Raw genomic sequence first — 88,617 nt, forward strand, 5'->3', positions numbered from 1 at the left:
GGGGCGGGGGGGGGGGGCCTCGGCCCGGGGGGGGGGGGGGGGGGGGGCCCCCCCCCCCCCCCCGCCCCCGCCCCGGCACCGGAGTCCCGCGTGCCCGCCGGGCTACGCCGCGGCCGGCTTGCGGGCCAGGAACACCGCGGCCAGCACGGCCGCCACGAAGGACACCCCGGCGACGACCAGAAGACCGGTGTGGATGCCCACCGTGAAGGACGCGCCGATCGCCTCCGTCACCGCGGGCGTCGAGCGGCCGCTGCCGCTCCCGCCGCTGCGCGCCACCTCCACGACCGCCCCGGCGACCGGCGGCGGCACATGGGCGGCCGTCAGCCGCCCCGGCAGCGCGCCGATGAACTTGACCGCCAGGACGGCGCCGAGCACCGAGGTCGCCAGCACCGAACCGATCTGCCGGAACGCGGTGACGGCGTTCGACGCGGCACCCATCTGCTCGGGTCGCACCACCGCGAACGCGGCCGCCGTCGACGGCGCGACGACCAGTCCGCTGCCCAGCCCGACCAGGGCCAGCCCCACCGCCGTGACCGCGTACGGGCTGTCCGGCTGCTGCCGCACCAGCACCACGGCGGCGGCGGCCGTCACCAGCGAACCCGCGGCCAGCAGACGGGCCGCGCCGACCCGCCCGGCGATCCGCTGCGCGGCCAGCGTGGACAGCACGAAGAACACCATCGCGGGCAGCAGCCGCACCCCCGTGGCCATCGGCGCGACCTCCTGGACCCGCTGCAGGAACAGCACTTGCAGGAAGATGACCCCGACGAACGCGAACAGCGCCGCCGCGGCCACCACCAGCGCCGCCGACACCCGCACCGAGCCCATCATGCGCACGTCCAGCATCGGCATCGCCGTACGCCGCTCCACCAGCACCAGCGCGACCAGCGACACGACGGCCACCGCCAGCGCCGTCACCACCACCGGGTCGTCGTAGCCGGTCCGGCCGCCGACCGCGATCCCGTACACCAGCGTGCCCAGGCCCAGCACGGACAGGCCCTGGCCGGGCAGGTCCAGCGGACGGTCGGGCACCTTCGACTCGCCCACCGCGTACAGCGCGACGGCGACCGTGACCACCGCGAGCGGGGTGTTGACCAGGTAGACCGCGGGCCAGTCGAAGCGGTCGAGCAACGCGCCGCCGAGCAGCGGCCCGACGGCCAGGCCGAGCCCGGACACCGACACCCACACCGTGATGTAGCGCAGCATGCGCGGCAGGTCGACGAAGAAGGTCGTCGTGATGATCGCCAGCGAGGTGGGCAGCACCAGCGCCCCGCCGATCCCGCTGACCGCCCGCCCCACCAGCACCTGCGGGTAGCCGCCGGCGGTGGCCACGACCAGTGAGCCGGCCGCCAGCGCGAACACGCCGGCCACGAACACCCGCCGCCGCCCGTAGCGTTCGCCGAGCGCGCCGCCCGACAGCACGCACGCGGCGACCACCAGGGTGTAGGTGCTGGACACCCAGCTCAGGTCGGCCGGCGCGACGTGCATGTCGACCTGCAGGGCGCGCAGCGTCGAGATCGCCGCCGTCACCTCGATGAACGACATGAACAGCCCGAGGCACGCGGCGAGCAGCACCAGCCGGCCGCGCGGCACCACCGGCTTCTGCGGTGCCTGGGCGGACGCCGCGCCCGCCACGGTGCTCACTTGGCCCGCTCCTTCTCGGCCAGACGCCGGGTGGCGTCGTCCCAGGCCACGGGCAGCCCGTCACGGGCGGTGGGGTAGAAGACGAACACCGAGCGGTCCATCACCTTGCGCAGCCGCGCCACGATCCGCGCGTGCGGGTCGGTGCGGGCGAAGGCGTCCAGCGCCTCCTGGTCCCGCCAGGCCGACAGCGTCCAGAACGTCCGCTTCAGCGGCTCCGCGCGCAGCGAGGCGCCGTACACACCCGGCGCGGACCGCACCTGCTTCCACACCACCAGCGACAGCAGGAAGAAACGCGGCACGCTCAGCAGCGACTTCACTTGGAGCTTGGAGGCCATGACCACGGCCTCGCCCGAGCCGGCGGACTCCTCGGCGGCGGCCCCGGGCATCCAGGGAATGGTGGGCATGGCGGCTCTCTCCTCTTCGGTACGGGTGCGCGGTCCACCGCGCCGTCGCGGCGGGAACTCCCGCCACCCACATGAGTCCCTCCCGTGAGCCTTCCGGACACCTCCGGGACGCCGATCGGCCCGTCCGCGCGGCAGTTGGCCTGTTCGCGCCCCCGGTGCCCGCCGGCCACCGATCCGGACACCCGGGACGGGCCGTATCGGCGGCCCCGATGGGCCGGAAACCGTCGGTGATGCGGTGTTTGACCCTCCGCCCCGCGCCGCCCTACGTTCCCTGTGCGCCGCCCGCCGCGCCGATCCGCGCGGGACACGGACGACTTCACGCCTTCAGAGGTCCCAGCCCTCTGCGCTCCAGCCGCCGTCGCCCAACGCGACCGGTTCCTGAGAACTGCTCGAGCCGAGGGGCCGCCTGCCATGACCACCCGTGTCGCTGTCGTCGGAGCCGGCATATCCGGTCTGTCCGCCGCGTACCACCTGCCCGACGACGTCGAAGTCACCGTCTACGAGAAGGAGGACCGCCCCGGCGGCCACGCCCTGACCGTCGAGGTGGAGGAGGACGGCCGCACCATCGGGATCGACACCGCCTTCGTGGTCTTCAACTCCCGGACGTACCCGCAGCTGACCGCCTTCTTCCAGGAGCTCGGGGCCACCGCCCTGGACCACACCGGCGGCTTCGACTTCTTCGACCTCGACCGCGGACTCGACTACGGCACCGCCGAGTTCGAGCTCACCGAGGAGGAGATCGCGCGGCGCTACCCCGCCGACTTCCTGCCCCTGTGGCGGGACGCCGAGCGCTTCCACCGCGAGGCCCCCCGCGACTTCCTGCGCAAGCGCACCGACATGGCCCTCGGCGAGTACCTGGACCGGGGCGGCTACTCCGAGGCCTTCAAGTACGGCTACGTGGTGCTGCTGGCCACCGCCGTCTGGTCGGTGCCGGCGGAGCTGATCTGGGAGATGCCGGCGACCACCGTCATCGCCTTCTTCATGTCGCACGACCCGGGCGGCCTCGGTGGCCGCTCGGTGGCGTGGAAGACCGTCTCCGGCGGCAGCGTCGAGTACGTCCGCCGGGTCGTCGCCGCGATCAACGGCAAGGTCCGCACCGGCAGCCCGGTCACCCGGGTCCGCGAGGAGCCCGGCCCGGACGGCGGCGTCGTCATCGGCACCGCCGCCGGCGAGGAGCGCTACGACTACGCGGTGCTCGCCTCGCACGCCGACCAGACCCTGGCCGTGCTGGAGCGACCCACCGCCGCGCAGGCCGGCGTCCTCGGCAAGGTCCGCTACAGCTCCACCCGGGCCGTGCTGCACACCGACCCGTCCGGCATGCCGCCGGACCGCTCCCGCTGGCAGAGCTGGAACTACGGCCTGAAGACCGTCGACGGCCGCACCCGCACCTGGGTCGCGTACCACATGAACTCCCTGCAGGGCTTCACCGCCCGCGAGGACTACTTCGTCACCCTCGACTGCCCGGTCGTCCCCCGCGACGAACTGGTCATCCGCGAGCTGCCGTTCACCCACCCGGTGATCGACCTGGACGTGCGCTCCATGCAGCGCACCATCTACGCCGTCAACGACACCGGCCGGATCAAGCTCGCCGGCTCGTACTTCCACTCGCCCAAGATCGGCCACGACCTGATCGGCTCCCACGAGGCCGGGTACGTCTCCGGGCTCAAGGCCGCCGAGTCCATCGCCCGCGACATCAAGAAGTGAAGTGAGGGAATCCCCATGCAGCGTGTCACCGCCGAGGAAGCGCAGGCCTGGCTGGTCGAGAAGCTCGCGGTCCGGCTGGAGGTCGAGCCGTCCCAGATCGACGTCGACCGCTACTTCGACGAGTTCGACCTCGACTCCACCGAGGCGCTGATCCTCGCCGGCGAACTGGAGAAGTGGCTCGGCTTCGAGCTGGAGGCGACCGCGCTCTGGTACCACCCCACCATCGCCGCGCTGTCGGAGCACATCGCCGAGGAGAACGCCCGCCATGTCGCAGCGGCCTGACCGCACCGCCGCCCGCCCGGCGCCCCGCCCGGTCCTCACGCCGCTGCGCGAGCCGGCCGGCGGGGCGGCCCGCCGGCTCTACGCCGTCCACCCGGGCGCGCTGGCGCCCACCGCGTGGCAGCCGCTCGCCGAACGGCTGCCCGAGGACACCGCGCTGTCCCTGCTCGACCTCGGCAACGTCCCGGAGTTCTTCGCTGCCGCGCTCGACCCGGACGTCTGCGGGGTCACCGTCGCCGGCTTGGCCGAACGCTGCCTCGCGGAGATCACCGCCTCGGCCCCCGCGGACACGCCGTTCTCGCTGGTCGGCTGGTCCTTCGGCGGGGTCGTCGGCTACGAGGTCGCCGCCCGGCTCGACGCCGCGGGACACGGCGCGCGGCTGGAGGAGCTCGTCCTCCTCGACAGCATCGCGCCCGTCCCCGCCTTCAAGCGCGCCGACGAGCTCCTGGACCCGGCGATGCTGCTCGACTGGTTCGCCATGTACCTCGGCGCCAAGCGCGGCCGCCCCCTCGTCCTGAGCGTCCCGCCGGTCGCCGGCACCGACGAGGGCCTGCCCGCGCTGCTGGCCGCGGCCACCGCACAGGGCGTCCTGCCCCCCGGCACCGAACTCGCCGGGCTGCGCAAGCTCTACGCCGCTTACCACGGCGGTCTGCTGCGCAACAACCGCTGCACCGCACCGTACGAACCCACTCCGCTCGACCGCACGGTCACCCTCGTCAAGCCGGAGCGCTCCCTGCTCCCGGACCGCGGTGACCTCGGCTGGAGCAGGCTCAGCACCCGCCCCGTGCGGCGGCTGGGCGTCCCCGGCGACCACTACACGATGCTCCGGGAGCCCACCGCCGTCGCCGTGCTCGCCGGACTGCTGGCCGCCCCGGCCGTCGCCTGAGCACTCGTGGATCCGCGCCCCCGCCACCCGGCGCCCATGACCGAGAGGACCGTCGTGCATCACTCACGTCTGGCCGAGACACCGATCGCCATCGTCGGGTTGGCCGGCCTGTTCCCCAAGTCGCGCGACCTGCGCGAGTTCTGGCACAACATCGTGGACGCCCGCGACTGCATCGAGGACGTCCCCGCGAGCCACTGGAACCCCGACGACCACTACGACCCGGACCCCGCCGCCGAGGACAAGACCTACGCCCGGCGCGGCGGGTTCCTGCCGGAGGTCGCCTTCAACCCCATGGAGTTCGGCCTGCCCCCGAACACCCTGGAGGTCACCGACATCCTCCAGCTGCTCTCGCTGACCGTCGCCCGCGACGTGCTGCGCGACGCGGGCACGGAGGGCGCGGACTGGTACGACGCGAGCCGGACCGGCGTGATCCTCGGCGTCACCGGCGCCAACTCCCTCACCCAGCCGCTCTCCGCGCGCCTGCAGACCCCCGTGCTCAAGGAGGTCGTGCGCAGCACCGGACTGAGCGAGGCCGACGCCGAGGAGATCGCCCGCCGCTTCAAGAAGGCCTACGTCCCGTGGGAGGAGAACTCCTTCCCGGGCATGCTCGGCAACGTCGTCGCCGGGCGCATCGCCAACCGCTTCGACCTGGGCGGCACCAACTGCACCGTCGACGCCGCCTGCGCAAGCTCGCTGGCCGCCGTCAAGCTCGCCGTCAGCGAGCTGATCGAGGGCCGCGCCGACCTGATGCTCACCGGCGGCTGCGACGCCGAGAACACCATCCTCATGTACATGTGCTTCAGCAAGACCCCGGCGTTCTCGAAGAGCCAGGTCATCAAGCCCTTCGACGAGTCCGCCGACGGCACGCTGATCGGCGAGGGCATCGGCATGCTCGCCCTCAAGCGGCTCGCCGACGCCGAGCGCGACGGCGACCGCGTCTACGCCGTGCTCCGCGGCATCGGCACCTCCAGCGACGGCCGCTTCAAGTCCATCTACGCCCCGCGCGCCGAGGGCCAGCAGCTCGCGCTGCGCCGCGCCTACGAGGACGCCGCCGTGCCCGCCGGCTCCGTCGAGCTCTTCGAGGCCCACGGCACCGGCACGGCGGTCGGCGACCACACCGAGCTGTCCGCCCTCGGGTCCTTCGTCGGCGACCAGCCGGGCTCCGGCGAGCTCGGCTACGCCGCCATCGGCAGCGTCAAGTCCCAGATCGGGCACACCAAGGCCGCCGCGGGCGCGGCCGGCCTCATCAAGCTGGCGCTCTCCCTGCACCAGAAGGTGCTGCCGCCCACCATCAACGTCGACCGGCCCAGCGAGGCCGTCGACCCGGCGCGCACCCCCTTCTACGTCAGCCCCCAGGCCCGCCCCTGGATCCTGGACCCCGCCCGCGACAAGCGGCGCGCCGCGGTCTCCTCCTTCGGCTTCGGCGGCACCAACTTCCACATGGTGCTGGAGGAGCACGACCCCGCCGCCGCCCGCACCGTGCTCGGCCCGGTCGCCCGCACCGGCCTGTGGCACGCCGCCGACCCCGAGGCGCTCGCCCGCCGCCTGGAGCAGGGCGCCGCCCCCGACCCGGCCGGCTGGATACCCGCGGGCGACGCGCGGCTCGGCATCGTCGCCCGCGACGACGCCGGCTTCGAGGAACTGCGGGCCGCCGCCGTGGAGCTGCTGCGCGCCAAGCCCGATGCGTCCTCCTGGCAGCACCCCAAGGGCATCACCTACCGCCGCGCCGGCCTCCCGTCCGGGACGAAGACGGCCGCCGTCTTCGCCGGGCAGGGCAGCCAGTACGTCGGCATGGGCCGCCGGGCCGCCCTCGCCCTGCCGCCCGTCCTCGCCGCGTACGACAGGGCCAACCGCATCAGCGCCGGCCCGGAGACCCTCGGCCGGGTCGTCTTCCCGCCGCCCGCCTTCGACGACGCCACGCGCACCGCGCAGGAGGAGGCGCTGCGCCGCACCGAGTTCGCGCAGCCCGCCATCGGCGCCCTGTCCGCGGGGCAGTTCGCCTGGTTCCGCGAGCTGGGCTTCGCCCCCGACGGCGCCGTCGGCCACTCCTTCGGCGAGCTCACCGCGCTGTGGGCGGCCGGCGCCCTCGACGACGACGGCTTCGCCGAACTGGCCCGCGCCCGCGGGCTGGCCATGGCCCCGCCGAGCGCGGCCGCCGCCGACTTCGACCCGGGCGCCATGGCCGCCATACGCGCCGAACTCGGCGAGGTGCAGGGGCTCGTCGCCACCTACCGCAGCGTCGCCATCTGCAACATCAACGCCCCCGGCCAGATCGTCGTGGGCGGCCCCACCGCCGAGGTCGACCGCCTCGTCGCCGACGTCGCCGCCCGCCGGATCCCCGCCAAGCGGCTGCCGGTCTCCGCCGCCTTCCACACCCGCTTCGTCGCCCATGCCGCCGACGCCTTCCGCGCGGCCGTCGACCGCGTCGGCCTCGGCACGCCGCGCATCCCCGTCTACGCCAACACGCCGGGCGCGGTGTACGGCACCGACGCGGACGCCAACCGCGCCACGCTCGTCGAGCAGCTGCTGCAGCCCGTCGCGTTCCAGACCCGCATCGAGGAGATGTACGCGGACGGCTACCGCGTCTTCGTGGAGTTCGGGCCCAAGCGCGTGCTGTCCGACCTCGTGGACCGCATCCTCGACGGGCGCGGCGACGTGGTCACCGTCGCGGTCGACGGCGGGCCCAGCAAGGACGGCGAGGTCTCGCTGAAGCGGGCCGCCGTCGAACTGGCCGTGCTGGGCCTCCCGGTCACCGGCATCGACGACCACGCCGAACCGCTCCCGGAGGCACCCGTCCGCAAGGGCCTCACGATCCCGCTGCGGGGCGTCAACTACGTCTCCGACGCCCGGCGCGAGGCGTACACGAAGGCCCTGGCGGAGCCTGTGGTCACGCTCGCGGCGCAGGCCCCGGTGCCGACGCCGGTGGCGGTGCCGGTGGCGGCTGTGGAGGCGGTCCCGTCCGACGCCCTCGGCGACCTCGTCCGCGAGGGGCTGGGGCTCCAGGCCGAGATCCTCGACGCCCACGTCACCACCGTCCGCGAGGCGATCACCTCCCTGGAGCGGACCGTCCGCGCGGGCGGTCACCCCGACACGGACGCCGCCCTGCGGCTCATCGAGCAGCACGGCAGCTCCATCACGGCCGCCCACGAGCGTGCGACCCGCCTGCTGATCGACGCCCTCCGCGGTGACGACGCACCCCCGCCGGCCGCCGCACCGGCGCCCGCCGCCGAGCCCGCGGAGGCCACGGAGGCCGCGGAGGTTGCCGCGGAGGTTCCTGCTCCCGCCGCCAGTGGCGCTGTGTTGGACGCGTTGCTTGAGGTGGTGGCGGAGAAGACGGGTTATCCGGCGGAGATGTTGGAGCCGGGTATGGATCTGGAAGCTGATCTGGGGATCGATTCGATCAAGCGGGTTCAGATCATGGGGGCGTTGCAGGAGCGGTTCCCGGTGTCGGGGGACATCGACCCGGAGCGTCTGGGTGAGTTGCGGACCCTGGACGACATCGCCGGGTTCCTGGGCGGTGTCTCGGCGCCTGCGCCTGTTGTGGCCGATTCCGTGGAGGTTCCTGCTCCTGCGCCTGCGCCCGCGGTTCCCGCCGTGAGTGGCGCTGTGCTGGATGCGTTGCTTGAGGTGGTGGCGGAGAAGACGGGTTATCCGGCGGAGATGTTGGAGCCGGGTATGGATCTGGAAGCTGATCTGGGCATTGACTCGATCAAGCGGGTTCAGATCATGGGGGCGTTGCAGGAGCGGTTCCCGGTGTCGGGGGACATCGACCCGGAGCGTCTGGGTGAGTTGCGGACCCTGGATGACATCGCCGGGTTTCTCGGTGGGGTGTCCGCACCGGCGTCTGCGTCTGCGTCTGCGCCGGAGTCCGCGCCTTTGGAGGTTCCTGCTCCCGCCGCCAGCGGCGCTGTGTTGGACGCGTTGCTTGAGGTGGTGGCGGAGAAGACGGGTTATCCGGCGGAGATGTTGGAGCCGGGTATGGATCTGGAAGCTGATCTGGGCATTGACTCGATCAAGCGGGTTCAGATCATGGGGGCGTTGCAGGAGCGGTTCCCGGTGTCGGGGGACATCGACCCCGAGCGTCTGGGTGAGCTGCGGACCCTGGATGACATCGCCGGGTTCCTCGGTGGGGTGTCCGCACCGGCAGCTGTACCGGCGCCCGTGGAGGTTTCTGCTCCCGCCGCTGCCGCCAGTGGCGCTGTGTTGGATGCGTTGCTTGAGGTGGTGGCGGAGAAGACGGGTTATCCGGCGGAGATGTTGGAGCCGGGTATGGATCTCGAGGCTGATCTGGGGATCGATTCGATCAAGCGGGTTCAGATCATGGGGGCGTTGCAGGAGCGGTTCCCGGTGTCGGGGGACATCGACCCCGAGCGTCTGGGCGAGCTGCGGACCCTGGACGACATCGCCGGGTTCCTCGCCGGCGCGTCCGCCCCTGCCCCCGCCGCCCCTGCCGCCCCGAGCCGTCCGGAGGCGCCGCTGACGGTGACGTACCCCGCCGCGCCCGGGGTCGGCCGGACGTTCGCGGCGTTGCGTGAACTGCCCGCGCCGTACGCGGTCGTGGGTGCGTACGCCGAGCAGCGGACCGCGCTCGTGGTGGACGACGGTTCGACGCTGACCCGGCCGGTGGTGGCCGCGCTGCGCGCGGACGGCTGGCGGGTGGAGGTCGTGGGGCTGCCCGACGGGGTGGCGACGGCCGCCGAGGCCGACGACGTACGGTCGCTGCGGACCTGGGACGCCGGTGAGCTGGCCCGCGTCGTGACGGCGGACCGGCTCGACCTCGTCGTCCAGGTGGCGGCGGCGTCCGGGGTGGAGTGGGCCGATGCCGCCCGGCGGCTGGCGCACACCGTGCTCGTCGCCCGGCAGACGCAGCCCGCGCTGAAGGCCGCGGCCGCCGGTGGCACACGGGCGGCGTTCGTGGCGGTCACGCGGCTGGACGGGGCCGGCGGCTACCGCGGCGGCGCGTCCGGCGCGTCCGGCTCGGCGCTGCTGGGCGGGGTGAGCGGACTGGTGAAGACCCTCGCCATCGAGGTGCCCGAACTCTTCACCCGGACCGTGGACTTCGCGCCCGGCCTGGACGACCACGCGGTCGCGGCCCGCTTCCTGGGCGAGATCAAGGACCTGGCCGCCGACCTCGCCGACGTCGGGCACGACGCCGAGGGCCGCCGCACCGTCGTGCCGGCCGCGGAGGCGCCCGCCGGGCCCGCGGCGGCCGTGCCGGAGCTCGGCGCGGACGACCTGCTCGTGGTGACCGGCGGGGCGCGCGGGATCACGGCGGACTGCCTGCGGGCGCTGGTGGAGGCCCGCCCTGCCGGGCTGCTGCTGCTCGGCCGCAGCGAGGCCGCCCCGGAGCCCGGCTGGGCGACGGGGCTGGAGGGCGCGGCGCTGAAGGGCGCGATCGCCCGGCGGATCGCCGACCGCGGCGAGAAGCCGACCCCGCGCGGGGTGGAGGCGGTCTACCGGGAGGTGGCGGGCGGCCGCGAGATCGCGGAGAACCTGCGCCGGCTGCGGGACTGCGGCGGCAGCGTCGAGTACGTCGCCGTCGACATCACCGACGCCGCCGCCGTGCGGACCGCCCTGGCCCCGTACGCGTCCCGGGTCACCGGGGTCGTGCACGGCGCGGGCGTGCTGGCCGACCGGCTGATCGCGGACAAGACGGCGGAGGAGGTCGACCGGGTCATCGGCACCAAGGTCGTGGGCCTGGGCAACGTGCTGGACGCGCTGCGCGGCACCGCCGACCTGCGGCACCTGGTGTTCTTCTCCTCCGTCGCCGGGTTCTTCGGCAACCGCGGCCAGTCCGACTACGCAGCGGCCAACGAGGCGCTGAACCGGCTCGCCGTGCGGCTCAAGCGGGAGCTGCCGTCGGCCCGGGTGACCTCGGTCAACTGGGGCGCCTGGGACGGCGGGATGGTCACCGACGACCTGCGCCGGATGTTCGCCTCGCGCGGGGTGGAGTTGGTGCCGGTCGCGACCGGCGCGGGCATGTTCGCCGAGCAGTTCACCGCGGGGCGCGGGCACGACACGGTCGTCGTGGCGGGCCCGCTGAAGCCGCTGTCGGCGCCGCCCGCGACCGGGTCGGACGCGCCGGTGTCGCTGCTGGTGGACCGCGGGCTGGACCGGCTGGCCGCGGAGGCGGTGCTGGCCGACCACGCGATCGGCGGCAGGCGGGTGCTGCCCGCCACCGCCGCGGTGGGCGCCCTGCTCAACGCCGTCGAGACGGCGACCGGCGGGACGGCCGGTGAGGTGAGCGGGTTCAAGGTCTTCAAGGGGGTCGTCCTGGACGGCGCCGAGGGCGAGGTCCCCGAGCGGCTGCGGCTGTTCGTGGAACCCGGCCGCGACGCCGGCCCCGGCACCCTGGACGTGCTGGCCTCCGCCGTGGACACCACCGGGCGCAGCCGTCCCGCGTACGGCGGCACCGTCGGCACGGCCGGTCCGGGCCCGCGTCCCGCGGACCGTACCGACCTGGCGCAGGCGGCCCGCACGACGGGCGGCACCGACGCCGGCTACCTCTACCGCGACGGCACCCTCTTCCACGGACCGACGCTGCGCGGACTGCGCAGGATCATCGCCTCGGACGAGCACCGGCTGCTGCTCGGCGCACGTCTGGGCGACCCCGTCCCGGCGCACGGCGCGTACCACGGCCTGCGGCACAGCCCCGTCCTGGCCGACCTGCTGCTGCAGGCCGGGCTGGTGTGGGTGCGGCTGTTCCGCGGCCGGGCGAGCCTGCCGATGGAGGTCTCCCGGATCCGGTTCTTCGCCCCCCTCCCCGCCGACGAGGACTTCCTGGTCGCGGTGGAGGACGTCCGGCCGGCCACGACCGGGGTCACCTGCACGATCACCGCGCTGGACCGCGAGGGCCGGGTCCTGCAGGTGCTCGACGGGGTGACGTTGGTCGAGGACCCGGAACTGGAGGGCAAGTTCGGGCCGTCCGCACGGACCGGCGCGACCGCCGTCGTCCCGGTCTGACGACCGCCGACCCGACCGGACCGACTCGGACACTCGGAGGCTGACCCACCATGGGCAAGTACGCGATCGTCGGCCTGGCCTGCCTCTTCCCGGGGGCGGCGACACCCGACGACTACTGGCGGAACCTGACCGGCGGCGTGGACTCGCGCACCGACGGGGACAGCCGGATCTTCGGGCAGGACCCACGGGTCCGCGAGACCGACCCCGACGACCGGCACCGCATCTACTGCACCCGGGGCGGGTTCCTCGCGGAGGGGGACGCGACGGCCTTTGACCCGAACGGATACCTGCTCCCGCCCGACTACCTGGCCCACCTGGACCGCTCGTTCCACTGGGCGCTCCGGGTGGCCGGGGACGCCCTGGCCGACGCGGGCTCTCCCCCCGGCGCCGCGGCCGGCCGGAGCGGACGGAGGACCGGGGTGGTGTTCGGGAACTACCCGTTCCCCACCCCGGCCTCCGGCAGGGTCGCCGGCGAGTTGTGGGACTCGGCGGTGGCCCGGGGACTGGCGGACGCCGGTCTCCCCACGGCGGCTCCCGGCGGCGACCCCGCCGGGGCCGCCGGCCCGGCGGGCACCGCCACCGCCCACAACCTGTGGGCGGGCGGCATGCCCGCCCAGGTGGTGGCCGCGGCCCTCGGCCTCGACGGTCCGCGCTTCACCCTGGACGCCGCCTGCTCCTCCGCGCTGTACGCGCTGAAGCTGGCCTGCGCCCACCTGGAGACGGGCCGCGCCGACCTGATGCTGGCGGGCGGGGTCTGCGCCCCCGACCCGACCGTCATCCACCTGTCCTTCTCCGACCTGCGGGCCTATCCGCCGGACGGGTTCAGCCAGCCCTTCGACGCCCGCTCGCGGGGCATCGTCACCGGTCAGGGCGCCGCCATGGTCGCCGTGAAGCGGCTGGCCGACGCCCGGCGCGACGGCGACCGGGTGTACGCCGTCGTCGACGCGCTGGCGCTCACCAACGACGGCCCCGGCAAGCACATGCTGGTGCCCAACGCCGCCGGGCAGCTCGCCGCGTACGAACTCGCCTACCGCGAGGCGGGCGTGGACCCCTCGGCCGTCCAGTACCTGGAGTGCCACGCCACCGGCACCCCGCTCGGCGACAGCACCGAACTCGGCGGAGTCGAGGCGTTCTTCGGGCGCGGGCCGCTGCTGGGCTCGGTCAAGTCCAACATCGGCCACCTGCTGACCGTCGCCGGCATGACCAGCCTCATCAAGGTCGTCCTGGGTCTGACGCACGGCGCGATCCCGCCCACCATCGGTGTCGGGCAGCCCCTGCCGGGCACCGTGGCCGACCGGGTCGTCCGCGAGGCGGTGGCCTGGCCGGAGCCCGCGGGCGGCGGGCCGCGCCGGGCCGGCGTCTCCGCCTTCGGCTTCGGCGGCACGAACGCGCACGTCGTCCTCTCGGCCCCCGACCCCGACCGCGCTGTGGAGCCGGCACCCCCGGCGACGCCGGTGCCGCCGCTCGCCGTCATCGGCATGGGCGCGCACTTCGGCTCGTTCACCACCCTGGACGCCTTCGAGCGCGCCGGGTACGAGGGCCTGGACGCCGTGCGCGCCCTGCCCGGACAGCGGTGGCGCGGCTTCGAGGACGTCGGGGGCGGCCCCCTGGACCGGGCCGGGCTCGCCGGCGAGCACGCCCCGCGGGCGGCGTACGTCGAGGAGTTCGAGGTCGACGCGACCTCGTACCGGATCCCGCCCAGGGACCTCGACCACTTCAACCAGCAACACCTGCTGATGATGCGCGTCGCCGAGGAGGCGCTGCGCGAAGCCGGGTACGAGCGGCCGCGCCCCGGCGCCGGCACGGACGCGGGGCCGCGCCGGGTCGCCGTCGTCGTCGGCATGGAGATGGAACCGAGCGCGCACGGCCACGGCTCCCGCTACGAACTGGGCCGCAAGATCGCCGACTGGTGCGCGGAGGCCGGCGTGGAGCCCGCGCCCGGGCAGCTCGCCGAGCTCACCCGGGCCGCCCGCAACGGCGTCCACGACTCCATCGAGCCCAACGAGGTGCTCAGCTACATCGGCAACATCATGGCCAGCCGGGTCTCCTCGCTGTGGAACCTGACGGGCCCCTCCTTCACGCTCTCCTCCGACAGCTCCGTGGGCGTCGACGCCCTCGACGTGGCCCGGCTGCTGCTGCTCGACCCGACCGTCGAGGCCGTCCTCGTCGGCGCCGTCGACCTCGCGGCCGGCCCCGAGAACACCCTCGCCCGCGAACTGCTGGAACCCGGCTCGGTCCGGGACGGGCTGCGGGTGCTCGGCGAGGGCGCCGGGGCCGTCGTCGTCACCCGGCCCGCGTCGGTGCCGCGGGGACGGACCGTGTACGCCACCGTCGAGTCCGTCGCCGTCCACCACTCCGGCGACGTGACCCCCGGCGCCCGCCCCGAACTGGTCGCCCGCGCCGCCGAGGACGCGCTCGCCGCCGCCGGGCTCACCCCGGCCGACGTCGAACTCGTCGAGGCGGGCGCCGCGAGCGCCGCCGAACTCGACGGCCTGGCCGGGGTCTGGACCCGCGAGCGGGCCGGCGGCGAACTGCGCACCGCGCTGTCCGGCGTCCACGCCTGCGTCGGCGACACCGGCTGCGCCTCCGCGCTCGCCTCCGTCATCCGGGCCGCGCTGTGCCTGCACCACGCCTACCTCCCGGCCGTCCCGGGCGGCGGATCCGTCCCGGCGCCTCCGGACGGCTCCGCCTTCTTCCTCCCCGCCGACTCCCGGCCCTGGCTGCGGGCCCGGCGCGAGGGACGGCGCGCGGCGTCGGTGAGCGTCACCGGCACGGCGGGCAGCCACGCCCACGTCGTCCTGGGCGGCGCCACGGTGCGCGGCGAGGTCACCGGGACCGACTGGGCCCGCTCCGGCGGCGGCCTGGTCGTCCCCGTCGGCGCCGACGACATCGACGGACTGCTGCGCGGGCTCGGCGAGCTGCGTGCCGCCCTCGACGGCGACTGGACGGCCCTCGCCGAGGACCGCCCGGCCCGGCTCAAGGCCGTCCTCGTCGCCGACGACGCCGCCGGGCTCGCCCGGCAGATCGACCAGGCCGTCAAGGACCTGCCGCAGGTGTGGCGGTCGGGCGGGGAGTGGACCTCGCCCTCCGGCAGCCACTTCACCTCCCGGCCGATCGGCGCCGGGGCAGCGGCAGGAGCAGGAGCAGGGGCAGGAGCAGGGGCAGGGGCCGGTCCGGGCGCGGGCTCCGGCCCGGCGGCCAAGGTCGCCCTGGTCTTCCCCGGTGCCTTCAACTCCTACCTGGGACTGGGACGTTCCCTCTTCCGCGCCTTCCCCGGGCTGCTGCCCCGCTTCGAGGCCCAGGCCGAACTCCCGGCCGAACTCCTGCGCAGCGCCGCCCTCTACCCGCGCTCCCGCGAGCCACTCGGGCGCCGCGAAATGATGCGGCGGGAGGGCGAACTCGTCGAGGACATCCCGCTGATGCTGGCCGCCGGCACCAGCTACGCGCTGCTCTCGACGGACCTGGTGCGGGAGGTCCTGGGCGTCCCCGTGCAGGGCGCGTTCGGCTACAGCCTCGGCGAGAGCAGCATGCTCTTCGCCACCGGCGGCTGGATCAAGAGCGCCCGCGGGGACGCGAAGATCAGCGCCTCACCGCTCTTCGACGACATGCTGCGCGGGCCCAAGCGCACGGTGCGCGAACTGTGGGGACTCGGCGACGACGTCCCCGACGCGCGGGTGTGGGCCACCCATGTGCTGCTGGCCCCGGCCGACGGCGTACGGGCGGCCGTCGAGCGCTTCGACCGGGTCTTCATCACCCACGTCAACACCCCGCAGGAGGTCGTGGTCGCCGGCGACCCCGCGCAGTGCGAGGAGCTGATCGCCGCCCTGGCCTGCCGCAGCGCCCGCTCCCCGGCCAACCACGTCATGCACTGCCCGGTCGTCGACGGCGTCCTCGGCGAACTCGCCGACCTCAACCGCTACCCGACGGGCGACGTCGGCGGCCTGACGCTCTACAGCAGCCGGCACTACGCGCCCGTGACCGACCTGGGCGCGGACGCCGTCGCGGCCAACATCGCCGTCACGCTGCGGGAGACCGTCGACTTCCCGCGGCTGGTGCGGCGGGCGTACGAGGACGGCTTCCGCTGCTTCATCGAGGTCGGGCCGAGCAGCACGTGCGCCCGCTGGATCCACGAGACGCTCGGGGACCTGCCGCACGTGGCGGTCTCCGTCGACCGGCGCGGGGCACGCGGCGCCACCGACATCGCCCGCCTCGTGGCCCGTCTCGCCTCCCACGGCGTCCCCGTCGACCTCGGCGCGTTCGCGCCCCCGCCGTCCGTGTCCGCGTCCGCCGGGCGGCGCCCGGTCGGGCTGCGCACGTTCACCGTGGGCGGCGCGCCCGTCGCGCCGCTCGTCGCGGAGGGGGCCCGCCCGGTGGTGGCGGGGCTGCGGCGGGGTGCGGTCGTGGAGGCCGGCCCTCCGGCGGCCGCCGCCGGGGGGTCTCCCGCCCGGTCGCCCCTTCCCGGTGAGCGGGCGCCGGATGGCGGTGGACCCGTTCCGGTCGCCGCGGCAGTTCCTGCCGAGCCGCCCGTGCCCGTCGCGGTGGAGCGCGTGCCCGTCGTGGCCTCGCCCGGGGGCCGGGCCATTCCCGGTGCGCAGACGCCGGACGCCGGCGCATCCGTGCCCGCCGTCGTGGGGCGCGTCGCACCCGCTCCCGCCGAGGCGCCCGGGCCCGTCGCGGGCCGTACGCACGGCGGGACGGCCGGGCCGTCCGCCGAGAACGTCATCCCTGCCCCGGCGAACGCCGTGGGCGCCGACCCCGCCACGGAATGGGACACCGCGATGCCGATCAGCCCCGCCGCACAGCCGCCCGCACCAGCGCTCGTGCTGGAGCGGGAGCCGATCACGATGATCCCGGCCGCCGCGACCGCGGCCCCGGCCGCCGACGCCCCGCCGGCCCGGCCTGCCCCACGCCGGGAGCCGCACGAGCCGCCGGGGCCCGCCATCTTCGGGGCGCCGCTGCCCGTGCAGCCGCCGAAGCAGGAGACGACCGCCGCACTCGTGCGGGGGCTGCGCAGCGAGATGCTGGAGGCCCACCGCGAGGTGCTGGACGCCCAGCGGGCGCTGCGCGACCAACTGGCCGCCCTGCTGGCCGCCCCCGCCGCTCCCGCCGCGGCGGCCCCCGCCACCCCCGCCGTGACGCCCTCCGCCCCCGCTCTTGTGCGTCCGCCCAAGCCGGAGGGCGTCGTCTGGGACGAGCACGACCTCCTGGAGTTCGCCACCGGGAAGATCGGCAACGTCTTCGGCCCGCGCTTCGCCGAGATCGACGCCCACCGCCGCCGCGTCCGGCTGCCCGCCCCGCCCTACCACTTCGCCACCCGCGTGACCGCGCTGGAGGCCGAACCCGGCGAGTTCAAGCCCTCGTTCATCCGCACCGAGTACGACGTGCCGCTCGACGCCTGGTACGCCGTCGACGGCCAGGTGCCCCCGGCGGTGACGATCGAGGCGGGCCAGTGCGACCTGCTGCTGATCAGCTACCTCGGCATCGACCTCACCAACCGCGGCGACCGCGTCTACCGCCTGCTCGACAGCAGCCTCAGCTTCGTCGGCGACCTGCCGCGCGTCGGCCAGACCCTGCGCTACGACATCTGGATCGACCAGTTCGTGCGGCAGGGCGACACGACGCTGTTCTTCTTCCACTACGACTGCTACGCCGACGGCGAGCTGATCCTGAAGCTGAACAACGCCTGCGCGGGCTTCTTCACCGACGACGAGCTGGAGAACTCACTCGGCATCATCCAGGGCAGGGCCGTACCGCCCAGGGGCGACGCCGCGTTCTCCGGGGCGAGCTCCTTCAAGCCCGTGCAGCCCACCTCCCGCACCGCCCTGACCGCCGGCGACCTCGCCGCGCTCGCCGAGGGCCGGATCGCGGACGTCTTCGGCCCCGGCCACCGGCAGCCCGCGGGGTGCAACACCTCGCTGCGCCTGCCCGGCGAGCGGCTGCGCATGGCCGACGAGGTCACCCTGCTCGACCGCAGGGGCGGTACGCACGGACTCGGCCGGATCGAGGCCGTCAAGCACCTCGTCCCCGACGGCTGGTACTTCACCTGCCACTTCCCGGACGACCCGGTGCTCGCCGGCTCACTGGTCGCCGAGGGCGCGGTGCAGCTGCTGGAGGTGTACGCGATGTCCCTCGGCCTGCACCTGTGCTTCCCCGACGCCCGCTTCCAGCCCGTCCAGGGCCTCACCACGGAGGTCAAGGTCCGCGGCCAGATCACCCCGGCCACCGAGCGCATCGAGTACCGCATCGACGTCACCGGGCTGACCCTGCTGCCCCGTCCCGCCGTCACCGCGGACGTGGTCGTGCTGCGCGACGGCAAGCCCTCGATCGGCGTCACCGGCCTCGGGATCCGCCTGGTCGAGAAGCCCGGCACCCCGTACCGCCCGGAGACCGGCGGCACGGTGCCGCACTTCCTCGGCCGGCTCAGCCCCGCGAGCGGGAAGCCCGCGCTGCTCAACGAGTTCCACATGGCGCACGCCGCCAAGGGCGACCTGGCCGTCGCGATGGGCCCCGAGTTCGAGGTGTACGCCGACAGCCGGGCCCCGTACATCCCCAACGGCGACTTCCTCTTCGTCGACCGCGTCATGGAGCTGGAGGGGACCCGCGGCGTGCTGAAGAAGGGCGCCGTCATGGTCACCGAGTACGACGTGCCGGAGGACGCCTGGTACTACGCGCACAACGGGCACCCCTCCATGCCGAACTGCGTCTACATGGAGTCCAGCCTCCAGGCGGCCATCCTCCTCGGCTACTACCTGGGCGCCACGCTGCCCTTCCCCGACGAGCAGTTCAGCATCCGCAACCTCGACGGGCGCGCCACCCTCGTCAAGGACGTCGACCTGCGCGGCAAGACCGTCCGGCACCGCTCGACGCTGCTGTCCAGCGACCGGATGCCCGGCTCGATCCTGCAGAACTACGCGTACGAACTCTCCACCGACGGTGAGGTCTTCTACCGCGGCGAGTCCCTCTTCGGCTACTTCAACGCCAAGGCCCTGGAGAACCAGGTCGGCCTCGACAAGGGCGCCCACGTCCTGCCCTGGCTGGACCGGCAGCCGGCCCGCCCGGCCGGCGTCCGCCGCGTCGGCCTGGCCGCCCACCGCGCCGCCGAGGCCGCCCGCGGCACGACCCGGCTGGCCGGCGGCCACCTTGACCTCGTCGAGTGGGTCGACGTGCTGCCCGGCGGCGGCGAGCACGGCCGCGGCTACCTGCGCGGCCACCGCTCCATCCGCCCCGACGATTGGTACTTCAGCTGCCACTTCCACCGCGACCCGGTGATGCCCGGATCGCTGGGCGTGGAGGCGCTGCTGCAGGGCCTGCAGGTGTACGCCGTCGAGGCCGGGCTCACCGACGGGCTGGTCAACCCGCGCTTCGCGCTCGCCGCCGGCACCGAGACGACCTGGAGCTACCGCGGCCAGATCCTGCGCACCGACCCGGACATGGAGTTCGACGTGCACGTCAAGGAGGTGCGCCGCGAACCGGGCCGGATCCTGCTGCTCGGCGACGCGAGCGTCTGGAAGTCGACCCTGCGGATCTACCGGCTGGGCGGCATCGGCATCGAGATCCACCACGACCAGGCCTGAGCAAGCGGCGAGCGACAGGAGACGCAGCATGACCACCGACCTCCACCGGCCGCGGTGGACCGGACCCCAGCCGCCCGCGGTCGGCGACACCGGGGTCTACGAAGCCCTGATGCGGCTCGACGAGCCCGTCTACATCCTCCGCGGGCCCCACGGCCTGGGCGCCGCCACCGGCGGCACCGTGGGCGCCGACGGCGAGCACGAGGTCGTCGCCGCCGCGCCCCCGCTCGGGCCCGAACGCCTGGGCAGCGCCGCCTTCCTGAAGGCGCACGGCCTGCGCTACGCCTACATGAGCGGGGCCATGGCCAACGGCATCGCCTCCGCCGACATGGTCGTCGCCATGGCCAGGGCCGGCTTCCTCGGCTCGTACGGCGCGGCCGGGCTGCTCCCGGAAGCCGTGGAGAAGGCCCTGGTCCGCTTCTGCGACGAGATCCCCGGCCTTCCCTACGCCTGCAACCTCATCCACAGCCCGAGCGAGGAGCGCCTGGAGCGCACCGCCGTCGACCTGTTCCTGAGGTACGGCGTGCCCTGCGTGGAGGCCTCCGCCTTCCTCTCCCTCACCCCGCACCTGGTGCGCTACCGCCTGGCCGGGCTGCGGGCCGGCGGGCCCGGCGGCGTGACCGCGGGCAACCGGGTCATCGCCAAGATCTCCCGCCCCGAACTCGCCGAGCTGTTCATGCGGCCCGCCCCCGAGGCCATGGTGCGCGCGCTCGTCGCCGAGGGCGCGATCACGCAGGAGCAGGCCCGGCTCGCCGAACGCGTCCCGCTCGCCGACGACATCACCGTCGAGGCCGACTCCGGCGGGCACACCGACCGCCGCCCGCTGCCCGCGCTGCTGCCCGTCATCATCCGGCAGCGCGACGCCGTCCAGCAGGAGGAGGGCTACGCCGAGCGCATCCGCGTGGGCGCCGCCGGCGGCATCGGCACGCCCGAGGCGGCGGCCGCCGCCTTCGCCATGGGCGCCGACTACGTGGTGACGGGCTCGGTCAACCAGTCGTGCCTGGAGGCCGACACCTCGCCCCGCGTCAAGGAGATGCTGGCCCAGGCGGGCATCGCCGACTGCGAGATGGCGCCGGCGGCCGACATGTTCGAGATGGGCGTCGAGCTCCAGGTGCTCAAGCGGGGCACCTTCTTCCCGATGCGGGCCAAGCAGCTCCACGAGCTGTACCGGACGTACGACGGCATCGAGGCGATCCCGGCGGCGCTGCGGCAGAAGGTGGAGCAGCAGGTCTTCCGGCGTCCGCTGGACACGGTGTGGGACGAGACCGTCGCCTACTTCCGGCGGCGCGACCCCGACCAGCTCGCCCGCGCCGAGGGCAACCCCAAGCGGCGCGCGGCGCTGGTCTTCCGCTGGTACCTGGGCATGGCCTCGCGCTGGGCCAAGACCGGCGAGGCCGACCGCGCCGTCGACTACCAGATCTGGTGCGGGCCGGCCATGGGCAGCTTCAACGCGTGGGTCCGCGGGACGTACCTGGCGGCGCCCGAGCACCGGCGGGTCGCGGACGTGGCCCGGCAGATCATGACCGGCGCCGCCTTCCACCAGCGCCTGGCGTTCCTGCGGGCGGCGGGGATCGCCTTCCCGGCGGGCATCGCGACCCGTCCCGCCCCGGACGACGCGAACGCGCCCGGCCCCGCGGTGGAGGCCCGGCCGTGACGGCCCCCTCGCCCTCGCCGGGCGGTACCCCCGCGGCCCCGCACGACGCCCCGCCGCCGTCCGCGTCCGCGGGGAGCACCCGTGAGGCCGGACGGGGGACGGGGCGCGGCTTCCGGGCGGGCCCGGTGGGGGTGTCCGGGGTCGGGGACGTGCCCGCCGGGCGCCCGCACCGGCCGTTCGCCGCCGCCGAGGTGCTGGACGCCGCGCTCGGGGACCCGTGGGAGCGGGGGAACCCGTACGGGTTCGCCGCGGGGGCGGCGCGGGACGCCGAGGAGGCGTACCCGGCGGGGTGGGAGGCACGGCTGCGGGGGGAGGACTTCCACGTCGCCTACCTCCCCGCGGGGCTGGGCGGGAGCCTGCGCACGCTGGAGGACACCCACGTCCTGGTACGCGTCGCCGCCCGGCGGGACGTGAACGTCATGCCCGCCACCATGTTCGGCATCTCCGCCGTCATGACCGTGCTGGCCGCCGGCACGCCGGAGCAGCGCAAGACCGTCGCCGCGTGGGTGTGCGAGGGCCGGACCGTCGCGTTCGGGCTGTCCGAGGAGCACGCGGGCAGCGATGTGCTGGCGAACACCTGCCGCCTGGACACCGTCACCATGACGCTGACCGGCACCAAGTGGCTCGTGGGGCGCGGTGCGAGCGCCGACGCGGTCGTCGTGGTGGCGAGGACCGCCGACCGGGGCCCGGCGGCGTTCACGGCGCTGCTGCTGGGCCCGGAGACCATGGCGGACGCCCGCGTACGGCGGCTGCCCGCGCGCCGCACCACCGGGATGCGGGGGATCGACTTCGCGGACCTGGCCTTCGACGCGGTGCCCGTGCCCGCGGAGGCGGTGGTCGGCGGAGCCGGCGCCGGGCTCGCCGCGGCCATGCGGGCCCAGCAGATCGTCCGGCTGATGAGCACCGCGGGCTGCCTGGCGACCGCGGACACCGCGCTGCGCACCGCGCTGCGGTTCGCGCGGGCGCACCGCACGGGCGGCGAGCCCGTCGCGGACACCCCGTACGGGGCGCGGGAACTGGCCGTCGCCGCGGCGGAGTTGATCGCCGCCGACCTGACCGCGCTGGTCGCGGCCCGGTACGCCCACCTCGCCCCGGGCACCTTCGGCCTGGCCTCCTCCGTCGTCAAGCGGGTGGCGACCCGGCTCACCGCCGACTGCGCGGCCCGCGCCCGCGCCCTCGTGGGCGCCCGCGCGGTGCTGCGGGACGGCGACGGCCCGGGCGCCGTCCTCGACAAGGCCGTCCGGGACAACGCCATGGTCGAGGTCATCGACACCAGCGCCCCGGCCACCCTGCGGGCGGTCGCGATGTTCCTGCCGGCGTACGCCACGCCCCGGGACCCGGAGCCCGGGCGGGAGCGCCGGCTCGCCGCCCTCTTCGGCCTCGGCGGCGCCGCCCTGCCGGAACTCGACCCCGCCGCCCTCGACCTGGGGGCCCGGCCCTGCGACGACGTCCTGCTCGGCTTCGCCTCGCACGCCGACACCATCGCCGCCGAGCTCCACCGCAGGGGCGCGACGCGCGCCGCCACGCTGGTCACCGGGGTGCAGACGTCCCTCGCAGGCACCTTCCGGGAGGCCGCCGCCGCGCCGCGGCAGCGGACCGCCCCCGACCTGCTCGACCTGGCCGACCGCCTGTGTCCGCTGTACGCGGCCGCGACGGCGGCCCTGGCCTGGTGGCACCACCGCGACCGCGGCGGGCTGTACGGCGAGCCGGAGCCCGGCGGCGCCGGATGGCTCACCGCCGTCACGGCGCTGCTGCTCGCGGTGGCCGAGGGCCGCGACCCGCGCACCGCCGGCCGGGACCTCGCGCCCGCGGGCCGGCTGATCACCCGACTCGACGCCGCAGGAGAGCTGTTCACCGCGCTGCCGGTACGGCTGTGCGACCGGCCGGGACCGGAGGACGAGGAGACATGACCGATCTGCCCGCGCTCATGGCCGGCCTGGAGCACCACCTGGGGAACCCCAACGACCCCGCCGGCCCGATGCCGTTCGCCCGCGTCCTCGACCTGGACGAACGCGAGGCGTACCCGCACGAGTTCGTCGACCTGCTCGCCTCCTGGGGCCTGTACGACTGGATCGTGCCCGCCGCCCACGGCGGCAAGGCCGTCGACGTCCAGGACGGCTACCACCTGTTCCGGCTCGTCGCCCGCCGCGACCCCACCACCGCCACCGCCATGGTGATCACCAGCATCAGCTACATGCCGCTGTGGATCGCGGGCAGCGACGAGCAGCGCACGGCCTTCGCCGGCCACGTCCGCGCCGGCGGCAAGATGGCCTGGGGCCTGTCGGAACGCCGGCACGGCAGCGACGTGCTCGCGGGCGAGCTGGCCGCACGGCCCGTCGAGGGCGGCTGGCTGCTCGACGGCGAGAAGTGGACGATCGGCAACGCCACCCAGGCCGACGTCGTGATGCTCTTCGCCCGCACCTCGCCGCAGGGCGGCCCCGGCGGCTACTCGATCCTCGCCCTGGACAAGCGCGCCCTGACCCGGGGCAGCTGCGAGCCGCTGCGCGACGAGCCCCTGCACGGCCTGCGCGGGCTGGACATGAGCGGGGTGCGGCTGCGGGACTGCTTCGTACCGTCCTCCGCGCTCGTCGGCAGGGAGGGGCAGGGCCTGGAGATCGCGCTGAAGGCGGGGCAGTTCGCCCGCGTCCTGATCAACCTGATCGCGCTGAGCGCGGTGGACACCGCCCTGCGGACCACCCTGGACTTCGCCACGACCCGGGAGATCTTCGGCACGACGGTCGCCGCGATCCCGTACTCGCGGCGGCAGCTCGCGGAGTCCTACGCCGAGCTGCTGATCGCCGACGCCATGACCTCCACCGCGGTGCGCGCCCTGCAGTCGGCCCCGGCGCAGATCAGCATCTGGTCGTCGGCGGTCAAGTACTTCGTGCCCACCCTGCTGGAGGGCACGCTCGCCCGGCTGGGCGTGGTGCTCGGCGCCCGCCACTGGCTGCGCGACCACCCCCGGCACGGCATCTTCCAGAAGGCGCGGCGCGACTTCGGCGTGGCGGGGTTCGCCGACGGCAACACCGTGGTCAACCTGAAGAACATCGCGCTGCAGCTCGGACCGCTGCTCGCCTCCGCCGTCAGCCCGCCGCCGGGGCTGGTCGAGGAGGCCGCGGACAGGGTCGCCGCGCTCTTCGACCCGGCCTCTCCCATGGAGCCCTACCGGCCCGCCGGCCAGCAGCTGTTCAGCCGCGGCGTCGACGACCCCGTGGTCACGCTGCGCGCCGCCGTGGCGGAGCTGCGGCGGGCGGCGGCGGCCCGGAGCGGCCGCGAGGCGGCCGGGCTCGCGGCCTGCGCGGCGACGGCGGACGCCCTCGCCGGCGAGCTCGACCGGATCGCCGAGGAGCACCGCAAGCTGACCTCCGCCCTCGGCAAGGCCGCCGGCCAGTCGGCCGAACTGTTCGACCTGGCCGAGCAGTACACCACGGTGTCCGCCGCCGCGGCCGTCGTCCACCTGCACCTGCGCGGCCGGGAGAGCCTGAGCCCGCCGCTGCGCTCCCCGGCGGTGCTGCTGCTCTGCCTGGAACGGCTGTTGCGGCGGTTCCACCCCACGCGCCGGGTGACCGGCCCCGAGGAGGTCGACGAGGTGGCCGCGGCACTGGAGGCGGCGCACCGCGACGGCCTGCTCTTCTCGTTCCGCGCGTTCCCCGTCAACTGGTGACCCACCGATGGAGGCAGTGCTCATGGACACCGCGGTACCGTCCGCCGACCCGCTCGCCGACAGCGCCGACGTGTGGCTGCTGGCCGAGGAGGACGTGGACCGGTTCGCCGAGGCGACGGGCGGTCTGGAACTGCTGACCGACGAGGAGCGCGCCCGGCACGACCGGCTGCTGTTCCCCGCCGCCAGGCGCCGCTTCCTCGGCGCCCGGCTGCTGTCCCGTCAGGTCCTGTCGCTCTACACCGACGAGCCACCGGACTCGTGGCGCTTCCGCAAGGGCAAGTACGGCCGGCCCGTGGTCGACGGCGCCGACTGGGGCCTGGACTTCAACATCACCCACACCAACGGGCTGATCGCCGCCATCGTCGTGCGCGGCCGCACCGCGGGGGTGGACGCCGAGACCACCCCCGCCCGGCCCGAGGCGATGCAGTTCGCGCCGAAGGTCTTCACCCCGCTGGAGAACGAGGTGCTGCGGCGCGACCGCGAGGACCAGCGCGGTCACGCCTTCGCCGACTCCTGGGTCGCCAAGGAGGCGTACACCAAGGCCACCGGCATGGGCATGTGCCGGGGCTTCGACGCCTTCTCCGTGCACCGCCTGCGCGACGGCGGCCTGGCCGTCGTCGACGACGAGATCCCCGAACCCGAGCGCCCCCTGTGGCAGGTGCAGGTGCTCCAGGTGTGGGACCGGTTCGCGCTCGGCGTGGCCATCCGCGCCAGCGAGGACGACCAGGGGCCGCTGCCGGTACGGCTGCGCTCCGCCATGGCAGAACTCCTCCCGGAGGGGACACCCCGATGACCGCGAACGACGACGCCAACGCTCCCTTCCCGCTGACCGAGATCCAGTACGCGTACTGGGTCGGCCGCGGCCCCAACTTCGTGCTCGGCAACGTCGCCCCGCACGCCTACTTCGAGCTGGAGGGCCGCCGCCTGGACCCGGCGCTGCTCTCCCGCGCCTGGACCCGGCTCGTCGCGCGGCACGGCATGCTGCGCTGCGTCGTCGGCCAGGACGGCCGGCAGCGCGTCCTGCCCGAGGTCCCCGCGTACGAGGTCCGCTGCACCGACCTGCGCGACGCACCGCCGGAGGAGGCGGAACGGCACCTGGCCGAGGTGCGCGATCAGATGTCGCACCACGTCTACACCGCCGCCGACTGGCCGCTGTTCGACATCCGCATGTCCCGGCTTCCCGGCCACGACCGGCTGCACGTCAGCCTCGACCTGCTCATGGTCGACCTGGCCAGCATCACCGTGCTGTTCAGCGAGTGGGCGCAGCTGTGCCAGGACGAGGAGCGGGAGCTGCCGCCGGTCGAGGTGGGCTTCCGCGAGTACGCGCTCGCCCTGGAGCGCGGCGACGAGTCGCCGCGGCACCGCAGGTCCCGGGAGTACTGGACGGCGCGCGCCGCCACGCTGGCCCCGCCGCCCGACCTGCCGCTGGCGAAGTCGCCGGTCGCCGTCCACAAGCCGGTCTTCACGCACCGCGAGTTCCACCTGCCGCCGGAGGAGTGGAAGCGGTTGCAGGGGCGCTGCGAGGAGCGCGGCCTCACCCCGACCGCGCTGCTGGCCACCGTGTTCTCCGAGGTCCTGGCGATGTGGAGCGGCACCCGCCGGTTCACCCTCAACCTCACCCTCTTCAACCGGCTCCCGCTGGTGCTCGCCGGGGACGGCGCCGGGCACCGCGGCGTCCACCCCCATCTGCGCCGGGTGGTCGGCGACTTCACGTCCATCTGCCTGCTGGAGACGGACGCGGGCGGCGGCGTCCCGCTGGCCGAGCGCGTCGGCCGGCTCCAGCGGCAGCTGCGCAAGGACCTGCGGCACCGCCACGTCAGCGCCCTCCAGGCCCTGCGCGAACGCCGGCGCCTCGGCCTGCAGAACGGCTTCGAGACGATGCCGGTCGTCTTCACCAGCGGCCTGGGCACCGCCGCGGACGTCTCGTCGGCGATGGACCACTTCGGCTCCATCACGTACCGGATCAGCCAGACCCCGCAGGTCTGGCTCGACCACCAGGTCGTGGACATCACCGGGAGCCTGGACCTGACCTGGGACGCCGTCGAGGAGCTCTTCCCCGAGGGCATGCTCGACGACATGTTCGCGGCCTACACCGGTGCCGTGGCGCGGCTCGCCGCCGACGACTCCCCGTGGGACGAGGAGCTGGTGATCACCCTCCCCGCGCACCAGCTCGCCGCGCGGGAGGCCGCCAACGCCACCGAGGGTGAACTGCCGTCCGGGCTGCTGCACTCCGCGCTGCTCGACCGGGCCGCGCGGCACCCCGCGCGGCCCGCCGTGATCAGCGGCGGCGGCACCGTGACGTACGGCGAACTCGCCGCGTGGGCCGCCTCCGTCGCCGGCGCGCTCCCCGGCGGCGACCTGCGCGACCGCACCGTCGGCATCACCCTCGACAAGGGCCCCGCCCAGGTCGCCGCGGCCTACGGGGTGCTCATGGCGGGCGGCGCCTACCTCCCGGTCGGGCCGCAACTGCCCGCCCTGCGCCGCGAGCGCATCCTCACCGACGCCGGGGCGGTCGCGGTCGTCACGGACACCGGGGTGGACGCCCGGCTGGAGTGGCCCGCCGGCCTGCCGCGCGTCCTCACCCGCCCGCCCGCCGGCACCCCCGGCACCGCCGGCGACGCCGCCGCGCCGCAGGGCCCGGCAGAGCCCGCCGACCTGGCGTACGTCCTCTACACCTCGGGCTCGACCGGCACCCCCAAGGGCGTGATGATCGAGCACCGGGCGGCCCTCAACACCGTCGTCGACATCAACGAGCGCTTCGGCATCGGCCCCTCGGACCGCCTCTTCGGCCTCGCCGACCTCGGCTTCGACCTGTCCGTGCACGATCTGTTCGGCACCTTCGCCGCGGGCGCCGCCCTGGTGCTGCCCGAGCCGGACCAGCGGGCCGAACCCGCGCACTGGGCCGAGGTGATGGCCGCGCACGGGGTGACGGTGTGGAACTCGGTGCCCGCGCAGATGCAGATGCTGGTGGAGCATCTGGAGGCCGTGGACGGCGCCGCGGACATCCCGCGGGACCTGCGGCTGGTGCTGCTCAGCGGCGACTGGATCCCCATCGACCTGCCGGGCCGCATCCGGGCGCTGTGGCCGGACGCCCGGGTGGTCAGCCTGGGCGGCGCCACCGAGGTGTCGATCTGGTCGATCTTCCACCCGGTGGAGGAGGTCCCGGCGGGCGCGACGAGCGTGCCGTACGGCAAACCGCTGCGGAACCAGACCTTCCACGTCCTCGACGAGCGGTACGCGCCCTGCCCGGTGTGGACGGCCGGCGAGCTGTACATCGGCGGCCACGGCCTCGCCCGCGGTTACCGGGGCGACGCCGAGCGCACCGCCGCCGCCTTCGTCACCCACCCGGTCAGCGGCGAACGGCTCTACCGGACCGGTGACTTCGGCCGCTACCTGCCGGACGGCGGCATCGAGTTCCTGGGCCGCAGGGACGGCCAGGTCAAGATCAACGGGCACCGGGTGGAGCTGGGGGAGATCGAGGCGACCCTCGCCCGGCACCCGGGCGTGGACAGCGCGGTGGTGGTCAAGGCCGAGGGCGAGGCGGGCGCGGCCCGGCTGCTGGGCTACGTCGTCCCGGCCAGGGACTCCGCCGGGGCCGGCGGGCTCTTCGTCACCGAGCACGCCGACCCCGACCGCGCCGGGGCCGACTGGCGGGCCCTGTGCTCCGCCGCCGAGGTGCCCGCCCCCGGTCCCTCCCCGCAGGAGTTGCGCACCGCCTGGGACGTGCTGGACGAGGTCTACGCGACCGCCGCCGGCACCGCCTTCCGCCGGCTGGGCCTGCCCGACAACGCCGCCGCGGGCGTCGCCCCCCGCTACGGGCGCTGGCTGGCCCGGGCCGCCGCGGCGCACCCGCCCGCCGCGGACGGCATCCCGGACGCGCTCGCCGCCCGCAGCCGCACCGTGCTGCGCGAGGTGCTCGGCATCCCCGAGGACGTCACCGACTGGATGCTCGCCCTCGCCGGGGACGTCGCCGGGGTCCTGACCCAGAGCGTGCACTCCGCCGAGCTGTACGCCTCCGACCGCACCCCCGGCGTCTACGAGCGGCTCTTCGGCCCGACGTACGCCGTCGCCACCGAGGCGGTGCGCCGCCTCGCCGCCGGGTGGCCGGACGACCGGCCGCTGCGCGTGCTGGAGGTCGGCGCGGGCTACGGCTCGCTCACCCGCCACCTGCTGCCGCTGCTGCCCGCCGGCCGTACGGCGCCCACCGAGTACCTGTTCACCGACATCTCCCGCTACTTCACCGACCGGGCCCGCGAGGTCCTGGGCGCGCGGTACCCCTTCCTGCGCTGCGACCTGCTCGACCTGGACGGGCCCCCGCAGACCCAGGGCTTCGAGGACCACTCCGCCGACCTGATCGTCGCAGCGAGCGTGCTGCACGACACCCGCCACGTACGCCGTACGCTGCGCACCCTGCGGGGGCTGCTCGCACCCGGCGGGACCCTGCTGATCGTCGAGCAGACCGCCTTCCACCCCTGGTTCGACCTGGTGATGGGGCTCCAGCAGGGCTTCGACACCTTCGAGGACACCGAGCTGCGCACCACCCACCCGCTGCTCGACCGCGCGCAGTGGGCGGCCGAACTCGACGCCGCGGGCTTCACCGGCAGCGCCGTGCTCACACCCGCCGACGGCGGCCCCGGCTCGGTCGGCTTCGACGTCCTCGTGGCACGCGGCCCCGACCGGTGCGGCCGCTTCGCCCCCGACGCGCTGCGCGACTTCGCCGCCGGTCACCTGGCCGCCCACATGGTGCCGGCCCAGCTGTTCGCCCTGCCGGAGCTGCCGCTCAGCGGCACCGGCAAGGTCGACCGCGCGGCGCTGGCGAAGGCCGGCGCCCGCACCGCCGCGCGCGGGCGGCCCGCGAAGCCGCCGCGCACCGACCGGCAGCGCAAGCTCGTCGAGATCTGGCGCGAGGTGCTCGGCCTCGGCAGCGCCGACCTCGCCGACGACTTCCTGGAGGCGGGCGGCGACTCGCTGCTGGCGGCCCGGCTGGTCGCCGGCCTGCGGACCGCGTTCGGGATCACCGTGCCCGTCGGCACGGTCCTGCAGTACACGACGGTGGAGGCGCTCGACGGCCACCTGGAGGGGCTGCTCGGCCCGTCCGAGCCGCTGACGGAGGAGACACGATGACGCACGAGCAGATGCGGGAGTGGATCGTCGCCTTCCTGGCGGAACTCCTGGACGTCGCGCCGCACGAGATCGACCCGGAACTGCCGCTGGACCAGCTGGGCTTCGACTCGGCCACCACCCTCGACCTGTGCGGGCGGCTGGAGGAGGAGCTCGGGATCGACACGACGCCCAAGGCGATCGCCGACCACCCGACGGCCGACGCCCTCGCGGCCCATCTCGTCGCCCGCCCGGCCGTCCTGGGGAGGCAGTCGCCGTGATCACCCGACTCTCGGCCCGCTGGCTGGTCAGCGGACCCGCCCGGCCCGGCGCCCCCAAGCTGTACTGCTTCGCTCACGGCGGCGGTTCCGCCGCCGAGTACGTCCGCTGGGCGCGCACCCTGACCGGCGCCGAGCTGCACGCCGTACAACTGCCCGGACGCGGCTCGCGGTTCGGGGAGCCCCCGCTGACCTCGATGGAGACCCTGGTCGAGGCACTCGCCGGGCAGGTGGAGTTCGGCGCCCCGTACACGTTCTTCGGGCACAGCCTCGGCGCGCTGGTCGCGTACGAACTGACCTGCGCCCTGCGCGAGGCCGGCCACCGGCCGCCGGAGCGGCTGGTCCTGTCCGGCTTCCCGGCGCCCCACCTGCCGCGCACCTCTCGGGGGCTGCACCTGCTGCCGGACGACGAACTGCTGGCGGAGGTCTCCCGGCTGCACGGCGGCATCCCCCGGGAGGTGCTCGACGAGCCCGAGATGCGGGCGCTGGTCGCGGTGCCGCTGCGCGCGGACTACACGGTCGTGGAGACGTACCGGTGGCGGGACCGCCCGCCGCTGGACGTCCCGGTGACCGTCTTCGGCGGCCGCGACGACCGGGTCGGCGAGGAGCAACTGGCGGCCTGGCAGGAGCTGACGACGGCCCCCGTGGACGTGCGCACCTTCCCCGGCGGCCACTTCTACCTGCGCGAGCACAACGCGGTCGTGCTCCGCGCGCTCGCCGCCCGGCTGCGGACGCCGTCGTGCTGACCTTCGCCGCCGCCTCGCTCGTCCTCATCGTGATCCCCGGCCCCGACCAGGCGCTGATCACCAGGAACGCCCTGGCGGCGGGGCGGACGGGCGGCCTGCTGACGATGGTGGGCGGGGTGCTCGGGCTCGGGGTGCACATCGCCTCGGCCGCGCTCGGCGTCTCGGCACTGCTGACGGCCTCGACGGTCGCCTTCACGATCCTGCGGACCGCGGGCGCGGGCTACCTGCTGTACCTGGGCTTCACCACCCTGCGCGCCGCCCGCCGTGCCGGCCCCGCGGAGCCTTCGGACGCCGGATCGCCGCCGGCCGGCGCGGCCCAGTTGCGGCAGGGCTTCCTGTCCAACTCGCTCAACCCGAAGGTCGCGCTGTTCTTCGTGACCTTCCTCCCGCAGTTCCTGCCCTCCCAGGGCAGCGCCCTGCCGCGCGCGCTCCTGCTCTCCCTGGTCTTCGCCGTGCTGTACGTGACCTGGTTCGGCGCCTACGTCCTGGTGGTCGACCGGGTCGGCGCGGTGCTGCGCCGGCCCCGGGTGCGGGCCCGCGTCGAGCGGGTCACCGGTCTGCTGCTCATCGGCTTCGCGCTGCGGCTCGCGGTGCACTGAGCTCGCGGTGCACAACACGCGGTGCACCGGGCTCGCGGTGCAGTGCGAGCGCCGTCCACGCCGTTCCGGACACGCGGTGATTTCCCGTTCCCCATTGCGCGGGAACGGGAAATCCCGCGTGTCCGCATGCGTTCGGGACGGTCCGCTCCGTCATTGAGAATCCCGATGGCCGTATCACGAGAAGGGCGCCGATCCGGCTGGACCGCCGAGTTGTCGGCAGGGGATTCTGAAGTTGCTTTTTCCGCCCGGTAATTCAGTGGAAAGGAAAGAGAAATGACTGCTCCTGTCGCCGCGCTCCAGTGCCTGGTGTGCGACACGGACATCCCGGTCCAGCAGGACTGGCTGAGGGGCGAGATCACCGAGTGCGCGGCCTGCGGCCAGGAGCACGAGGTCGTCGAGAAGTCCGAGGCCGGCGCCCGCATCGAGCTCGCGCCCGAGGTCGAGGAGGACTGGGGCGAGTGACCGGGTCCGACGCCGGGTTCGAGGTGCTGCTGTCGGCCACCGTCCTGCGCCCCGACGAGAAACTCCTCCTGGAGGCGCTGCGTTCACGGGGGCTCGCCGTCCGCCCGGTCCTCCTGGAGGACCTGGCGGGTCTGGTCACGGGCCGCAAGAAACCGCCCGCCCTCGCGCTCATCCGCAATCTCTCGCACCGCGAGGCCGTCAATGTCGCGCGCCGGCTGGAATTCAGCGGAGTGCCCGCGCTGAATCGCGCGACGACGATCGAGACCTGCAACGACAAGGGCCTGCAGGCCCTCCTTTTCGGCCGCCACGGCGTACCGCACCCGGAGTCCTTCCACGCGTTCAGCTACGCGCAGGTCCGGGAGTCGGTCGGGCAGGTCGGGCTGCCCGCCGTCATCAAGCCGGTGAGCGGCTCCTGGGGCCGCGGCGTCTCCCGGATGACCAGCGGCGAGTGCGTCGAGGCCTGGATCGGCGGCCGCGAGTCCGCGGACGCCGCGGGCAAGCTCTTCCCCGTCATCGTCCAGCGGTACGTCGACAAGCCCGGCCACGACCTGCGGGTCGTGGTCGTCGGCCGCACGCCCGTCGTCGCCATCCGGCGGGTCTCGCCGGACTGGCGCACCAACACCCACCTCGGTGCCGAGGTCGTACGGGTCCCGGTGACCCGCGAGATGGAGAAGCGCTGCAGCCAGGTCGTGGACGTGCTCGGCGAGGGCTTCTACGGGGTCGACCTCGTCGAGGACCGCACCACCGGCGAGCTGATGGTCCTGGAGGTCAACGCGAACCCCGAGTTCGCCCGCTCCTCCGCCAAGCACGGCGTGGACGTGGCCGGCCACCTCGCGGACTACGTCGCCGAGACCTACCGGCCCGAGTCCGCCGCCCCCGCCGCGTAGCCGGCAGACGGAGGAGAACCCCACCCATGGAAGCGTTCGACACCGCCACGGTGCTCACCCGGGTCCTCACCTCGGGCGTCGTGATGAGCATCGAGAAGAGCGACCGGGAACTGCCCGGCCTGGAGCGGTTGCTCACCAAGCGCACCGGCCGGGCCAGGGCGGCGCTGTTCAACAGCCGCAGCGGCGCCCTGCACGGGGCGCTCGCCGGCCAGGGCATCGGCCACGGCGACCGGGTCGCCGCCCGGCCCGGCGCCGGCGACCGGGAACGCGCGTTCCTGGACTGGCTGGGCGTCGCCGCCGACGCCGCCGCCCCGGGCCCGGCCCCGTACGACCTGGTCGCACTCGACCCGGGCAACGCCCACGACCTGACCCGGCTGGCCGCCGCGGGCACCGCGCCGGTGCTCGTCGCCGACCTCACCGGCCTCGGCTTCGGCCCGGCCGCCGCGGTCCTCACCGACGACCCCGCCGTGTGGGCGCGCGCCGAACGCCTCAAGATCTTCGGCGCGTACGACCTGCGCACCATGTGGACGCAGGAGGAGGCCGACCCGCGGCTGGTACCCGGCGTGCAGTTCAACTACCGGCTGAGCCCGCTCGTCGCCGCCTGCGTCCGGATGGCCCTCACCCAGGCCGCCCGGCCGGCCCTCCCGGGAGCTGACTCATGATCACCGACTTCCCCGCGGCCCCCCTGCCGCTGCCGCGACCCGGCGACGTGACCGCCGAACTGGCCGCCCTCGGCGGCGAGGCGATCATCCCCGGCGACCTGCGCCGCACCCTGTTCCCGGTCATCACCAAGGAGGACGTCTTCAACCTCCTGCTGGCCCAGCGGCAGGACCCGGACAAGGTCGTCGCCGACTTCGCCGAGGCCTACCGGTCCTACGTGGGCGCGGCCTTCGCCCTGCCCACCGCCAGCGGCACCTCCAGCCTCCACATGGCGCTGGTCGGTGCCGGGGTGCGGCCCGGCGACGAGGTGATCGTCCCGGCGTTCACCTTCATCGCCACCGCGCAGGCCGTCGTCGCCGCGCACGCGATCCCCGTCTTCGTCGACGTCGACCCGCGTACGTACTGCATGGACCCGGCCGCGGCCGAGGCGGCCGTCACCGAGCGCACCCGCGCCCTGATGCCCGTCCACGTCCACGGCCTGCCCGCCGACGTGGCCGCGCTGCGCGCCCTCGCCGACCGGCGCGGCCTCGCCCTGGTCGAGGACGCCTCGCACGCCCACTCCGCCCGCGTCGGCGACCGCGTCGCCGGCTCCATCGGGGACGCCGCGGGGCAGAGCCTCATGGCCGACAAGAACTTCCCGCTGGGCGGCGAGGGCGGCATCGCCTTCTTCGCCGGGCGGGAGTCCCACGACCGGGCCGCGGACTACCTGGAGCGGCACGGCATCGACTACGGCATGGCCTGGATCGCCGCCGCCTTCGGCGCGAGCCAGCTGCAGCGGCTCCCGTACTACGACGCGGTCCGCGCCCGCAACGCGGCGCTGCTCGGCGAGGCGCTGGCCGGTACCGGCCTGTTCACCCCGCCGTACGTGCCGGACGGCCACGTCCACGCCTACAACATGTACCGGGTCACCCTGCACCCCGAGGCGGTCGGCCTGGCGGACCTGCCCGCGTACGCGGTCAAGGAGGCCGTGCACGAACTGCTGGTCGCCGAGGGCGTGCCCGCCCGCGAGTGGCAGAACACGCCCATCCCCTGCCACCTGCCCTTCGTCCACCGGGCCGGCTTCGGCGGCGGCCACCCCTTCACGCTCAACCCGGGTGCCGTGCGCGACCACACCCCGCAGGACTTCCCGGTGGTCCGGCACATGCTCGACACCACGCTCGTGCTCTGCCGCGAACTGCGCTCCCCGGTCGAGTACGAGCGCATCCTGCGCTACGCCGACGCCTTCGCCAAGGTGGCCCGGCGCCCCGACGCGATCCGCAAGCTCGTCCAGGAGGGCGACTTCCGCCGCCCCTACGAGAAGGCGGCCCGCCTTGGCTGACACCACGCCCGGCACGGTCCGGGTCGCCGTCGTCGGGGCCAGCGGCTACAGCGGGGGAGAGGTCGTCCGGCTGCTGCTGGACCACCCCGGTGTGGAGCTCGCCTTCCTGTCCGCCGAGCGCGCCGCGGGCGCCGCGCTCGGCGCCGTCCACCCGTGGCTGCGCAACCACCCCCGCGCCGCCGGGCTGACCCTGCGCCCGCTGCGGGAACTCGCCGACGCCGGCACGGACGTCGACGTCGCCATCTGCTGCCTGCCCACCGGCACACTGCCCGGACTGCTGCCGCTGCTGTCCGGGCACGCCAAGCGGATCCTCAACGTCGCCGGCGACTTCCGGCTGCGCGACCCCGGCGAGATCCGCGCCCACTACCCGCGCACCGCCGAGCACCCGGCCGCCGAGGACTTCGCGTACTACATCCCCGAGCTGTCCCCGGCACTCCCCGAGAGCCGCTTCGTCAACCTGCCCGGCTGCATGGCCGTCGCGTCCGTCTACGCCCTGCACCCGCTCTTCGCGGACGGGCTCGCCCTGCCCGAGGTCGTCGTCGACGCCAAGACCGGCTCCACCGGCGGCGGACGCGACAGCGGCGAGCACCCGGCGGAACGGGCCGGCAACTTCCGCATCCACAAGCCCTTCGGGCACCGGCACGCCCCCGAGATCCGGCAGGCCCTCGCCGACCTCACCGGCACCACGCCGGAACTGCGCTTCACCAGCCACAGCCTCGACGTGCCCCGCGGCATCCTCGTCACCGGCTACGCCCGGCTGCGCGAGGGCACGACCGGACTGGACGTCAAACGCGCCTACGCCCGCGCCTACAAGGGCCGCCCCTTCGTCAAGGTGCGCCCCGCGCCCAGGGCGCCGCAGGACTTCCCGATGCTCAAGGCCGTCGTCGGCTCCAACGTCGCGGAGGTCGCCGTCGTCGTCAAGGACGACCAGGCCGTCGCCGTCGCCGCCCTGGACAACCTCGTCAAGGGCGCCGCGGGCCAAGCCGTCCAGGCCGTCAACCTGCTGTGCGGACTCGACGAGACCGCGGGCCTGCCCCGGACGGCGGTGGCGCCGTGACGGACCCGTACCGGCCCCTGTACGTCGTCAAGGTGGGCAGCGCCACCCTCGCCCGCGGCGCGATCCTCCACGAGCTGTCCGACCTCGTCGCGCGCGGCGCCCGCGTGCTGCTCGTGGCCGGCGGCGCGGTCGGCATCGAGCGGCACTACACCGCGATCGGGCGCGCCATGCCCGAACTGCGGCTCGCCGGCGGCGACACCGTGCGCTACTGCCCGCCCGAGGAGATGACGCACATCGTCGACGCCTACGAGCGGGTCACCCTGCCCGCGGTCGAGGCGGGCCTGCGCGACCTCGGACGCACCGTCCACACCACCGTCGCGGCCCGCGGCGGACTGGTCGGCGGGCGCGCCAACCGGCCGCTGAAGACCGTCACGCCCGAGGGCCGCAGCCGGGTCGTCCGCGACCACCGGGCGGGAGTCCCCGAGGACGTCGACACGAGGGCGCTGCGCGCGCTGCTCGACGCGTACGACGTGGTGTGCGTCTCGCCGCCGGTGCGCGACCGCGACGGGGGCGCCCCCCTCAACGTGGACGCCGACGTGCTGGCCGCCGCCCTCGCGCGCGCCCTCGACGCCGACCACCTCCGCCTGGTCACCGGCACCGCGGGGCTGCTCACCGACCCCGCCGACCCGGCGTCCACGCTCCGCCACGCCCACGCCGGCGAGGCCGCGCGGTACGCGGGCGGCCGCATGCGGCAGAAGGTCCGCGCCGCCGAACTCGCCCTCGACGGCACCGGGGACGTCGCCGTCACCGGCCCGCACACCCTGGCGGAGCCCGCGGGCTGGACCCGGTTCTGGCGCGCGGCGCCCCCCGCGGAGGACCTGACCCTGCTCAGCCGCGCCGCCGGCATCCCCTCCGTCTCCGGGGACGAGCACGAACTCGCCGCGTACCTGCGCGACTGGTGCGCCGACCACGGCGTCGACGCGCACGTCGACGCCGCGGGCAACCTCGTCGCCACCCGCGGCGACGGACCGCGCCGCCTGCTGCTCCTCGGCCACCTCGACACCGTGCCGCACCACTGGCCCGCCGGCTGGCGGGACGGCGAGCTCTCCGGCCGCGGCACCGTCGACGCCAAGGGGAGCCTCGCGGCCTTCCTGGAGGTGCTGGCCGCGGCCGACGTCCCAGGCGACGGCCAACTGCGCGTCGTCGGCGCCGTCGAGGAGGAGGTCTCCTCCGCCAAGGGCGCCTTCCACGCCCGCGACCACTACCCCGCGGACGCCGTCGTCATCGGCGAACCCAGCGGCTCCGGCACCCTCACCCTCGGCTACTTCGGTCTGTTCAAGCTCCGCCTCACGGCCACCGCCGCCAGCGGCCACTCCGCGGGCATGGGCGCCGTCACCGCCCCCGACCTGCTGCTGCGCGCCGTGGCCGGCATCCGCGCCGCCGTCGCCGCCCACGCGCCCGACGCGCTCAGCGCCCTCATCGACGTCCGCACCCACGACGCGCGGGAGGCCCAGCGGGCCGTCGGCACGCTCAACTTCCGCGTCCCGCCGGACGCCGACCTCGCCACCGTCCGCAAGGCGGCGCTCGCGCTGGAAGCCCCCGGCGACGGACTCGCCGTCGAGGTGCTCCGTGCCACCCCGGGCGTCGCGGGCGGCCGCGCCACCACCGTGGCCGCGTCGTTCGGCCGGGCCTTCGCCAAGGCCGGCATCCGGCCCCGGCACGTCGTCAAGAAGGGCACCTCCGACATGAACACCCTCGCCACGACCTGGCACGGCGTCCCCATGGTCGCCTACGGGCCCGGCGACGCCGCCCTCGACCACACGGACGCCGAACGCCTCCCGGCCGACGAGTACCGCCGCGCCCGCGGCGTCCTCGCCGACGCCGTCCGCCACTGGTTCGCCTCCGGCGGTGCGGCATGACGCCCGCGACCGCCGTACGGGAGACCGCGCACGCGGCGCTCGCCGAACGGGCCCGCCGCGCCCGCGAACTCGTCGTCGACATGGCGGCGAGCCCCCGCGGCTGCCACCTGGGCGGGAGCCTGTCCGTCCTCGACATCCTCGTCGCCGCCCTCGACCACGCCACGACGGCCGGCGACGGCACCCAGGTCGTCCTGAGCAAGGGCCACGCCGCGGCCGGCCTGTACGCGGCGCTCCACGTCACCGGCGTGATCCCGGAGGACCCCGCGCCGCACTACGGCCTGGCCGGCCGGCCCTACACCGGCCACCCGGGCCCCAAGGTGCCCGGCGTGCTGTTCCCGACCGGCAGCCTCGGGCACGGCGTGGCCTACGCCGCGGGCTGGGCGCTGGCCCAGCGGCTCGGGGGCGGCACGGGCAAGGCGATCGCCGTCGCGGGGGACGGCGAACTCCAGGAGGGCCTGGTCTGGGAGACCTGCCAGGTCGCCGCCGCCCAGCGACTCGGCGGCCTCGTCCTCGTCGTGGACCGCAACGGCGGCCAGAACGACGGGATGGTGGCCGACATCTCGCCCCTGCCCCACCTTGCGGACCGCTTCGCGGCCTTCGGCTTCGACACCGCCGAGGTCGACGGTCACGACCTGGCCGCCCTGTCGGCCCTCTTCGCCGCCGACCGTTCGGCCGCCACCCGGCCCCTCGCGGTCGTCGCCCACACGGTCAAGGGCAAGGGCGTACCACCCGTCGAGGGCAAGGCCGCCTCGCACTACGTGACCATCGACGCCGCGCGCGCCGCCAAGTGGAAGCGACTGATCCGATGACGCCCCGCACACCCCGCCCAGACCCCCACGCCCCGCCCCGGCGGTCCGGGCCGCCCGGTGCACCCGCGGTGCGCGCAGCCCGAGGCGGCAGCGGCCGCGCCGGCCACGCCCCGGGCGTGCCCACCGGGCCGCCCGGGCGCGGGGGCGGCGTTGCCGTGCGTGCCGACGAGGGGAGGCGGGGGATCCGATGACGCTGTCCGGGCGCGACGCCTACCGCGCCGAGCTGACCGCGCTCGCCGTCGAGGACGACCGGGTGCTGTGCCTGGAGGCCGACCTGGGCGGCAAGGGGCACCCGTTCCAGCAGGCCCACCCCGGGCGGTTCTTCAACCTGGGCATCGCCGAGGCCGCGATGGTCGACATGGCGGCCGGACTGGCGGCCGCCGGCTGGAAGCCGTTCGTGTCGACCTTCGCCCCGTTCGCCGCGCTGCGCGCCGCCGAGAGCCTGAAGCTGGCCCTCGGGTACCTGCGCGCCGGGGTCACCGTGCTCGCCCCGTACGCGGGCGTGTCCGGGGCCTGGTTCGGCACGACGCACCACTGCCTGGAGGACCTGGCCGTCCTGCGCAGCGTCCCCGGCGTGACGATCGCCGCGCCGTACGGGGAGGCCGAGATGCGCTCCGTGGTGCGCGCCGCGGTCCGCTCCGGCCGCCCGCACTACATCCGCACCGGCCGCAACGCCGCGTACGAGAGCCTGCGGGCGCCCGTCGCGGAGGGCGGCACCGTCACCTGGGAGCACCACGGCTCCGGTGCCGCCGGCGAGCCGTGCCTGGTCTCGGTCGGCGAGGAGGGGACCCGGCTGGCGCTGGCCGCCCGCGCGGAACGCCCCGGCACCGCGCACGCGCACCTCACGTACCTGGACCACGCGCACCTCTCCCGCGCCGCCGCCGAACTCGCCCGCCACCACCGCCGCTTCGTCGTCGTCGAGGAGCACCGCACCGAGGGCGGCGTCGCCGAGGCCCTCGCCCTGCTGCTGCCCGCCTGCGAGGTCACCTCCGTGGCCGCCGGCCACGGCTGGCCGGCCGAGGGCGGCGACCACGGGGAGGTGATGGCCGCGCTCGGCCTCCACCTGCCCGCCGTGCTCCGCGCACTGAATCCGATCCCGCACCAACCGAGGGGGTTCTCATGCACGTACTGATGGTCGAGTGCAATCCGAACGGCGTCGCCGGCATCGCCAACGCCCTGTCCCTGGGCCACGAGGTGACCCTGGTCAGCGCCGACCCCGGCTTCTACCTCGCCGCGTCGCCGCTCGCCGAGCCGGCCTTCTCCCACCCGCGCTGCCGGGTGATCACCAGCGAGTCCGCCTTCTCCATCGACGCGCTGGAGCAGCTGGCGAAGGAGGTGAACGCGCAGAGCCCGGTGCACGGCGTGACGACCTACAGCGAGTACCACACCGTCCACACCGCCTCCGTGGCCCGCGCCCTCGGCCTGCCCGGGATGAGCGTGGAGGGCGCCCTCAACGCCCGCCACAAGCACCGTACCCGGCTCACCCTGGCCGGCACCGACGTGCGCCAGCCGCGCTTCGCGCACGCCCGCGCCCTGGACGAGGTGGAGGCCGCGATCCGCGAGGTGGGCTTCCCGTGCGTGGTCAAGCCCTCGGACGGCACCGCGAGCCTGCACGTCCTGCACCTCACCGGCGAGGAGGACCTGGCCGCCTACCTGGCCGACCTGGCGCAGGTCGCCGACTACGGGCGGGGCGTCACCCGCATCCCGGACGTCGTCGTCGAGGAGTTCGTCGAGGGCGAGCTGGTCTCCGTGGAGGCCGTGGTGCTGGCCGGCGGGGAGATCGTCAACCTCGGGATCACCGACCGCTGCCTGAGCGGCTTCCCGTACTTCATCGAGATGGGCGCGACCTACTTCCGCGGCCACCCGCTGCAGGACGAGCTGTTCGAGACGAACGAGAAGGCGCTGCGCGCCCTCGGCATCGACTTCGGCTTCATCCACGCCGAGTACATCCTCTCGGCCGACGGCCCGGTGCTCTGCGAGGTCAACGGACGGCTGATCGGCGGCATCGTGCCGCAGCTGATGAAGATCTCCAGCGGGGTGGACCCCTACCTGGAGGTCATCCGCCAGGCGCTCGGCGAGACCCCGGAACTGCCCTTCCCCGGCACGGTCACCGCGAGCGGCCGCTGGTTCGGCTCGCCGGTCGAGGGCGTCCTGCGCACGGCGGACTTCACCGCCCTCAACGAGCGGCCGGGCTTCGTGGAGGCCCTGACCTACCGCGCTCCCGGTACCACGGTCGCGCGGCTGTCGAAGAGCAACTTCGACTGGCTGGGCCACGTGATCTTCACCGGCGCCGGCCGTGAGGAGGCCCGGGGCCGCTGCGAGTCGGCGCTGGACCGGATCGCCGTCGACCTCTGCGTCCAGGTCGCCCGGTGAGCGCGCTCCGGCGCGTCGCCGTCCCCCTCCTCGACCCGGAGACGCTGTACGACGTGGAGGTCGCGGAGGGGGTCTTCACCCGGATCGAGGCGGTCGCCGACCGGGACGTCCGGGCCGGCGGCGAGCCGGAGCTGTGGCCGGGCTTCGTCGAGGCGCACGCGCACCTGGCGCTGCCCGCCAACTTCGACGACTCCCTCGACGACGCGCGGATCTCCGCCCTGTCGTACCTCTTCCACGGTGTCACGCACGTCGTCGACATGTTCGGCTTCCCGCTGGTCGCCGACGCCTGGGAGGCCGGTCGCGCCACCTCCCCGGTGCCGTACCCGCGGCTGGCGCACTGCGGCTACGCGGCCACGTCCATGCGCGACGGCGAGGGGCTGACCGGGCACGGCGTGGAGTTCCCCGCGCCGGTCTTCATGCTCGGCACCGGCGACGACCTGGAGCCGCTGATCACCGCGAACCGGGCACGCGGCGCGACCTTCCTCAAGGTCATGTTCACCGACGGCACCGAACAGCCCGGCACGGACCGGCGCTTCTCCCGGCTGCCGGGGCCCGTCCTGGAGCACGTCGCCCGGGTGGTCGGGGCGCACGGCCTGCCCGCGATCCTCGACTGCAACACCCGCGCGGAGGTCCTGCAGGCGTACGGCTACGGCTTCCGGCTCTTCGCCCACCCCGTGCGCGACCTGGAACTGACGCCGCAGGACTGGCGGGACCTGGAGGGGGCGCGCTTCGTCTCCACCCTCGGCGGGCTGTACCCGATGGTCATGGACCGGGAGGACTTCCTGCGCGAGTACGGCAGGCCCGGCTTCCGCGAGACCCAGGACCCGGCCAACCTCGACTTCGCCGCCGGCGTCGAGGAGCCCTTCGGCATCCGCTTCGGCTGCCAGGACACCCGTACCGCCGCGCTCGCCGCCATGCGCGCCAACAGCCTCGCGGCCCTGTCCCGCCGCCGCATGCTCGTCGGCACCGACTGCGGCAACACCGGCGCCTTCCACGGCTACAGCCTGCTCGGGGAGCTGGACCGGCTCGCCGGCGACGACCCGGGCGAGCGGGCCGCGCTGCGGCACGACCTGCTGCGCGCCGCCACCGTCGACAACCGGCTCTTCTTCGACGAGGTGTCCGGCTCGGCACCCTCGCCGGATCTTCTTCACGAAGGCGCCCCCGCGACCTTCAACCTGCTGCCGGCGGCCGCCAAGGGCGAACCGCCGTCCGCCCTGCCGGAACTCACCGTCGCGGCAGGCGTGGTCGTCGACCGCCAGGCCGTGGCGCAGGAGATCAGGTCCCTGCGGGCGACTCCCACAGGAGGGAAGGTCGCCCTGCACCACGACGAGAGGTCGGACTCGTGAACGCAACGGCGAAAAGGACGCTCGCCGGTGTCTGCGTCGGCATCGCGCTGGCGCACGTCGGCAACTACATCTACTTCCCGCACCTCGTCTCCACCCTGGGGGTCGAGTACAGCGGTTTCTGGGCCGGGTTCGTGATGTTCCTGACCTACGTGGGCCGGCTGTCGTCCACGTTCTTCTACGAGGGACTGGGCGTCCGCCTCGGCACCCGCGGCAGCGTCGTCGCGGGCATCGCCCTGGAGGCCGTCGCGCTCGGCCTGATGGGCTTCGCGGACGGGCTCGTGGCGTACGGCCTGTGCGCCTTCTTCGTCGGCTTCGGGTCGGGCATGTCCTTCCCGGGCCTGAAGAACATCCTCGGCGCGCTGCCCGAGGAGCACCGCACCAAGGCCTTCTCGTACTTCCAGATGGCCTGCCAGACCGGTGTCATCGCCGGCGCGGTCGTCGGCGGCCTGTTCCTGTGGGCCGACATGCGGGTGCTGTTCGGGGTGGTCTTCGCGCTCTTCGCGGGCTACTGCCTGGCCGCGGTCTTCGTCATCCCGCGCGACGGGGAGCGGGACCGGGCGGCCGCCGCGGCGACCCCGCTGGTCAACTTCGCGGTCCTGAAGGGCCTGAAGGCGGGCGCGGGCACGCGCTACTTCTTCCTGTCCAGCCTGTTCTGGATCATGTCCATCAGCTTCCTGGTCGGCATGCCGCTGTTCATGGCGGAGTACGTCAAGGGGCTGCCCGTCTCGGCGCCGTTCTGGATCAGCGGCATCACGCTGATGGCGCTGCAGTACCCGGCCTTCCGGTTCATGATCAAGCACTTCCGTCCGGGGCAGGTCATGGCGGTCGCGTTCGGCGCGATGGCGCTGGCGTTCGTCATGTTCGGCGCGGGTCGGAACGTGCTGTGGGTCGTGGCCGGCTGCTTCGTGGTGGTCTTCGGGGACATCCTCTTCACGCCCTCGTTCGACCTGTGGGTCACCAGGCGGATCCCGGCGGACCGGCTGGCGCGGGCGATGGGCGCCATGCACTTCTTCCGCAGCTTCGGCAACATGGCCGGCACGCTGGTCGCGGGCGCCCTGTTCGACCTGGCCCGCAACACCGGTGTCCCCGGGCTCAACTGGTACCTCACCGCCGCCCTCGCGGCCGTCTGCGCCGTGGTCAGCCTCGGCGTCTCGGCCCGCGAGCGCACCGCCGGACCCGAGCCCGACACGGCCCCGGCCCCCGCGGCCTCGGCCGCCTGACGTACGTACGCACCCGGCCCGGACACGGCGCCCCGCGCGCCGCTGTCCAGGTGCGGCCGGACCGCTTGCTGACAGCGGCCGCGGCTTGCCCGAAAACCCCCGCGCCGGGTTGCATGGAATACGCACCCGTCGAAGGACCGGCGATTTCCGGACGGAGGAATCCCAATGACCCGGAAGGGGAATGCGGAGCTTCTGGCGGGGTGTGTGCGAGGGGAACAAACGGCCTGGGACGAAATGGTCGAGCGATTCGGCCGGCTCGTCTGGTCCGTCATCCGGAGCCACCGGATGAACGACGTGGACGCCGAGGACGTACGGCAGCTCACCTGGTTCCGGCTGGTGCAGAACGTGGACCGCATCCGCGACCCGGACCGGATCGGTGACTGGCTCGCCACCGTGGCGAGGCGTGAATCCCTCAAAGTGGTCACACGGGGGAAGCGGCTCGTCATGGTGGGGGACAGCGAAACCCTCGAGGTGCTGTCCGGCCACCACGAGAGCCCCGAGCAGATCACCCTGCGGGCGCACCGCAAGAAGGAGGTCCTGCGGGCCATCGACGGCCTGTCGGACCAGTGCCGCGGCGTGCTGCTGATGGCCCTGGAGGACCCGCCGGCCTCGTACGAGGAGATCTCCTCGGCGCTGTCGATGTCGCTGGGCTCGGTCGGCCCCATCCGCACCCGCTGCCTGCGCAGACTGCGCCGCGCGCTGGCCGCGGCCGAGGAGGGCGAGCCCGTGCCGCCGTCCGCGGCGTCGCCCTGCGGGCGGTGCCCGGCGGGGGACGTGTCCGGTCCGGGGCGGCCGGTGGATCTGGTGGGGGACGGCCCCGAAGCCGCGGCCGGCCGAGCCACCGGATGGGAGTGATGCGCATGCCTCGCTATGACGTCGAGGAATTGGTGCGGTCCGTCGTCGTCGAGGCGACGGGAATCGAACCGGAGAAGTACCACCCCGATCTCGCCTTCGCCGCCGACCTCGGCCTGGAATCGCTCGACCTGCTCGACGTGTTCTTCCGGATCGAATGCTGCGTCCCGGTGGTGCTCTCCGTCGAGAAATGCGGCCGGTACCTCCAAGGCGACGTCCCGGACGAGGAATTCTGCGACGCGAACGGAACCATCGCCCGGCGCGGTCTGGAAAGGCTGGCGGTCGTCATGCCGCAACTCGATCCGGAGGTCTGGGCGGGGAAACTCACCCTCGACCGGATGCTGGAACGGCTGACCGCCGGAAACCTCGTCACGATGGTCGAGCACATGCTGGCCGAAGGGCGGCCGGTCCGTGCCTGAGGGAGCGGCGCGGCCGGCCGGGCGGACCAGGACCGTGGTCCGGGTGGGCAGTTGCGACGTCCACGTGGACACCTTCCGCAGACTGGTGGCCTGGCACGGCCCCGAGGCGCTGCGGCTGCCGGCCGGCGGCGCCTGCCCGGTCGGCTGGTCGCTGCGGCAGGCCGCGCTCCGCGCCCTGGCCGCGCCGCCCAGGGTGGGCGGCCGCTGGGGCGACATCGACGTACGGGGCCCCGAGGGCGGGCCCTGGACCCTGCTGTTCAAGGGCGAACTCGCCCGCTTCGCCGAGACCGTGCTCAGCGGCGACGTCAACGTGACCGTCACCGCCGGCGCCGGCCGGGTCACCGCCTTCGCGGTGCTGACCCGCCGCGAGCACCCCGCCGCCCCCACCGACGACGAGACCGAGGTACGCAGGTGAGCACAGCGACCGAGACCGGGCTGCTGGTCAGCCGCGAGATCATCACCGGCGAGGAACTGGGCGGCGTCCCGCTCGCCGGCCCCGGTGCCGTGGCCTCGGCCGCCCGCCGGGCGGCGGCCGCCGCGCCGGGCTGGGCGGCGCTGCCGGCCGCTGACCGGGCCGCGGTGCTGGAGCGCGCCGCCGATGTGCTCGTCGAACGCGCCCAGGAGGTCCAGGACCTGCTGGTCCGTGAGGGCGGGGCGATTCCCGGCAAGGCCTTCTACGAGGTCCACGCGGGCGCCGGGGAGCTGCGGCACGCCGCGGAGCTGGCCCGCGAGCCCGAGGCCCCGCACGGCCCCGGCTCCGACCCCGCCCGGCGGAGCGAGGTGCGGCGGGTCCCGCTGGGCGTCGTCGGCGTGATCGTGCCCTGGAACTTCCCGCTGCTGCTGGCCCTGCGCTCGGTCGCCCCCGCCCTGGCGCTCGGCAACACCGTGCTGCTCAAGCCCGACCCGCACACCCCGCTCTCCGGCGGGCGCGTCCTGGCCGAGGTCCTCGCCGCCGCCGGACTGCCGGCCGGTGTGCTGGAGGTGGTGCACGGCGACGCCGTGACCGGCCGGGCCCTGGTGCAGGCGCCGGACGTGGCCATGGTCTCGTTCACCGGCTCCACCGAGGCCGGCCGGGAGATCGGCGCGGCCTGCGGCCGCCTGCTGAAGCGGGTGGTGCTCGAACTCGGCGGGCAGAACGCCTTCGTCGTCCTGCCGGACGCCGACCTCGAACAGGCCGCCTCCGCCGGCTCCTGGGGCTCCTTCCTGCACCAGGGCCAGATCTGCATGGCCGCCCGCCGCCACCTCGTCCAGCGCGACGTGGCCGCGGAGTACACCGCGGCGCTCGCCCGGCACGCGCGGGCGCTGCGGATCGGCGACCCGTACCGCGAGGACGCGCAGATCGGGCCGGTCATCGACCAGCGGCAGCTCACCTCGATCGCCGCCGCCGTGGAGAACGCGGTCGCCCAGGGCGCCCGGCTGGTCACCGGGGGCCGGGCCACGGGGCCGTACTTCCCGCCGACCGTCCTGGCCGACGTCACCCCGCGGATGGACATCTTCAGGACCGAGGTCTTCGGCCCGGTCGCCACCGTCACGGCCTTCGCCGACGACGGCGAGGCGGTGGCCCTGGCCAACGCCTCCGACCACGGGCTGACCGCCGCCGTCTACACCTCCGACGCCGCGCGCGGCCGGGCGCTGGCCCGCCGGATCCGCTGCGGCGTCGTCCACGTCGGCGACCAGACCGTCGGCCACGACCCCCGGCTGCCCTTCGGGGGCGTCGGCGCCTCCGGCAACGCCTCCGGGTTCGGCGGCCGGGCGAGCCTGGAGGCCTTCACCCGCTGGCACACGCTCACCAGCAGCGAGCCGCCGCGCGGTTACCCGTTCTGACCCCGCACGCCGTTCCGCCCGCACCGCCCCGCACCGCCCTGTTCCCAGCCGAGCAGATCCGAGAGGAGCGCCCCCGTGGCAGGCAAGGTCGAGACCGTACCCCAGGTGGCGGACCCGCCCGAGGGCACCGTCCTCTTCCTCATCGGGATGAGGATCAACAGCTTCTGGAAGGTGCACCGCTGGGTGCCCTCCTTCCTCGCCATGTTCCCGATGCTGATCGAGCTCAACAAGCAGAAGGAGCACGGCTTCCTGGGCTCGCGCACCTGGCTCAACCGCACCGTGATCATGGTCCAGTACTGGGCCAGCATGGACGACCTGATGGCGTACTCGCGCAACACCGAGGCCGCCCACCGGCCCGCCTGGGCCCGCTTCAACCGCGCCGTCGGCAACAACGGCGCCGTCGGGATCTACCACGAGGCCTACGTCGTCGACCCGGCCCGGATGCACACCGTCTACCGCAACATGCCGCCGTTCGGCATCGCGAAGGCCACCGCCGGCCGGCCGCAACGGCCGCTCGCGCAGGTCACGGACCGCGGATAGGGGAGGAGGACACCGCCGTGACACAGCAGCAGGGGCCGGTGCGGGCCGGCCAGGACGTCCAGTGGCGCAGGTGCGGGGCGTGCGGCGCCTTCATCTACGGCAAGCGGCTGGACCGCAACCGCAAGGTCTGCCCCGAGTGCCAGTTCCACTTCCGGATACCGCCGCACACCCGGATCGAGCAGCTCGCCGACCAGGGCAGCTTCCGCCCCTTCCCCGACGACCACATGCCGCGCGACCTGCTCGGCTTCACCGACAGCAAGCCGTACCGGGACCGGCTGCGCGACGCCCAGGCCAGGACCGGCCGCAACGACGCCGTCCTCGCCGGGCGCCTGACGATCGAGGGCCGCCCGCTGGTCGCGGCCGTCCTGGACTTCAGCTTCATGGGCGGCAGCATGGGATCGGTGGTCGGCGAGGCCATCGCCGCCGCCGCCCGGCACGCGCTCGCCGAGCGGCTGCCGCTGCTGCTGGTCGCCGCCTCCGGTGGCGCCCGCATGCAGGAGGGCGCGCTGTCCCTGATGCAGATGGCGAAGACCTCGCAGTGGATCGCCGCCCTGCGCGAGGCGGCACTGCCGGTGATCAACCTCAACACCGACCCGACCTTCGGCGGCGCCAGCGCCTCCTTCGCGATGCTCGGCGACGTCATCCTCGCCGAGCCGGGCAGCCTGATCGGCTTCGCCGGGCCGCAGGTCATCCGCAACACCATCCGCGAGGAGCTGCCGCCCGGCTTCCAGAGCGCGGAGTTCCTGCTGGAGCACGGGATGATCGACGCGGTCGTGCCGCGCGAGAACCAGCGCGAGCACCTGGCGCGGCTGCTGACCCTGCTCGGCCCCTCGGTGCCCGAACTCCCCGAGCCGGCGGGCGCCGAGCCGCTCACCGAACCCGTCCCGGCCGTGCGCGGCACGCGCGAGACGGTGGCGCTGGCCCGCACCATCTCGCGGCCCACCACGCGGGAGTACATCGGCTACGTCTTCGACGACTTCGTCGCGCTGCACGGCGACCGCGCCTTCGCCGACGACCGGGCGCTCGTCGGCGGGGTCGCCCGGCTCGGCGGCCAGAGCGTGGTCGTCCTCGGCCACCAGAAGGGCCACGACACCGCCGAGCTGGTGAGCAGCAACTTCGGGATGCCCAACCCCGAGGGCTACCGCAAGGCGCTGCGGCTGATGCGGCTCGCGGAGCGGTTCGGGCTGCCGATCGTCGCCTTCGTCGACACCCCCGGCGCCTTCCCCGGCATCGGGGCGGAGGAGCGCGGCCAGAGCCTGGCCATCGCCGAGTGCATCCTCGAACTCTCGCGGGTGCGGGTGCCCGTGGTCTCCGTCGTCACCGGCGAGGGCGGCAGTGGCGGGGCGCTCGCCCTGGGCGTCGCCAACACGGTGCTGATGCTGCAGAACGCGTACTACTCGGTGATCAGCCCGGAGGGCTGCTCGACCATCCTGTTCGGCACCGCCGAGCAGGCCGGCCGGGCCGCCGACGCCCTCCGGCTCACGGCCTCGGACCTGCTGCGCCTCGGCGTGGTGGACGCCATCGTGCCCGAGCCGCCGGACGGCGCGCACACCGCGCCGTACCCGACGGCGCTCAACGTCAAGACCGCCCTGGTACGGGCGCTGGCCCCGCTGCTCGACCTGCCGGGGGACCGGCTCGTCGAGGTGCGCCGGGACAGGTTCGACCGCTTCGGGCACCCCGAACGTCAGCCGGTAGTGGACTGGGAGAAGCGTGATGAGCACGAGCACTGAGGCCACGACGACGCCGAACGGCGTGGGCACCGCGGACAGCGCGGACAGCGCGGACACCGTGACCGGGCCGGAGGCCGGCGGCGTGACGACGGTGGAGGAGCTGCGGGCGCAGACCCGGCTGCTCGCCGGTGAACTGCCCGGCACCCTGAGGCGGATCACCCTGCGGGCCGGCGGGCTCAGCGTGGACGTCGAGTGGGAGTCCGCCGCGGTCGCCGCCCCCGTCGCCGCTCCGGTACCGGCGGCCCCCGCGCCGCCGGCCGCCCCCGCACCGGCTCCCGCCGCGCCGGCCGACGCCGGGACGCAGGCCCCGCCCGCCGGGCTGGTCAGCGTCACCGCGCCGCTGGTCGGCACCTTCTACCAGGCGTCCTCGCCCGGCGCCGAGCCCTTCGTACGGGTCGGCGACGTCGTCGAGCCGGGCCGGCAACTGGCCATCATCGAGGCGATGAAGCTGCTCAACTCGATCACCGCCGAGACCCGGGGCCGGGTGCACGCGATCCACGTCCAGGACGGCGAGGTCGTCGAGTACGCCCAGCCGCTGATCGACCTCGTCCCCGTCGACTGAGAGGGCACAACCGTGTTCGACAAGGTGCTCGTCGCCAACCGCGGGGAGATCGCGCTGCGCGTCATCCGCTCCTGCCGCGACCTCGGCGTGCGCACGGTGGCCGTGTACTCCACCCCCGACGCCGACGCGCGGTTCGTCGCGGCCGCGGACGAGGCCGTGCACATCGGCCCCGGCGCGCCCGCCCGCAGCTACCTCAACATCCCCAACATCATCGGCGCCGCCGTCAAGACCGGCGCCGAGGCCATCCACCCCGGCTACGGATTCCTCTCCGAGGACCCCTACTTCGCCGAGATCTGCGCCGACGACGGCATCACCTTCATCGGCCCGCCGCCGGACGTCATGGAGAACGTCGGCGACAAGGCCACCGCCCGCAGACTGATGACCGAGGCCGGACTCCCGCTGCTGCCGGGCACCATCGAGCCGGTCGACTCGGTGGAGGCCGCCGAGGCGGTCGCCGCCGAGATCGGCTACCCGGTCATCATCAAGGCCGCGGCGGGCGGGGGAGGCCGCGGCATCACGGTGGTGCGGCGCCCCCAGGACCTCCGGGACGCCTACACCGCCACCCGGGCCAGCGCGCAGGCCGTCTTCAAGAACAGCGCCGTCTACATGGAGCGCTACCTGGAGAAGACCCGGCACATCGAGATCCAGGTCGTCTGCGACGACTTCGACGGCGCCGTGCACCTGGGCGAGCGCGACTGCTCGGTGCAGCGCCGCCACCAGAAGCTCGTCGAGGAGTCCCCCTCGGCCGGCGTCTCCCCGCAGCTGCGCGAGCGGCTGGGCGCGGCCGCCCTGGCCGGTGCCCGCGCGGTGGGCTACCGGGGCGCGGGCACCGTGGAGTTCCTGCTGGAGGCCGGTGACGGGGCGGGTGACGGCGGCGAGGACGTCTTCTGGTTCATGGAGATGAACGCGCGCATCCAGGTCGAGCACCCGGTCACCGAGCTGGTCACCGGCGTCGACCTGGTCGGCGAGCAGCTGCGGGTCGCCTCCGGCAGCCCGCTGTCGGTCAAGCAGGAGGACGTCGAGATCCGCGGCCACGCCATCGAGTGCCGCGTCAACGCCGAGGACCCGGCCAGGTCCTTCGCCCCCACCCCCGGACTGCTGGAGCGCTACCGCGTCCCCGGCGGCCCGTGGGTCCGGGTGGACACCGACTACGTCCCCGGCGCGCGCGTCAGCCCGTACTACGACTCGATGATCGGGAAGCTGATCGTCTGGGGTCCCGACCGCGGCAGCTGCATCGAGCGCACCCTGCGCGCGCTGTCGGAGTTCGAGGTCTCCGGGCCCGGCGTGCACACCACGATCCCGTTGCACCAGGAGATCCTCGGCCACCCCGAGTTCCGCCGGGGCGACGTGGCCACCGACTTCCTGGAGCGCCACTTCGCCATGTGAGCAGCACGACCAGCAAAGGGGAGCCGCCGTGTCGGACCAGGAGCTCACATCCCAGGACGTCGGCGTCTACCGGCACCTGCTGCAGGTGTCGCCGGACGCCGGCCACTGCGCCTCCGAACTCGGTCTGCCGACGGAGGAGTTCGACGAGTCGGTCAAGCGGCTGATGGCGCACCGGCTGCTGCACCCGGACGGTCCCTGCCGCTACGAGGTCGTCTCGCCAGGCCTGGCGGCGGCCGAACTCACCGCCTCCCTCAGCCTGCAGGCGCACCAGCTGCTGCGCCAGATCGACACCACCCGGCGCGACCTGGGCCCGCTCGGCGCCCTGTACGACGCCCACCAGCGGCAGCGGCTGGCCGGCACCACCACCGAACTGCTCACCGACGGCGACGCGGTACGGCACCGGCTCTCCGACCTGTCCTCACAGGTCCGGCACCGCGTGCTCACCGCCCACCCCACCCTCGGCGGCCCGCAGACCCTGCGGGCCGCCCTCGACCTGGACCGGGACCTGCTCGACCGGGGCGTGCGCTACCGGACCGTGGTGCCGCACACCGCCCGGCGGCAGCGGGAGGCGCTGCGGCACATGACACGACTGGGCGACCTGGGCGCCCAGTTGCGCACCGCGGCGGTCATCCCCGGCCGGATGATCCTGCTGGACGGCGTCGTGGCACTGGTGTCCACCGGAAAGGGCGGCGGTGCGGCGCTCTTCCGCGACCCGACCGTGGTCTCGTTTCTCGAAGTGATATTCGACCACATCTGGGAGCACGCGAAACCGGTCGGCGGCGATTTCGACGGCGACGTCTTCGAGGACGTCGAGGTGGCCATTTTGCGCCAGCTGGAACTCGGTAGGTCGGATGAATTCATTTCCCGGCGGCTGGGTATCTCCACCCGTACGCTCCGCCGCTACCTGTCGGGCATGTGCGAGAAGCTCGGTGTGGAGACCCGCTTCCAACTGGGCATGGCGGCGGCCCGGCTGGATCTGTTCGGGAACGGGGACGATCCGGACAGTGCGGGATAGAAATTCCTGATCGCGACCTTCGGGTATTTCCACCCGGCACCGCTGGACCCTCCGGCGGCGCGCCGCGGATGATTTCCCCGGCCCACTCCACATTCCTACCGAGGGAATCAATGACTGGCATGGCTGCCGCCTCCCGGAGGCGGATCATTGTTTCCGGTGTCTCCTCCGACGCGCACATGTGGAACCTGGTGTTCCTGCAGTTGCTGCTGGAGGAGCACGGTCACGAGGTGTCCAACCTCGGCAGCCTCACCCCCGACGCGGAGATCGCCGGCGCCTGCCGCGCGCTCCGCCCGGACCTGCTGGTCATCGGCACCGTCAACGGCCACGGGCACCTCGACGGGCTGCGGCTGATCCGTGCCCTGCGCGCCGAACCGTCCCTCGCCGCCCTGCCCGTCGTGATCGGCGGCAAGCTCGGCGTCCACGGCCGCGACGACGCCCGCCCCGCCGCCCGCCTGGCCGCCGCGGGCTACGACGCCGTCTTCGACGACGGCGACGACACCGGCGGCGGCGCACTCGCCCGCTTCGAGACCTACCTGCGGGCCCTGCGCACCCCGCCCGCCCCGGGCCCCGTCGGCGGCGGCGTCCCCTTCCCGGCCGCCGGCCGGCGGCACCCCCGTCCCGCGTCGCCCGCCCGGCTCCTCGCCGCGGCGCCGGACCGGCCGGCCGGCCCACGACGAGGACGGGACTCCGCCCCGCGCCGCACCGCGCCCGGGGAGGTGGCCTGATGCCGCACAGCGCCGACCGCTTCTCCGCGTTCGTCCGCCGGGCCCGTGCGGCCGGACGGCTGGTCGTCCAGCCCCGCATGGGCTTCGGCGACCTCGGCCGGATGCGGGCCGGACTGCGCGCCGTCCGCGGGGCCCGCGCCACCACGGCCGGCACCATCACCCTCGACAGCTACACCCGCTGCCACGACTACGCCGCCGCCCGCCGCGCCCTGCGCGACCGCGCCGCCGACCTCAACGGCTTCCCGCTGCTCGCCCACGGGCCCGCCGCCGTACGGCGGTTGCTGGCGGAGACCGCCGCCCCCGACTTCCCCGTGCAGCTCCGCCACGGCACCGCCCTGCCGCTGCGCCTGCTGCGCGCCGTGGCCGCGGCCGGGATCGACGCCACCGAGGGCGGCCCCGTCTCGTACTGCCTGCCCTACAGCCGCACCCCGCTCGCGGCGGCGGTCCGCGAGTGGCGGGCCGGCTGCGAACTCCTGGCCGGGCAGCCCGTCCCCCCGCACCTGGAGACCTTCGGCGGCTGCATGCTCGGCCAACTGTGCCCGCCATCGCTGCTGGTGGCCCTCAGCGTGCTGGAGGGGATGTTCTTCCGCGAGCACGGGCTGACCGGCATCTCGCTCAGCTACGCCCAGCAGGTCCACCCCGGCCAGGACCTGGAGGCCCTGGCCGCGCTGCGCCGGCTGGCCGCGGAACGGCTGCCCGGCACCGACCGGCACGTCGTGCTCTACACCTACATGGGCGTCTTCCCGCGCACCCCGATCGGCTCCTACCGGCTGCTGGAGCACAGCGTCCGGCTCGCGGTGCGCGGCGGCGCGGAGCGGCTGGTGGTCAAGACGCCCGCCGAGTCCCGCCGCATCCCCACCGTCGAGGAGAACGTCGAGGCCCTGGAGTTCGCGCACGCCGTCGCGGAAGCGGCCGCCCGCCCCGACGCCGCCGCCGGGCCCCGGCCCACCGCCACCGGCTTGTACGAGGAGGCCGGGACCCTCGTCGACGCCACCCTCGCCCTCGCGGACACCGTCGGCGAAGCCCTCGTCGCGGCCTTCGCCCGCGGCGTCCTCGACGTGCCGTACTGCCTGCACCCCGGCAACGCCGGCCGCGCCCGCGCCGCCGTCGACCCGTACGGCATGCTCCGCTGGACCGAGGCCGGCGCGATGCCGGTGACCACCGGCCCGGCCGGCGGCCCCGCGGCGCCCGTCACCCCGCTCACCGCACGCGGCCTGGGCGAGATGCTCTCCTTCAACGAGCGCCGCTACGACCGCGAGGACCTCACCGGCACCGCCCGCCCGCTCCACGGGTACGCCTCATGACCGCCCCCGCGCGCACGACGCCGGCGACCCTGGACGCCGTCCGCGCCCGCGGCGTCCTGCGCGCCGCCGTCTCCCTGGGCATCCGCGGGCTGTCCCTGCGCACCGCCGACGGCCGCTGGACCGGGCTGGACACCGACATCGCCCGCGCCGTGGCGGCGGCCGTCCTCCACGACCCGGAAGCCGTCGACTGGCGCCCCGTGCGGGCCGCCGACCGGCTGTCCGTGCTCGCCGCGGACGAGGCCGACCTGACGGTGTGCAACCTCACCTGGACACTGGGCCGGGAGGCCGCCCACCCGGTGCTCTTCGCCGGGATCACCGCCTACGACGGCGAGGGCTTCCTGGTGCGCGCCGCCGACGGCGTCGACGACCCGGCCCGGCTCGCGGGGCGGCGGCTCGCCGTCCACACCGGCTGCACCACCCCGGTCAACCTCGCCGCCTGGTACGGCCCGCGCGGCCTGACCACCGTCCCGGTCGGCTTCGACGACCCCGCGGGCGCGCTGGCCGCGTACGCCTCCGGCGACTGCGCCGCCTACGTCCTGGACCGCATCGCCCTGGCCGGGGCCCGCGCCGGACTGCCCGACCCGCGGGCCCACCGCATCCTGCCCGCCTCGATCTCCCGCGAGCCGATGGCGGCCGCCGTCCGCGACGCGGACCCGCACTGGTTCCGGCTGGTCCGCTGGGTGCTGCAACTGCTGCCCGCCGCCGAGCACGAGGGCACCGGCAGGGCCGCCGCGCTGGCCGGCCCGCACGGCCCCGCGGTCGGACTGGACGAGGGCTGGGCCGCCCGCGTGCTGGCCGCCGTCGGCAGCTACGCCGACGTCTACGAGCGCAACCTGGGCGCCGCGTCCGGCCTCGACGTGCCGCGCGGCCCCAACGAACTGTGGACCAGGGGCGGGCTGCACTACGCCGTCCCCCTGCACTGACCCCCGTCCGCCGCGGAAGGAGCCGACAGCGCATGAGCAGTGACGCCACACCCGCCGCACGGGCGCGCCGGGGCGCCCTCGAACTCACCGCGGCCATGGGGCTCTCCGGCACCCTCGGCGTCTTCGTCCTGGAGTCCGGGGTCTCCTCCACCACCGTGGTGCTCTTCCGCTGCGTCTTCGGGGCGGTCGCACTGGCCGCCTACTGCCTGCTGCGGGGCCACCTCAGGAACACCGGGCTGACCCGCCGCACCTTCGCGCTCGCCGCGCTCGGCGGGGTGTGCATCGTCCTCAACTGGGTGCTGCTCTTCGACGCCTACCGCCGCACCTCGATCTCGGTGGCCACCGTCGTCTACCACACCCAGCCCTTCTACGTGGTGCTGCTGGGCGTCGCGCTGTTCCGGGAACGGCTCGACCGGCACCGGGCCGGCTGGATCGTGCTGGCCTTCGCCGGGGTGCTGCTCGTCGCGGGCCCGCCGGGGGCCGGCCCCGGCGGGGGCGGCCGGCCGCTCGGCATCGCCGAGGCGCTGGCGGCGGCCCTGCTGTACGCCTTCGCCACCGTGATCGCCAAGCGGCTCACCACCGTCCGCCCGCAACTGACCGCGCTGATCCAGGTCCTGGTCGGCATCCCGCTGCTGCTGCCGTTCGCCCGGCTCGGCGAGACCGCCGGGCTGGGCGCGCGCTGGGGCTGGCTGGTCGGCCTCGGCGTGATCCACACCTGCCTGATGTACGTCCTGCTCTACTCCTCGTACCGGAAGCTGTCCACCGACCGCATCGCGGTGCTGTCGTTCGTCTACCCGGCCGTCGCGATCCTGGTGGACCTCGCGGTCTACGGGCACCGCGTCGGGCCGGTGCAGGCCCTCGGAGTGCCGCTGATCGCCGCGGCGGGACTCGGCGTCAACCTCGGCTGGCCGCTGCTGCCGCGGCGCCGTCGTCCCGCCGCGGCCGGCGGCACCGGACCGGAAGCCACGGCACCCGCGGCCGGGCTCGTCCAGATCGGAGATCCCCGATGACCCTCGTTACCGATCCCGCCGCCCCGCGCATCGCCATCGTCGGCGCGACGGGGGCCGTGGGCAGCACCCTCATCGAACTGATCGAGGAACGCGGACTGCGCTACCGCGAGGTGCACCTCGTCGCCTCGGCGCGCAGCGCGGGCCGCCACGTGGCGGTCGACGGGCGCGCCCGCGAGGTCGTCGCCCTGGAGGACTTCGACTTCGGGCGGGCCGACATCGCGTTCTTCTCGGCCGGCACGGCGGTCAGCGACAAGTGGGCCAAGTCCGCCGTCGCCCAGGGCGCCCTGGTGATCGACAACACCAACGCCTTCCGCATGGACCCCGACACCCCGCTCGTGGTGCCGCAGGTCAACGCCGCGGAACTGCACCGCCGCCCGGGCGGCGGGATCGTCGCCAACCCCAACTGCTCCACCATCCCGCTGGTCCGCGCCCTGCTGCCGGTGCAGCGCCGCTGGGGGGTCCGCCAGGTGGTCGTCAGCACCTACCAGGCCGCCTCCGGCCAGGGCCACCAGGGCATCGAGGAACTCCTGGAGGGCAGCGAGGTGGCGCTGCGCGACCCCGACGCCGACCTGCCCTCCGAGCGCTTCCGTCCCGCCCTCGCCTTCAACGTCGTCCCCTCCATCGACCGGCTGCTGGACGACGGCTTCACCCTGGAGGAGCAGAAGATGCTCCAGGAGTCCCGCAAGATCCTCGGGCTCCCGCACCTTGACCTGACCGCCACCTGCGTGCGGGTGCCCGTGGTCAACTCCCACTCCGAGGCGGTCTGGGTGGAGGCGGGCGCACCCGTGGACCGCGGGGAGCTCGTCGCGCTGCTGGCCCGGCTGCCCGAGGTCACCGTCCACGACCGGGAGCACCCGGGCGGCTTCCCGACCCCGCTCACCGCCGGGCACCCCGACCACGTCCACATCGGGCGGATCAGGGTCGCCCCGCACAACCCGCGGGGCTTCTGGATGTGGCTGGTCTCGGACAACCTGCGGGTCGGCGCGGCCCTGAACGCCGTCCAGATCGCCGAGTACGCCCTGGGCCGCGGCTTCCTGGCGGGAGGCGCGCGATGACGGCCCCGGCGGTACTGAAGTTCGGCGGGTCCACCTTCCGCACCCCCGCCGCGTACCACGACCTCGCCGCCGGCCTGGACGAGCGCATACGCCGCGAGGGCCGGCCGCTGGCCGTGGTGGTCAGCGCGATGCAGGGCGAGACCGAGGGGCTGCGCGGCCGCCTGCACGAGGTCAACCTCCGCCCCGAGGACGCCACCGCCGCGGGCATGCTCTGCACCGGCGACCTGCTCAGCGCCCACCTGCTGGCCAGCGCCCTGCACCGGGCGGGCCGCAGCGCCACCGTGCTCGCCGGGCACCAGGTCGGGCTGGTCACCAACTCCTCCTTCCTGTGGGCCCGGGTGGTCAGCACCGACCCCGGCCCGCTGCGCAGGGCGCTCGAGCGGCACGAGGTCGTCGTCGTCCCCGGCGGCCAGGCCGTCGACGGCCAGGGCCGGCCCACGTGGCTGGGCAAGAACAGCTCGGACCTGTCGGCGCTGGCCGTCGCCCGCGCGGTGGAGAGCCACGTCTGCGAGATCCACTCCGACGTCGACGGCATCTACACCTCCGACCCGCACCTGGTCACCGGGGCCCGCCTGCTGCCGCAGGTCTCGTACAACATGGCCGCCCTGATGTCGCTGTACGGGGCGAAGGTGCTGCACCGCCGCGCCGTCCAGCTCGCGCTGCGGCACCGCATCGAGATCGTGCTGCGCTACAACCGGGCCCCGTACTCCCCGGGCACCCGGATCAGCGCGGTCGGCAACCAGATGGCCGCCGTCGTCCTCGACCGGCGCTCGGTGGTGCTGGACTTCCCCGACGACGCCCACGCCGACGCCGCGCACAACGCCTTCCACGTGGCCGGCATCGACACCGTGCGGCTCACCGGCGAACCCCGCGTGGCCGTCATCGGCGGCTTCGTCGACCTGGAGGCCGTCCAGCTGCGGCAGGGCGTCACCCCGGGCCGCCGGGTGGGCGTGCCGGTGGCGGAGGTGCGCGGCAGCAAGGTCACCACCCACATCGCCGAGAGCGCCGAGGACGCCCTGGACCTCGCGCAACGGCTGCACGACCGGCTGGACTTCGCGGCCCCCGCCGGTGCCCCCGACGCCCGCCTTGTAGGAGTGTGAGCCGTGCAGGACACCTTCGCGGAGCTGGAACTGCCCGACGCGGTACGGGACGACATCGGGGAGCGGCTCGCGGCGCTCCCCGACCCGGCGCGGGACATCGACCGGGCGATGACCCGCTACCACCGGATCTTCGCCGCGCTGCCCACCGCACTGCTGCAGCGCGTCCTGGACTTCGGCCGCCACGTCGACACCCCCGGCGTCGCCCTGGTGCGCAACCTGCCCGTGGACCCGGAGCTGCCGCCCACCCCGGTGGACGGCGGCCCCAGCCGCGCCAAGCGCGGCTTCGTCGCCGAGGGGGTACTGCTGGGCCTGTCGGGGCTGCTGGGCGAGCCGGTCGGGGTGCTCACAGAGAAGGAGGGGCGGCTGATCCACGACGTGGTGCCGGTCCCGGGCGGCGAGAGCACCCAGACCAACCAGGGCTCCGCCGTCTTCCTCAACTTCCACAGCGACATCACCCACGACCCGGCCGGGCGCTGGGACGTGGCCAACCCGGACTTCCTGGTCCTCAACTGCCTGCGCGGCGACCCCTCCGGGACGGCCGCCACCTACTACGCGGACGCCCGCGACATCTGCGGGCAGCTGGCGGACGGCGCGCTGGAGACGCTGCGCAGTCCGCTGTTCCGGCTCAACGCGCCGGGCAGCTACACCCGCGATGTCGCGGGCGGTGCGGAGGTCCTGTCGGACCCGGTGCCGATCGTCAGCGGCTCCCGGGACTTCCCCGGGATCGCCGTCTCGGCCAACGGCGTGCGCCCGCTCACCCGCGGGGCCGCGGCGGCCCTGGAACTGCTGCAGGAGGCCTGCCGCGCGTCGGCGCACGCCGTACGGCTCGAACCGGGCACGGCCCTGCTGGTCAACAACCGCAAGGGCGTGCACGCCCGCTCGCGGTTCACCGCCCGCTACGACGGCCGGGACCGCTGGCTCCAGCGCACGTACGTCCGGCGCAACCTGTGGGACATCAGGTACCGGGTCACCCCGGGCGACCGCCGCGTGCACCACTGAGCAGCCGGGCCCGGCCGGGGGCCCGGCCGGGGCGGCGGCTAGCGCCGCCGCGGCCAGTGCAGAGTGCCGGATTCCTCTTCCGGGCCGCCCGGGGGCGTGGTCATGGGGTCATTCGACGACATGTTTTCTCCTTCAACCAATTACCGTGACGAATCAGGCGTGGTGGTCGCCGGCCGAATGCGTGTCGGCGCCACCGATCGGAGCCTCGTCCCACTTGTCATCCGCCAGCGTCACGTTCCGCGGGCCGTCGCCGGAAACGACCGCGGTCCCCGGAGCGGCGGAGTAAACAACTCCGGTCGCCAGGACGATCACCGCGAAGCCCCGGGCGAGTAAATGACGAGTGCTCACCATCGTGGATCCCCCCACATCGCTTGTCTGCCGCGCCCTTTGTGGGCACCAGAACAAGGTGTCAGTTCCGGAGATCGAGTTCGACCCGCCGGAAGTGTCCTATGATGGAGCGGCAACAAGTGGATAGCGGCAAAACGGGCATGGGGTGGGTGATCGGTGGACGAGCATCGCCTGTTGGACGACCTTGCTGTTGATGCATACGAATGCGCTCTGCGAGCCGGTGCCTTCAGGGATGACGAGATCGCCGCCGAGCTGGGCGTCGACGTCGACCTGGTCGCCGAGGCGCGCAAGACCCTGGAGGAGCTGCGGCTGCTCGGCCGCGTCGGCGCCGGCCGCTCCGTCGTGGCGCTCGACCCGGACGTCGCGGAAGCGGAACTGGTGACTCCGCTGGAGCTGTCCATCGCCCACCGCCGGCAGGAGATCGCCGGGATACACCGGCAGTTACGGGCGCTGTCCGCCGTCTACCGCACGAGCGACCGGGCCGCCCCCGACGACGTGCCGGTCAGGGTGCTGGACGACTTCGAGGAAGTGCGCAGGGAGATCGACCTGGCGCGGCGCCGCTGCACCGAGGAGCGGATGAGCCTGCAGCCCGGCGGCGGCCGCAGCGCCGAACTCCTCGAGCAGGACCTGGTGCAGACCCTGGAGATGCGGCGCCGCGGGATCCGCATCCGCACGCTCTACCAGCACACCGCCCGCACCAGCCTCGCCACCCGCACCTACGTGCGGCAGATATGCGAGGGGGGCGCCGAGGTCCGTACCGCCGAGGAGCTCTCCGAGCGGCTGATCATCTACGACCGCAAACTCGCGTTCATACCGAAGGAGCGGAAGGGAAAGGAACCGCCGGGTGCGGCGATTGTCTCCGATCCCACGCTGGTCGCCTATCTGTGCCGGTCGTTCGAGTCCATATGGCAGGCCAGCCAGCCCTTCGACGTGGGCCGGACCGCCGAATACCACCAGGTCACGGAGGACTTGCGGCTGTCAATTCTGCGCTTGATGGCCATGGGATTGAAGGACGAGGTGATCGCCCGGCGGCTCGGGATGGCGACCCGTACATGTCGTCGCCACATATCCGTAATCATGGAGGAACTCGGCGCCACCAGCAGATTCCAGGCGGGATTGCTGATCGGCCGCCAGGGATTGATCCCCGACGGCGACGTCGTTCCGGCCGATCCCGGCGAGGACGATGTGTCCCCATGCTGACGGGGGTTGTCCTCGATCAGACAACCCGGAGTTCTGGCGCCCGGTACCGGCCACTTGATTTCCTGTGGAGGGAGTATTGATCCGGCGTGAGCCGAACCACGGGAGGGGTCAATGGACATTCGGCAGCTGGCGACGTTCCACAAGGTGGCGACGCTGCTCAGCTTCACCCGGGCGGCGACGGAACTGAAGTACGCGCAATCCAGCGTCACGGCCCAGATCAAGGGGCTGGAGATGTCGCTCGGGGTCGACCTCTTCGACCGTCTCGGGGGCCGCATCCAGCTCACCGAGGCCGGCCAGCGGCTCCTGCCGTACGCCGAGCAGATGCTCTCGCTCGCCGGGGAGGCGCGCGGTGCGACCCTGGGCTCGGAGGAGCCCTCGGGAGTGCTGACGATCGGTTCGATGGAGAGCATCACGTCCTACCGGATGCCCCCCTTGCTGGAGTTCTTCCACCACCGCTACCCGGCCCTGCACATCGTGCTGCGCCCCAGCCTCTGCGCCGAGACCTGCCACGCGCTGCGCCAGGGCATGTTCGACATGGGCTTCCTGATGGAGGCCGAGACCCAGCACCCCGGCGTGCAGACCGAGGTGCTCGGCTCCGAGCCGCTCACCGTGGTCGCCGCGCCCGACCACCCGCTGACCGGGTTCGACAAGATCACCACCGATGACCTCCGGCAGGTCCAGGTGATATCCGCCGAGGCGGGCTGCGCCTACCGCGAGCTGTTCGAGGCCGAGCTCAACGACGGCACGGGCGAGTCGCTGCCCTTCCTGGAGTTCGGCACCATCGAGTCCATCAAGCGCGGGGTCGCCGCCGGCCTGGGCATCAGCCTGCTGCCCACCGCCACCGTCGTCGACGCCCTGGAGGCCGGCACCCTGGTGACCCTGCCGTGGCCGGTGCCCTTCGAGGTGCACACCCAGATCGCCTGGCGGCGCGGCAAGAACCTCTCCCGCGAGATGCGGGTCTTCGTCGACCAGACGATGCGCTTCCTCGCGGAGGAGTACGCACGCTAGGACCGGTCCCCGGGGTGAACGGGAACGGCCGCGGGGCCGGAGGGCGTCAGCCCAGTCGTACGGCGACGGCCGCCCGGTGGCCGTCCCCGACGGCGACGTCGGAGAGCGACCAGCCCTCGGGGCCCGCGGCGGGAGCGGGGCCCGAGCCGACGTAGTCCTCCGACAGGTCCCTGGCCAGGCCCGTCCCCAGACCCTTCAGGTACGCCTCCTTGCGCGCCCAGGCCCGCGCGAAGGCCTCCCGGCGCTCCACCGGCGGCAGCGCCCCCAGTTCGGCCACCTCCGCCGGGTGCAGCGAACGCCACACGCCGTCCACGGCCTCCTCGCCGGGCAGCGCCTCCACGTCCACCCCCACCGGGCCCGCGGCGAAGGCCACCAGCGTCAGCTCCCGGGAGTGGGAGAGCGAGAAGTGCGGGGCGCCGCCCTCCACCGCGGGCCGGCCGTGCGGGCCGCCGCAGGCCGGGCAGTCCTCCCGGACCAGCGGCACCGAGCCGGGCGGGGTCCCCAGGTACGCCGCCAGCAGCAGGCGCAGCGCCACGTGCGCGGTGACGTAGCTGGTGCGGTCGCGGTCGAAGTGGAACGCGGAGGCCCGCTCGCGTTCCTCCCGGTCCAGCAGCCCGGGCGCCAGGTGGACGGCGGCGGCCGCGTTCGCCGCCGTGTCCACCAGGCAGACCCGCGGCGGGTCGCCGGGCCCCGGCGGGGTGAGCCGCCGGGCCGCGGCCGTCACGGAGAACCGCTCCGGGACCAGGGTCACGGCAGGTCCGCCCGCTCCGCGGACGCCGCGGGGACGATCGCGAACGCCTCGACCTCCAGCAGCAGTTCCGGCCGGAAGAGGGCGGCCACCTGCACCGCCGAGCTGGCCGGGGGCCGCTCGGTGTCGACGTACGCGTCGCGCGCCTCGCGGACCGCGGGCAGGAAGGCGACGTCGGTGACGAAGAAGGTCAGCTTGACCACGTCGCCCCAGCCCGCCCCGGCGGCCGCCAGGCAGCGGTCGAGGTTGGCGAAGACCTGGCGCGCCTGCGCCGCCGGGTCGCCCGGCCCCACGAGCCCGCCGTGCTCGTCCACCGCGATCTGGCCCGAGACGGCGACGAAGCGGCCCTCGCCCCACACGACGTGGCTGTAGCCGGTGCCCGGGAGGACACCCTCCGGAGCGGCGACGTGGGTGAGGTGCGGCACGTGGTCCCCCTTGATGATCGACACCGCTCCATGCTCTCCCACGGGGTCGATCCCGCGCCACAGCGGACGTCATGACCGGTGTCATTGGCCAGTGATTCTCTGGGCATAAATCGTCATATGGGCGGAGACAGGAGGTTCCCCTCATGAGTCATGCCGAAACCTACGAGCTGACCTTCCCCGTCTCCGGCGACACCGTGGTCGTCAAGCGCACCGAGCGCAAGGGTGCCGGAGGACACCCGGTGTACAGCGACGACACGGGCATCGTCCAGGCGGAGATCAGCGACCGCGGGGAAGTCCGCATGCTCGCGACGGGCGGGCACCAGCACCACGACGTCCCCTCGCGGGCGACGCCGCACTGAGCCTCCCGCCGCCGGGCGCCCTCGTGCCCAGCCCGGCCCCGGTCGCGGTGCGTGACCGTACGGACCGGACCCGTCGCCGCCCGCCCGGCCGACGTCGCCGGCCGGGTTCCGACTCGATTTGAACATCCAACCCACTGCACTACCGTGGACCGGGACACCGCACCCACACCCCGCAGGGGGACGTCATGCCCGGCCCGATCACCGACACGGGCGCGGACACCGCGGATGCCCCCGGCACCGCGCCGTCCGCGGACGACGCCACCTTCCGCATCGACCGCTCCTGGTGGTCCTGGAACGGGGCGCAAGGCGGCTACGTCGCCGCCCTCGCACTCGCCGCCATGTGCGACGACCTGGCCGCCCGCACCGGCGAGCCGCCCCCGGTCCGCACCCTCGGCGCGCACTTCCTGGCCCCCGTCGACGAGCGCCCGCTGCGCCTGGCGGTGAGCCCCCTGCGCGAGGGCCGCCGCACGTCCGTCTCCTCGGTCACCGCCCTGCAGGACGGCTCCGCCGCGCTCACCGGCACCGCCGTGTTCGGGCGGAGCGAACCCGGCCCCGCCCACGCCGCCACCCCCGCGCCCGCCGTCGCCGGGCCCGGTGTGTGCCCGCCGCTCACCCTGCCGCGCTCGCTGGCGGCGTTCGCCGCCCACCTGGAGATCCGCCCGGCCGACGACGCGCGCCCCCTGGCCGGCGGGGAACGGGCCGAACTCACCGCCTGGATGCGCTTCGCCGACGGCCGGCCGCTGGACCCGCAGGCGCTGGTCGTCCTCGCCGACGCGCTGCCGCCCGCGCTGTTCGCGGTGTGGACCGAGCCCCGTCCGGTGCCGACGGCCGAACTGACCGTCCACTTCACCGACGTCCTGGACGCCGGGCCCGCGCAGGGCTGGGCGCTGGTCCGCAGCCGCACCGAGCACGCGGGCGGCGGCTGGGCCGTCGAGGACAGCGCCGTGTGGGCCGAGGACGGCCGGCTGCTCGCCCTCTCCCGCCAGGCGCGCGCCGTACGCGACTTCCGCCCCGGCCGGCGGGGCTGACCGGCCCGGCTCCCCGCGCGTCACCGTCCGCCCCCGCACGCACGGCGGCGCCGGACCCCCTCCCGGTCCCGGGGAGGGGCGTCCGGCACCGCCGCCGTGGTGCCGCGGGGCGTCAGCCGATCTCGGCCCCGTACACCTCCAGCGCGTCCGTCACCGGCTGGAAGAAGGTCTCCCCGCCGCCGCTGCAGTCACCACTGCCGCCGGAGGTCAGGCCGAGGGCGGTGCTGCCGGAGAAGAGGGCGCCGCCGCTGTCGCCGGGCTCGGCGCAGACGTCGGTCTGGATCAGCCCGGAGACCGAGCCCTCCTGGTAGTTGACGGTCGCGTCGAGCCCGGTGACCGTGCCGTCGTGCACCTGGGTGGTGCTGCCGCTGCGCCGTACGGCCTGGCCGACGGCCGGTGTGGCCGCCGAAGTGATCGCCTGCGTGGAGCCGTCGTAGAGGTCGACCGCGCTGGGGTGGTCGGCGCCGCCGGTGTACTTCACCAGCGCGTAGTCGTGACCGGGGAACGTCGCGGCCTCGACCGAGCCGATCTCCGCGCCGCCTGGGCTGTCCGACCAGCTCTTGATGTCCACGCCGCAGTGACCGGCGGTGAGGAAGTACGGCTGCCCGTCCTTGACGACGTTGAAGCCGAGCGAACAGCGGACGCCGGAGCCGAAGATGGCGTCGCCGCCGGCGATGAAGGGCTTGAACGCGCCCTTCGACCTCTCGATCCGGGCCGTGCCGGCGCCGAGTCCGTCCACCGCCTCGTCCAGCCGGTCCATCTCGGCCGCCGAAACGGTCCGGTCGGCCGTCACGACCACCTGGTTGGTCCGCGGGTCGACGGACCAGGCGGTGCCGGGGATGCGGGCCCGCGTCGCCAGGGTGCCGGTGGCGGAGCGCAGTTCGGCCATGGTGCGGTCGACCGTCCTCGGCACGGCGCCCGCCGCGCGGACGGTGTCGGCGGCCTCGGCGCCGAGCACGTTGACGACGAGCCGGTCGCTCCCGGCGTCGTAGTAGGACCCCGCGGTGTCCTTCGTGCCGAGCTCCGCGGTGAGGTGCGCGGCCAGGCTCACCGCGGCGGAGGGCGTGAGGCTCCTGGGGGTGGGAGCGGGGCCCGGCGCGGCGTTGGCGTGCGGCAGCACGATCAGTGCCGCCAGTACGGCCGTCGCGCCGCTGCCCGCGAGCACGGCCTTCCGTCCGGATATCCGACGGTGATTCAAGTCCTGTACCTCCGTGTGGGGGGATGGGCCGGCCCGACTGCCGCCGGCCCGGAGGAATGTGCGGTCCGAGGCGGCACATCGCGAAAGGAATGCGTGTCCACGCCAAGCAACGCCGTCGAGTATTTCGACGCCGTTCCGCGACCGGCAAGGCGGGATTCCGGTCTCCACAGCCGTCTCACAGGACATCCCGATTCCCGGTGTGGAACCTTTCATTCCGCTGTGCGGGCGGGCTTCGCCGCACCGCGCGACGGGCCGGGCACGCCGGGTGAGGACTACACCTGTCCGGTAACCGCCCCCGGAACGCCGACAGGCGCCCCCGCGGGGGCGCCTGTCGGTGCGTCGGGAACCGGTCCGCTACGTGCCCGGCGGGACGGCGGGCACCACCTCCTGCGGCGTACGCGTCGTCGACTGCGTCCCCGCCGCGGTGGCGGCCGGGGCGAGGTCCCGGTGGACCACGCGGGCGACCGCCTCGATCGTGGCGACCCCGGCGTTCATGGTCTTGTTGTCCTGGGTCAGCACCGTGAGGGAGTAGTCGTGGCCCGGGCCGGTGAACGCGCCGAGGCTGTGCACCCGCCAGCCGTGGGTGGCGCGCGGCAGCCAGCCGTTCTTGACGTGGACCGTCACGCCGCGCGGCGCCCCGGCGGGGGTGCCCCAGCGCTGCGCGGTGACCACCTTGTTCATCAGCTTCAGGATGTAGGCACGGGAGTTGTCGCTCAGCACGGAGTTCTTCGCCGTCACCAGGTCGAGCAGCCGCTGCTCGTCCTTCGCCGTGACCTGCGTGAGCCCCCAGTAGCCGTTGCTCCCCGGCACGGTGCGGGTCATCCCCGCGGCCTTCAGGAAGCCCTTCACCTTGGTCACCCCGAGCTGCCGCCACAGCTGCGTGGTCGCGGCGTTGTCGGACTTGGTGATCATCGCCGTGGCGAGCTTGACCTCACGCGCCGTCAGGTAGCGGTTGTGCTTCTTGTTGTCCCACAGCAGGGTGGCCAGCACCGTCACCTTCACCGTGCTCGCCGAGTCGAACCGCTGGTCCGCGCGGAGCGTGCACACCGTCTTCGTCCTGCGGTCCCGCAGCGACAGCGCCACCGTCCCCGTCCTGCCGCGCAGCGCGGCGGCGACGTCCTTGCTCAGCTTCGCCGCGAGCCCCGCCTTGCCCGAGGTGCACACCACCGCCGGTGCCGCCGCCGTCGCGCTGCCCGCGCCCGTCCCGACGACCGCCGTCGGCACGACCGCGCCCACCACGACCGCCGCCGCCACCGCTCTCCCGGCGCGCCGCGCCGTCCGTTCCCGCCCCATGGCCCCTCCCCGTGGTCCCCCGTACCCGTCGCCGGGTCTTCGAGGACGTTGACTCGCGGCGCGGGGAAAGGCCGTACGGGGAAAGGCCGTACGGGGAAGGCGCCGGGGCGGTGGCGCGGTTCAGCGGACGCCGCGCGTGCGGAACTGGACGCTGATCCGCGGTCCCACGGCGCGCGAGCTCTTGGGGATCGCGTGCTCCCACGTCCGCTGGCACGAGCCGCCCATCACCACGAGGTCACCGTGCCCGAGGGGCAGCCGCATCGCGGCCGCGCCCCCGCCGCGGGGCCGCAGCGCCAGGTCGCGCGGGTCGCCGACGGAGAGGATCGCCACCATCGTGTCCTGGGTCGCCGACCTGCCCGTCCGGTCGCCGTGCCAGGCGACGCTGTCCCGGCCGTCCCGGTAGAAGCAGAGCCCCGCCGTGACGAAGGGCTCGCCGAGCTCGTCCGCGTAGTGGGCGTCGAGGGCGGCCCGGGCCTCGTCCAGGACGGGGTGCGGCAGCGGATCGCCCTCCCCGTAGAAGGACAGCAGCCGCGGTACGTCGACCTCCCGCTCGTACATCTGCCGGCGCTCGGCCCGCCACGGCACCGAGCCGGCGAGTTCCCCGAACAGGGCGTCGGCCCCCTGCAGCCACCCGGGCAGCAGGTCGAGCCACGCCCCGCTGCCGAGCCCGGTCCGCCGGAGGCCGTCCAGCGGAGCGAGCAGCAGCTCGTCGGTCTGGTCGAAGAGCGATCCTTGGAGCGGTGCCGTCATGCGTCCAGGGTAACCCCGCAATCGAACATGTGCTCTATTGGGTGAACGCGGCCAGGTCGAGCCCCGTCAGCCGGTCCGGGTCGGCCAGGATGTCCATCTCCACGACGAGCCCGTCCACGACCGTGAAGCACAGGACCGACACCACCCGGCCGTCCGCCACGGTGACCACCCCCGGCGCCCCGTTGACCAGCGCCGGCCGCGCGTGCAGCGCGGCCTGCCGGAAGGTGAGCGCCTGGCTCGCGACCGTCCGCGCGCCGCGCACCTCCCGGGCCACCCCCGGGAAGGCGGCGCCGGTGTCCGCGCGCAGCACGACGTCCGGGTGCAGCACCGCGACCAGGCCATCGAAGTCACCCGCGCGCGAGGCCGCCAGGAACGCCCCGACGACCTCCCGCTGCCGGCCGAGGTCCGCGTCCGGCACGGGCGCCGCCCCCTGCACCCGGCGCCGCGCCCGGCTCGCCAGCTGCCGCGCGGCCGCCGGCGTGCGCCCGACCATCGGCGCGATCTCCTCGAAGGGCACCGCGAACATGTCGTGCAGCACGAACGCGAGCCGCTCGGCGGGCGACAGCGTCTCCAGCACGACCAGCAGCGCCAGCCCCACCGAGTCCGCCAGCAGCGCCGCCCGCTCCGGGTCGCCCGCCGCGTCGTCCGGGCTCACCACCGGGTCCGGCATCCGTACGTCGTCCAGCGACGACTCGCCCCGGGAGCTCCGCGAGCGCAGCATGTCCAGGCACACCCGGCCCACCACGGTCGTCAGCCAGCCGCCCAGGTTCCCGATCCCGTCCGCCCCGGCCCGGTTCAGCCGCAGCCACGCCTCCTGCACGGCGTCGTCCGCCTCGGCGAGCGAGCCCAGCATGCGGTACGCCACCGCCCGCAGGTGCGCACGGTTCTCCTCGAACCGCTCCGCCAGGAACTCCGTGTCGTCCATCGGTCCCATTCCCTCGTCGCGTCCCCTTGGCGCACTGACGAACCGGACGCCTCCAATGTGACAGAGGCGTCCGCCGGCGCCGGTGCCCGCGTCCACGCGGCCCCCGGGGATGACGCCGGGTTCACCAGCCGGCGAACAGCCGTCCCCGGTGCGAGGCCCGCCGGGCGCTGTTGAGCAGCGCCTGGATCTGGCTCCCCGCCCGGTCCGCGCTCTCCAGCGGGGACGGGAAGGGCAGCCGGGCGTCGGTGTGGCCGTTCGCGTACTCCACGCGCAGCGTGATCCCGTAGCGGTCGACGGCCACAGGCAGCACGCGCCACGCGCCGGGGGCGGGGGCCGGCTGCACCAGCCGCAGCAGCAGCGGAACCAGCTCCGCGTGGTCGTCCACCAGGTGCGTCAGCATGCCCGCCTCGGCCGTCGCCAGCGGGTCGGCCTCCGCCGTCGTCAGTTCGGCGAGACCCACCGGGACGGTGCCCTCCGCCGTCTCCAGCGTCGCGTGCACGAACTGCACGCACTGGCTGTCCTGGGCGTCCGGCCGGTAGGGCGCCGCCGTCCAGCCCGTGACCGTCACGCGGGCGCGCACCCGGTCCCGTACCGCGGTGGGCGCGACGTCGGTGAACTCCAGCGAGATCGGGGTGCCCTCGGGGCCGAAGGCCGTCTCCAGGGGGTGCAGGTGGACGTGGCCGGCGAGCGCCTGTGCGGTCAGCCGGGCCACCTCCGTGCGCTCCCGGTCGGTGACGACTGTCATGGAGTGGGCCGAGGCGAGGACGGACCGGATGCGTTCGGCGGGCGTCGGCCGAGCGGGAGCGAGGGGGACGGTGGTCTTGCTGCGCATCCGGGTCTCCGCGAAGTTAGGTTAGGTTTACCTAACTTAACCATACGGGTCCGGTGCCCCGCCATCCCCGCGGGGTGGCGGACGGGTGACGCAGCGGCGGTCGGGGGACGCCGTGTGGGAGCGACCGAGAACCAGGGGCCGGTACCGGGCAGCCGGCACTTCGCCTCCGGCACCTCACCGCCCGCCGGCCCAGCGCCGCAGCTTCTCGACCGCGTACTCCTTGCGCTCCCGAGCCGCGGTGCTCTCGCCCGGGCTTGCCACGAAGGCGGTGACCGGCGTCCACCGTGCCCGCCCCGAGGGGCCGGTCCAGCGGACCGCGGGGACGGCGGTGACGGTCGTGACCCGCTCGCGCGGGATCACCCGTGTGCGCAGGTACCCGCGGATCGTCAGGCGCCCGGCGGAGCAGGTCACCCCGAGCCGGTGCCCCCGTACCGCGAGGACCGCGGAGACCACGGCGAGGACGCAGGCGGCGAGGCGGGGGAGCGCGGCCGGCGCCTGCGTGGCGTACGCGACGCAGGCGGCCGCGGGAAGGGCGCCGGGGCAGCCGTTCGCGAGGCGGTTCGTCCTCGTCGGCGACAGCTCCATGGTCCTTCGCGCCTGTCCACGGGCCGCGGGCTGCGGCAGGATGTGCCCGGTTCCCAGGAGGAAGGCGAGACCCAAGTGGACGCTGTGGAGGGCACATTGACGGTACAGAGCGACATCGTGGCACGGACGGTCGTGGACAGCGTCATACCGATGTTCCCGGCCCTCTCCCCGGACGGCCGCACGGTCGTCCACACGGCGCGGCCCCTCGCCGTCGCGGACCGCCTGGCCAGTGCCCTGTGGGCGGTGCCCGCAGACGGCGGCGGACAGCCCCGGCAGCTGACCGACGGCACGAGCTGGATCGGCGCACCGCGCTGGGCCCCGGACTCGGCGGCGGTCTTCTTCACTACCGCCGGGCAACTGCACCGCGTACGCCTCGCCGCCGACGGCGGACCGGACGGCCCCGCCGAGGCCCTCACCACCTGGCCCGGCGGCATCGCGAGCCACCTGCCGCTCGCCGACGGCCGCACCGTCGCCCTGATCGCCGCCGGCGAACCGGGCGAGGCCGAGGACGACGACGTGATGGTGTGGACCGAGCGGACGGGTCCCGAGCCCTCCGCCCGTCTGCGCCTGCTCGACCTCGGCAGTGGTGCCGTCCGCACCGTCGACGGCCTCGGCGACCGGCACGTCGTCGAGGTGGCGGAGCGCCCCGACGGCGGCATGCTGGCCGTCCTCACCTGGCAGTGCGCGGAGGAGGACCCCGGCTCGCTCACCGCGGAGCTCCACCTCGTCGACACCGTCACCTTCACCGTCCACGACCTCGGCCCGGCCGGGCACGCGGCGCGTCGCCCGGTCTGGTGGCGCGCGGAGGACGGCTGGCACCTCGCCCACCTGGCCACCACCCCGCCCGGCCTGGTCGGCTCGCCCGCGGTCCTGGACCGCGCGGTCCCCGACGACCCGGGGGACCAGGCACCGCCCGAGGCACGCGACCTGACCGCCGGCATGACCGTCTGCCCCCGAGAACTCCTCCAGGTCGAAGCCGGCCCGCCGCTGGCCGTCTTCGCCGACGGCCTGGACACCGCGCTGTTCCGGCTGGACCCCGCCGAGCGGCGCTTCCGCCGCCTGCACACCCGCCCGGGCATCGTCCACGCGCTCACCGCGAGCCGCACGGGCGGGACGGTCGCCGTGCTCGCGGGCACCGCGTACGAGCCCAAGGACGTCCACGCCGGACCGCCCGACGGCCCGCTCACCCGGATCAGCGACACCCGCCCCGAGATCCGCGACATCCCGTGGGGCAGCCAGGAACGCCTCTCCTACAAGGCCTCCGACGGGCTCGCCCTCGACGGCCTGCTCCTCCTGCCGCCCGGCCGCACCCGCGAGGACGGCCCCTTCCCGATGATCACCATCGCGCACGGCGGCCCGTACGGGCGCTACACCGACGAATGGCAGTTCCACATCGACCTGCCCCCCGGCCAGCTCTTCGCCACCGCCGGTTACGCCGTCTTCCTCCCCAACCCCCGCGGCGGGGAGGGCCACGGCCACGCCTTCGCGGCCACCGCGGTGGACGGAGCCGTCGGCGGCGCCGAATGGACCGACATCACCGAGGGCATCGACCTCCTCGTCGCCCAGGGCGTCGCCGACCCCGACCGCCTCGGCATCGGCGGCTGGAGCCACGGCGGCTACCTGGCCGCCTGGGCCGTCACGCAGACCGACCGCTTCAAGGCCTCGATCGTCGGCGCCGGCATCAGCGACTGGGGCATGCTGGGCGCGACCGGCGAGCAGGGACCCGTCCTCGAGTCGGCGGGCAGCGGCAGCATCGGCTGGGAGGGCCCCGGACCCCACGTCCACGACCGGGTCAGCCCGATCTCGTACGCCTCCCGCATCCGCACCCCGGTCCTGATCCTCCACGGCGAGGAGGACACCAATGTGCCCGTCTCCCAAGGCCGTTTCCTCCACCGCGCCCTGCGCCACCACGGCGTCCCCCACGAGTTCGCCGTCTACCCCGGCGAGGGCCACATGATCGGCAGACGCGCCCACCTGCTGGACCTGATGCGCCGCAGCGTGGCCTGGTACGACCGCTGGCTCACCCCGCAGCCCTGACGTCCGCCGCCGCTACCGCCCCGCCCCGTACTCCTCGGGGCAGGGCGGCAGCAGGTCCAGGAACTCCTGCGTGGTGAGGATGGCGTGCGCGTAGACCGGCGCGTTCACCTCGAAGGTCGCTTCCATCTCCGCCGGGCTGAAGGCGGCGATCGCGTCCCGCACCAGGGTCACGTGGTAGCCGAGTTCCTGGCCGAAGCGTGCCGTGGTGTCGACGCAGGTGTTGGCCCGCATGCCGATCAGCACGATGCGCGACACCCGGTGCTGCTTCAGCTGGAAGTCCAGGTCGGTGTTGGCGAAGCCGCTCGACGACCAGTGCTCGTGCACCCGGATCTCGCCGTCGACCGGCTGGAAGTCCGGGTGGAACTCGCCGCCCCAGGAGCCCAGCGCGAAGACCTGCCCCTTGACGGTGGCCTCCTGCGCCGGGGAGAGGTGCTCCCACTCCCGGTAGTCCCCGGGGGCCGTGCGGCGGTGCGCGACGAAGAACGTACGGATGCCGCGGGCGCGGGTGGCCGCGAGCACCTGCCGCATGTGGTCGAGCAGGCCCACCTGCCCGGCCACGGTCTTCGCGCGTGGCCAGAGTTTCCCGCCGTCCGACAGGAAGTCGTTGTACGGGTCCACGAGCAGAAGACCGGTGTTCGTGCCGCTGTATCCCACTGCTTCCATGTACCGATTCTCGTCCCGGACCCGCGGCGCCACCTGCGCAGCAGATCGGGGCAGGTCAGGACGGGTGCGGGCGGTCAAGCCGCGAAAGGACGGGAGATGCCCCGCGGCACGCTCCCGTGTTCCCTGGAGGAGGGAGCTTCGTGGATGCCCCACTGCCGGAATGCCCGTGAAAAATCGAGCCTTCAAGGAATTCCGTGCCGATTCACCCCTCCCGGCGAGGGCGCACATAATGGAATCGGAGGCCCGATGCCCCACGTCCGTGGAGAGTGCCGTGAGTTCCCTACCTCCTCCGCCCGAACACCCCGCCGGACCTCCGTCCGGCCCTCCGTCCGGCCCTCCGTCCGGACCGCTGTCCGGCCGGCCGTCGGGCGGGCACCCGCCGGTGACACCGGGACCCCCACCCCCACCGGCGGCGCCACCGCACGGCCCGCCACCACCGCCCGGACCACCGGCGCCGCCGGGTCCACCGGGAGGCGCGGGGCACGGCGGCGAACCGGGGGAACCCGGCCGCCACCGGGGACCGCCCGCCCCGTGGTGGCGGAACCGTCGCACCCTCGTCACCGCGGGCACCGCGTTGGTCGTGGCGGTGGCGGTGATCTTCGCCTTCTCGTTCCTCGGCGGCACCAAGGGCGGCGGCGAGATCTTCCTCCAGAACGCCTCCGCCGCCGGCCCCGACCCCTTCACCCCGTCCACGGCGGGCGAGGCGGGCACCGCGGTCACCCCGACGATCACCCCCAACGAGTCCTCGGCCCCGCGCGGCACCCTCAAGGTCAGCGGCGCGCACCCGGGGCTCTACAGCGCCAAGCAGAACGAGGCGGCCTGCGACGTCGAGAAGCAGATCAGGTACCTCGCCCAGGACCCGCCCCGCGCCCGGGCCTTCGCCGGAACCCTGAAGGTCGCGCAGCGGGACCTCCCCTCCCACCTGCGTTCGCTGACGCCCGTTCAGCTCAGCTGGGACACCCGTGTCACCAGCCACGGCTTCAAGGACGGCAAGGCCACCGCGTACCAGGCCATCCTCCAGGCCGGCACTCCCGTGATGGTCGACGACCGCGGTGTGCCCGTGGTGCGCTGCACGTGCGGCAACCCGCTGAGCGCCCCCGACGCCGTCAGCGGTACGCCGACGTACAGCGGGCGGCAGTGGGGGACGTTCCGCGCGGCGGGGCTGGTGGCGGTCGTGCCGTCCGAGAAGCCGATGAAGACGCTCACGCTCTACGACCAGGACGGCAAGCGCTGGTTCGAGCGGCCCGGCGGCACGGTGGACGGCAAGCGCGACCACGAGGTCGAACCGCCCGGGGGCGTGCAGTCCGGCTCGCCGGTGCCGGTGCTGCCGTCGCCGTCCACGGGGTCGCAACTGGAACCGCCGGGGAAGACGGCGCCGCCGAGCGAGGAGAAGAAGCAGGAGGAGCCGAAGTCGCCCGGCACAAAGGAGCAGCCCAAGTCCCCGGACGGCACGGAGAAGCCGGAGAAGCCGCAGAGCCCGGAGACGTCGGAAGAGCCCCGCGGCCCGGAGGAGCCCCGCGGCCCGGAGGAGCCGGAGCAGCCGGAGGAACCGCAGAAGCCGCAGAGTCCGGAACAGCCGCAGGAACCCCCCTCCGAACCCCCGCAGCAGGAAGAGCCCGAGCAGCCCCCGCAGCAGGAGCAGCCCCCACAACAAGAACAGCCCCCGCAGCAGGAACAACCCCCGGCCCAGCCCAAGTCCCCCGCCCAACCGGCCCCCCTCCCCAGCTGACCCCCCACCACGACGGCCCCACCTCCACGGCCCCGCCTCGACGGCCCCGCCCGCCCTCCCACCAAGGCGCCGTTGTCGTACGCCCCTGCCACCATCCCCGCATGCTGTACGACACCGTGCTGGCCGAAGCCCGCAGGAACGACGCCTTCGACGACGTGCGCGCCGCCGCCCTCGACCGCGCCCGCTGGCTCGTCGACCTCCTCGACCGCGGCCGCGCGGAGTTCCGCCTCGCCTTCGGAACCCGCACGGGGGAGTACCGGCGCCTGGGGGAACTGCACGCCGCGACCCGGACCGAGATCGACCAGGGCCTCGCGGCCCGCGGCGACGACGAGACGCGTGCCGCCGCCCTGACCCTGCTGCTCGTGGCCCGCCCCGACGGCACGGGCGTGTGGCACTACCGCGAGCAGGTCGCGTCCCTGGTGTCCCGACGGCGCGGATGGACACCCGACGAGGTCGCCGTCATGCTGCTCCGCGTCGCCGAGTACCGCACGGGCCACTGGCTCGCGGAAGCGCTCGGCGCCGTGCTGGACGCCGTCGACCGGCTCGACGCCGACGGCCGCGCCGCGGTCACCCCCCACCTCCGCCGGGCGTACCGGGAGCTCATGGCCGCCGACGTCGGCGCGGACGTACGCGGCCCGCTCGGCCGGCGCCTGCGCGCGCTGCTCGCGGACGACGACGCCGCTCTCATGCCCGACGAGCTGATCCCGGCGCACGCGCCGTGGGCCACGGCGCTGCGCGAGCGCGCCGACACCGCGCCCACGCCCGGGCTGGCCGGCCTCGTCCGGCATCCGGTGAGCCTGTCGGGGCCGCGCCCGTCACAGCGCTGGCGGCGCACCTGCCGGGAACTGAGCGACGCGGCAGCGGCACGGGACACGACGGCGGAGATGCTGCGTTCACTGGCCGAGGACGACCCGCAGTGCAGCAGGACGCACGGGTCGCCGAACCCCTGGCTCGGTGACACCCTCCACCTCCACTACCTCGTGGCCCAGAACGACGGCGACCTCGCGCGCGGCGTCGTCTGGGCCGCCTCGCTCACGGCCGGCCCGGCCACCGTGGGCCGGCTCGTCACCGTCGCGCTGCGCACCGGCGGACCCGGATCGGACGTGATCGAGGACGTCAAGCTCGCGGGGGCGGCGATCAACGCCCTCGCGGACGTGGACGACCCCGCCGCTCTGGAGGGCCTGTGGCGGCTGCGGGCGAAGCTCAGGCACCGGGCGCTCCTCAAGCAGCTCGACACCGCCCTCGCCACGGCCGCCGCCCGGCAGGGCATCACGCCCGCACAGCTGGTCGAGCGCAGCGTCCCGGCGCACGGCCTGGCCCCGGACGGCACGTACGTCCGCGAACTGGCGGGATACCGGGCCCGGGTGGCGATCGAGGACGCCGTGACCGTACGGCTCACCTTCACCGGTCCCGACGGACGCACCTCCCGTACGGCCCCCGCGGCGGTCAAGGAGGGGTGCGCCGAGGCGCACCAGGGGCTGAAAGCACTGGTCAAGCAGGTGCGGGCGACACTCTCGGGGGAGCGGGCCCGCCTGGAGGCGCTGATGTCGGCCGGGCGCACCTGGCCGTACGACGAATGGCGCCGCCACTACCGCGACCACCCCGTCACCGGAGTCCTCACCCGGGGCCTGATCTGGGAGGCGCGGGACGCCGAGGGCACCTGGCACGCCGTGGCGCCCACGGCCGAGCCCACAGGGGAGCCCACGCACATCCGCCTGTGGCACCCGGTCCACGCCTCGCCGGACGCCGTCGCCACGTGGCGCGCCCAGGTGGTCGCCGCGGGGCTGCGGCAGCCGTTCAAACAGGCGTTCCGGGAGATCTACCTGCCCACCCCGGCCGAGGAGGAGACCGGCGCCTACTCCAACCGCTTCGCGGCGCACATCGTCGACTACCCGCGGCTGTACGCGCTGTTCAAGGAACGCGGCTGGCACGCCGGCTTCCTCGGCGCCCACGACGGCGGTCACGACGGCCTGGCCCGGCGCGAGTTCGCGGACGGCGGGTGGCACGCCTGCTTCCACCACGAACCGGCCGGGGACGACGCGGGCCACGACCCGGAGCACGCGGCGACCGACCGGGTACGGTTCGAGCGCCGCGACGGGCGGCGCCGGCAGGAGGTCCCGCTCGCCGAAGTGCCGCCCCTGGTCTTCAGCGAGGCGATGCGGGACGTCGACCTCTTCGTGGCCGTCACCTCGATCGCGGCGGACCCGACGTGGACGGACCGGGGCGAGGACCGCCACGCGGCGTACTGGCGGGCCGCGTCCTTCGGGGAGTTGACGGCGAACGCGGAGGTCCGCCGCGAGGCCCTGCAACGGATCCTGCCGCGCCTGAGGATCGCGGAGCGGTGCACACTCGACGGCCGCTACCTGACGGTCCGCGGGGACCTCACGACGTACCGCATCCACCTGGGCTCGGCGAACGTCCTGATGGCACCGGACGACGCCTACCTCTGCGTCGTCCCCGCCCGCCGCACGGCCGACCCGAAGGTCTTCCTGCCCTTCGAGGACGACCGGCTCGCGCTGATCCTGTCCAAGGCGGCGCTGCTGGCAGCGGACTCGGCGATCGCCGACCCGGCCATCCGGCGCCAGATCGAGCGGGCCGCGCGATGACCACGGTGACCTTCCAGGACGAGACGGCCGGGGGCGAACGCGCCCCGGCCCTGCGGCTCACGGGCCTCCCGGAGCGGATGACCGTCCGGGCCCTGCTCCACCTCCGCGTCCACGAGGAGGTGACCCTGCACAACGCCGCACGGCCCACGACCACACGCCCCAGGACCGCACAGCCCGTCGCCGCCCCGCTCGACGGCCCCACGGAAGCCGCCCGGGCCGAACGCGCCTTCCTCTCGAACGCCCTCTTCGTCCTGACCCCCACCCACCAGCTCACCGACCTCGACGAAGAAGTCGACCTCACGACCACCCCGACCCTGACCTTCCTCCGCCTCGTCCCGCTCGCCGGCGGCTGACCCCGGCCACCGGCACCCGGCCACCGGCACCCCGCCACCGGCACCCGGGAACCGGCCCGCGGGCCGGGCCCGTACGGGGAACGCGGCCCCCGAAGGGGCAGGTCCCAGCCCCGGGCGGTCCCGGTCGCGGTGGGCCAGAAGGGGTAATACGCTCACAAAGTGAGGCCGCACCGGAGCCGAGAACCGATGCACAGTGGCGTTCGCACCTCGCACACCCTGCGTGCCGCGTACGCCCTCATCAGCGCACTGGCAACGCTGTGCTGGCTGTTGCAGCCCGCCGCGGAGGCCCGCGCCGACGACCCGATCGTGCTGTCGCGTACCGGCCAGATCACCGACAGGGTGGACGCGCTCGGCGACCGCAAGGCCGCCGTCACGACGGCCCTGCGCGATCTCGACGACACGCACCGCGTGCAGCTCTACGTCGCCTACGTACGCGACTTCTCCGGCCGCTCCGCCCAGGACTGGGCCGACACGACCGCCGGGCGCAACGGCCTCGGCCTCAACGACGTACTGCTGGCCGTCGCCACGCACGACCGGCAGTACGCGTACTCCGTGGACCAGGACTCGTCACTGACCGACGCCCAACTGCGGGACGTCGCGCAGACGGCGGTCGAACCGGCGCTGCGGCAGAACGACTGGGCGGGGGCGGCCATCGGCGCGGCGGACGGCATCGGCGCGGTCCTCGCGGGCAAGCCCGTGCCCACGCCCGCGATCACCCCGGGCGCGGCCGACCCGGGCGGGGCCGGCGGCCTCGGGGTAACGGGCGGCGAACTCATCCTGCCGGTCGTGCTGCTGGGAGCCCTGCTCGCCCTCGGCTGGTACGCGTACACCCGGCGCAGGCAGCGCCCGGGAACCCGCAGCACCCCGAGCGGGGGAGGCTGGGGCAGGCGCGGCGAACAGGCCGTGCCGCTGCCCGACCTCGACCGGCGGGCCAGGGAACTGCTCGTCGAGACGGACGACGCGGTGCGCACCAGCAGTGAGGAACTCGGTTTCGCCACCGCCCAGTTCGGCGAGGAGGCGGCCGCACCCTTCGGGAAGGCGCTGGGGCACGCGGAGTCGGAGCTCACGGCGGCCTTCCGGCTACGGCAGCAGCTCGACGACGCGATCCCGGAGGACGACACGGCCAGGCGCCGCATGCTGGACGAGATCATCGCGCGCTGCACCGAGGCCAACCGGCGGCTCGACGCGGAGGCCGAGGGCTTCGACCGGCTGCGCGCGCTGGAGGAGAACGCGCCCCAGGCGCTGCAGCACGCCGAGGCGGAGCTGCGGGAGGTCACCGGCCGCACCGACACGGCGCAGACCACGCTCACCACGCTCGGTACGCGGTACGCGCCCACCGCGGTGCTGCCCGTCGCGGGCCACGTCGAGCAGGCCAGGGACCGGCTCGTGTTCGCCGCGGCCCAGGTCGACCGGGCCCGCGAGGCCGTGGCGGCGGGCGCGGGCGGAACGGCCGCCGTGCACCTGCGGGCCGCCGAGGGCGCCATCGACCAGGCGGGCACCTTCGTGGACGCCGTCGGCCGGCTGGGGACGGAGCTCGCGGAGGCGGCGGGCAAGCTGCCGGGCGCGCTGACGGAGACCGAGACCGACCTCGCGGAGGCGCGGGGCATGCTGCTCGGCACCCCCGAGGGCACCTCCACGGCGGACCTGCACGGCCGGATCGCCCGCGCCGAGTCGGTCGTCAGGGAGGTGCGGACGCAGATCGCTGCGGGCCCGTACGACCCGATCGACGTGCTGCGCCGTGTGGAGGAGGCGGGCGCGGCCCTCGACGGCGCCCTCACCGGAGCGCGTGAGCACGAGGTGAGCAACCAGAAGGCCCGGGCACTGCTCGACCAGGCCCTGCTCACGGCGCGCAGCGCGTTGGGCGCCGCTTCGGACTTCATCACGACCCACCGGGCGGCAGTGGGCAGCGAGGCCAGGACGCGGCTGGCCGAGGCACTGCGCCACCTGGAACTGGCGCAGGAGTCCGCGGATCCCGTCGCGGCGCTCACGGAGGCGCAGCGGGCGGACGAGCTGGCCCGGGCGGCGCAGCAGCTGGCCGAGGGCGATGTGCGCATGTACGGCAGTCCGTACGGCGACACCATGGGCGGCCGCCGTGGGGGCGGCGGCATGGGCGGGGCGGTGCTCGGCGGCATCCTGCTCGGGGAGATCTTCGGCGGTATGGGCCGCGGGACGGGCGGGGGCATGTTCGGCGGCGGCGGGGGAGGCGGCTTCGGCGGCGGGTTCGGCGGGGGCGGCCCCGGTAGCTTCGGCGGCGGGGGGACACGGGGGCGGAGGGGCGGTGGCGGCAGGTTCTGAGCGGCAGCTCGGGGAAAGCGAGAGCGAGAGGTTGGCCCCATGACCAAGCAGACGATCCTCGGCCGCGTCGCGCAGCTGGCGAAGGCGAACATCAATGCGCTGCTGGACCAGGCGGAGGACCCGCAGAAGATGCTCGACCAGCTGATCCGCGACTACGGCAACAACATCGACGAGGCCGAGCAGGCGGTCGCCACGACCATCGGCAACCTGCGCCTGCTGGAACAGGACCACACTGAGGACGAGGAGGCGGCCACGGAATGGGGCACCAAGGCGCTGGCCGCCAGTAGGAAGGCGGACGAGCTGCGGGCCGCGGGCTCGGGTACGGACGCGGACGCGTTCGACCGCCTGGCAAAGGTGGCGCTCCAGCGGCAGTTGCAGGCGGGCCGGGAGGCGAAGGACGCCGAGCCGACGATCGCCACGCAGCGAGAGGTCGTGGACAAGCTGAAGGCCGGCCTGGACCAGATGAAGGTCAAGCTGACGGAGCTCCACTCGAAGCGCGACCAGTTGGTGGCCCGCTCGAAGACCGCCCAGGCACAGAGCCAGATGCTGGACGCGGCGCAGAACATCAACGTGCTGGACCCCACAACGGAGTTGAGCCGCTTCGAGGAAATAGTCCGCCGCGAGGAAGCCAGGGCCCTGGGCCAACAGGAACTCGCCGACTCGTCCTTGGACGCCCAGTTCGAACGCCTCGACACAATGGGCGACGCAGCCGAAATCGAAGCCCGCTTCGCCGCCCTCAAGGCCCACGCCTGACCCTGGGCCTGGTTTACCGCCCAGTGGCCCCTCCGCGGCCGGCGACACCGAACGGCGAGTAGTGAGCGCTGCTCAGAAAGTGGACTGGCTGGCGGGGGAACCGGGACTGCTCTGATCGGTGCTCCCGCCTGCCAAGCGGACCTTCGCGCAGGCCCGAACCTCCGGCAGGTCTTGAACCCGCACACACGGCTCCGGAGGGCCCTTCGTCTTGCAGATGACCTGCTGGTCACAGGCCTCGTCGGAATCGATTGACTGGTCTTCGTCCCCCTGTGCGACCGCACCGAGTGCAGCAGGTGGGTGGTCGGTCTCCTAGATCCGTGCTACTCCATAAAGTAGCCGTTGCCGCGCTCCTGTTGCTGGCCTCTCACCGGGCTCTGGCCTCCCAGTGCCTCGGGACTGATCTACCATCTGACGGATCGACAAGTGCACTGGATGTAGGGGGGGCACATGCGGCAAAAGCGGTTGAACGTCAAGATCGCCATTCCGTTCCTGGGAGAGATCGGTGGTGAGTGGGAGCCTGACGATGCGGAGCAGAGGGCTGCCTGGGAGCTCTACGTGGAACTGGTGACGCGGGTTTCCGTTGTCCCGTTGCGTGAGGACGAAGGTTCGGTGCGTGAGGCGTTGACGTCTATGTACGTACTCTTCGCGACGGTCCGCGACATCCTCAAACGGTACGGCCCCGATGTTGCGCCCCCCGGGACTCGTAACGAGGTGTCGTTCGGGATTCTCGCCGTCACCGTGCTCAACCGGGCGGTGCGACCCGTCCTCAGCAAGTGGCATCCGCGGCTAATGGCCTGGGAGAGCTCCGCGCCGGCCGGCCGTTCCGCCGTCGAGCATGAGAACAACTGGCAGGAGATTGGCGCGGTCCGAGCCGACCTTGACTCGCTGCGTCTGGTTCTCCTGGAACTGGCACAGGTGCTAGGCAATGTGGCAGGGGCCGGGGATCTGATCCGGACCTCGGAGATGGTCCCTGCCCAGGCTTCGCAAGCGTCCGTATCGTCCCAGCCGCCTGCCCCGAGAGGACCGGTCGCTCCGTGATCAAGGCGTTCTTCTCCTACTCGACCCAGGACGCCGCCTTCGTACGAGAAGTGGCGTCCGAGGTCGGCCGGGCTTTTGCGACAATCGACTACCGTTCGTTCCACGCTGGTGGCGACATCCTCAGCTCCATCGACGAGGCCCTCAAGGAATCAGCAGCTTTCGTCTTCTTCCTCAGCAAGGCCGCGCTGGCCTCCCCATGGGTGCGACACGAGATTCGTGAGGCACGCTTCCAGGCAGCGATGGGGCGGATCAAGAACGTCCTCGTGGTCCGTCTGGACCAGAGCATCGCGCCCGATGACCTGCCGGACTGGCTGAACCGCACCAAACACATCACGACGATCGCGACGAAGCCCGCCGCACGCAGGATTAGAATCCTCATAGACGATCTGGTGCGTCAGGGCCAGAGTCCCCGCTTCGTCGGCCGGGCCGCAGAGATCGCGGCACTTCAGGACGTGTACTCAGCGCCGGAACCGGGAGCGGAGAGCCAGGTTGCCTGCGTGACAGGACTTCCACGCATCGGGCGACGCGCCACGTTAAGCAAGATGGCACGCGAGTCGCTGGACCTGGAGACCCTCGTGGTCATCGACGTCGAACCCGGCGACACAGTGCAGGCCCTCGCCGCGAAGCTCTCCGCGTTGGTCGATCCCTCAGAGACTGCCGGCGAGTCCCTACAGCGGACCAGAGAGATCACCGCACTCAGCGACGCGCAGGCCCTTGCGCATGCACTGGTCAAGTTTCAGGAAATCTGCCAGTACCACCAGATGCCCGTACTCCATGACGAGGGTGGGCTTCTGGACAACGACGGCGACATCGCGCCGTACATCCTCGACCTGATCGAGTCACTGAGCCAGCACCCGGACATCGTCACCGCATTGCTCACGAACAGGCGACCCTCGCGGGATCACTTCATCACGCGAGGAATGCGCCCCCTTGGCGTGGTCCATCTCCGGCCTTTGGAAGACGCGGACATCAGTCGTCTCGTCGGTCTCATGGCGAAAGCCCGTCAGATTACTTTGACCCCTGCGACCGTAAAGGAGATCACCACAGCGGTCCGCGGCTATCCGCCCTCGGTCACGTTCGCGCTCGAACTGATCAAGGCCTATGGGCCAGATCTGGCGGTTCGCGGCCGGATGCTCTCGGATTTCGGCGCGTCGCCGCTGACCAGTTATCTCAAACAGAACAAGTTTAGCAACCTGGAGCAGAAGATCCTTCGCGTCATGGCGGCGAACAGCCCCCTGCCGCTTTCCGTCCTGCAGGAGGCGACCAGTACCTCGGATGACGGTATCGACAAGGCCTTGATCCATCTCATCGACGTCTCTCTGATCGTTCCGACCGCTGGCGGCTGGTACGAGGTGTCCGGGCCCGCTGTGGACGCGATCCGCCGCGAGTTCGGTGCCTGCAGTAAGGCGGAGTACGGGGCGGTCGCGAGCAGACTCGACGAGTTCCTGGCCCGGGCCGAGGACGGAACCGACTATTTGGCCCTGCAACGCACCTTGTTCCGCGCTATGGACAAGGCCGGGCAAAAGTCCACTCCCCGGGCATACGCCCTGCTCACCGACCGAGTGAAGCTGGCCGAGCAGTACTACCACGAGCAGGAGTATCAACGCGCCGTCGAAATGGCGACCGACGCGCTCGACGCCGATCCCAGCATTCACCAGGCCCGGACGACACTCATCCGTGCCCACGTGAAACTCGGCGAGTTCGCGGAGGCGGGCGAACACACTGCAGAGCTCAAGAAGCGAGGTCAGATGCGCGATGCGTTCTTCCTCACAGGCCTCTTGGAGAGACACAGGGGCGAGCACCGAGAGGCCCTGAAGCAGTATCAGAAGGCCCTCGACAGCGGACGCGGTGGCATGGCGATCCACCGTGAGATGGCAGACTGCTTTGTTCGTTTGGGGGATCTACCCCGCGCCAATGAGCACATCTCGCGCGCAGAGGAGAAGCAACCCGACAATCGTTATGTCGTGGACCTGAAAATACAGATCGCCTGTAAGTTGGGCGACCGGGACACGGCACTCTCGTTGCTCGTGCGTCTGGCGGACATCGATCGTGCCGAGATGGTCAGCCACCGCACGTCGCGCGTGGAGTACCTCTGCGGTGACATGGAAACCGCCTACGAATTCGCCGAGAAGGCAGTGGAGAAGTCTGACAACGTGCGATTCGAAGTGCTGGCCAACTACGTGCTCTGTGCGTTGCGCACCGCACGCATCGACGAGGCAAGCACGGCCTTGGACCGACTTGATCGTAAGTTCAGCAGGCAGCGCCGTGACATTCGGACCGGCCTCAGGGCCCGGCTGAGCATTGCCCAGCAGGACTACCAGACCGCGTACGCATGCACGGAGCGGTTCATCAGCCGCGAGCGTCCCGTGCACCTCCTGATCCGTAGGGATGCTTTGCGGGGAATGCTCGACCGGACTGCACTTGCTCCGCAGCGGCGTGCCGATCTCAAGGCGGAGCTGAAGCGGTGCGAGGACCGGCTCGCTGGCCGTGAGGAGGACTTCGACCTGGACGCGCGAGACGACCTGGGCTGACTAGTTCACGGACTCTGTTCCAGGGCGAGCATCAAGACCAGAGCCGCACTGGCCGCGCATCGCATGCGCCCGTCCCGAACCGCGAACACTGCCTCACCTAGCGAAATGCGACGGACCGCCAGGTCCGCCTCGACAGGCTCCAGCGCAGCACAGGACGAGGAGGGGTCGATCGTGCTCCACAGGTGGACTCGGGCGGGCGTGAGCCCGGGCAGGGCGTGGAGCGAGCCCCTGTCGCTCCACCGTCCGCCGCGGTAACCGGTCTCTTCGGCCAGTTCCCGCTGGGCTGCTGTGCGACTGCCCTCGTCCGCTGGATCCACGGACCCGCCCGGCAGCTGCCACATCGCTCCGGTGAGATAGTGGTACTGCTTGACGACGAGAAGCGCCCCGTCGACCAGTGCGGCAACCCGCACCTGGTCAGGCGTCTGCACCCAGTCGTAGGCGCCTTGCTCTCCATGTGGAAGCGTGACCTCGTCCCGGTAGGCGGTGAGGTGTGGAGTCGCGCACAGCGGCATCCGACTGTGGCGAATCCACGGTCCTCGTCGTTCGGTCATGACGGGAGTCCTGCCCTCGGTTCACCAGTTAGGCATCAGTATGCTGCGAATACTCCGGGGTTCCCTGCCACCGTGGACGGCCCGCAGCAGGACGTGGACCTGGCTCTGCACCCAAGTGTCCGAAGGGCCCTCGTGATTCGTGCGTCTCTGCTGATCAGAGAGCCAAAGGCCTTCTGCCGAGACGCCGCTGTCCACGCAAGATCCCGTCCACGGATAGTCCACAGACCCCGTCCTACGCCCACTTTCGGCGGCATACGGCTGCGCATACGCAAAGACCCCGCACTCAGCGTCTTGGCTGGTGGCGGGGTCTTTTGGCACCTCGTGCGAGGTGCCAAAGGCAGGATTCGAACCTGCGCACACGGCTCCGGAGTGAATGTGCCGATCGCCTAGGATGGTTCTCTGACCTGCGGTGGAGTGTGACAGAGGATGTCGACGGCACAGACTGTGGCGGAGGCGTGTCGGGCGCCCACAGGAAGAGCGACGAGCGCCGTATGCCGCTGGTCAGAGTGTGAGGACCTCTCGGTACGCGCGAAGCCCCCGCGAGGTCGGTCAGGACCGGTTGCGTCCTTGGAAGTGGTGTAGCGGGTTGGACCTGATGCGGGGGTTTGCTCCGGCGTCTGGGTTGGTGCCCGCATAGACAAACGGCCACCGGCTGATCTTCGAAGTGTCGAAGCCTCGAAGGAGATCAGCACGATGACCGCACCTGACAGTCTGCCCCTGCACGTCCTTGCCGAGGAGAACCTCGCTGCGGTGAGTCCGGATCTGTTGCGCGCGATGGTCAAGACGTTCGCCGACGCGCTCATGTCCGCGGAGGCAGATGCCCTCTGCAACGCGGAATACGGGCAGGTCAGCGACGAACGCGTCAACCATCGCAACGGATATCGCCCGCGCGAGTGGGACACCAGGGCCGGCACCGTCGAGCTGGCCATCCCCAAGCTCCGCAGCGGCAGCTACTTCCCGCACTGGCTCCTGGAACGACGCCGCAGGGCCGAACAGGCCCTGATCTCGGTGGTCGCCACCGCCTACCTGCTCGGCGTCTCCACCCGCCGGGTCGAGAAACTCGCCGAGTCCCTCGGCGTCACCCAGCTATCGAAGTCCCAGGTCAGCGCTATGTCCAAGCACCTGGACGAACAGGTCGCCGCGTTCCGTAACCGGCCGCTGGACGCGGGACCCTATGCGTTCGTCTGGGTCGACGCGCTGACCCAGAAGGTCCGCGAAGGCGGCCGTATCATCAACGTTGCCGCGCTGGTCGCGGTCGGTGTCAACGCCGACGGCCATCGCGAGATCCTCGGCCTGGACGTCGCCACCACCGAAGACGGAGCCGGCTGGCTGGCCTTCCTGCGCTCGCTCATCGCCCGCGGCCTGACCGGCGTCCAGCTCGTCGTCTCCGACGCCCACGCCGGCCTGGTCGACGCGATCGGAGCCGTCCTCAGATCACCGAGTGGCCGTCGATACACCACCCCAACGGACGTGACCTCAGGACCCCAGGCTCTTGCGACGCACGCGCATGTAGGTTCCTGATGTAGTACTCCCGCCCCACCCGCCAGTCGTGGCGATGTCCCATCCTTGCTGGGCGCGCATCTGCTTGGCGAACGCGGCGAGGTCATTGATGGAGCATCCGCAGTCCAGATGGACGCGGACAGTGATGTAGCTGCCCATTGGATTCTTCTCGCTGGGGTCCAGCGCCCATCGGGCGGCGTGCTCGTGGTCAGCAAGCCCAGTGCGCTGTTGATCGTGAAGGAGTCCGTGTGCGCGGGCATACTCGTTGAGGTCGTCTATGACGAACAGGTCGCTTCGCCAGGCGCCCGGCCACACGGCGAACAGCCGGGACTCCCCGCTGCGAGCGCGCTCGTAAGCGCCGGCGCCCACGCCGTAGGACACCGTTCCCTCCTTGGCTACTTCGATGTAGCACAGCGTCTTCGAGGTGTACGGGAAGTCTTTGCCGACAGCAGCTGCGCTGCGGGGTTCCATGCTGCTCCTTCGGGTTGGCGGAGTTGGGCCCACTGGCCGCCAAGGACCGGGCCTCAAGGTGATCCTGGCATGCCATGGAACTTGGCGAGGTGCCTTGCTAACTGCTACCGCGCAGTGAGGGCGGAGCCCGGGTCACAGTATTGCCGGATCCCTATGTGGCGCCGGCGATCTGTGCTCCTCCGTCCGCCGGACGGTCAGCCCTGGCACTGCCTGCGCCTGACTCACGTCTTTGTGCGCCATTGTCACCGCGCCTGGCGCCCGGGTAACCTGCCTCTAGCCATGCGGACCCGGGCTGAAGTGCTGGGTCTGACAGCATGCCACCTTTGACTATGCGAACGAGCATGTAGCTCAGACGACACGTTGATTGGCGGGGTTCCCTATTACTTGTGGCCGTCCCGGCGCATGTTTGCGCTGGGGTCGCTTCTGAGACGTGATATGAGACAAGAAATGATTCATTCGTTCATCGCGTACACAAGTCCGGGACGGAGCAGGGTATTCGGCCTGGTCAGAGGCCCTCGTGACGAGTTGGAGGCGGTGGTTACGCTCGGAGCGGGCGATCCCGACCTGACCGAGGAACTCGTCGCTGCACTCAACTGCTTCCTGGCCGACCGGGACGAGACTGCTCTCGGAGTGGTACTGGATCGAGTCCCGAAGCCTGTGCGCATGGCCGCGCAGCAATACCTCAAGGACAAGTGCGCGCCGGTGCTCGGAGCCTTCACTGGGTTCGGGCCGATTGAGGTGGTTCGCCCTGCTGTCTACTTCAGGGGGATCGACGATGAGCTCGAGGAGTACCTGGAGGGTGCGTACACGATCGGGCTCGGCATTCGTATGTCGAACGAGCGGGGAAGCGGGGGTGTCGTCGAGTGGGTGATCCAATTGCTCAGCGATGAGGTCTCCGTGCCAGCCAGCGCTGAGCCTCGCACATGGGCGCTTCCCGCAGAAGCAAAGCCCCTGAAGACCTGGACGAGTAAGCGGCTCGCTGGCGCCATCGGCCCCGTTCGTAGCGCGCTCAATGTGGCGGAGAATGCAAGCGCCGAGGGGCGTTGGGTAAGGATCCACACGTTGCTTCACAGCGACCGCGATGTCGACTTCGAGGGCAACGGATCTTCGGAGTTCGTCGTAGACGTCTTCGATGCGCCCATCCCGCTGCAGCGCTTGGACGAGTAGGTCGACCGTACGCCGCACCCAACGGCCGCGCCTGTTGGGTGCGGCGTACGGCCGGTGCAGCCGCCCCTGCATGCGTCGTGGTTCAGCGAGCTGGTCCTGCGGGCTGTCACCGGGCGGCTGGCGGCTTGGGGCGGTCAGAAGGTCATAGCGGGCGCCTCGACAGCCGACTTCGGGACTGAGTTGGGGCCGTTGGCGGTCACGGTGTTGGGGCGTTCCCTGCGTCACCGAGAGCGGCTGTGAGTACCTTGCCGGCAACATAACTGACCCTGCCGAGTAGCAGTGCATCGAACTCGAAGTAGGGATTGGTCTGGAACATCAAGCCGGGCACATGTCCGAAGACACCTTCCGAACTGAAAAGTGTTCCCCGGTGTCCACTGTGGGAGCGTTTGTCGTACAGAGGCTCGGCGAGTTCTTTCACCTCGCGTTGGGTAAGTACGGTTTTCAACGCTTTGCGGAATCGCTGCGTTGCGACTCCTTTGCTATGACGGCACTCCGGGTGACAGTTGCAGGGAGCGTCAGGGACGAAGCGCATCCCGAAGCCCTCGATAGCGGCCACATACGTGAGCAGGGCAAGCGAGGGGTGGCGCGACTGCGGTCACGTCCGTTGGGGTGGTGTATCGACGGCCACTCGGTGATCTCTTCTTTGAGGCTATGCGGTGAGTTCGGTGGGCAGGGCGGTGTCGCCGGTATCTGACTCGATCGGGTGGAGGCGGGCCTTGACGAGGAGGTCGCGGCCCATGTAGCGGCGAGCTTCGGTCCATTCGTCGTTCTGCTCGGCCAGGACGGCGCCGACCAGGCGGATCACCGCGGTGCGGTCGGGGAAGATGCCGACCACGTCGGTGCGGCGGCGGATTTCCTTGTTCAGTCGTTCCTGCGGGTTGTTCGACCAGATCTGCCGCCAGATCTCGCGGGGGAAGGCGGTGAGGGCCAGCAGGTCGTGCTGGGCGGTATCCAGGTGTTCGGCGGCCTTGGGAAACTTCTTCTCCAGGCCATCCAGGACCTGTTTCATCTGCGCGTGGACTGCGGTGGCGTCGGGCTGTTCGAAGACGGTCCGCAGCAGCGTCGCCACCCAGGGCTGGGCTGATTTGGGGACCTGGCTCAGCAGGTTGCGGGCGTAGTGGGTGCGGCAGCGCTGCCACGAGGCGCCGGGCAGGACGGCTCCGATCGCGTCGACCAGGCCGGCGTGGGCGTCGGAGACGACGAGTTGGACGCCGGTCAGGCCGCGGGCGATGAGCGAGCGCAGGAAGGCCAGCCAGCCGGCTCCGTCTTCGGTGGTGGCGACGTCCAGGCCGAGGATCTC

The 88,617-nt window shown here is 73.5% G+C and carries 68 protein-coding genes and 1 pseudogene; 54 read left to right on the forward strand and 15 right to left on the reverse strand.

The genetic code is table 11. The features are described from left to right. Positions 1-102: 102 nt before the first annotated feature. Both ABZ479_RS30805 and ABZ479_RS30810 read right to left on the reverse strand, forming a co-directional pair. Positions 103-1,641 carry an MFS transporter gene (locus tag ABZ479_RS30805; RefSeq protein WP_500464627.1) on the reverse strand — a complete coding sequence of 513 codons (1,539 nt, stop codon included), beginning with the start codon at positions 1,639-1,641 and terminating at the stop codon, positions 103-105. Further along, a complete protein-coding gene (locus tag ABZ479_RS30810; RefSeq protein WP_499602641.1) occupies positions 1,638-2,045 on the reverse strand; it encodes a DUF3291 domain-containing protein in 408 nt (135 codons plus the stop codon). Before ABZ479_RS30810 ends, ABZ479_RS30805 begins: the two co-directional genes overlap by 4 nt. Before the next feature lie 411 nt (positions 2,046-2,456). Between ABZ479_RS30810 and ABZ479_RS30815 the strand changes: the two genes are divergently transcribed. The 40 genes from ABZ479_RS30815 (at position 2,457) to ABZ479_RS31010 (ending at position 58,924) form a co-directional block, all read left to right on the forward strand. Next, positions 2,457-3,749 (forward strand): NAD(P)/FAD-dependent oxidoreductase, encoded by a 1,293-nt coding sequence (locus ABZ479_RS30815; RefSeq protein ID WP_500464628.1) that lies wholly within the window; start codon positions 2,457-2,459, stop codon positions 3,747-3,749. A 15-nt stretch (positions 3,750-3,764) separates the two neighbouring features. Continuing rightward, positions 3,765-4,031, forward strand: a complete 267-nt coding sequence (locus tag ABZ479_RS30820) for an acyl carrier protein (RefSeq protein WP_499602637.1) — start codon at positions 3,765-3,767, stop codon at positions 4,029-4,031. Beyond that, complete coding sequence (locus ABZ479_RS30825) at positions 4,015-4,914, forward strand: thioesterase domain-containing protein (RefSeq protein WP_500464629.1); 900 nt, start codon at positions 4,015-4,017, stop codon at positions 4,912-4,914. The genes ABZ479_RS30820 and ABZ479_RS30825 overlap by 17 nt, the downstream gene beginning before the upstream one ends. A gap of 36 nt (positions 4,915-4,950) precedes the next feature. Continuing rightward, the gene (locus tag ABZ479_RS30830) at positions 4,951-11,877 is read left to right on the forward strand and encodes an SDR family NAD(P)-dependent oxidoreductase (protein WP_500464630.1); all 6,927 of its coding nucleotides are present in this window, start codon (positions 4,951-4,953) and stop codon (positions 11,875-11,877) included. Positions 11,878-11,927: 50 nt separating this feature from the next. Then, on the forward strand, positions 11,928-19,451 hold the full coding sequence (locus tag ABZ479_RS30835; protein WP_500464631.1) for a beta-ketoacyl synthase N-terminal-like domain-containing protein: 7,524 nt from the start codon (positions 11,928-11,930) through the stop codon (positions 19,449-19,451). A gap of 28 nt (positions 19,452-19,479) precedes the next feature. Continuing rightward, positions 19,480-21,102, forward strand: coding sequence for a PfaD family polyunsaturated fatty acid/polyketide biosynthesis protein (locus ABZ479_RS30840; protein WP_500464632.1), 1,623 nt, complete (start codon positions 19,480-19,482; stop codon positions 21,100-21,102). After that, a complete protein-coding gene (locus ABZ479_RS30845; RefSeq protein WP_500464633.1) occupies positions 21,099-23,012 on the forward strand; it encodes an acyl-CoA dehydrogenase family protein in 1,914 nt (637 codons plus the stop codon). Before ABZ479_RS30840 ends, ABZ479_RS30845 begins: the two co-directional genes overlap by 4 nt. Then, a complete protein-coding gene (locus ABZ479_RS30850) occupies positions 23,009-24,766 on the forward strand; it encodes an acyl-CoA dehydrogenase family protein (protein WP_500464634.1) in 1,758 nt (585 codons plus the stop codon). Before ABZ479_RS30845 ends, ABZ479_RS30850 begins: the two co-directional genes overlap by 4 nt. A gap of 22 nt (positions 24,767-24,788) precedes the next feature. Continuing rightward, entirely contained in the window at positions 24,789-25,559 is a 771-nt protein-coding gene (locus ABZ479_RS30855) for a 4'-phosphopantetheinyl transferase family protein (RefSeq protein ID WP_499602623.1), read from the forward strand. Then, the gene (locus ABZ479_RS30860; RefSeq protein WP_500464635.1) at positions 25,556-29,890 is read left to right on the forward strand and encodes a non-ribosomal peptide synthetase; all 4,335 of its coding nucleotides are present in this window, start codon (positions 25,556-25,558) and stop codon (positions 29,888-29,890) included. The genes ABZ479_RS30855 and ABZ479_RS30860 overlap by 4 nt, the downstream gene beginning before the upstream one ends. Continuing rightward, entirely contained in the window at positions 29,887-30,147 is a 261-nt protein-coding gene (locus ABZ479_RS30865; protein WP_499602618.1) for an acyl carrier protein, read from the forward strand. The genes ABZ479_RS30860 and ABZ479_RS30865 overlap by 4 nt, the downstream gene beginning before the upstream one ends. Continuing rightward, positions 30,144-30,890, forward strand: a complete 747-nt coding sequence (locus tag ABZ479_RS30870; RefSeq protein WP_500464636.1) for a thioesterase II family protein — start codon at positions 30,144-30,146, stop codon at positions 30,888-30,890. The genes ABZ479_RS30865 and ABZ479_RS30870 overlap by 4 nt, the downstream gene beginning before the upstream one ends. Further along, positions 30,884-31,489: a LysE family translocator gene (locus ABZ479_RS30875; RefSeq protein WP_500464637.1), complete on the forward strand. Its 606-nt coding sequence runs from the start codon at positions 30,884-30,886 to the stop codon at positions 31,487-31,489. The genes ABZ479_RS30870 and ABZ479_RS30875 overlap by 7 nt, the downstream gene beginning before the upstream one ends. A gap of 273 nt (positions 31,490-31,762) precedes the next feature. Beyond that, positions 31,763-31,951 carry a lysine biosynthesis protein LysW gene (locus ABZ479_RS30880; RefSeq protein ID WP_499602613.1) on the forward strand — a complete coding sequence of 63 codons (189 nt, stop codon included), beginning with the start codon at positions 31,763-31,765 and terminating at the stop codon, positions 31,949-31,951. Next, positions 31,948-32,838: a RimK family alpha-L-glutamate ligase gene (locus ABZ479_RS30885; RefSeq protein WP_500464638.1), complete on the forward strand. Its 891-nt coding sequence runs from the start codon at positions 31,948-31,950 to the stop codon at positions 32,836-32,838. Before ABZ479_RS30880 ends, ABZ479_RS30885 begins: the two co-directional genes overlap by 4 nt. Before the next feature lie 26 nt (positions 32,839-32,864). Further along, entirely contained in the window at positions 32,865-33,500 is a 636-nt protein-coding gene (locus ABZ479_RS30890) for a degT/DnrJ/EryC1/StrS aminotransferase (protein ID WP_500464639.1), read from the forward strand. Next, a complete protein-coding gene (locus tag ABZ479_RS30895) occupies positions 33,497-34,816 on the forward strand; it encodes a DegT/DnrJ/EryC1/StrS aminotransferase family protein (RefSeq protein ID WP_500464640.1) in 1,320 nt (439 codons plus the stop codon). Before ABZ479_RS30890 ends, ABZ479_RS30895 begins: the two co-directional genes overlap by 4 nt. Further along, positions 34,809-35,873 (forward strand): N-acetyl-gamma-glutamyl-phosphate reductase, encoded by a 1,065-nt coding sequence (gene argC, locus ABZ479_RS30900; protein WP_500464641.1) that lies wholly within the window; start codon positions 34,809-34,811, stop codon positions 35,871-35,873. The genes ABZ479_RS30895 and argC overlap by 8 nt, the downstream gene beginning before the upstream one ends. Beyond that, on the forward strand, positions 35,870-37,732 hold the full coding sequence (locus tag ABZ479_RS30905; RefSeq protein ID WP_500464642.1) for a M20/M25/M40 family metallo-hydrolase: 1,863 nt from the start codon (positions 35,870-35,872) through the stop codon (positions 37,730-37,732). Before argC ends, ABZ479_RS30905 begins: the two co-directional genes overlap by 4 nt. After that, positions 37,729-38,541: a thiamine pyrophosphate-binding protein gene (locus ABZ479_RS30910; protein WP_500464643.1), complete on the forward strand. Its 813-nt coding sequence runs from the start codon at positions 37,729-37,731 to the stop codon at positions 38,539-38,541. Before ABZ479_RS30905 ends, ABZ479_RS30910 begins: the two co-directional genes overlap by 4 nt. 187 nt (positions 38,542-38,728) lie before the next feature. After that, positions 38,729-39,673 (forward strand): transketolase family protein, encoded by a 945-nt coding sequence (locus ABZ479_RS30915; RefSeq protein WP_500464644.1) that lies wholly within the window; start codon positions 38,729-38,731, stop codon positions 39,671-39,673. Continuing rightward, the gene (locus tag ABZ479_RS30920) at positions 39,661-40,914 is read left to right on the forward strand and encodes an ATP-grasp domain-containing protein (protein WP_500464645.1); all 1,254 of its coding nucleotides are present in this window, start codon (positions 39,661-39,663) and stop codon (positions 40,912-40,914) included. Before ABZ479_RS30915 ends, ABZ479_RS30920 begins: the two co-directional genes overlap by 13 nt. Further along, the gene (locus ABZ479_RS30925; protein ID WP_500464646.1) at positions 40,911-42,260 is read left to right on the forward strand and encodes a hydrolase; all 1,350 of its coding nucleotides are present in this window, start codon (positions 40,911-40,913) and stop codon (positions 42,258-42,260) included. The genes ABZ479_RS30920 and ABZ479_RS30925 overlap by 4 nt, the downstream gene beginning before the upstream one ends. Continuing rightward, the gene (locus ABZ479_RS30930) at positions 42,257-43,480 is read left to right on the forward strand and encodes an MFS transporter (protein WP_500464647.1); all 1,224 of its coding nucleotides are present in this window, start codon (positions 42,257-42,259) and stop codon (positions 43,478-43,480) included. The genes ABZ479_RS30925 and ABZ479_RS30930 overlap by 4 nt, the downstream gene beginning before the upstream one ends. A gap of 234 nt (positions 43,481-43,714) precedes the next feature. Continuing rightward, positions 43,715-44,335 carry a sigma-70 family RNA polymerase sigma factor gene (locus ABZ479_RS30935; RefSeq protein WP_500464648.1) on the forward strand — a complete coding sequence of 207 codons (621 nt, stop codon included), beginning with the start codon at positions 43,715-43,717 and terminating at the stop codon, positions 44,333-44,335. A gap of 5 nt (positions 44,336-44,340) precedes the next feature. Next, positions 44,341-44,751: an acyl carrier protein gene (locus ABZ479_RS30940; protein ID WP_500464649.1), complete on the forward strand. Its 411-nt coding sequence runs from the start codon at positions 44,341-44,343 to the stop codon at positions 44,749-44,751. Continuing rightward, a complete protein-coding gene (locus ABZ479_RS30945) occupies positions 44,744-45,166 on the forward strand; it encodes a hypothetical protein (RefSeq protein WP_500464650.1) in 423 nt (140 codons plus the stop codon). Before ABZ479_RS30940 ends, ABZ479_RS30945 begins: the two co-directional genes overlap by 8 nt. Further along, positions 45,163-46,575 carry an aldehyde dehydrogenase family protein gene (locus tag ABZ479_RS30950; RefSeq protein ID WP_500464651.1) on the forward strand — a complete coding sequence of 471 codons (1,413 nt, stop codon included), beginning with the start codon at positions 45,163-45,165 and terminating at the stop codon, positions 46,573-46,575. Before ABZ479_RS30945 ends, ABZ479_RS30950 begins: the two co-directional genes overlap by 4 nt. Before the next feature lie 75 nt (positions 46,576-46,650). Further along, a complete protein-coding gene (locus ABZ479_RS30955; protein ID WP_500464652.1) occupies positions 46,651-47,115 on the forward strand; it encodes a DUF4188 domain-containing protein in 465 nt (154 codons plus the stop codon). Positions 47,116-47,132: 17 nt separating this feature from the next. After that, a complete protein-coding gene (locus ABZ479_RS30960; RefSeq protein ID WP_500464653.1) occupies positions 47,133-48,845 on the forward strand; it encodes an acetyl-CoA carboxylase carboxyltransferase subunit alpha in 1,713 nt (570 codons plus the stop codon). Beyond that, a complete protein-coding gene (gene accB / locus ABZ479_RS30965; RefSeq protein ID WP_500464654.1) occupies positions 48,829-49,407 on the forward strand; it encodes an acetyl-CoA carboxylase biotin carboxyl carrier protein in 579 nt (192 codons plus the stop codon). The genes ABZ479_RS30960 and accB overlap by 17 nt, the downstream gene beginning before the upstream one ends. A 12-nt stretch (positions 49,408-49,419) precedes the next feature. Further along, positions 49,420-50,793, forward strand: coding sequence for an acetyl-CoA carboxylase biotin carboxylase subunit (accC, locus tag ABZ479_RS30970; protein WP_500464655.1), 1,374 nt, complete (start codon positions 49,420-49,422; stop codon positions 50,791-50,793). Between the two features lie 28 nt (positions 50,794-50,821). Next, on the forward strand, positions 50,822-51,808 hold the full coding sequence (locus ABZ479_RS30975; protein ID WP_500464656.1) for a helix-turn-helix transcriptional regulator: 987 nt from the start codon (positions 50,822-50,824) through the stop codon (positions 51,806-51,808). A gap of 119 nt (positions 51,809-51,927) precedes the next feature. Then, positions 51,928-52,533, forward strand: a complete 606-nt coding sequence (locus ABZ479_RS30980) for a cobalamin B12-binding domain-containing protein (RefSeq protein ID WP_500464657.1) — start codon at positions 51,928-51,930, stop codon at positions 52,531-52,533. Then, positions 52,533-53,837, forward strand: a complete 1,305-nt coding sequence (locus tag ABZ479_RS30985; protein ID WP_500464658.1) for a methylaspartate mutase — start codon at positions 52,533-52,535, stop codon at positions 53,835-53,837. The genes ABZ479_RS30980 and ABZ479_RS30985 overlap by 1 nt, the downstream gene beginning before the upstream one ends. Continuing rightward, positions 53,834-54,760, forward strand: coding sequence for an amino acid ABC transporter substrate-binding protein (locus ABZ479_RS30990; RefSeq protein WP_499602581.1), 927 nt, complete (start codon positions 53,834-53,836; stop codon positions 54,758-54,760). The genes ABZ479_RS30985 and ABZ479_RS30990 overlap by 4 nt, the downstream gene beginning before the upstream one ends. Before the next feature lie 32 nt (positions 54,761-54,792). Next, positions 54,793-55,770 carry a DMT family transporter gene (locus tag ABZ479_RS30995; RefSeq protein ID WP_500464659.1) on the forward strand — a complete coding sequence of 326 codons (978 nt, stop codon included), beginning with the start codon at positions 54,793-54,795 and terminating at the stop codon, positions 55,768-55,770. Beyond that, positions 55,767-56,825 carry an aspartate-semialdehyde dehydrogenase gene (locus ABZ479_RS31000; RefSeq protein WP_500464660.1) on the forward strand — a complete coding sequence of 353 codons (1,059 nt, stop codon included), beginning with the start codon at positions 55,767-55,769 and terminating at the stop codon, positions 56,823-56,825. The genes ABZ479_RS30995 and ABZ479_RS31000 overlap by 4 nt, the downstream gene beginning before the upstream one ends. Continuing rightward, a complete protein-coding gene (locus ABZ479_RS31005) occupies positions 56,822-57,925 on the forward strand; it encodes an amino acid kinase family protein (protein ID WP_500464661.1) in 1,104 nt (367 codons plus the stop codon). The genes ABZ479_RS31000 and ABZ479_RS31005 overlap by 4 nt, the downstream gene beginning before the upstream one ends. Before the next feature lie 3 nt (positions 57,926-57,928). Beyond that, positions 57,929-58,924, forward strand: coding sequence for a TauD/TfdA family dioxygenase (locus ABZ479_RS31010; protein ID WP_500464662.1), 996 nt, complete (start codon positions 57,929-57,931; stop codon positions 58,922-58,924). Positions 58,925-59,077: 153 nt separating this feature from the next. Here ABZ479_RS31010 and ABZ479_RS31015 read toward each other — a convergent pair whose 3' ends face one another. Further along, positions 59,078-59,275, reverse strand: a complete 198-nt coding sequence (locus ABZ479_RS31015; RefSeq protein ID WP_500464663.1) for a hypothetical protein — start codon at positions 59,273-59,275, stop codon at positions 59,078-59,080. Positions 59,276-59,428: 153 nt separating this feature from the next. Here ABZ479_RS31015 and ABZ479_RS31020 point away from each other — a divergent pair, with 153 nt between their 5' ends. Both ABZ479_RS31020 and ABZ479_RS31025 read left to right on the forward strand, forming a co-directional pair. Next, positions 59,429-60,472, forward strand: a complete 1,044-nt coding sequence (locus tag ABZ479_RS31020) for a helix-turn-helix transcriptional regulator (protein ID WP_500464664.1) — start codon at positions 59,429-59,431, stop codon at positions 60,470-60,472. A gap of 111 nt (positions 60,473-60,583) precedes the next feature. Next, the gene (locus tag ABZ479_RS31025) at positions 60,584-61,480 is read left to right on the forward strand and encodes a LysR family transcriptional regulator (RefSeq protein ID WP_499602571.1); all 897 of its coding nucleotides are present in this window, start codon (positions 60,584-60,586) and stop codon (positions 61,478-61,480) included. A gap of 46 nt (positions 61,481-61,526) precedes the next feature. Here the strand turns inward: ABZ479_RS31025 and ABZ479_RS31030 are convergent, their stop codons facing one another. Together ABZ479_RS31030 and ABZ479_RS31035 are read right to left on the reverse strand one after the other, a co-directional pair. Beyond that, positions 61,527-62,231 (reverse strand): 4'-phosphopantetheinyl transferase family protein, encoded by a 705-nt coding sequence (locus ABZ479_RS31030; protein WP_499602569.1) that lies wholly within the window; start codon positions 62,229-62,231, stop codon positions 61,527-61,529. Then, positions 62,228-62,677, reverse strand: coding sequence for a RidA family protein (locus ABZ479_RS31035; protein WP_500464665.1), 450 nt, complete (start codon positions 62,675-62,677; stop codon positions 62,228-62,230). The genes ABZ479_RS31030 and ABZ479_RS31035 overlap by 4 nt, the downstream gene beginning before the upstream one ends. 119 nt (positions 62,678-62,796) lie before the next feature. On the opposite strand from ABZ479_RS31035, the gene ABZ479_RS31040 reads away from it, so the two are divergent. Together ABZ479_RS31040 and ABZ479_RS31045 are read left to right on the forward strand one after the other, a co-directional pair. Beyond that, positions 62,797-63,012, forward strand: a complete 216-nt coding sequence (locus tag ABZ479_RS31040) for a DUF6296 family protein (RefSeq protein ID WP_431965720.1) — start codon at positions 62,797-62,799, stop codon at positions 63,010-63,012. A gap of 185 nt (positions 63,013-63,197) precedes the next feature. Next, the gene (locus tag ABZ479_RS31045) at positions 63,198-64,040 is read left to right on the forward strand and encodes an acyl-CoA thioesterase (RefSeq protein WP_500464666.1); all 843 of its coding nucleotides are present in this window, start codon (positions 63,198-63,200) and stop codon (positions 64,038-64,040) included. A gap of 112 nt (positions 64,041-64,152) precedes the next feature. On the opposite strand, the gene ABZ479_RS31050 is transcribed toward ABZ479_RS31045, so the two are convergent. The 6 genes from ABZ479_RS31050 to ABZ479_RS31075 all read right to left on the reverse strand — a co-directional run bounded on the left by ABZ479_RS31050 (position 64,153) and on the right by ABZ479_RS31075 (position 69,623). Then, positions 64,153-65,238: a S1 family peptidase gene (locus ABZ479_RS31050; protein WP_500464667.1), complete on the reverse strand. Its 1,086-nt coding sequence runs from the start codon at positions 65,236-65,238 to the stop codon at positions 64,153-64,155. 354 nt (positions 65,239-65,592) lie between these two features. After that, positions 65,593-66,531: a serine hydrolase gene (locus tag ABZ479_RS31055; protein ID WP_500464668.1), complete on the reverse strand. Its 939-nt coding sequence runs from the start codon at positions 66,529-66,531 to the stop codon at positions 65,593-65,595. Between the two features lie 120 nt (positions 66,532-66,651). Continuing rightward, on the reverse strand, positions 66,652-67,281 hold the full coding sequence (locus tag ABZ479_RS31060; protein ID WP_500464669.1) for an alpha-ketoglutarate-dependent dioxygenase AlkB: 630 nt from the start codon (positions 67,279-67,281) through the stop codon (positions 66,652-66,654). Positions 67,282-67,315: 34 nt separating this feature from the next. Then, positions 67,316-68,206 (reverse strand): RNA polymerase sigma factor SigJ, encoded by an 891-nt coding sequence (gene sigJ / locus ABZ479_RS31065; protein WP_500464670.1) that lies wholly within the window; start codon positions 68,204-68,206, stop codon positions 67,316-67,318. A 121-nt stretch (positions 68,207-68,327) separates the two neighbouring features. Next, the gene (locus ABZ479_RS31070; RefSeq protein ID WP_500464671.1) at positions 68,328-69,038 is read right to left on the reverse strand and encodes a DUF2470 domain-containing protein; all 711 of its coding nucleotides are present in this window, start codon (positions 69,036-69,038) and stop codon (positions 68,328-68,330) included. A gap of 174 nt (positions 69,039-69,212) precedes the next feature. Beyond that, positions 69,213-69,623, reverse strand: a complete 411-nt coding sequence (locus tag ABZ479_RS31075) for a hypothetical protein (RefSeq protein WP_500464672.1) — start codon at positions 69,621-69,623, stop codon at positions 69,213-69,215. 96 nt (positions 69,624-69,719) lie between these two features. Here ABZ479_RS31075 and ABZ479_RS31080 point away from each other — a divergent pair, with 96 nt between their 5' ends. After that, entirely contained in the window at positions 69,720-71,660 is a 1,941-nt protein-coding gene (locus ABZ479_RS31080) for a prolyl oligopeptidase family serine peptidase (protein WP_500464673.1), read from the forward strand. Positions 71,661-71,672: 12 nt separating this feature from the next. Here the strand turns inward: ABZ479_RS31080 and ABZ479_RS31085 are convergent, their stop codons facing one another. After that, positions 71,673-72,323, reverse strand: coding sequence for a cysteine hydrolase family protein (locus ABZ479_RS31085; protein ID WP_500464674.1), 651 nt, complete (start codon positions 72,321-72,323; stop codon positions 71,673-71,675). A gap of 580 nt (positions 72,324-72,903) precedes the next feature. On the opposite strand from ABZ479_RS31085, the gene ABZ479_RS31090 reads away from it, so the two are divergent. From ABZ479_RS31090 to ABZ479_RS31120, 7 genes are all read left to right on the forward strand, one after another. Then, on the forward strand, positions 72,904-74,052 hold the full coding sequence (locus ABZ479_RS31090; RefSeq protein WP_500464675.1) for a DUF6777 domain-containing protein: 1,149 nt from the start codon (positions 72,904-72,906) through the stop codon (positions 74,050-74,052). 101 nt (positions 74,053-74,153) lie between these two features. Beyond that, on the forward strand, positions 74,154-76,658 hold the full coding sequence (locus ABZ479_RS31095) for a DUF4132 domain-containing protein (RefSeq protein WP_500464676.1): 2,505 nt from the start codon (positions 74,154-74,156) through the stop codon (positions 76,656-76,658). Then, on the forward strand, positions 76,655-77,011 hold the full coding sequence (locus ABZ479_RS31100; protein WP_500464677.1) for a hypothetical protein: 357 nt from the start codon (positions 76,655-76,657) through the stop codon (positions 77,009-77,011). Before ABZ479_RS31095 ends, ABZ479_RS31100 begins: the two co-directional genes overlap by 4 nt. Positions 77,012-77,197: 186 nt before the next feature. Further along, the gene (locus ABZ479_RS31105) at positions 77,198-79,306 is read left to right on the forward strand and encodes a TPM domain-containing protein (protein WP_500464678.1); all 2,109 of its coding nucleotides are present in this window, start codon (positions 77,198-77,200) and stop codon (positions 79,304-79,306) included. Between the two features lie 39 nt (positions 79,307-79,345). Next, complete coding sequence (locus ABZ479_RS31110; RefSeq protein WP_500464679.1) at positions 79,346-80,059, forward strand: PspA/IM30 family protein; 714 nt, start codon at positions 79,346-79,348, stop codon at positions 80,057-80,059. A 447-nt stretch (positions 80,060-80,506) separates the two neighbouring features. Continuing rightward, the gene (locus ABZ479_RS31115; RefSeq protein WP_500464680.1) at positions 80,507-81,097 is read left to right on the forward strand and encodes a hypothetical protein; all 591 of its coding nucleotides are present in this window, start codon (positions 80,507-80,509) and stop codon (positions 81,095-81,097) included. Further along, entirely contained in the window at positions 81,094-83,628 is a 2,535-nt protein-coding gene (locus ABZ479_RS31120; protein WP_500464681.1) for a TIR domain-containing protein, read from the forward strand. Before ABZ479_RS31115 ends, ABZ479_RS31120 begins: the two co-directional genes overlap by 4 nt. A gap of 5 nt (positions 83,629-83,633) precedes the next feature. On the opposite strand, the gene ABZ479_RS31125 is transcribed toward ABZ479_RS31120, so the two are convergent. Further along, entirely contained in the window at positions 83,634-84,179 is a 546-nt protein-coding gene (locus tag ABZ479_RS31125; protein ID WP_500464682.1) for an NUDIX domain-containing protein, read from the reverse strand. 693 nt (positions 84,180-84,872) lie between these two features. Between ABZ479_RS31125 and ABZ479_RS31130 the strand changes: the two are divergent. Beyond that, positions 84,873-85,640: pseudogene (locus tag ABZ479_RS31130) on the forward strand (IS256 family transposase); the annotation flags it as partial. A gap of 15 nt (positions 85,641-85,655) precedes the next feature. Here the strand turns inward: ABZ479_RS31130 and ABZ479_RS31135 are convergent. Then, positions 85,656-86,150, reverse strand: coding sequence for a hypothetical protein (locus tag ABZ479_RS31135; RefSeq protein WP_500464683.1), 495 nt, complete (start codon positions 86,148-86,150; stop codon positions 85,656-85,658). 447 nt (positions 86,151-86,597) lie between these two features. Here ABZ479_RS31135 and ABZ479_RS31140 point away from each other — a divergent pair, with 447 nt between their 5' ends. Further along, positions 86,598-87,317 carry a hypothetical protein gene (locus ABZ479_RS31140; protein ID WP_500464684.1) on the forward strand — a complete coding sequence of 240 codons (720 nt, stop codon included), beginning with the start codon at positions 86,598-86,600 and terminating at the stop codon, positions 87,315-87,317. Between the two features lie 649 nt (positions 87,318-87,966). Here the strand turns inward: ABZ479_RS31140 and ABZ479_RS31145 are convergent. Then, on the reverse strand, positions 87,967-88,617 hold a 651-nt coding region (locus ABZ479_RS31145), incomplete at its 5' end, for an IS256 family transposase (protein ID WP_500464685.1).

This window comes from Streptomyces sp. NPDC005722, assembly GCF_040630935.1.
Classification (GTDB): Bacteria; Actinomycetota; Actinomycetes; order Streptomycetales; family Streptomycetaceae; genus Actinacidiphila.

What these genes read in the sequence shown, in the direction of transcription:
- ABZ479_RS30810 (WP_499602641.1), bottom strand. Translation starts at nt 2,045, where the DNA reads ATGCCCACCATTCCCTGGATGCCCGGGGCCGCCGCCGAGGAGTCCGCC.
- ABZ479_RS30815 (WP_500464628.1), top strand. Translation starts at nt 2,457, where the DNA reads ATGACCACCCGTGTCGCTGTCGTCGGAGCCGGCATATCCGGTCTGTCC.
- ABZ479_RS30820 (WP_499602637.1), top strand. Translation starts at nt 3,765, where the DNA reads ATGCAGCGTGTCACCGCCGAGGAAGCGCAGGCCTGGCTGGTCGAGAAG.
- ABZ479_RS30825 (WP_500464629.1), top strand. Translation starts at nt 4,015, where the DNA reads ATGTCGCAGCGGCCTGACCGCACCGCCGCCCGCCCGGCGCCCCGCCCG.
- ABZ479_RS30830 (WP_500464630.1), top strand. Translation starts at nt 4,951, where the DNA reads ATGACCGAGAGGACCGTCGTGCATCACTCACGTCTGGCCGAGACACCG.
- ABZ479_RS30835 (WP_500464631.1), top strand. Translation starts at nt 11,928, where the DNA reads ATGGGCAAGTACGCGATCGTCGGCCTGGCCTGCCTCTTCCCGGGGGCG.
- ABZ479_RS30840 (WP_500464632.1), top strand. Translation starts at nt 19,480, where the DNA reads ATGACCACCGACCTCCACCGGCCGCGGTGGACCGGACCCCAGCCGCCC.
- ABZ479_RS30850 (WP_500464634.1), top strand. Translation starts at nt 23,009, where the DNA reads ATGACCGATCTGCCCGCGCTCATGGCCGGCCTGGAGCACCACCTGGGG.
- ABZ479_RS30855 (WP_499602623.1), top strand. Translation starts at nt 24,789, where the DNA reads ATGGACACCGCGGTACCGTCCGCCGACCCGCTCGCCGACAGCGCCGAC.
- ABZ479_RS30860 (WP_500464635.1), top strand. Translation starts at nt 25,556, where the DNA reads ATGACCGCGAACGACGACGCCAACGCTCCCTTCCCGCTGACCGAGATC.
- ABZ479_RS30865 (WP_499602618.1), top strand. Translation starts at nt 29,887, where the DNA reads ATGACGCACGAGCAGATGCGGGAGTGGATCGTCGCCTTCCTGGCGGAA.
- ABZ479_RS30880 (WP_499602613.1), top strand. Translation starts at nt 31,763, where the DNA reads ATGACTGCTCCTGTCGCCGCGCTCCAGTGCCTGGTGTGCGACACGGAC.
- ABZ479_RS30890 (WP_500464639.1), top strand. Translation starts at nt 32,865, where the DNA reads ATGGAAGCGTTCGACACCGCCACGGTGCTCACCCGGGTCCTCACCTCG.
- ABZ479_RS30895 (WP_500464640.1), top strand. Translation starts at nt 33,497, where the DNA reads ATGATCACCGACTTCCCCGCGGCCCCCCTGCCGCTGCCGCGACCCGGC.
- ABZ479_RS30910 (WP_500464643.1), top strand. Translation starts at nt 37,729, where the DNA reads ATGACGCCCGCGACCGCCGTACGGGAGACCGCGCACGCGGCGCTCGCC.
- ABZ479_RS30915 (WP_500464644.1), top strand. Translation starts at nt 38,729, where the DNA reads ATGACGCTGTCCGGGCGCGACGCCTACCGCGCCGAGCTGACCGCGCTC.
- ABZ479_RS30920 (WP_500464645.1), top strand. Translation starts at nt 39,661, where the DNA reads ATGCACGTACTGATGGTCGAGTGCAATCCGAACGGCGTCGCCGGCATC.
- ABZ479_RS30935 (WP_500464648.1), top strand. Translation starts at nt 43,715, where the DNA reads ATGGTCGAGCGATTCGGCCGGCTCGTCTGGTCCGTCATCCGGAGCCAC.
- ABZ479_RS30940 (WP_500464649.1), top strand. Translation starts at nt 44,341, where the DNA reads ATGCCTCGCTATGACGTCGAGGAATTGGTGCGGTCCGTCGTCGTCGAG.
- accB (WP_500464654.1), top strand. Translation starts at nt 48,829, where the DNA reads ATGAGCACGAGCACTGAGGCCACGACGACGCCGAACGGCGTGGGCACC.
- ABZ479_RS30980 (WP_500464657.1), top strand. Translation starts at nt 51,928, where the DNA reads ATGGCTGCCGCCTCCCGGAGGCGGATCATTGTTTCCGGTGTCTCCTCC.
- ABZ479_RS30985 (WP_500464658.1), top strand. Translation starts at nt 52,533, where the DNA reads ATGCCGCACAGCGCCGACCGCTTCTCCGCGTTCGTCCGCCGGGCCCGT.
- ABZ479_RS30990 (WP_499602581.1), top strand. Translation starts at nt 53,834, where the DNA reads ATGACCGCCCCCGCGCGCACGACGCCGGCGACCCTGGACGCCGTCCGC.
- ABZ479_RS30995 (WP_500464659.1), top strand. Translation starts at nt 54,793, where the DNA reads ATGAGCAGTGACGCCACACCCGCCGCACGGGCGCGCCGGGGCGCCCTC.
- ABZ479_RS31000 (WP_500464660.1), top strand. Translation starts at nt 55,767, where the DNA reads ATGACCCTCGTTACCGATCCCGCCGCCCCGCGCATCGCCATCGTCGGC.
- ABZ479_RS31005 (WP_500464661.1), top strand. Translation starts at nt 56,822, where the DNA reads ATGACGGCCCCGGCGGTACTGAAGTTCGGCGGGTCCACCTTCCGCACC.
- ABZ479_RS31015 (WP_500464663.1), bottom strand. Translation starts at nt 59,275, where the DNA reads ATGGTGAGCACTCGTCATTTACTCGCCCGGGGCTTCGCGGTGATCGTC.
- ABZ479_RS31025 (WP_499602571.1), top strand. Translation starts at nt 60,584, where the DNA reads ATGGACATTCGGCAGCTGGCGACGTTCCACAAGGTGGCGACGCTGCTC.
- ABZ479_RS31040 (WP_431965720.1), top strand. Translation starts at nt 62,797, where the DNA reads ATGAGTCATGCCGAAACCTACGAGCTGACCTTCCCCGTCTCCGGCGAC.
- ABZ479_RS31045 (WP_500464666.1), top strand. Translation starts at nt 63,198, where the DNA reads ATGCCCGGCCCGATCACCGACACGGGCGCGGACACCGCGGATGCCCCC.
- ABZ479_RS31055 (WP_500464668.1), bottom strand. Translation starts at nt 66,531, where the DNA reads ATGGGGCGGGAACGGACGGCGCGGCGCGCCGGGAGAGCGGTGGCGGCG.
- ABZ479_RS31060 (WP_500464669.1), bottom strand. Translation starts at nt 67,281, where the DNA reads ATGACGGCACCGCTCCAAGGATCGCTCTTCGACCAGACCGACGAGCTG.
- sigJ (WP_500464670.1), bottom strand. Translation starts at nt 68,206, where the DNA reads ATGGACGACACGGAGTTCCTGGCGGAGCGGTTCGAGGAGAACCGTGCG.
- ABZ479_RS31070 (WP_500464671.1), bottom strand. Translation starts at nt 69,038, where the DNA reads ATGCGCAGCAAGACCACCGTCCCCCTCGCTCCCGCTCGGCCGACGCCC.
- ABZ479_RS31075 (WP_500464672.1), bottom strand. Translation starts at nt 69,623, where the DNA reads ATGGAGCTGTCGCCGACGAGGACGAACCGCCTCGCGAACGGCTGCCCC.
- ABZ479_RS31085 (WP_500464674.1), bottom strand. Translation starts at nt 72,323, where the DNA reads ATGGAAGCAGTGGGATACAGCGGCACGAACACCGGTCTTCTGCTCGTG.
- ABZ479_RS31095 (WP_500464676.1), top strand. Translation starts at nt 74,154, where the DNA reads ATGCTGTACGACACCGTGCTGGCCGAAGCCCGCAGGAACGACGCCTTC.
- ABZ479_RS31100 (WP_500464677.1), top strand. Translation starts at nt 76,655, where the DNA reads ATGACCACGGTGACCTTCCAGGACGAGACGGCCGGGGGCGAACGCGCC.
- ABZ479_RS31105 (WP_500464678.1), top strand. Translation starts at nt 77,198, where the DNA reads ATGCACAGTGGCGTTCGCACCTCGCACACCCTGCGTGCCGCGTACGCC.
- ABZ479_RS31110 (WP_500464679.1), top strand. Translation starts at nt 79,346, where the DNA reads ATGACCAAGCAGACGATCCTCGGCCGCGTCGCGCAGCTGGCGAAGGCG.
- ABZ479_RS31115 (WP_500464680.1), top strand. Translation starts at nt 80,507, where the DNA reads ATGCGGCAAAAGCGGTTGAACGTCAAGATCGCCATTCCGTTCCTGGGA.
- ABZ479_RS31125 (WP_500464682.1), bottom strand. Translation starts at nt 84,179, where the DNA reads ATGACCGAACGACGAGGACCGTGGATTCGCCACAGTCGGATGCCGCTG.
- ABZ479_RS31135 (WP_500464683.1), bottom strand. Translation starts at nt 86,150, where the DNA reads ATGGAACCCCGCAGCGCAGCTGCTGTCGGCAAAGACTTCCCGTACACC.
- ABZ479_RS31140 (WP_500464684.1), top strand. Translation starts at nt 86,598, where the DNA reads ATGATTCATTCGTTCATCGCGTACACAAGTCCGGGACGGAGCAGGGTA.